Source organism: Vibrio sp. 10N.222.51.C5 (genome assembly GCF_041474575.1).
Taxonomy (GTDB): domain Bacteria; phylum Pseudomonadota; class Gammaproteobacteria; order Enterobacterales; family Vibrionaceae; genus Vibrio; species Vibrio crassostreae_C.
In genome coordinates this window covers 115,344-209,853 of record NZ_JBFRUJ010000007.1, presented here as the reverse complement: position 1 = coordinate 209,853, position 94,510 = coordinate 115,344, and the positions used below count along the sequence as shown (strand labels likewise).

The following is a 94,510-nucleotide window of genomic DNA, read 5'->3' as shown; positions in this document are numbered from 1 at the left end:
CACATTTCAGGACGGGACATCAAGATCAAAAAGGGCTGCTCAATGAGCAGCCCTTTTGTTATCTATTCAATCGCCATATCAGTTAGCGATGAAGCGCCACTAGTTCAGCCATCATGTCGATGTGTGAGTCTCTGTCGTTCAGACACATAATGTAGCTAAAGTCCGAACCACCAGCGTCAATGAACGTCTCTTTACACTGGTCTGAAATCTCTTCCAACGTTTCCAAACAGTCAACCGAAAAGGCAGGTGCCATGATGTCGATCTTCTTGATGCCTTTACTCGGCAGTGACTCAAGTGTCTCGTCAGTGTATGGCTTCAACCACTCTTCTCGACCAAATCGCGATTGGTATGTCATGGTGATATCGTCCGCTAACAAACCTAACTCTGCCGCAAGCAGCTTTGTTGTCGCTTCACAATGCTGAGGGTAGATATCGCCTTCATCAGCCAGTCGCTTCGGAATACCGTGGAAAGAACACACTAAATGATCGGCTCTGCCATTTTTATCCCAATGACTGCGGACGCTTTCAGCCAATGCTTTTGCATAGCTTGGGTGCGCGTAGTAGTCGCGAATAAAGCGATAGCTCGGGATAACTGGCATCTGCTTAAAGGCTTTGGTCAAACCATCAGAAACCGCTGCTGTGGTTGTGCCAGAGTACTGCGGATACAGAGGCAGTACGATGATGTCCTCAACGCCCTGCTCCATCAGTTGCTCAACACCAGTCTTTAGGCTTGGGTTGCCATAGGTCATACCCAGTGCAACAGGCATCTCTAGTTTTTTCTGGAGCTTTTCAGCTTGTCTTTGAGAGTACACAAGCAGTGGTGAGCCCTCATCCATCCAGACAGACTGATACAGCTTAGCAACTTTAGGCGAGCGAATCGGTAAAATCACGCCATGTAATATAGGACACCAAAGCCAACGCGTTAGGTTTACAACTCGCTTGTCGTGTAAGAATTCACTCAAAAATCGACGAACGCCAGCGGGGGTCGCCGCATCTGGTGTTCCTAAGTTCACCAGTAAAACGCCCTGCTTTTTATTATTTTCCATAGATACCTGAGACCAATATGTGATTTTCTGGAAAGTAATATACTAATCTGCATAAGTTTAAGATCATTGCGCCTCAATGAAAGTCTGAATAATCATTCTTCATATGAGATACACAACATCCACTCTCAATTGCTAGCCACTGCCGTCGGGTCTGAACCGTTCTGAATCATGTGCAATCAAGTTATATAGATTGGTATCGTACTAAAAATTGAAACAAAAAAAGCGACCCTTAAGGTCGCTTCCAATATATCAAATTCTAAAACTGGCTGTTAGCCAATTATGCTAGTGCTTTCTCAAGTTCTGCACTAACTTCAGCAACTTGCTTAGTACCGTCAAACTTAAGGTACTGAGTGTTACCTGCTTCAGCTTCTTTACCGTAGTAAGAGATTAGCGGAGCTGTTTGATCGTGGTATACACCTAGACGTGCACGAACTGTTTCTTCTTTGTCGTCATCACGTACCACTAGGTCTTCACCCGTTACGTCATCTTTACCTTCTTCTTTAGGCGGATTGTACACAGTGTGGTATGTACGACCAGAAGGAAGGTGAGCACGACGACCAGCCATACGCTCAACAATCACATCGTCAGCTACGTCAAATTCAACAACGTAATCAACAGCGATGCCCATTTCTTTTAGGCCATCAGCTTGTGGGATTGTGCGTGGGAAACCGTCTAGTAGGAAACCTTTCTCACAGTCATCTTGAGCGATACGCTCTTTGATAAGACCAAGGATAATTTCATCAGAAACTAGCTGACCAGCGTCGATTACTGATTTTGCTTGCTTACCAAGCTCAGTACCCGCTTTGATAGCAGCACGTAGCATGTCACCAGTTGAAATTTGAGGGATACCAAATTTGTTCATGATGAAGTTAGCTTGAGTACCTTTACCCGCGCCAGGAGCACCTAGAAGAATGATGCGCATGTTTAATCCTCTTATAAAATTATGATTTATACCGAAGCTCACTATCCCTCCATTCTTGCTCATTTTTAGGATGAACAGAAAGCGTTAAGTAACCATTGAGGCTAAGCAAAACTGTGAACAGAAGCAAAACGGTAAGTTTCGGTATAACGTTTAAAAATCATACAACTGGAGATAGTTGCTTCTTAGCCCCAGCTGATTAGGTCGAGCATTCTATCACATTAATATTCAATTTGGCTGAATTTACGACTAAAGAATGCATCGACAACATTTGTTGTGACGATAACGGTGACGTCGACCACGTTAGGTCAATTTTCAACGACGTTCATAAAAAAAGCCCGCATTTGCGAGCTTTTTATTGTAATTGTTGGCTTAACCTAAAGTCGAAAGACTAACGCTTTGTTAGTAGCTCGTTGATTGCACCCAAGAATTGTGACGGATCTTCCATTGAGCCCTTTTCAGCCAGCATCGCTTGACCAAGTAGCAACTCAACCCAACGACCAAACGCTTGCTCGTCTGCTTCGTCAGCCATCTGTTTAACCAGTGCGTGCTCAGGGTTAATCTCGAAGATGTACTTCACTTCCGGTGCCGCTTGACCCGCAGCTTCAAGAAGCTTCGCCATTTGCGTGCCCATTTCGAAGTCGTCAGTCACAACAACCGCAGGTGTTGTTGCTAGCTTGAAGGTCGTACGAACTTCTTTAACACGACCACCTAGGTAAGATTGAGTGCGCTCTACAACAGATTTGAACTCTTCTTCTGTCTCTTTTTGCTTCTCTTTCTCTTCTTCACCTTCAAACTTGCTTAGGTCTAAGCCTGCTTTAGTGATCGATTGGAACTGTTTACCGTCGAAGTCAGTCAGGTAGTTCATTACGTACTCATCAATACGATCGTACATTAGAACCACTTCAATACCTTTAGCTTTGAACTGCTCCAAGTGTGGGCTGTTCTTAGCGGCAGCGTAGCTATCTGCTGTCAGGTAGTAAATCTTATCTTGGCCTTCTTTCATGCGCTCAACGTAAGATTCTAGGCTGATGGTTTGTTCAGCAGAATCCACTTCCGTTGACGAGAAACGAAGTAGACCAGCGATCTTCTCTTTGTTCGCCATATCTTCAGCCGGGCCTTCTTTCAATACTAGGCCGAACTCTTTCCAAAACTCTAGGTACTTATCATTGTCATTCTTCGCCATGCGCTCAAGCATAGTCAGTACACGCTTGGTACATGCGCCACGAAGAGACTGAGTTACCTTGTTGTCTTGCAGGATTTCACGAGACACGTTCAATGGCAGATCGTTTGAGTCAATCAAGCCACGAACGAAACGCATGTAAGATGGCATGAACTGCTCTGCGTCATCCATGATGAATACACGCTGCACGTAAAGTTTCAAGCCACTCTTGTGGTCACGGTTCATCATGTCCCAAGGTGCTTTCGCTGGGATGTAAAGCAGGCTTGTGTAATCGTTCTTACCTTCAACCTTGTTGTGGCTCCAGGTTAGTGGATCAGCAAAGTCGTGAGATACGTGCTTGTAAAACTCTTGGTACTCTTCTTTCTCGATATCAGATTTGTTGCGAGTCCAAAGCGCTTGCGCCTTGTTGATCTGTTCCCAATGTTTCTCTTCGGTGTCTTTACCTTCGTCATCTTTCACTGCTGTGAAGATAGAAACAGGAATACCGATGTGGTCAGAATATTTACCAATCACTTCACGCAGACGCCACTCATTTAAGAACTCTTTACCGTCTTCACGCATGTGCAGAACGATGTCAGTACCACGAGACTCTTTAGTGATGTCTTCGATTGTGTAATCGCCTTCACCTGCAGAGTGCCACTGAACAGCTTCATTGTTCGGCAGGCCAGCTGCACGTGTGCGAACCGTTACCGCGTCTGCGACGATGAATGCAGAATAGAAACCCACACCAAATTGACCAATCAGTTGAGAGTCTTTGCTTTGGTCTTCAGACAGCTTTGAGAAAAAGTCTGCAGTGCCTGACTTAGCAATCGTACCTAAATGCTCAATAACGTTGTCGCGGCTCATACCGATACCGTTATCAGAAATGGTTAACGTGTTTGCTTCCGCGTTGAAAGAAAGTTTTACACCTAGATCTGCATCACCTTGGTAAAGGTCACCGTTCGATAGAGCTTGAAAACGAAGCTTATCAGCCGCGTCAGATGCGTTAGAGATCAGCTCACGTAGAAAGATTTCTTTATTTGAATACAGTGAGTGAATCATTAGATGAAGTAGTTGTTTTACTTCAGATTGAAAGCCACGAGTCTCTTTATTTTGCGTTGCCGTTTCGCTCATTTTTACTCCAAAACATCTATACTTTATGTTGAATAATCATAGGGGCGTAACACTTGATGCCACTCTTCTGTTCATTAACATGAGGATGACAAATGTAAATTCAAGGTCAAAAATCATAAAAACACTGTTTTTTTTATCTGTTTTTATTATCCTTGAGCCTGATAAATATAAAAGAACATAAAATAAGCCATGATTTGGTGAAGAATTAACGGAACTTCACCTGAGATTTGTCTATTTCGCCCCCCAAAACAATCCAAAATAGAAGAATTCAATGAGTAATATCGGCACAAAGTTTATTCTCGCACAACGGTTCGTATTCGACCCAAACAGCAATTCACTTGTCGATCAAATGAGCGACGGTGAAGTCGTACGTCTTGGTAGCAATGAAAGCCGCATTCTCTTGATGCTGTCAGAAAGGCCTAATGAAGTTATCACTCGTAATGAATTGCATGAGTATGTTTGGCGAGACCAAGGCTTTGAGGTGGATGACTCAAGCTTAACGCAAGCCGTATCGACTCTGAGAAAGATGCTCAAAGACTCGACTAAATCTCCTGAATTCGTAAAGACAGTACCGAAGCGCGGTTACCAATTTATTGCGACCGTTGAGCGCTCTGCGCCACTGTCATCAAATGATCAGCCAGTAGCCGCTGAAATTGCAGAAAATGACGTTGAACCTATCCTAACGTTTGCAACGCCTGCAGCGACTGAACAAGCAATCACTGACACATTTGAACCTGAGCCAATTACAAAAGTTCAACAAACTAAAGTGGCAGTAGAACCAGCAACCGCTCCTGTTGTAGCTCCGGCTAAAAGCACCAATAAATGGTTAACATTTTGGTTACTGCTTGCCGCTTTCATCATGCCGATTCTCGTTTTAACGTTTACTACCCCGGTGGAGTCCGAGTTCACGGTTTTGACTGAAGTGGATGGTGTAAAGGTTCAATCACCGGTTAACCACCCAGACCTCAGCAGTTGGCTGCCAGCAATAGAAAAGTGTGTATTAAGTTACAACACGAGTCACACTGGTGTGTTAAAGCCGGCTGAAGTGATCGCTACAGGAGGACAAACCAATAACCTTGCCCTCAACTACATTCACCCGCAAGATTACTCGAGCGAAAATGTAACCCTAAGAATTTACGCAAACCAGTCGGATGTAAACGACATTTGTAACGGTGGTAAGTAACATGAAATTAAAAGTATCGATTATCTTACTGGTTCTATCGGCATTTTTGAGCGGTTGGTTATATTGGAGCAGCGATGCAAAAGTAGAGCGCTTACTCACTCAGCATGAATGGCAGTCGAGAATGGTGACGCTGATTAGCGATAACAAGCAAGCTGACTCAATAGGCCCACTTCGTAGAGTTGAACTATCATCGAATGCGAAATACCTACCAAATGGTACATATTTAAGAATGTCAGTGGTTAGACTTTACGGTAATCAAACTGAGCCTGCGAATGTCATCAACATCTCTGAAACGGGTCAGTGGGATATTAACGATAACTACTTACTGATTTCGCCAACGGAGTTTAAAGATGTGACCTCGGCTCAGCGCCAAGACTTTTCAGAAGAACAGCTAGAGCTGATCACTCAAGTCATTAAGATGGACGCAGAGCAAAGCCGCCGCATAGATATTGTTAACCCGAAGGCACTGCTACTGACTAGCTTAAATCATGGTTCTACCGTATTGTTTTCAAACTAAGATTGGATCGCTATTTACTGTTTATGAATAGCTGAATACCATGAAACGGTAAACCAATAGAAAAAAGGGGCATGAAGCCCCTTTTTTGTTAGCCGTTGGTATCAAATTACGGATGTAGCATTTTAAGGATTAACCATGAAAACGGAACAACCTAATCTGGCGCCAGCGAAAGAGACAGCAACAAAAGCCACAATCGCGATACACTATTGCCGTCAATGCAATTGGATGCTTCGCTCTAGTTGGTTATGCCAAGAGCTACTGCATACCTTCAGCGAAGAAATTGAACAAGTGAGCTTACACCCAGACACGGGAGGCAGGTTCGAAATCTTTTGTAATGGTGTGCAGATTTGGGAAAGAAAAGCAGATGACGGTTTTCCAGAGGCGAAAGTTCTGAAGCAAAGAGTACGAAACATCATTGCTCCAGACAGAGATCTCGGCCACGTGGACTCAAAATAAGCCTTTCACAGCCGATCCAATGATTTAAAGCTGACCACTCACGAGAACATCACCTTCAAGGCTAATGACTTTGAAGGTATTGTTTTCATAGATGCCATAGCTTGCCGCGTGTCCCTCTCGTGGGAATGTCACCGAGCTAGGGTTAAAGATAAAGATGTCATCTTGGTATTCGGCGACAGGAATATGGGTATGACCGTGTGCAATGATATCGCCCGCCTTCAACGCAGGGCGTTTATTGGTGTTGTACAAATGGCCATGCGTTAGGAAGATACGCTGGCCTGATTCTAATAGCACCCACGAGTAATCCATCATCATTGGAAAAGACAACAACATCTGATCCACTTCGCTATCGCAGTTACCACGAACGGCAATGATCTCTTGAGAAAACGCATTCAACTTATCTGCAACCGCCGGCGGGTTGTATCCTTCTGGAATCGGATTTCTTGGTCCATGATTCAGAATGTCACCCAATAGAACTAAATATTGCGCACCAGATGCTTGGTAGAGTTCTAATACCTTTTCTGTTGCTGGCAGCGAACCGTGTAGGTCTGAAGCAAAAAATAATTTCACACGTACTTCTCCATAAAATTTATGAGCCTATTGTACGTATCTAAATGCTACACGTCATCTCTCGCCATACCATTGATCACGATATTATTGTAACTAACCATACCGACTATCTTGTTATCACGAACTACTGGCGCACGACTGATACCAAAGCGTTCAAACAGGCGAGCGCAATACTTTACGTTCATCTCAGCAGACACGCTTAGCGCTGGCTTGGTCATGATCTCATAAACATTGGTTCGCTTTGGAGATCGGTTCTTAGCCAGTACTTTCTTGGCAATGTCATTCATCAATACGATGCCGTATTCGTCATCTTCGTGGCGTTTATCGACAATGATTGCCTTCACTTTGTGCTTTTTAGCCATCTCTATCGCTTCTAACACCGTGGTTAGCCCATCGATAATCACATACGTATTGGCCATGACATCGCCTACTCGGATCTTTTCACTGGTACTCATAGCTCATCCTCCACAACCTTTGTTAACGTCTCGACTTGATGCGCAACCCCGACTGCGTCTTCGATATCGATCTGCACCGCTATACCTTGTCCTGACTCCTGGTCAAACTCACCGACTTCGCCAATAGTTTCAAGAATATGCCTCGCTAAGTGTTCCTCAACCACAAACAGCAACACATCTTTTTGTACCTCTAGCGTTAGGCCAAAGAAGGTGGTTTTTTGGTTTAAGCCTTGCCCTCTGGCGTTGTTAATCACCGTTGCTCCAGTCGCGCCCGCATCACGCGCGGCATCGAGCACAGTGTCGGTCTTGCTCTCTTCTACAAACGCTAAGATAAGTTTAAAGCGCATCTTTGCTCTCCTTAGAGGTGTGTAAACGGTTTAACCATTGTGTTATTTGGGCATAGCCCATCACTGAAATGATGGGAAATAAGCTGGCAAAGGCGATCAACCCAAAGCCATCAATAACAGGGTTTCTTCCTGGTACGGTTGAAGCGAGTCCAAGCCCGAGCGCCGTCACTAAAGGGACTGTCACCGTTGATGTAGTGACGCCACCCGAATCGTAGGCCAATGGAATAATGAGTTTTGGGGCGTAAAAGGTTTGAATGACCACGACGACATAACCAAAAATGATGTAGTAGTGGATCGGGTCACCCGCAACGATACGGTAGCTGCCCAGTGAGATACCGATAGCAACGCCCAATGCCACGGCGATCCTCAGCCCATTGACGCTGATACTGCCACCGGAAACTTGGTTCGCCTTAATCGCTACAGCAATCAAAGAGGGCTCGGCTATCGTGGTGCTGAAACCAATACAAAACGCGAAAAGATAGACCCAGTAATAATCAAACCAAGCCAAAGCAAGACCAGAACTGATCTTAAACTCAGTCAAAAAACTTGGCTCGGTGAGTTGCATTGCCATCGTCTCCCCTAGAGGGAATAACGCGAGTTCCAATCCCATCAAAAAGAGTGATAAGCCAAGAATGACGTAGAAGAAACCGATCAGCACTTTGGCTAGGTTATTGACTGGCTTTCGTAATACCGCCAACTGAAAACCGAAGATGATGATCGCAATCGGGATCACATCCATCACAGTGCCGAGAAAGGTGTCGATAAACTGCTGAACACTGATCATGTCACCACCATCCCGTACACCATGACAAACATCATCGGCAGCAACGAAGCAAACGCGATCAACCCAAAACCATCTATCATCGGATTACGCCCTTTAATTGCCGAGGCTAAACCCACCCCTAACGCAGTTACTAATGGGACGGTGATCGTCGATGTCGTTACTCCACCAGAGTCATACGCAATTCCAATGATGTTTTCCGGAGCAAATGCAGTGAGCACGACCACTCCAATATATCCACCGATGATCATGTACTGGATTGGCCAACCTTTTAAGATTCTCAGCACACCGAGTAAAATAGCGATACCGACTGACAGTGCCACAGTAAAGCGCAGGCCATTGGCATACTGCTCCATTTCATCTAACGTATTGGGGATTACACCTCCCTCAGCTGCCACTTCTGCGGCTTCGGCAGCGACTGCGGTTAACGCTGGCTCGGCTATGGTGGTACCAAAACCCAAACAAAAAGCGAAGATCAATAACCAGAACACACTCCCCTTTCTGGCAAATGCTTGAGCCATCGATTCGCCAATTGGAAACAACCCCATTTCAAGGCCAAAGATAAAGAAAGTGAGTCCAAAAACGACGAGCACTAAGCCAGTCAGAATAGATAAAAGATGAGGAAGTGGCTCTTGTAAGACAGCAAGCTGGAAGAAAGCGATTACCGCCACGATTGGCAGTAGATCCCTCAGGCTACCTAACATGGATCGAAACAAAGCAAGCACCGCCGTCATCGCAATTCCTTGTCGCTGATTATGAATTAATAATAATCATGGCAAATCCTTATCATTGCTTATGTGACAAATATTACGCAGTTGGTAACATATCCGAGTAAAGTGCATAAGTGTGATGACGGTACACATCCTGACTTGATGAATTTAATTTCACTCCTTTGTAAATTGAAAAAGGCGTAATTTGGGCATCACACGATTGAAACCTTATGATCGTTATAGTGATTTTTTCGTATTGATTGGCGACTAAAAACAAGCCATGTCTATAATTATGTTTAATAGGGAGATTGGTATGAAGATATTGTTAACGGGTGGTACTGGATTTATTGGCTCTGAATTGGTCAAGAGTTGGAACACTGACGACGTGACATTGCTGACGCGGAGTCCTGAAAATGCGAAGCAAAACCTAAATCACCTCAACCAGAACAACCTTCATTACATTCAATCCCTTGATGAGCTCAGTGATCTCAATGACTTTGATGTGGTGGTCAACCTCGCGGGTGAGCCGATTGCCGATAAGCGTTGGAGTACAGAACAAAAAGAGAGGATCTGTAACAGCCGCTGGCACATCACTGAAAAGCTGGTCGAATTAATTCATGCCAGTAGCAACCCGCCACACGCTTTTATTAGCGGTTCAGCCGTGGGTTACTATGGCGATCAACAGCAGCACCCGTTTGACGAGTCACTGCAAGTAGAAGATGAAAGCTTTCCTCATAAAGTCTGTGCCCACTGGGAAGAGATAGCCAAGCGAGCACAATCAGAAAGCACACGCGTGATACTACTGCGAACAGGGGTTGTACTTGGCGAGAATGGCGGCGCACTCAAGAAGATGCTATTGCCTTATAAACTCGGCGTCGGTGGTCCAATAGGTTCAGGTGAGCAGTACATGCCATGGATTCACATTCTCGATATGGTGAGAGCCATCAATCACTTGTTGTCACTCCCCCACGCTCAAGGGGAATTCAATATGTGTGCCCCTCACCCTGTGACCAACAAACTGTTCAGCAGCACGTTAGCGAAACAATTAGGCCGACCGCATTTCTTATTCACGCCGAAATGGGCAATGTCGATTCTCATGGGGGAATCATCTTGTTTGCTATTTGACAGCATTCGCTCCAAGCCGAAGAAACTCACTGAGATGGGATTCATCTTTAGTTACTCAAGAATCGAGCCAGCACTAAAAAACTTGTTACAACATCAAGACTAATTCTTTACCCTAGAGCGATAGAGACTCTAATAAAGGATTAAGTGTGAACAAGTCGATTCTGATTACCGGTTGCTCAACAGGTATTGGCTATACATGTGCTCATGCACTTCAAAAGCGTGGTTTTCATGTCATTGCATCTTGTCGTGATCCACAAGATGTTCAACGCCTTCAAGATGAAGGCCTCACCTGTATTCAATTAGATCTTTCCAACCAAGAAAGTATTGAGCATGGCGCCAAGCTTGCTATTGATCTCGCACCTAATGGATTGTATGGATTATTCAATAACGGTGCTTACGGTCAAGCAGGGGCACTAGAAGACTTACCGACCCAAGGGCTCAGAGAACAATTCGAAACCAACTTCTTTGGTTGGCATCATCTCGTCTGTCAGATCCTTCCGCACATGCGCGAGCGTGGCGAAGGTCGAATCGTACAAAACAGTTCCGTATTAGGTTTTGCAGCCATGAAGTATCGTGGTGCTTATAATGCTTCTAAATTCGCGATTGAGGGTTGGACAGATACCTTACGATTAGAACTGCATGGCAGCGGTATACAGATCTCATTACTGCAACCAGGGCCAATTGAGACTCAATTTAGAACCAATGCCTTGAAAGCGTTCAATAAATGGATCAACATTTCTGGCAGCGCCCACCAAGACGCTTACCAACAACAAAAAGATCGACTCGAAAAAGAATCATCGAATAACGCTTTTGTCCTGCCTCCAGAAAGTTGTATTGAGCCGGTATTCCATGCTCTCACCGCCGACAAACCCAAGCTAAGATACCGAGTTACGACCCCGACTAAAGTGTTCGCGGTATTGAAAAGGATTCTACCGAGTCGCTTGCTAGACCCTATTTTGAGAAAAGCTGCATAAATTACTAACTTTGAATGCAGAGTCGCAAACTTTAATGTAACGATGTAATTTTTCCGTAACAATAAGATGTCATGATTATCCTATCCCATCAGTTATTCCCAATTGATGGTTCTACTCTGGAAATCTCATGACTTTAAACCGCCTTAATTGGGTAGGTGTGGGTCTGGCGATTACGTTGTTTATTCTGTTTTGAGTATCTCACGCAACGCCTCACTGACTACCTCGATGATAACGCTATGCCTTCCATGTTGAGATAACAACTCTATCAACATCGAAGCATAGCGTTTTTCTATTTTTGGTTCTTTTTATCCGAGATAACCGAGTTAGATCTTGAAGTTACCGACTAACCCCCCCATATTTGCAACGTATCCACAAAACAAACCTCAAGGAACGTAAATGCAATCTCCGCATATTGTTGAACTTAATGAGCAGAACTTTCGTCAAGTATTAGAAGGTTCGATGCAGACCCCTGTACTCATCCATTTTTGGGCACCAATGAGCCAAGAGAGCGCCCAAGTCATTCCTGAACTGCAAACTTTAACTCAGCAATACAACGGTGCCTTCACCTTAGCCCTGCTCAATTGCGAACAAGAGCAAGCTATTGCTAGCCAGTTTGGTGTTCAAGCACTGCCCACTATTGCACTGTTTGTTAATGGTCAGCCAGTCGATGGGCTCGGTGGCCCTCAAAGCATAGAAGCTATTGTCGATATGCTCAGCAAACACCTTCCTAGCCAAGATGAACTTGCTTTGCGTCAGGCTCTTGAGCAAATGCAAGCTGGCGAGCACACACAGGCACTAGCAGCAATGCAGCAACTTCCAGCAGAGCTGACGAATAAAGGTGAAGTAAAACTGGCGATCGCAGAGTGTTTGTTAGAAACACAACAATTTGACCTTGCTGAAACTCAGCTAGCAACTATCCCTCTTGAGTACCAAGACAACTACTACAAAGGCTTAGTTGCAAAGCTTGAACTTCATAAACAAGCAGCAGACAGCCCTGAAATACAAGCATTAGAAGCCGCTCTTCAGCAAAATCCGAGCGACGCTAAAACAGCATCTGAATTAGCATTGCAATATCACCAAGTGAACCGCAGTGAAGAAGCTATGGATCTATTATGGTCTTTCCTAGCCAAAGATCTTAATGCTCTCGATGGTGACATGAAGAAAGAGTTCATGGACATCTTGAGTGCGCTTGGACAAGGTAACCCAGTTGCCAGTAAGTACCGTCGACAACTGTACTCTCTGCTTTACTAGTTAAACCTAAAAAGCCGTAGATTAAACATCGAAAATTGACAATTCAATCAATTAGTTTATCGCATAATAGAATGTAAAATGGGCCATAAAATCAATGATTTATGGCCCATTTCTCGTTTATAAATTTGCTCAGAATTTAAATATGAGCCAGTATCAATACTGAACTATCAAAAACTCAAACTTGCAAAGGATTTTGTATGCCTATTGATACCTTGATTACTATCGGCGTCTTTACTGCCGTCGCACTGTTATTTATCTTCGCTGGCGTAAAAACCGTTCCACAAGGCAACAACTGGACCGTTGAACGCTTCGGGCGATACACACACACCCTTAAACCGGGTCTTAACTTAATCATTCCATTTATTGATAAAGTTGGACAGCGCATCAGCATGATGGAGCGTGTTCTCGACATCCCAGCACAAGAAGTCATCTCCAAAGATAATGCAAATGTGGTTATCGATGCGGTTTGTTTTGTTCAAGTTATCGACGCGCCTAAGGCAGCTTATGAAGTGAATGACCTTGAACATGCGATCCGTAACTTAACCCTCACCAATATCCGTACTGTGCTTGGCTCGATGGAACTGGATGAGATGCTGAGTCAGCGTGACATGATCAATACCAAGCTACTGAACATCGTTGATGAAGCGACAAACCCTTGGGGCGTAAAAGTCACCCGTATCGAAATTAAAGACGTACAGCCACCAGCAGACCTTACTGCTGCGATGAATGCCCAGATGAAAGCCGAGCGTAATAAACGTGCTGATATCTTAGAAGCAGAAGGTGTACGACAAGCTGAGATCTTGAAAGCAGAAGGCCACAAGCAATCAGAGATCCTGAAAGCAGAAGGTGAGAAGCAAGCGGCAATATTGCAAGCAGAAGCCCGTGAGCGTGCCGCAGAAGCAGAAGCTAAAGCGACAGAAATGGTATCAACGGCAATTGCTCAAGGTGACATGCAAGCGGTCAATTACTTCATTGCACAAGGTTACACCGACGCATTGAAATCTATAGGCCAAGCTGAAAACGGCAAGATCATCATGCTACCACTCGAAGCAACTGGCCTTATGGGTTCTGTAGCGGGTATCGCGGAGATGTTTGCACATAAGAATGACAAAGGTAGTAAGGACTAACTTATGGTCGAATTACTAGAACAAGTAAACCACTGGCATTGGTTAGCGTTTGGTCTAGCATTGTTAGCGCTTGAGGTAATTGGAACCGCTGGTTACTTTTTATGGATAGGCATATCTGCCATGCTGGTCGGTGCCCTATTAGGAGCATTACCAATTGGTTGGCAGATGCAATGGCTGTCCTTTGCTAGCTTCTCTCTTATTACCACTTGGTTGTGGTGGAGAAGACAACTCTCGAATGACAAGCAATCGGATGCAGGGCGAGAGTTAAACCAAAGAGAAAAGCAATTGGTAGGTCAAACCGTTATTTTAAGTGAAGACGTAAAGAAAGGTAGCTGTCGAATTAAGTTCGGTGACTCTTCTTGGTCAGCAAAGGCCAGTCAAGATATTCCATCTGGAACCGAAATTAAGATTGTCGCTTTAGACGGAATCGTTCTAATAATAGAACCTTTATAAACAAGAGCTATATGAAGCCTGCATTTTCAATAAATGCAGGCTTTTTCTATTTTTGAACCTTAATAATATTCGAATTATCATTGCGATAGATTGAATTGAAAAAAAAATAAGTTCTTATTTCGTAAAGCTAAAAAGTTTGATTGAGCTAAAAAGGTATAAGAAAGCCAGATTTCTTACCCAATATATATATGAATAGTTAACCTTACTCTCGCTTATTTATAATTATTAAAAATGTTAAGTCCGTCCAATTTTTGAAATTTTCTTTTCCTTGTCCATACTTTCAATTATCTCAATTAGAGATAAACCTAATGGAGTTTGTATGAGACATTTTTTAATAATTCTAACGGCTATTTTCAGCTTGTCATTTGGAAGCGCTCTAGCGAGCAGTCAGTCTCCTGGTAACGGAAACATGGGGCCTATCGTTAAGTGTTCAGATGGTAACGCAGTCACTCATGTACCACTGTTGATCTGTAAACATTACGGCGGAAAGGTGCTGTGATAGGTGCTGTGATAGGTGATTAAAGTCAGGCTAGTAATGAAATTGCTGCCTGACGATTATTTAGAACTGGAATAACCTAACTGCGGCCAGATAGATTATTCAAGATAGGACATTCCGTTGAAGTATCTCCAGGGCAGTCATGTACCCAAGATTGTAGCTGCACCTTCATCTTGTTTAACTCCGCAAGCTTCAACTCTATTTCATCTAACTTCTGAGTAGCCTTCTTCTTTACTTCGTAGCTTTGTCTGTTGGGATTCATTGCCAACTCAACCAGTGACTTACACTCATCGAGAGTGAAACCAACCATTTTAGCTCTCAAAACGAACTCTAACTGTTCGATATGAATCTCGCCATATTGCCTGTAACCATTTTCTGATCGGTGCGGTGGGCTCATCATGCCTTTACTTTCGTAAAAACGAATGGATTTCGCTGTTGTACCAACACGCTTCGCTACTTCACCAATATTCACAATCTTACCTGTAAGCCTAAAATGAAAAACCGCAGTACTGCTGTTATACAATACTGCGGCTGAAAAACATAGCTAGGGTGTAACGTTAGAAACTTACTCTTGTTCTAACAACCAAATCATAGTTTGAGATTTTTCTTCACTGTCTAGCTTATTGAACCAGTATGAAACCATTTCGATCTCTTTTGAGCCTTCTAGTAATGCTGGGTTAGCGTTCTTACGGTTCTTGAATGCCCAATCTGTTACTGCAGATTGCTCTTCTTTGGTTGCTTCACCATACCAGTAATTCACCATCTCTTGTGCTTGTGATGCTTTTGGTTCTTCAGCAACTACAGCCGCAACAGGCACCGCTACTGGAGCAACAGCGATAGCTGTATGATTATTTGCGCCATTATAGATTGTGTCGATATACGCTTTCGGCACAATGAAAGTTGTACTCATTACTGAGTTTTGTCCATCAAGTGTAAATTCTAAGTTCTTTTCTCTTGCTTGCTGAATGTCAGCGTCACTTAATGGAAACTTAATATATTGAGTCTTAGTACAGTGCTCGCTGCAGCTTTCTCTTGGTACTTGTCTATCTTCTAATTCTATCGTTTTACCAAAAAAACTAACCGTTTCGTACTCTTTGTAACTTTGGAAGTAACTCACGTCCATAGTAATTGAAGATTCTGGGGCAGTATTTGGTGTTACTTCTTTATTGTATGTAAAGTAAAGCGACGACTTGAGAATGTCTGCGCCTACATTTGCTCTATTTTCTGCTACGTAAGATTGACCGGTTACTTTAATGTAACCACCTTTGGGCTGCACATCAGCAACTGAGTCTGCAAAATTACTTTGTGAATCGAGTGAACTACAAGCTCCCAAAAATAATGATAATACAACTACACTAACTTTATTCATTATGACTAATTCCTTATGTTCACTATGGAAAAACGCTGGCAAAAAAATTTACCAGCGTTTTGATTTTATCTAACTGTTTAAGCTGATAATTCTAGCTTAGAAACCGTACTCAAGACCAACGCGAGTTACGATATCTGTATCAGCGTCACCAACAGTACGACCCGCTACACGTAGGTAAGGTACGAAACCGTTGTGAACAGCCATTAACTGAGCAGAGATAGTGTTACTATCGTCAGTTTGTGCAGCCGACAATACAGAGTTAGATGCAGTAGTCCCTGAAAGGTCTGCTTCTAAGTTTGCAGCATAACCAACTTTCACACCAATTGGACCATTCCAGTATTGACCAATGATTGAGTAAGAGTCTTGCGTATATTTACGCGTACCGTTGTCTAGCTCTTCGCCTTTATACGCAGCCGCAATACCGAATCCAGCTGGTAGGCTAGCTTCAAAACCAACAATGTAAGCGAACGTGTCATCATCATAGCCAGCTACAGCTGCTGTACAATCCGGCGTACCTGGAGCATCTGGGTCAAACACACAAGATTCAGCGGTATCTGCTGTTACACGAGTACCAGATTCAACACCAGCCATGAATGTGATTTTTTCGAAGCTGTACTTAGCACTTGCGCCAACAAAGTTTGCATCACGAGTCGCTGCACCGCCGCCGTTGTCGTTATCATCACGACCAACAGAAGCTGCAAAAGAGAAACCGCCAAATTTAGCTGAATCGTAACGAACTTGGTTAGATTGACGATCGTAGTGACCGTTGATGCCGCCCCAATCGAATACAGAACCTAGACCAGGGTTAGAGAATGGCCAGTCGACGATTTCGTATAGTGGAGTAAGAACACGACCCACACGCAGGTTACCCCAAGAGCCAGAAGCACCAACGAACGTATCACGGAAACCAAGCACACCGCCTGAAACACCACCATGAGACCAGTCAGTGCTATCAACGTAACCAGATTCAATCTGCATTGTGATTAATACGTCATCAAACATCTCTTTATGAGCACGGAAGCCGATACGAGATTCATTCTCTACAGCGTAACCTGAGCTAGAGTCATTGTTATCAGTCGTGTTGTAGTTAACTAGAGAGATAGCTGCAACACCGTATACGTCAACGTTGAAATCAGAGTTGATACCAACTTCTTTCGCCATTACGCCTGTCGATAAAAGTGCAACGGATGCACCTAGTAGAGTACGTTTGAAAATTTTGTTTTCCATGGAATAAAACTCCTAAAAATGGATATAGCTGTTTGAATATTCCCCGCCTAAAGTTGGCCGCCGTAGAGAGAAATACCTTTTCTTGTTTGAGAACCCTAAACTCTGAATTCTCTATTTCCTTTCTGGTTATACACATCATGTGCATCCATGGCATTAAGACTAACTTCGCCCTCAAAAAGATCAATGAGAACTTAATTTTCATCTAAAAAAATATGAGTTGGTGCAAATTTAATAGGTACTTAGTGATCCAGATCGATAAATAGAAAAATCCTCACCAAAACAAAATCAATACCAATAAATTCAACAACTTGAGGTAATTATCACTTTGTAAAAATAGATATGACTCGCAATTATGATACAACTAGAATGGTATTTCATTAATGTTGAGCGGCATCACTGTCCCTTTTTGAGAGTTCGTATAAGTACAAAATTCTCAACAATTAAAAAGGCATCTAATTTGCAGCAGACACAAAAAAAGCACTCCCTTTAAAGGAGTGCTTTTGAGCTTTTTTTACCTTGGTTTACTTACGAAATAAGTGCAATTAGATCTTCTTCTGTTCTTATTTCGATACCTAAATCTTGTGCTTTAGTCAGTTTAGAACCAGCGGCTTCACCCGCGAATAAGATATCCGTTTTCTTAGACACGCTACCGGTTACTTTTGCACCTAAAGCCTGCAAAGCGGCTTTCGCTTCACTACGACCTAATTGCGACAATGAACCCGTCAACACAACCACTTTACCTTCTAACGGTAGATCTTGGTCATCCGCAACAGCTTCGATTGCAGGCCAGTTAACACCAAGCTCTAGCAACTGCTCGACTACAGCTCTGTTTTTCTCCTGCGAGAAGAAGCTCGTGAGGTGACTTGCTACGATGTCACCAATATCTGACACTTCAACTAACTGTTCATGGGTTGCTGCTTGAACCAACTCCAACGTCTTGAAGTGTTGAGCTAAGTTCATAGCCGTCGCTTCACCGACTTCACGAATACCGAGTGAATAGAGGAAACGTGCTAACGTTGTGTCTTTGGCTTTATTCAGCGCACTCACCACATTTTGCGCCGATTTAGGCCCCATACGATCAAGAACTGTAATTACGCCCGCGCTAAGCTTGAACAAGTCAGCGGGCGTTTCTACCATTTCACGGTCCACAAGCTGCTCTATCACTTTTACGCCAAGGCCATCGACATCCAACGCCTTTCTCGACACAAAGTGCTTAAGCGCTTCTTTACGCTGTGCCTGACACACTAGACCGCCAGTACAACGCGCTACAGCTTCCCCCTCGACACGCTCAACCGTAGAGCTACATACAGGGCAAGCATCAGGGAAAACAATGTCTCTAGCCGTTTCAGGGCGACGATCTAGTACAACAGCCACAATTTGCGGAATAACATCACCTGCACGGCGAATAATAACGCTGTCGCCTACCTTCACGCCTAAACGCGCAATCTCATCGGCATTGTGTAAAGTGGCATTGCTGACTGTCACGCCACCAACGAAGATAGGTTCAAGTTTAGCAACCGGCGTAATAGCACCAGTACGGCCCACCTGAAATTCAACGTCATTGAGCAGTGTAATCTCTTCTTGAGCTGGAAACTTATAAGCAATTGCCCAACGTGGCGCTCTAGCAACAAAACCAAGCACTTCTTGAGCCGCGATATCGTCGACTTTGATAACAACGCCATCAATCTCGTAAGCCAGAGCATCACGACGAGTCATAATATCTTGGTAATAGGCTTTCACGTCTTCGAGAGAGCTCAGTTGCTTAGTCTCGGGGCACATAGGTAAGCCCCAACCTTTAAGCTGTAAAAAGCGTTGGTAGTGACTATTTGATAGCTCAGCGCCTTGTACAACACCGACACTGTATGCGTAGAAAGCTAGCGGACGTTTCGCAGTAATACGGGAATCAAGCTGACGCAGGCTACCTGCGGCGGCATTACGTGGGTTAACAAATACTTTCTCGCCTTTCTTCAACGCCATCTCATTCAACTTATCGAAACCCGCTTTTGGCATAAACACTTCGCCACGAACTTCAATACGCTGCGGCCAGCCTTCACCTTGTAACTTAAGTGGGATAGAGCTGATCGTACGCACGTTTTCAGTGATGTTTTCACCCGTCGCACCGTCACCACGTGTCGCAGCCTGAACTAAAATACCATTCACATAGAGTAGGCTAACTGCAAGGCCATCAAGCTTAGGTTCACAACAGAAAGTCTTGAGGTTAGCGGTTGGCGCTCTATCAGACATTCGCTTATTGAACGCATCCAAATCTTCATCAGAGAAAGCATTGTCCAGAGAAAGCATTGGGATCTCATGAGTCACTTGAGTGAAACCATCGAGAGGCTGACCACCAACACGTTGGCTCGGAGAATCTACCGTCACTAGTTCCGGGTTCTCTTCTTCGATCTTTAGCAATTGCTGCATTAATCGATCGTACTCGACATCAGGGATCTCAGGGCTATCTTCTACGTAATAACGAACGGCGTGATAATGCAGAGTTTCTCTTAACTGCTCTAAGGTAACTTGAATCGATTCTTTCATATCATTCTCTATCGTGATTGAAATATCAAAAAGGGCTCCCTTAGGAGCCCTTTTCTATAAATATAGATTATTTACAAGGCTAAACAATACGGCTAGGCATTCGATGCCGTCATAAAGTCTCTGATTTGCTTGCGGTAGTCAGATAAACGGTTTGGTGTCATTAAGTTGCGTGACTCATCCAACACGTTTCCGCCCATATCGTCAGCAATTTTCTGCGCCGCACTCAGCATCACATTGAAGTTTTGATCAGCTTGACCATAACAAGGCAACGTCATAAAGAACGAAATACCTTTAGTCGTGAAGTCAGCAGGATCATCATGTTCTAGCGTTCCTGGCTGCATCATGTTTGCAACGCTGAAAATAACCTTTGGTGCATCTGTAGATTGTGCAAAGCAGTGGTAAATAGACATCTCACCATAAGTTAAACCGTTGTTCTCCATGCTGCGGAAAAGTTCAGTCCCAACGAATGGGATCTCTCCAGCACAGTGAACATTAAGAACGATCACTTCTAAACCAAGTTCTTCATCTGGTTTTGCTTCTTCAACAGTCGCACTTTGCGGAGTCACGACTTCTTTCGCAACAACGGGCTCTCTTTGAGTAAGCGTTTCGTTTGGAACGACTGGCTCATCAACTGTTTCAGAAGGCTCTTCAAACGAACCGTACTGCACTTTAAAGCCGGCATGGTTTTCTTTTTGCTCGTCAGTCAACTCAAAGCTTGGAACTTCAGGCTCAACGTCCTTCTCTTCCTCAATCACTTCAGGTTCACTTTCAACCTTAATTGGGTCTTCTACGCTGAAAGAAGGAAGATCATTTAATTCGATATCATCTTCGTAAGCTTCTTTCGCTTGTGGCGCTGTTAGCGGATCTGAGTCGATCAGCGGATCAGTATCAGAGGGTGAAACAGCAAAATCCGGCTCTTTACGTTCTTTTCGGATTATCTCAAAATCATCTTCTGGAGCGAATGAACGGTTTGGAATAGTTTCTGCTTCATCTAAGCTGTCGTTATCAAGCTTACCGAGCGGCTTATCTCCAAACTTTGCTTTCCCTTCTTTTTTACTCGTCCATAGACCATGGAACAATAATGCGGCGATAGCTAATGCGCCAACAATAATGAGTACAAATCGCAATTCCTGCATTTTTCGCTCTCAGCTTTCTTAGTCAACTAGCTATAAACACGCTGTCACTAAGTTGGGTTAATTTGGCTAATCTCACTACTCTATCAAAAGTAGCCACTGTTTTAGAACAACTTAATACAATTAGTTCCTTACATGGTGTGATTTTCACCACGCTTTTTTTCTTAATTTCGGTCGAGTACACTAGACATGTTTGCTATTTAACCAAATTCACATGTGACCTAATTTAAATATGACTATTGAATCTGTTCCCCGCTCCGGCTTTGGCTATTTTATTTTCGGAATAAAAATCGCTTTATCACCGAGCATTCGTAAGTTTGTACTAATGCCACTTATCGCGAACGTGTTACTCGTTGGTGGTGCCTTGTTTTATATCTTCTCCAACCTAAACACTTGGATTGAAGGTTGGATTGGTGCATTGCCAAGTTTCTTGTCGTGGTTGTCATACATTTTATGGCCATTACTTGTGTTAACCGTCTTGGCCACATTCTCGTATTTCTTTAGCACGCTCGCTAACTTCATTGCCGCACCGTTCAACGGTTTACTCGCGGAAAAAGTTGAAGAGTTGTTGAGCGGTAAAAAAGTTAATGACGATGGTTTACTTGATGTCCTCAAAGATACCCCACGTATATTAGCGAGAGAATGGCGCAAGCTTGTCTACATTCTGCCAAAAGCGATCGGTTTATTCCTACTTTTGTTAATTCCAGCACTAGGGCAAACCGTTGCTCCGTTTTTATGGTTCATTTTCACAGCATGGATGTTAGCGATTCAATACGCCGACTACCCGTTCGATAACCATAAAATCAAATTTGATGACATGAGAAACAATTTGAAACAAAAACAAGGCAAGAGCTACAGCTTTGGCGCGCTTGTTTCTGTGTTCACCACAATTCCAATTCTAAACCTGATCGTAATGCCCGTTGCCGTTTGCGGCGCGACGGCAATGTGGGTTGCTGAGTTTAAAGACCAAGCTCTGCGTTCTCGTCTATAATTCTCGTCTATTACCCCGCCTATACTTCCTAGTTTCGCCTATCTTTTTGAAGTTCTGATTTCAATAAAGATAGGCGTGAATTCTGCTACATATCTATATGATATAACTTTTTAATCCTTTTACCTTTTTTTCAACTTGTTTAATCTAAATTCAAGCTGAATAAACATCGTAAGACACTAGACGGTAAAGTGATTGATATACTACGTTTAGTTCTGTCATTAAATGAAGGAATATCGCATGAGCAAGATCTACGAAGACAACACCCTAACGATTGGTAACACACCTCTAGTCCGCCTTAACAAAGTAAGCAAAGGTAACGTCCTAGCTAAGATCGAAGCTCGTAACCCAAGCTTCAGTGTTAAATGTCGTATCGGTTCAAACATGATCTGGGAAGCAGAAAAAGCGGGTACGCTTAAGCCAGGTATCGAGCTTGTTGAACCTACCAGTGGTAACACAGGTGTTGCACTTGCATTCGTAGCTGCGGCGCGCGGTTACAAGCTAACACTAACGATGCCTGAGTCAATGAGCCTAGAACGTCGTAAGCTGCTTAAAGCGCTTGGCGCAAACCTTGTGCTAACTGAAGCACCAAAAGGCATGAACGGCGCGATTGCTAAAGCAGAAGAGATTGTTGCTTCAGACCCAGACAAGTACCTACTACTTCAACAGTTCAACAACCCTGCTAACCCACAGATTCACGAGCAGACGACTGGTCCTGAAATTTGGGAAGCAACAGACGGCGAAATCGACGTGTTTGTAGCGGGTGTTGGTACGGGCGGTACTATCACTGGTACGAGTCGTTACATTAAAGGTGAAAAAGGCAAAGCGATTACTTCAGTCGCGGTTGAGCCGGCTGAGTCTCCAGTGATTGCACAGGCACTTGCAGGTGAAGAAATCAAACCAGCTCCACACAAAATTCAAGGTATCGGTGCAGGTTTCATCCCTGGAAACCTAGATTTAGAGATTATTGACCGTGTTGAATCGGTAACTTCTGAAGAAGCGATTGAGATGGCTCAACGCCTAATGAAAGAAGAAGGTATTCTTGCAGGCATCTCATCTGGCGCGGCAGTTGTAGCAGCAAACAGAATCGCCGAACTACCTGAATTTGCAGGAAAAACTATCGTTACTGTACTACCAAGCTCTGGTGAGCGTTACCTAAGCACAGCCCTATTTGCTGGCATCTTTACGGAAAAAGAGAACCAACAATAATATGTGGTCAAATCAATTTTTCGTCCAAAAAAGCCCCGTTTAGGGGCTTTTTTGTTGATCCCTGCCCCACCTTTGGTAATATCAGGTCTGTTTTATTTTTCGCTTCAAAATAAAAGAAGCAATAAACAAATTCTGAAAGTCATGAGTACTCAGCAAAAGACGACCATGGCTGGATAAAAATTTATAACCAGTCTAAGTTCTAACACGAACATGGCGTACTAGCCTCTAGCGCATTTGGGCTAAAGCAGTTAAGCTAATCTGGTTACAAACTTACAAAAAATAAATTAATTGGGGTATATAAAATGTACGAGAAGCAAGTAGAAATCACAGCAGAAAACGGTCTTCACACTCGTCCAGCTGCACAGTTCGTTAAAGAAGCAAAATCTTTCGACGCTGACATCACAGTGACTTCTAACGGCAAAAGCGCTAGCGCGAAAAGCCTGTTCAAACTACAAACTTTAGGCCTAGTAAAAGGTACTAACGTTACTATTTCAGCTGAAGGTCCTCAAGCTCAGCAAGCAGTAGACCACCTAGTTGCTCTTATGGATCAACTACACTAATACGGTCTCCTTCTTTCAAAGCCATTTTGCATAGCAAAGTGGCTTTGTTCGAAATAGATAGGAATAAGCGCGACATTAGTCGACGACTTAAAGTCACACACTCTCCCGTTTACAGTTGAACAACTAAGGTAAGGCTATGATTTCAGGCATCCTAGCATCTCCTGGTATTGCTTTCGGTAAAGCACTACTACTTCAAGAAGATGAAATTGTCCTAAACACTCAATCTATCTCTGACGACCAAGTTGAAGCAGAAGTACAGCGTTTCTTTGACGCTCGTAACAAATCTTCTCAACAGCTTGAAGTTGTTAAGCAAAAAGCACTTGAAACTTTTGGCGAAGAAAAAGAAGCAATCTTTGAAGGCCACATCATGCTGCTTGAAGATGAAGAGCTAGAAGAAGAGATTTTAGCACTCATCAAGAAAGAAAAAATGCACGCAGACAACGCGATCCACACTGTGATCGAAGAGCAAGCTGTTGCACTAGAGTCTCTTGATGATGAGTACCTAAAAGAACGTGCAACTGATATCCGTGATATCGGTACTCGTTTCGTTAAAAATGCTCTAGGCATCAACATTGTATCTCTAGCAGATATCAATGAAGAAGTTATCCTAGTAGCTTACGACCTAACGCCATCTGAAACTGCACAAATCAACCTAGACTACGTTCTTGGTTTCGCTTGTGACATCGGCGGTCGTACATCTCATACTTCAATCATGGCACGTTCTCTTGAGCTTCCAGCTATCGTTGGTACTAACGATATCACTAAGCAAGTTAAGAACGGCGACATGCTTGTGCTAGACGCGATGAACAACAAGATCATCATCAACCCTTCTGAAGCTGAACTAGCAGAAGCTAAGAAAATCAAAGCAGATTTCGAAGCAGAAGCGGCTGAACTAGCAAAACTAAAAGATTTACACGCTGAAACTCTAGACGGTCACCGTGTAGAAGTTTGTGGCAACATCGGTACAGTAAAAGACTGTGACGGTATCCTGCGTAACGGCGGTGAAGGCGTTGGTCTGTACCGTACTGAATTCCTATTTATGGACCGTGACGCGCTTCCTACTGAAGAAGAGCAATACGTTGCTTACAAAGAAGTAGCAGAAGCAATGGAAGGCGAGTCAGTGATTATCCGTACTATGGATATCGGTGGCGACAAAGACCTACCATACATGGACCTTCCACAAGAGATGAACCCTTTCCTAGGCTGGCGTGCAGTACGTATCAGCTTGGATCGTCGTGAAATCCTACGTGACCAACTACGTGGCATCCTACGTGCGTCTGCACACGGTAAACTACGTATCATGTTCCCAATGATCATTTCTGTTGAAGAGATCCGTGAACTGAAAAAAGCAATCGAAGAGTACAAAGTTGAACTTCGCGCTGAAGGCCTAGCTTTCGATGAAGAAATCGAAATCGGCGTAATGGTTGAGACTCCAGCAGCTGCTGCAATCGCACACCACCTAGCGAAAGAAGTATCTTTCTTCTCTATCGGTACTAACGACCTAACGCAATACACTCTTGCGGTAGACCGTGGTAACGAAATGATTTCTCACCTATACAACCCACTATCTCCTGCTGTTCTTACAGTAATCAAGCAAGTGATCGACGCATCACACGCTGAAGGTAAGTGGACTGGTATGTGTGGTGAGCTTGCTGGTGATGAGCGTGCAACGCTACTTCTTCTAGGTATGGGTCTAGATGAGTTCTCTATGAGCGGTATCTCTATCCCTAAAGTTAAGAAAGTAATCCGTAACTCTAACTTCGCTGAAGTTAAAGCTATGGCTGACGAAGCACTATCTCTACCAACAGCTGCTGAAATTGAAGCTTGCGTAGAAAAGTTCATCGCTGAGAAAACTCAGTAATCGCCAATCGCTTAATAACGTTAGACGGCTAAAAATAGTCGTCTAATTTGTTAGATTGGTATAGTATATTCTACAGAATAAAACTAAACGTTAGGAGCATGACACAATGGGTCTGTTTGACAAACTGAAAAAGCTTGTATCTGATGACAGCGCTGATGCTGGTGCAATCGAAATCATCGCACCTCTTTCTGGTGAAATCGTAAACATCGAAGATGTGCCAGATGTAGTTTTCGCTGAAAAAATCGTTGGTGACGGCATCGCGATCAAACCAGCTGGCGACAAAATGGTAGCTCCAGTTAACGGTACTATCGGTAAGATCTTCGAAACTAACCACGCATTCTCTATCGAGTCTGACGACGGTGTTGAGCTTTTCGTTCACTTCGGTATCGATACTGTTGAACTTAAAGGCGAAGGCTTCACTCGTGTAGCTGAAGAAGGTCAATCTGTTAAAGCTGGTGACACTATCATCACTTTCGACCTAGCGCTTCTAGAAGAGAAAGCAAAATCTACGCTTACTCCAGTTGTTATCTCTAACATGGACGAAATCAAAGAGCTGAACAAGCTTTCTGGTTCTGTAACTGTTGGCGAAACTCCAGTTCTTAAAGTAACTAAGTAATCTCGATTACTTATCTGCTTTAATTAAAACGCTACCTAAGGGTGGCGTTTTTTGTGCCTGCTATATAGTTCTAATGCCAGATTACCAGCCGCTTTGGCCTTATACCTAACAACTACAAATCCCCTTCTTCTTTGGGCCTCTCACGAACAGAGATCCCTGACATCTCGCTCGGTTCGATTCTGGGATGACGATTAAACACTATGGTTTAAGCCTGAGTGATTGTTACTCAAACCGACCTCTTCTATACAGTTAGCTATAGAGTCACCAATACCCAACTCCCGTCATTCCCTACAGTGAGGCACGAACGTGATAGGGAATCTCGCTTTCCAATCAACTACCAACACCACAACTCCCCTCTCTTCTCCAAATTTCAGGCAATAAAAAACCCAGCCGAAGCTGGGTCTGTTTAGCGCTCATCTCTCACCACGAGCTAATTTGTGGAAGCCTAACGTCAACACTATCGGTCAACGTGGCTTTTCAATCGATTAACCTAGTAGGCTAAGTGCCGAGTTCGGTGCTTGCTTCGCTTGAGCAAGAATCGAGCTTGAAGCTTGAGAAAGGATCTGAGACTTAGTCATCTGAGTCGTTTCTTTCGCGAAGTCGGTATCTTTAATACGGCTCTTAGATGCGTTAACGTTCTCGTTAATGTTGTCTAAGTTGCTGATAGCGTGGTCGAAACGGTTTTGGAAAGCACCTAGCTCAGCACGGTGACTGTCTACATACTTAAGGGCCGCATCGATTACTGCTACAGACTCTTGTGCGCCGCCAACAGATGTTACGTCGATAGTATCAACCGTTACGTCTTTAGCTGCTTGAATACCTAGCTCGCCCGCAAGACCGCCAGAGAAAGACACATCGCCGCTCACTTTGTTGTTGCCTGTGAACATTTGTAGCTTGCCGTCTTCAGTAACAGACGCTTTAACAGAATCTTGCTGACCGTTGATGTAAGTCGCTAGCTCTTCGATGTCATCACCCGCTTTTGCGCTGATGTCGATTTCTTGTGCTTGGCCGAAGTTGTCAGTGAACGACAGTTTTAGGTCGTTAGAGCCCGCTTGAACGTTCCAGTCTTTGTCTTTCGCGTTCTCAGTTTGGTAGCTCTTACCACCCATCTGAGCGTTATCAGAGCGCATGTCTTTCAGTTGAAGCATTACAGCTTCACCGTTATCCGCACCGATTTGGAATGATTTAGTACCGTGAGTACCGTTAAGCAGCTTGTTACCACCAAAAGACGTCGTTTCCGCGATACGGTTCAGTTCGTCGTTCAGTGCTGTTACTTCTTCTTGAATCGCTACACGCTCAGATTTTGAGTTTGAGCCGTTTGAAGATTGTAGAGACAAATCACGCATACGTTGCAGGATGTTAGTCGTCTCGTTCATTGCACCTTCAGCAGTTTGTGCAATTGAGATACCGTCGTTCGCGTTACGTACAGCAACATCAAGGCCACGACTTTGAACGTTCAAACGGTTCGAGATTTGTAGACCCGCAGCGTCATCTTTTGCGCTGTTGATTTTTGAGCCAGAAGCTAGACGCTCCATTGATGTTTGTTGTGCGCTGTTTGCATTGTTTAGGTAACGTTGCGCTGTCATCGCTGAAACGTTTGTATTTACATTCACTGCCATGGTGACTTCTCCAATTGATTTTCCGGTATAGCGGTTTCCGACGTCTCGGAAAACCAAGTAGTTATCTCTAAGTTACTTTTAATAACGGCGTGATTGGCGAAACCTTTAGGAAAAAAACAACAAATTTAAAGAAATAGCGGTAAAACAGAAGAAAGCGTGACTGGTCGTAAAATTATCGAAAAAAGATGAGAAAATCGCTAAAGTTGCCGGGAAGTCAGTCGAGTGAGAAATTGTATTTTTATTCGCCAAAAAGCACCGGCCAAGCTGAAATGCTTTTATAAGATTGTAGGTAATTCATTAACCTAATAACGTTAAAGCTAGATTCGGCGCTTGCTTGGCTTGAGCGAGTATCGTTGTGCTCACTTGCTGCAGTATTTGTTGCTTGAGCATTTGAGTGGTTTCTTTGGCGTAGTCGGTATCTTTGATTCGACTGTTTGATGTCGCCAAATTCTCATGAACGTTTTCAAGATTGTTAATGGCATGATCAAAGCGGTTTTGCATTGCCCCTAATTCAGAGCGATGGCTATCGACATACTTCATCGCCGTATCCAAAATAGAGACGGCGCGCTGAGCACCACCCACATCCGTTACATTGATGTCATTAACTGACTCGTAATAGCCCGCTGACATCGAAAGCTCACTGGCTAATGAACCTGAAAAAGAGATGGTACCCGCGGTATCTTCACCTGACATATAAATCTGAAGTTGTCCGTCATCATTAACAGAAGCCGATAAGAGATCCGTTTGACCATTAATGTAAGTCGCCAACTCTTCGATATCATCGCCCGCTTTCGCGTTGATGGTGATCTCTTGTGGCTGACCAAAACGATCGGTAAACGACATCGTCATATCATTCTGGTTTGATTTCACTTCCCATGAATCACTGGCCATGCCATTAGCAACGTAGCTAAAGCCGCCCATGTTGATGTCATCAGTACGCATGCTTTTCAAACCAATCTGCACAGCTTCGCCCGAACTGCCGCCGATTTGAAACGAGGTGTGCCCAAAACTGCCGTTAAGGAGTTTTTTACCACCGAATGAAGTGGTTTCGGCAATTCGATTCAGCTCGTCATTTAACGCGGTGACTTCTTCTTGAATAGCGATTCGTTCCGATGAACTATTCGAGCCGTTACTCGCTTGTAGGGATAAGTCTCGCATGCGCTGCATGATATTAGTGGTTTCATTCATCGCCCCTTCTGCAGTCTGCATAATGGAGATACCGTCGTTAGCATTTCGAACAGCAACATCAATGCCACTCATCTGTGCTTCTAATCGATTTGAGATCTGTAAGCCAGCCGCATCGTCTTTTGCACTATTAATACGGCTCCCTGAAGCTAAGCGCTCCAAAGATTGGTTCAGCATGTTATTAGCGTTAGAGAGGTTTCTCTGAGCCACTAACGCCGAGACATTCGTATTGACAGTTATAGCCATAGACCTTCGCTTACAAAAAGATGAATAAAACTCACGATTGCTCTTATATCGACCAGTTCATATAAAGCTTTAATAAAAAAGGAGCCCTGAGGCTCCCTTTCTTTGCTGCAGATGAGGTGATTTACTTAATCGTTAATACACTCAACATGTCAGTTGAAGGTGCAAAGTAGTAAGCGCCAGTCACTGCTTTGGTAAAGCGAAGCAGTTGGTCTGTTTTGCCATCTGTTGCGCCGTACATGCTCTCTAACATCGCATCGAAGTTATGACGAACGTTACAGTAAGCAATGAACAATAAGCCGTGGTCGCCCGTAGCAGTACCGTAAGGTAGGCTCTGGCGAACAATCTTAAGCCCCTTGCCTTCTTCTTTGATATCCACACGGCCAACGTGAGACGCCGCAGGAACATCATCTAACTCAATTGAATCAGGTTTAGTTCGGCCAATCACTTTCTCTTGTGCCGATACATTCAAACGATTCCAAGCTGGCAGGTTATGCACAAAACGCTGCACCATTACATAACTACCACCAGCGAATTCACCCTCAGGCACAATAGCGACTTCAGCACGTTGTGCGTCTTTCGGGTTTTCAGTGCCATCAACAAAGTCTGTCATGTCACGAGAGTCTAGGAAGCGATAACCATAAGTTTCATCAACCACTTCAACATCAGCTGCTACTTCAGATAGCAATTTACGCAAGATAAAGAAGTGCAGATCATGTCGGTTTGAATGACAGTGAATCAGAACGTCAGACAGTGTGCTCGGTGCTGTGATATCACCTTCACCCAGCACAGGGAAGTCGATCAAATCAGCGGGCGCTGCTTGCTCGAACCTATCCCAAAAAGCTTTTGAGAACGCAACCGATGCCGTTAAGTTCGCATCAGGCTGAGTTTGGTTTAGTTCGTCGATTAGAGTCGGAAGCTTTTGAATTTCTGCTAGTACATTAGCAGTATTAGCGTTCACTTTAAGTTGAACGTAAAGCGCGAAAGGCCCAGCTTCAGGCAAAATAGCACTTTGAACGTTAGGCTGCTCATTTGAAACATTAAGCATAGATTATTCCTTCCAGTTTTAGCTTCTAAGTATAATTGTGAATGGGACAAATGTTTTGATGAGAATCAGTCTTCGAGCTCAACCACTTTAAAGCAATCCCTTGCAGCATGGCTATTGGTTAGATAAAGCGCTAACCACAGCAGCAACAATAGGGTGATGCCATTTGACCAACGGAACCATCCGTTATCCAAATAGATTAAATAAATCGTATGGGAGCCCTGTGCCAAGATAGCCATCATGGTAACCCAACGTCCCCATGACACGGCTTTGTTAAGGCGCTTTCTATCTGGCGATCTTAGCCCAAATAACCACATCAGCAGCAAACTAGGCACACTCAACGCGATCCCGACATAAAACATCTGATGGTCTGGGTAGATTATCTCAAGAATATCGGTTCCCGATTCTCGGCTTGCGCCTGCAACAATGAAAACGACCAAGGCTTTCGCAAGAAACAACCAACCTAGCCAGAGCAAGATTGGAGCTTTCAAAAAGCCGTGCTTGTCGTATTGTTCTATGGAGTACCGCACAAATCTCACTTTCACTTATTTTCAAACCAACACTTTAACGCAAATCATTCATACTTAACTAGCTTTGCGTTATCTTAGTAGCCAATCCGTTTTAATTGTCGAACTCAGTATGAAAAACAAAACTAATACGCCCTCTGTTGAATCTCAACAGGAAGCACTGAAGATAGCCAAAGCGACTCAAAAGCCAGCTCAAACCAAAGAACAAACTAAACTGATTGCTCAGGGTATCGAGAAAGGCATCGCACTGTACAAGAAACAGCAAAAAGAACGCAGCCGCCAAGCCGATAAAGCGAAGAAGCGCGTACAGAAAGAAAAACAGACTCAACAAGCTAATCAACACCAAGAAGACACGATCGAAACAAGTGTTGAAACACCATCAAATCACGCCACTAAACTGCCGTGGTTACTACTGTTCACAAGCTGGGTAGGCTTCGCGATTTATTTGATGCAATAGCAGGGTAAACGTATGAAAAAGGAATTAGTCGCTTTGGCTATGAGTAGCGTGTTACTCGGTTGCACGACACCGACATCAACGCCTCATAGCGAAGCTGCCAACGTGCAAATGGATTACCATGGCGTGATTAATATCGATAAATGTCAGTATAAAGGGGAAGTCACAGGCAGCGAAGGCCATTGGTACAACTACCTGTTTTACCCAAATGACACATTGATTCAAGGCGCCATGAATCAACTCAAGTCGAATACGATTGAGCTAGGCGCAGATACCGTGATATTCACACTTCCCCAAGATTTTTCCACATCCGTGACTATGCTGGGAACTGCCTATCTGTGTAAGTAAATAGAAACGTAATGGGGTAGCTCACAACTCATATTAGCGAGATGCTCCCTACTATTTCTATTCTAAAAAAAGAAAGCCAGCTTTCGCTGGCTTATGCACTAAATCCAAGGCTTGTTGCTATATCGCCTTTACGCTGGATAACCCATTGACTGTCAAATGGCCCCCAGTCGGATAACTGGTAATAGCCATCATTATGACGTCGCCCATCTTGAACAAACATAAGTTCGATACCGATCCCCGGTAACGCCTTGAGTACATCTTGAATAGTACGACGAGGCCACCCCGTTTTTTCGATGAGTTTAGGCACATTTGGCCTATCAAGGCTTTCCACTAACAATGCTAAATATAGCCGCCTTGCAAAAACAGGACTCAACTCCATTGACACCTCCTATATATGTGCAGCTCAATTATTTCTTTTTTCGCTGACAACATGTTGAGGCTGATCAATAAGTCTCCAATAGTGACATTTTCTTACGCTTTTTTTTCACTCTATGAAATATTCATCACTCTATTTTGTCTGAGTTGCTGCTTCCTGATAGGATTCAACTCATAACAATGAAATAAAATCACTCAAAGGAAGAATAATGACTATCACCATGTTTGGTATCCCAAATTGCGACACCATTAAAAAAGCAAAGAAATGGCTCGAAGCTGAAGGTATCGAGTTCGAATTTCACGATTATCGCAAACAAGGCATCACAGAAGAGCTAGTAACAAGCTTCTGCTCTGAGCTAGGTTGGGAGCTTGTGCTAAACAAACGTGGTACGACTTATCGCCAACTTTCTCAAGAACAGAAAGACACCCTAACAGAAGAAAAAGCGGTGACTTTGCTTGTTGAACAACCTGCAATGATCAAGCGACCAATACTAAAAGTAGACGGTAAGCTTCATATCGGATTTAAAGCCGACCAATACGCCGCTATTTTTGCTTAGAGCACTGTATTTAGATAGACAGACTACTGGACGTTGATCATTAAATCAGCGCCCTAAAAATTAATGACTAGACGTTTTATTTAAACAAGGAATTCAAGGATGACAGATAGCCCAACTTTGGCTCTGGCAAAAGACCTAATCAGCCGTCAATCGGTAACACCAGAAGATGCAGGCTGCCAAGACCTGATGATTGAACGCTTAAAAGCACTCGGTTTTGAAATCGAAGTGATGGTATTTGAAGATACGACCAACTTCTGGGCTCGTCGTGGCACTGAAGCGCCTCTGTTTGCTTTTGCTGGTCACACTGATGTGGTACCTGCAGGCCCAATCGAACAGTGGAACACTAAGCCATTCGAACCGACTATCGTAGACGGTTTCCTACATGGCCGTGGCGCTGCTGATATGAAAGGCTCTCTGGCTTCAATGATTGTTGCCGTCGAGCAGTTCATTGCCAAACACCCAGACCACACAGGCTCAATTGGTTTCCTGATCACTTCAGATGAGGAAGGTCCTTTCATCAACGGTACTGTACGTGTTGTTGAAGCATTAATGGCGCGCGGTGAAAACATCGATATGTGTATCGTTGGTGAACCATCGAGCACTGAGTTCGTGGGTGATGTCGTGAAGAACGGCCGTCGTGGCTCTATCACTGGCGACCTAACGATTAAAGGCACACAAGGTCATGTTGCCTACCCTCACCTAGCAAACAACCCAGTACACAGCTCTCTGCTTGCTATTAATGAGCTAGCAACAACTGAGTGGGATAAAGGTAATGATTACTTCCCGCCAACCAGTTTCCAAATTCCAAATGTGAGTGCGGGTACTGGTGCTTCAAACGTGATCCCTGGTGAGTTTAATGTTCAGTTTAACCTACGCTTTAGTACAGAGTTAAGCAACGACATCATCGTTGAGCGCATCACAACGACACTCGACAAGTATGATTTCGAATACGACCTAAGATGGACATTCAATGGCGACCCGTTCTTAACAGACGCAGGTTCACTGCTTGATGCTATTGTTGATGCAGTGGGTCACGTCAATGATGTGAAACCAGCACTGCTAACGACTGGCGGTACATCTGATGGTCGCTTTATTGCACGTATGGGCGGACAAGTGGTTGAACTAGGCCCTGTGAATGCAACGATTCACAAGGTTAACGAATGCGTGAAGGTAGCCGATTTAGAAAAGCTAACTGACATGTACGAAAGAACATTAGTGAACCTATTCGCTAAATAGTCTTTCATCAGCGATTCATAGCATCCAATTATTGAGAGACTCGTTATGACACCAGAGCAGCTTACCGGACAATCAGATTCTCATCTAGAGCCTAGCCTGATCGGCACCAAGACCTTCTTGGTCCACAGTGAGGTTAAGAATGACCTGAATAATTTGATTGAAGCTGCTCAGCTCGCTGGTTTTAAAATGGAGATTGCCAGTGGCTTTCGCGACTATGAAAGGCAATCTCTGATTTGGAACCGTAAGTTTTCTGGCGAAGCTCCGATATTAGATTCAGAAAGCCAACCTCTTGATGCTTCAAAACTGACCGAACAACAAAAGCTATCGGCTATCCTGAGATGGTCTGCGCTTCCCGGCGCGAGTCGTCATCATTGGGGTTGTGACTTCGATGTCTTTGCTCGTAACCACTTACCTGAAGGCATACATCTGCAATTAGAACCATGGGAATACCTTACTGGCCACCAGCAATCGTTTTACCAATGGCTATCAGTTCATGCTGCACAATTTGGTTTCTTCTTTCCTTACAGCCAAGATTTGGGTGGTGTGGCGATCGAACCATGGCATATCAGCCATCGCAAAGTATCGGAGTCGTGTTTATCACAGTTATCTCCGACTTTACTTGGCAAGCAACTCCAATCTAAGCCAGTATTAGGGTATGAGATTATTATGGAGCAGCTAGACGAGATCTATGCACGCTTCGTAGCGAATATCAGTCATTAGGAGCGCTTATGTTGGAGTGGCTTACAAACCCTTGGGTTATCATCATCATCGTAGTTAGCGTTGTTGTGGGTAACATCGCAGCGCTCAAACAGACAGCCAATATGGATCTGACGGGGCGTGGTAAAACTGAGCGAGATTTAGATAAGCTCAATCGCTCGGATAAACTTAACCAAGAGAAAGCTGAAAAAGAAGAATCCAAAGACAATAAAGACGCATAGCCTTTTGCTTTGGCTAATCAGCTTGATTGACCAATTTTGATTGACCAATGTAGCCTGATGACAACGAATACAATAAAAAAGAGGACACAGTGTGTCCTCTTTTTTATTTGCTTTTGCTAATCACAAGGCTGATTTAACTCAGCTTGTGACGGCTTGAATGACTACTCAGCTTTCGCTTCTTTGTCATCTTTGGTTTGGTCAGCAATATGCGCTAATACCGGAACCATAGACTTAAGCAGCTCTTCTTCTACTGGCTTACCTGATGCATCCGTTACGTTGATTGACGTACGGTTGCCAAGGTCACCAAATAGGAAGTTGTAAGTGCCTGGCGCTAAGTCGATAGGCTGTAGGCCAATTTCTTCCCAGAACTCATCATCTGGTGCTGCGTACTTCGCCTTCACCGTACCCTGAGATTGATTGCGTTCTTCAAGCTCAAAGCCCATTTCAGGCAACAAGTTAGGCAGACGCTGCCAGAATACATTGTATGGCGTACGAGCAATAATCACAGGGAAACCACTACGGTCAGCACCCATTGAAATTGGAATACGCTTCACCAACTCTTGCGCTTTCAGCGCCGCTTCAGCACGAAGGTTTTCATCGTACTTAGCCATAACTAGGTTGGTCAGGAACGCGTTGTAACGCTCTTTATTGGTTGCCGTTACTGTTTTCTCTTCAGTACCTTCACGCCAATCAATCAGATTAATCTTGAAGCCATGACGGTTGTTTGCTTGGAAGCGAGAGATAGAGTAACGACTACCAATCTCTACGTCTTCATCTTCAGAAACCCAAGTTACCCAATCGGTCTCAATCTCATTCTCTGATTGCTCACGAATACCAATACCACGTTGAGCCAGCATATCTACAGCCGTTTGCCACACGCGGTCTGCCTCTTCTGCGCGAAGAAGCCATAGTGTCACTTCACCGTTTTGACGCTCAGCACGAGCACCCGGGATCAGTTCAAGAACCTGTTGCGGTGGACGAATATCCACTTCACGACCAGTACCACCACTGAATTCACCGCTTGGGATGTCAAAATTTGGGTAGAACTGAGGCTGAGCATCTACAGGCAATTGCCATTGTGAAAACTCAGGTGTTTCTAAGTATTCGAAATCATCTTTGGCTTGGCGACGTTGAGTCGGGTTGCCAGAACATGCTGTAAGAACGAAAACAGCCAGTGACCCAATCACTAGCTGGTGAGAATACTTCATTTATACTCCTAAATGCCGAAGGTTCGCTTCGGCATCACTTCATACGTTTTAGTAAATGCACGCTTCAGTCATTGCTTGAGCAACAACAGGTTGAGCTGGCTCTGACAGTTCAGTCAGCGGTAGACGTAAGCCACCTTCAGCAATCAGACCCATTTTATGAACCGCCCATTTTACGGGAATAGGGTTAGACTCAACGAACAAATTCTTATGTAGAGGCATCAAACGCTCATTGATCGCTTCCGCTTCTTCAAACTTACCTTCTTTTGCTAGCTTGAACATGGTTGCCATATCAGCGGCTGCAACATTGTTCGTTACAGAGATCACGCCATCGCCACCACGCTTAACAAATTCTAGGCCTGTTAAGTCATCACCACTTAGTAAGATAAAGTCTTCGCCACAAAGTTCACGGTGAATTGCAATTCTGTCGAGATCACCCGTCGCATCTTTCAGTGCAACGATGTTTTCGATCTCAGCAAGACGAGCAACCGTTTCTGGCAACAAGTCTACCGCAGTACGACCTGGAACATTGTATAGAATTTGTGGAACGTCACTGACTTCAGCAATCGCTTTGTAGTGTTGGTACAAACCTTCTTGAGTCGGTTTGTTGTAGTAAGGCGTTACGCTCAGGCAACCAGCAATACCAGAACCATTCAACAAACGGCTGAATAGAACAGATTCATGAGTTGCATTTGCACCTGTACCAGCGATAACGGGAATACGACCATCAGCAAATTCAACGATCTTGTTGACGACTTTGACATGCTCTTCAATAGTGAGTGTTGAAGACTCACCTGTTGTGCCAACCGCAACCAGACCATCACTACCTGCAGCAATATGGTGCTCAACTAACTTTTTAAGGCTGTCGAAATCCACTTCACCATCTGTATTAAATGGCGTAACTAGCGCAACGATACTTCCTGAAAACATGTCTATCTCCCTTAATTTATTCTTTTTGCATGTTACTGTAAGCCAATCAATAAACACAAGACATTAAAGTGGCTTACCGGCAACATCTGCATTAAATATTGTCGTATGTTTGAGGTAAAACGACTTCTAACGGCGTTCTACCTAGAATTTGGGTAACCTGCACTCAATCTAGCGGATAGCACATCACTGGATGTCAGTAACAAGTAAGCTGTGCTCTCATCGCTCTATCTCATTTTTTAACGCGCTCGATATTCTTATCATTGGTTGCATGTTCGAAGCAAGGTCGCACATAAAAAGCCCCGCACGCACGCTTATTCCACGAGCTAACTGTGCTAACATGCATGAATCAATGGAATATAAAGAGACGTGATTTTATGACTCAACATCTAGTAATCACAGCTGTGGGCACTGATCGCCCAGGTGTATGCAACCAAGTGGTTCATTTAGTCACCCAATCAGGCTGTAACATTATTGATAGCCGTATCGCCCTGTTTGGCGAAGAATTTACGCTTATCATGCTACTGTCTGGAAAGGCAAACAACATTACCCGCGTTGAAACCACCTTGCCCTTGCTTGGACAAGAGCACGACTTGATTACGATTATGAAGCGAACCTCAACTCATGATGTTATTGAGAACTCTTACACAGTAGAGGTGTTCGTTGAGTCAGACGATAAAATCGGACTTACTGAGCAGTTTACCCAGTTCTTCGCAGACCGAAACATCGGCCTCGATTCGTTAAGTGCACGAACCATCAATAAATCTAAGGTTCAACTCGACAACGACCAATTCCATATCTCTATTACCGCTTCTGTACAATCAGAATGTAACTTGATGCAGCTACAAGAAGAATTCGATTCGCTGTGTCAGAGCCTATCAGTCCAAGGCTCGCTCAACTTTATCAAAAACAGTCTTTAAAAAGGAAATGTCATGAATACGCTAACGGCTGGTGTTCCAGCACCTGCTTTTTCTCTTCCAGATCAAGATGGCAATATCGTATCTCTTGGTGACTTCAAAGGTAAAAAAGTACTTTTCTATTTTTACCCTAAAGCAATGACTCCAGGTTGTATTGTGCAAGCGGAAGGCCTGCGTGATATCAAAACACAGCTTGATGACCTAAACGTGGTTGTTCTAGGTGTGAGTGTTGACCCAGTAAAACGTCTACCAAACTTCGTTGAGAAGAAATCTCTAAACTTCACCCTGCTATCTGATGAAGACCACAGCGTTGCTGAACAGTTTGGCGTTTGGGGCGAGAAAAAATTCATGGGTAAAATCTACGACGGTCTGCACCGTATTAGCTTCCTAATTGATGAAGAAGGTCAGATTGAACATGTCTTCAACAAGTTCAAGACTAAGACTCACCACGAAGTGGTTCTAGATTACTTCAATCAAGAAGCTTAAGGGCGATTTGAGTGAGTTAATGACTTAGATTCATCACTTTCTAAGGCAATAGCAACACTCATTAAGCTAATTATTAAGCTAAGAGCAAAAAGGCCGAACATCATGGATGTTCGGCCTTTTTCTATAACAAGATCAATTACTTTTGATGTTCGGGGTCATCGTCTAATGCGTGACTCGGTAAGGCATTCCAAACCGCCTTAACTAACGTTGCCAACGGGATAGCAAAGAACACGCCCCAGAATCCCCACAGTCCACCAAACACTAACACGGCAACAATAATGGCCACTGGGTGCAGGTTCACCGCTTCAGAGAAAAGAACAGGAACGAGCACGTTACCATCTAGCGCTTGGATAATACCGTAAGCGAGAAGCAACCAGTAAAACTGAGGTTCTAATCCCCACTGGAACAAACCGACAATCGCGACAGGAACGGTCACAGCCGCCGCACCGATATAAGGAATCAGTACCGAGAAGCCAACCGCGACAGCCAGCAGAGCTGAATAACGTAAATCTAGAATCGCAAAGGTCACGTAGCTGACACCACCGACGATCAAGATCTCAAGGACCTTGCCGCGAATATAGTTCGAGATTTGTTGGTTCATCTCAACCCAAACCTTGGTCGCTAGACGACGGTTTTTAGGCAACACGCCACTCGCCATGCTGATCATCTCTTCTTTATCTTTTAATAAGAAGAAGATCAGCAGCGGCACAAGAATCAAGTAAACCGCAAGCGTAGCCAAGCTCACAAGAGAAGCCAAAGAACCTTTAACAACACTTTCACCAAAGCCTAATGCTTTGTTTTTCGCGTTAGACACAATCGATTCAACGATCTGCAAGTTTGCTAACTCAGGATAGCGCTCAGGAATCGTCGCGATGAACTTCTGTAAGCCGCCATACATACTTGGAATATCATTGATGAGGTTACCCACTTGCTCCCAAATGGTAGGCACTAAACCAAACAGCGCCAGCAACATCAGGCTAAAGAACATCATGATCACCAACATCACCGAAGGCGTTCTTGGAACACCGAGTCTTTGAAGTTGGGTAACAGGCCACTCAAGCAAATAAGCCAACACAATTGCAACCAAGAGTGGCGCAATTAGGTGACCAAAGAAGTAGATCGTAATAAAGCCGAAGAGAATGATGGCAACCAAACTGACAGCATGGGGATCAGAGAAACGTCGTTTATACCAACGATTGACCATTTCAAGCATCTGACTGCAATTCCTTTTTAGTGACGAGGAGATGATGGTAATTAGAGCAAACCTCAGTGATGACGTCATAGGCTTGCTTAGACAAATAAGTAACAATATCTTTCATCGAACTGTTATCAGACACATAAATTGACAATGACTGCCCTACTTCTAACTTTACACTGTGACGCTTGGCTAATAATAGCGCCATTGGACAGCGCTCTTGGCGTAAATCTAGAATATTAGGTGTCATTCTTGAGCTCGATGCTTATTATAAGGGTCGTATTGTAATCTGTTTTTGAAAACGCGCCATCATTCATTCATCCTCCTTCATGATAGCGCACGCACTTGGCAAAGGTTAAATCAGATAAAGAACCAATTTCCATTGCACTTGTCTTACTGTCAGAAGAAACGGAGTATTACTGACTAATATGTTTAAACGCGCTCGCTCAATTGCTTGCTTATGCATCGCAGCTACATTAAGCACCCCAACTATGGCGAATACCAATAGTTTGGAGCTACCAGATATCGGTACCGCTGCTGGCGGCACACTCACTATCGACCAAGAGCTTATCTATGGTGATGCCTACATGCGCATCATCAGAAGTAGCCAGCCTATCGTAAACGACCCAGTTCTAAATCTATATATTGATACTCTTGGCCATCGTCTGGTCGCGAACGCAAATGATGTAAAGACACCTTTCCAGTTCTTTATGATCCGTGACCGCAACATCAACGCCTTTGCTTTCTTTGGTGGTTATGTTGCTTTGCACTCAGGTCTATTCCTGCATGCACAATCTGAAAGTGAATTAGCTTCTGTATTAGCGCACGAAATCGCGCACGTAACCCAACGTCACTTAGCGCGTAGTATGGAAGACCAAGCGCGCCGCTCTCCAGCAACCATTGCAGCGCTAGCAGCCTCTGTATTACTGGCAATTGCAGCTCCTGAAGCCGGCATTGCAGCCCTAACGGCAACGACTGCGGGTAATATGCAAAGCCAAATCAACTACACCCGTAGTAATGAAAAAGAAGCCGACCGCTTTGGTATCAACACGCTAGCAAAAGCTGGGTTTGATGTGAATGCGATGCCACGTTTCTTTGGCCGTTTAGCTGATGAATATCGCTATGCGAGCACACCACCGCCAATGCTACTGACTCACCCATTACCAGAAGACCGAATTACCGATTCACGTGCTCGTGCTCGTAGTTACCCGCCACTGAAACTGGCTCCCTCTCTGGACTACCACCTAGCAAGAGCCCGCATTGTTGCGCGCTATGCTGGCATTAATAATGATGCTGCTCTTGATTGGTTTGAGCGTCAGCTAAAGAAAGCCCCTAAAGCTTTGGTTCCGTCATTAGAATATGGCCAAGCACTGGTTTACCTAGACTCTAAAAAATTAGACAAAGCAGAGCCCATCCTGAACAAGCTGATTAACAGCGATCCAACCAACCTGTTTTATCTAGATGCTATTTCGGATCTGCACATCGAGAAGAAGCAGCCTGAGATTGCGATTAAAGAACTTAAATCGGCACTGGTTCGTCAACCAAACAACCCGGTTCTGACCATTAACTACGCCAACGCACTGATTGAAAATGAAGATCTTCAAGAAGCGGTTCGCGTATTGCAGCGTTACACGCACGATAACCCGAATGACACCAATGGCTGGCACTTACTTTCAAAAGTAAATACGAGCCTTGGTAATAGCGACGAAGAACTGGCTGCTCGTGCAGAAATTTTGGCACTGCAAGCCAACTGGAACAAAGCGATTCAGTACTACACGCAAGCAAGCCAAATCGCAGAATTAGGAAGCCTAAAACAAGCACGCTACGACGCTCGAATTGATCAGCTAATGATTCAACGAGAGCGCTTCTTGTCGCTACAATAGAGTGTTTACTGGTAACGCTCGTTGCCAGTATAAAAAGAAAGCTCAACGTTACACAAAAAAGAAGTCACCTATGGTGGCTTCAGCTAAACAATTAAATCAAAAATAATAATGAGGAAGAACCATGTCTGTCGTGATTTATCATAACCCACGCTGCTCAAAGAGCCGTCAAACTCTAGAAGTGCTTCAGGAAAACGGCGTACAGCCAGAGGTCATCAAATACCTGGAGACTCCGTTAACAGTTGAACAGCTGAAAGTACTGTTCACTCAGCTTGGTTTTGACAGTGTTCGCGACATGATGCGCACCAAAGAAGCGGACTACAAAGAAGCAAACCTTGGCGATGCTTCAGTTACTGATGAAGATCTTTTCGCCGCGATGGCAACCAATCCAAAACTGTTTGAGCGCCCAGTCGTTGTCGCGAACAACAAAGCAAAAATTGGTCGTCCACCAGAGCAAGTGCTAGAGATTCTGTAATCCAATATGAGCATTAACATTCTTATTCTTTATTACAGTCGCCACGGCAACACACAAGCTCTAGCAAGGCAGATTGCACGAGGGGTTGAATCCATCCCGAACTGCGAAGCTATGCTAAGGACGGTGAACGACGTGTACACAGTAGAAGAGCAGCCTGATTCGCGTTATCAACCAACCGATCCTATTGCCTCGTTACAAGAACTTCGATCTTGTGATGGTTTGGCGCTAGGCAGTCCGGTTTGGTTTGGTAACATGGCCGGGCCAATGAAGCACTTTTGGGATAGCACGACATCAATGTGGATCAATGGTGATCTCATCGATAAGCCAGCTTGCGTATTTACCTCTTCTTCGTCATTGCATGGTGGTCAAGAGACAACACAACAAAGCATGATGTTGCCCCTGCTTCATCACGGCATGTTAGTCGTGGGCATCCCCTACTCAGAACCGGCGCTGCACACCACTCAAACTGGTGGTACGCCTTATGGTGCAAGCAGTACTGGAGAGAGCGCTTCACTTAGCAAAGAAGAGATTGAGTTGGCGCAAAACCTAGGTAAACGCCTAGCGCGCATCGCAATAAATCAGAAGGGAATTTCTCAATGATGTATATGCCAGAGAAGGCTATGTCTCCCAAAACCAAGCTATTTCGCTACCTTGCTTTAGCGGGCAACTTGTCGCTTTTATTCTGGGTGGTGGCTTGGCAGATGACGCTTTCACCGCACCCTCATCTCAGTAATGTCACACTGGCGATTGCTTGGGCTATCCCGCTGTTATTGCCATTACCGGGCATTTTAGCAGGAAAACCTTATACGCACGCATGGGCAAATTTCGTCTTGATGCTCTATTTCCTACACGCATTAACTATCTTGTATGTAGACGATGGTGAACGTTTATTAGCGGCTGTAGAACTGCTTCTGACGACTCTAGGTTTCGCGGGCAATATCTTATTTACTCGCTTTAGAGCCAAAGAGTTAGGCATCAAGTTGAAGCGTCTTTCTGAAGTAGAAAAGAGAGAAAAAGCTAAGTTCGAGCAATAATATTGAGCCCATGCTTTTAAACTGACCGCTTACAAACAAAAAGCCCTGCGAGATTGCTCTTGCAGGGCTTTTTTCAAGTTTTCATTTCAATCAGTCATGTCAGCTGACAATTATGAGCGAACCCACTCGTATACCAAGCTTGGCTTAGCATGTACTGGCGCAGTGATGGTTAGATCTTCTGTACTAGAATCCTCTAACGTTGCGTCAGGCGTATTCGTTAGCTCAGCATCCTCAGATACCTCGTTGCCCTTAATCACTTGTACGCCTGAGTCAGTTTCGTCACCAACGACTTCAGCAGCGTCTGTTGAATCATCACCTACAGACATTGTGTTGTCTTGAGTTTCAAATTCAGGGCTCACTTCAGGCTCAATGTAAGATTCTTCAACCTTCGCAACTTGGCGAATACTTGCTACTTCTTGCTCAAACTCTTGTTGAGTCGACAATAAGTGAATTCGGAAAGTGACTTCGTTGTTCTGAATCTTCAGAATATCTAGGCTTGCCACCGAGTTTAGACGCTTAAGTGCGTTCTCTAACTGGAAGAAGTCTTGAGCATTATTCAGGCTAATAAACTGCGTTAAAATCGATTCTGATGACTCACTCGCTACCGTCACAGCACTTTTGCCTGCGTAGTAGTTACTGATTTGGTCAACTAACTTCTTAGAAGTCGTGTCGCTGTTACCCGATAGTGAACCACTTACAGGCGATGTTGGTGCACTCGTCAATTGACTTGGCTTTTGATCGTATAGAGCCCAACGTAGGCCTGAAGATTGAGCCTTTATCACCAACACAGCATCAACAGGATAACGCTGACTCGCTTTACTGATTGGCGTAACAAAGCTACCCCACAAATCAGAAGTCGCAATACCCGTAATATCGTCAAAGTCACCCACAGGCAGCGTTAGAGGCAAGCCACGCTCTTTTGCGTTAGCTTGTAAGCTAGCTGCTAACTGTGAGTTAGAGTGTTCCCATACGATGTTCTTATCGTAGTTGTCCTCTTCCACCAGCCAAACAAGGATGTTTGAACGCGTGTCAGGCCAGTAAGGTAACTGTGCTTGAGTCAATAGCGAACGGATTTGAGCACCGTTAAAACGCATACGCAATGTTGAGTGGTCATTGCTTTCACCAAAACTCATTTGAGACATGTACTGCGAACTCTTGCGCATCGCCTTTTGAATCGTCTCATTCGAAGCGACATCAGTTTGGCCGGTCGCACGTATCAATACCTGCTCCATACCTGTATTTCTTGCCACTTGTTCTGGCTGTTTGTCTTCAGCGTTAATCGCAACTTCAGCACTAAAAATATCTACTTGAGTTAAGGCATAACTCGGAGAGGCTAATAGTCCCATCAACAACAATGCTATGTAGCGCATACTGATCCTAATATTCAAATCTTGTGCCTAGATGATAAGCAACTATGGATTGAGGGGCAAGGTCGATAGAGCCCACTGTGTTTAATAACCACAAAATATCACCTGGCCATGATAAATCGCTCACTTATAAACTGAATTTCTAGGGCTTAGATGGATATAAAACATCATTAAGATAAATAAATTTGATCTATTTGGTGTGGCAATCGATTGCTAAGTGATAGAATCCCGCGAATTTTATTTTTCGCTTTTCATATAACGACCATTTTAAGGACATAACATGAAAAATGCTCTGCAAGGTGCGCAAATGCTGTTTGTAGCATTTGGTGCGCTTGTACTCGTGCCGCTACTAACAGGACTTGACCCCAACGTTGCACTCTTTGGCGCAGGTATCGGTACCCTTTTATTCCAACTTATTACACGCCGTTCAGTGCCAATCTTCTTAGCATCTTCTTTTGCATTCATCGCGCCTATCATGTTTGGTATTCAAACTTGGGGTGTCGGTGCAACCATGGGCGGCTTGATGGCGGCGGGTGTTGTGTATGTACTAATGGGCGCGTTAATTAAAGTTCGTGGCGTTGGCTTCATCCATAAACTGCTTCCACCTGTAGTGGTTGGCCCTGTGATCATGGTTATCGGTTTAGGCCTTGCGCCTGTTGCGGTTAACATGGCGCTAGGTAAGACAGGCGATGGTGCGGTTCAGCTTGTTGATGCAGACGCTGCCCTGTGGATCTCTTCAATTTCACTGTTAGTGACGATTGTCATCAGTGTGTTTTCAAAAGGCTTCCTTAAGCTACTGCCAATCTTCGGTGGTATTGTTGCGGGTTACATCACCAGCTTGGTATACGGCGCGGTAGACTTCACTCCAGTAGCGCAAGCATCGTGGTTAGCACTACCAAACTTCACAACGCCAGAGTTCAACATCAACGCTATCTTTTTTATGGTATTTGTCGCGATTGCACCTGCCGTTGAACACGTAGGTGACATGCTGGCGATTTCTAACGTGACGGGTAAAGACTACCTTAAGAAACCTGGCCTGCACCGCACAATCACAGGTGACGGCGTGGCAACAATAGCTGCTTCTATGCTGGGCGCTCCACCAAACACAACTTACAGTGAAGTAACAGGCGCAGTAATGCTTACCAAAGCATTTAACCCTGTAATCATGACTTGGGCTGCAGTAACCGCTATCGTTCTTGCATTGGTTGGTAAGCTAGGCGCATTACTGCAAACCATTCCGGTTCCAGTGATGGGCGGTATCATGATTCTTCTGTTTGGCTCTATCGCAACCGTAGGTCTTAACACGCTAATCAAGAACAACGTTGACCTTCACAAATCACGTAACCTTGTGATTGTGGGCATTACTTTAGTCTTTGGTATTGGCGGCATGGCCTTTGGTATCGGTGACTTCAGCCTACAGGGCGTAAGCTTGTGCGGTATCGTAGCGATTCTACTTAACCTAGTACTTCCAGAAGAGCTAGGTGACAACACTGTGGTAGACAAAGCTCAAATCGATTGATCCATCGGTAAGGCTAGATTCAAAAGAATCACAAACCAACAAGATCAAAAAAGGGAGAGCATTGAATGCTCTCCCTTTTTATTAATACGGCTAATTCAGCGAGTTAAGAAACGATTTAGAGTCACTTAAGCTGAAACCGAATTACTTAGTACCGAAGATCTTATCACCAGCATCGCCAAGACCAGGAACAATGTAACCCTTGTCGTTTAGCTTCTCATCGATTGCAGCTGTGTAAAGTTCAACATCTGGGTGCGCTTTTTCTAGAGCCGCAATACCTTCAGGAGCCGCTACAAGAACAAGAATCTTGAAGTGCTTACAACCTTTCTCTTTCATTAAGTCGATAGTCGCGATCATAGAACCACCCGTTGCAAGCATTGGGTCTACCACTAGAGCGATACGCTCATCGATGTTAGATGCAAGCTTGTTGAAATATGGAACTGGCTCAAGCGTTTCTTCGTCACGGTAGATACCAACAACGCTGATACGTGCGCTTGGGATGTGCTCAAGAACACCGTCCATCATGCCTAGACCAGCACGTAGGATTGGCACTACTGTTACTTTTTTACCTTTAATTTGGTCAACTTCAACTGGGCCGTCCCAACCATTAATAGTTACACGTTCAGTTTCAAAGTCTGATGTCGCTTCGTATGTTAGAAGGCTACCCACTTCTGTCGCTAGCTCACGAAAACGCTTAGTGCTAATCTCACCTTCACGCATCAGGCCAATTTTATGTTTTACTAGCGGGTGTTTCACTTCAACAACTTTCATTTCCAACTCCGGCAATATTTAAACAAACCTGTAGATTATACACGAACTCTAAGGTTATTTCAGAATCTTTATTCTAATAAAAAAAACCGCGCAAACGTTTGCTCTTCATATTCAAGCCCTGTTAGAATAGCGCCGTTTTCACATCCAACTTAAGTTCGAGGACTATCCCGTGAGTGGTAATACTTCTTCTCTAAGCTACAAAGACGCTGGTGTTGATATCGACGCAGGTAATGCACTAGTAGACCGTATTAAAGGTGCTGTTAAACGCACTCGTCGCCCTGAAGTAATGGGCGGTATTGGTGGCTTTGGCGCCCTATGTGAACTTCCAACGAAATACAAAGAGCCAGTACTTGTTTCAGGTACTGATGGTGTTGGTACTAAACTTCGCCTTGCTTTGGATCTGAAAAAACACGACACCATTGGTATCGACCTAGTGGCAATGTGTGTGAACGACCTAATCGTTCAAGGTGGTGAGCCTCTATTCTTCCTAGACTACTACGCAACAGGTAAGCTAGATGTAGACACAGCAGCAGACGTTGTTTCTGGCATCGCTGAAGGTTGTGTTCAAGCTGGTTGTGCACTTATCGGTGGTGAAACTGCTGAAATGCCAGGCATGTACGAAGGCGACGACTACGATGTAGCTGGCTTCTGTGTTGGTGTTGTAGAAAAAGCGGACATCATTGACGGCACTAAAGTAGCAGCAGGCGACGCACTTATCGCTGTTGGCTCAAGTGGTCCACACTCAAACGGTTACTCTTTAATTCGTAAAGTCCTAGAAGTTTCTGGTGCTGATAAGAATGAAGAACTAGAAGGTCGCACTATCGGTGAGCACCTACTAGAACCAACTAAGATTTACATCAAATCAGCGCTTAAGATGATTGCAGAGCATGACATTCATGCTATCTCACACATCACAGGTGGTGGTTTCTGGGAAAACATCCCACGCGTACTTCCTGAAGGTACTAAAGCAGTCATTGATGGCAAGAGCTGGGAATGGCCTGCTATCTTCAACTGGCTACAAGAGAAAGGTAACGTGGAGACATTCGAAATGTACCGTACTTTCAACTGTGGTGTAGGCCTAGTTGTTGCTCTACCTAAAGATCAAGCAGACGCTGCTGTTGAACTACTGAAAGCTGAAGGCGAAAACGCTTGGGTTATCGGTGAGATCGCAAACGCTGAAGCTGGCGAAGAGCAAGTTGAAATTAAATAAGTGATACGCTCACTTACTTAGTTAATCAATGAGGACCTAATGGTCCTCATTTTGCTATTTAGCCCGCAGAAAACCTTAGTTTATGTAGGTACATTGTAAACAATTCAGTTAATCAATCGTATGACCCACTCTATGAAAAACAATCACTCAAATAAAACCAGTCACTCTCAGAAAAACATCGTTGTGTTAGTTTCAGGAAGCGGAAGTAACTTACAGGCTATTTTAGATGCCTGCGATAGCGATATGATTGATGCATCGGTTAAAGCTGTCTTCTCAAACAAAGCAGAGGCTTTTGGATTAGAACGAGCGAAAACCGCAGGTGTTGACGCTCATTCAGTGAATCCAAAAGACTTTGGTTCACGTGAAGAGTTTGACCATGAATTGATGGTTCAGATCGATGCTTACCAGCCAGATTTAATCGTACTCGCTGGCTACATGCGAATCCTGAGTTCAGAGTTTGTTCGTCACTATGCAGGGAAAATGGTCAACATCCACCCTTCTCTGTTGCCGAAATACCCAGGCCTACACACCCACCAGCGTGCCATTGATGCGCAAGACAAAGAACACGGTACTAGCGTCCACTTTGTTACCGAGGAGCTCGATGGCGGCCCTGTGATCTTGCAAGCTAAGGTGCCGGTATTTGAAGATGATGATGCTGATATGTTGGCAAGCCGAGTGCTGACTCAAGAACACTGCATTTACCCTATGGTCTGCAAGTGGTTCGCGGAAGACCGTTTATCAATGGTCAATGGACAGGCTGTGTTAGACGGTAAAGCATTAGGTAAACACGGTTACGCAGAAGAGTAATTCGTCAAACGACTCTCAGACAACAAATTACTGAAAAACAAAAAGGCCGCTTACTGACTGGTTAGTGCAGTAAGCGGCCTTCGTTTGTTCGGGTTCAAGCAATACGATCTACAGCATTAGCTTAATGGCTCTGTCGGTGCTTGGCTCGCTACCTTTTTCGGCGCATAAGCAACATCTTCTAACGCTTGATGGTTGTTGCCAATCAGCTCACCAAAATGAAACAGTGCGTATTCGCCCGGCTTCATTCTAAACCACTGTTCATTGTCCGTAAGAGGTTGAGTTGCTACCACCGTCACCACATCATTTGGCGTAGTCTCTTCTTGGAAGTTTATCTCAACATCTTCATCAATCAGGCTCGCATTACCAAAAGGTGCGCGTCTGGTTATCCAGTACAAATGATTCGTACAGTAGGTCATCACGTACTCGCCATCACTGAGTAACATGTTGAAGACGCCTTTCTCTCTTAGCTGATCACAACACTCAGCGACAAAGCGGAACATACCTTCCATATCTTGAGGTGGCTCAGGGAAACGCTCTTCAAGTTGTTTGAGTAGCCAACAGAAAGAGAGTTCACTGTCTGTCTCGCCAACCGGTCTGAAACGACCACTGGTCAGATCGTCATAATCCGTTAATTGACCATTGTGAGCAAAGGTCCAGTATCGCCCCCAAAGCTCACGAGTAAAAGGGTGTGTATTCTCTAGATTAACACCACCACGGTTCGCTTGACGGATATGACTGACAACGGCTTGGCTTTTAATTGGGTAGTTTTGAACCAACTCAGCAATCTTTGATTCACAGCTAGGGTTAGGATCTTTAAATGTACGAAAACCCTTTCCCTCATAGAAGGTAATACCCCAGCCATCACGATGCGGGCCAGTATTGCCTCCACGCTGCATAAGACCAGTAAAGCTAAAACAAATATCAGTTGGCACATTCGCGCTCATACCGAGCAATTCACACATGGTTTAATCTACTCCCTATTAAAACCAATGGAGCCACAAACATGGGTTCCAAATGTCTGTAAAACTATTATTCCATCTCTTTTTCGACAAGCTGAATCACAATGTGGATGATCTTAATGTGAATCTCTTGGATGCGATCTGCGTAGCCAAAGTGTGGTACTCGGATTTCGATATCCGCACAACCCGCCATTTTACCGCCATCTTTACCCGTCAACGCAATAGTCTTCATGCCTTTCGCTTGAGCCGCTTCAATCGCTTTTAGAATATTGGCAGAGTTACCTGAAGTCGACAGACCGAACAACACATCACCTTTACGACCCACCGCTTCTACATAGCGAGAAAACACGTGGTCGTAGCCAAAATCATTACTCACACAAGATAAGTGGCTAGGGTCTGAAATCGCAATGCCAGCGTAGCCCGGGCGATTTTCACGGTATCGGCCTGTTAGCTCTTCCGCGAAGTGCATCGCATCACAGTGTGAGCCACCGTTACCACAAGAAAGCACTTTGCCTTCTTGTTTGAATGAGTCAGCAATCATCTTTGCAGCCGCTTCAATTTGAGCAATGTTGTGATCATCACTCAAGAACTTATTCAGAACGTCAGCAGCTTCGTTTAATTCACTTTTGATTAGGTCTTGGTACATAAGGCTTATCTCTTATTTTTTTGACGCAGCTTAAAGTGCGTGAAATGAGAACTGAGGGTTTTCCCCTCTTTATAGCTGAGTTTACCCACAAACATGAAATAGTGTCGACACTTAAGCCCAAAGATTGCCACCTTAATTAACTTGTCGTTGTAAATCCGTCCAAATATTCGCCACCAACCTCTCACAATTAGAACTTTAACTCTATTGAGATCACTTTTTACTCACCTTGGAGTTTTACAAATATTTAATATTTTGTTTACAATTGACTGGTTAGACCTCTTACCTAAAACTTAATAACAATAAGTGATCTCTGAAAAGGAAATCGATCATGAATATATTGCTCTCCCTACTCGGCATGACCGCCATCTTAGGCGTCTGTCTTTACCATAGAGTTAGTCTGGTACGTGCATTAGTTGTATTAACCGGCGCAATGGTAGCATTAACACTGCTTGGCGGCGTGGCTGTTACCGGCTGGCTTTGCTATCTATTAGCCGTTGCGATCTTTGCTGTACCGACCATTCGTCAGACACTGATCAGCCAAAAAGCACTCTCTTTATTTAAGAAAGTTCTACCGGCGATGTCTCAGACAGAAAAAGAAGCACTAGAAGCCGGCACAGTATGGTGGGAAGCAGAGCTGTTCAAAGGCAAACCTGAATGGAAGAAACTTCAGAACATTGCTGACCCGAAACTCTCTGAAGCTGAGCAAGCGTTTTTAGATGGTCCAGTAAATATCGTGTGTGAAATGGTCAATGATTACCAAGTCACTCATGAGCTTGCTGATTTGCCACCAGAAGTATGGCAATACCTGAAAGACCATAAATTCTTCGCCATGATCATCAAGAAAAAATACGGCGGCTTAGAGTTCTCAGCTTACGCTCAATCTTTGGTTCTACAGAAGCTAACAGGCGTTTCTAGTGTATTGTCATCGACGGTTGGCGTACCTAACTCATTAGGCCCTGGTGAGCTTTTACAACACTACGGTACAGAAGAACAAAGAAACCACTACCTGCCTCGCCTAGCGGAAGGTAAAGAGATCCCTTGTTTCGCACTAACTAGCCCAGAAGCTGGCTCAGACGCTGGCTCTATTCCAGATTACGGTGTGGTTTGTAAAGGCGACTGGCAAGGCGAAGAAGTACTCGGCATGCGCCTAACTTGGAACAAGCGTTACATCACTCTCGCGCCTGTCGCGACGGTATTAGGCTTAGCTTTTAAACTTCGTGACCCGGATGGCCTGCTTGGTGATCAAAAAGATCTTGGTATCACTTGTGCGCTTATCCCAACGGATTTAAAAGGCGTAGAGATTGGCAACCGCCACTTCCCACTAAACGTACCTTTCCAAAATGGCCCGACGCAAGGCGACGATATCTTCGTGCCTATCGATTTCATCATTGGCGGTCAGAAAATGGCCGGTCAAGGCTGGCGTATGCTGGTTGAGTGCCTGTCGGTTGGTCGTGGTATCACACTGCCTTCAAACTCAACTGGTGGCATCAAGTCTGCCGCGCTTGCAACTGGCGCTTACGCTCGTATCCGCCGTCAGTTCAAACAGCCTATTGGCCGCATGGAAGGGGTTGAAGAGCCACTTGCACGCCTTGCAGGTAACGCTTATGTAATGGACGCAGCAAGTAACCTAACCGTCGCAGGTATTGACCTTGGCGAAAAGCCTTCGGTTATCTCTGCAATCGTTAAGTACCATTGTACGCACCGTGGCCAACGCAGCATCATTGATGCGATGGATATCGTCGGTGGTAAAGGCATTTGTTTAGGCCCATCGAACTTCCTAGCTCGTGGCTACCAAGGCTCACCTATCGCGATTACGGTTGAAGGCGCAAACATCCTGACTCGTTCAATGATCATCTATGGTCAAGGTGCGATTCGCTGTCACCCTTACGTACTGAACGAAATGGAAGCGGCTTATTCTGAAAGCAGCGATGCGCTTGATAAGTTTGATTCAGCGTTAGCAGGGCACGTTAGCTTTACGATGAGCAACCTAGTCCGCAGCTTGTGGTTTGGTTTAACCGATGGTCGTGGTTCTGATGCGCCAACACCTTCAAATAAAACAGATAAACAGACACAGCGTTACTACCAACAGCTAAACCGCTACAGTGCAAACCTAGCGCTACTGTCTGATATTTCAATGGCAGTTCTAGGCGGATCACTGAAGCGTAGAGAACGTTTATCAGCAAGACTGGGTGATATCTTAAGTCAACTTTACCTCGGTTCAGCAACGTTGAAGCGCTTTGAAAGTGAAGGCAGCCACGCTGAAGATCTACCGTTAGTACATTGGGGGATGCAAGATAGCTTACGTCAGACTGAAGTGGCGATTGATGAATTCTTAGCGAACTTCCCTAACCCTGTGATTGGTCGTCTGCTTCGTGTTGTGCTAATGCCATTTGGTCGTATCCGTCGTGCTCCAAACGACAAGCTCGATAGCAAAGTTGCGCACATTCTACAAACACCAAGCGAAACACGCTCTCGTATAGGTCGCGGCCAATACCTAGAAGCGACGGAATACAACCCAGTAGGTAAGATTGAAAAAGCGCTAGAAGTGATTCTTCAAGCTGAACCTCTGTTCGACAAAGTCTGCAAAGAGACACATCAAAAACGTGCCTTCTTACGACTTGATCTTGTTGCTCAGTTGGGACTTGAGAAAGGTATCTTAACGCAAGACGAAGCAAATCTTCTGATTAGCGCTGAGGAACATAGACTGTACACGATTAACGTGGATGACTTCTCACCAGAGGAGCTTGCAGCAAAATCTCAGTACCCAGACCAATCGATTGATAACGTCGCTTAAGGCCAGAAAAAGAAACAAAAACGGGACTACTATGAGTCCCGTTTTTTTGTTCATGATTTCGTTGCCACAAATTCCAATGCTTTATCTAGCAGCTTATTCTCTCTAGACAATCTAATCATCTAAGCGAGTTACTTGGGCGCCTTGAGCTGCATCTCAGGTAACGCTTTTTTCTTCGCCTTGACCTTACGAACCACAAACCAAATCAACAAGCCCAATAGAATAGCGACCACATTACCCACCGCAATAATGATCATACTGCGCTGTCTGTCATCTTCACGTTTTTGAAGGATCATCAACTCTGTTGCGATACGCTTCTGTTCAGCAAGAGCTTCTTCTTGAAGACGTCGTGACTCTGCTAAGTCGATATCTTCAACAACGCTGTACGACTGCTCGGTAATTGGAAAAATCAGCGGGCGCTGACTTGAAGCATCAGTGGCATAAACCATCCCTGACCAATTATAAATTCCTAAATCGCCATTATAAGGCACCTCTAAAGCGACTTTCATTGCGTCGACTTCAGCTTGCCCCTGCTTGTACATCACATATTCATCAGAAGCCTTGTGCTCAACATGAACCGCTAACGAGCTCGGTGCGATCATCCCCTGTTCACCAGACACCACAATAGTATGAGGTAAACCCTCTTTTCGTGATTGAATGAAGGTGCTAGTGATCGGTGTTGGGTAAACCAAGACTTCTTGCTCTTGCGCTCGCAGGAACACGCCATTACCAGAGGTAATACGCGCTCGGTATTTACCGGGCTCGATATCAATTGGCAAAGAGACAGTGAACACACCATCTCCGGCCTTTTCATCAAGATCAGCGCCATCATCGGCAAACTCGCCCATCACAACCGGCACCGGGCGCGCTTCTCTCACCAAAGACTCTTCGTTTTCAACAAACTTAGTAAAGGTAACCTTAAGCTTCACGCGATCGAGAAAATCGCGCAGCACCAGCGGCTTGCCATCAGAAGTCAGTCGAGCGGTAAATTTGATGCGCTCTGTTTGATACAACTTATCTGGGAACTCATTAGCATCCAAAACAAGATGAGACAGCAGCTTGATATTGTTCTTAGGGGAAACTTTACCTATCGCTTGCCAAGGGCCGGGCATCGGATTGTCGATAGAGATAATGTCCATGGACGATTCTTCGTACCAACGGACATTATCAGCATTACGCCAAGAGTAGTATTTCTTGCCATCAGGGCGAACCAAAACGACAGGTTTAGAGTTATCGGCTCGATAAATCACAAAGGTGACTTGTTCAATACTGGGATCAACTCTAAAACGGTTGTCCAATAAACTCATAACGGATTCTGTTGCTGCATGTAAGCCAAAACTTAACAGCAATAAGCAACCGGTAGCCAATACCCTTAACATACTTTCTCCCTACTGACGCCAGAGGCAGCTTCCGCTTTTCTCGACGAGATCTAAACGACTTTGATGCGCTTCTACTTCATCGGCCGTAGCTCGTAAAACCTTTAGGGATTTTCGACCACTTTCTACTCTTCGTATGCTTTCGGCTTCGCCTTCCTGTTGACCAGCGTTAAATTGCAGCGAAGTTTGACCACCCGTCATCAATAAGTAGACGTCGGCTAGGATCTCCGCATCGAGCAATGCGCCGTGGAGAGTACGGTGCGAGTTATCGATACCGTAACGGTCACATAAGATATCTAGGTTGTTTCTTTTACCTGGGAATATCTTCTTCGCCATTGCCAAGGTATCGGTAACTTTACAGTAGTCATCCGTTTTACCTATCGCTGGGTTGAGCTTCTCAAACTCATAGTCCATGAAGCCCGTATCGAAGGGCGCGTTATGAGCCACCAGCTCCGCACCTTTGATAAAGTCGAGAAACTCTTTATGAATGTCTTGGTATTCAGGCTTATCAATCAAGAATTCATCGGTAATACCGTGAACGCCAATCGCCTCTTCTTGAATCGCACGATCGGGCTTGATGTAGACGTGGAAATGACGCCCGGTCAGCCTACGGTTGATGATCTCTACTGCACCAATTTCAACGATGCGGTGACCCATATAGTGAGGGCCACCTTCTGTATTCATACCGGTGGTTTCGGTATCGAGTACAACAATGCGCTTATTTTCGTTCGAACTGTTTTTTTCGTTCGTGCTTTGTTCTGGAGTGCTACTGGTATTCATAAGGATAACTGTGTCAGACTATGCCGATAATGTGCTTGAGGTAATAGTATCAAATCATGACGAAACAAGTTGAAATTTTCACTGATGGTTCTTGTTTAGGCAACCCTGGTCCCGGCGGCTATGGCATCGTACTTCGCTACAAAAAAGTCGAGAAGACGCTAGCAGAAGGTTTCACGCTAACAACCAATAACCGTATGGAAATGCTCGCCGCTGTCGTGGCTCTGCAAACCCTCAAAGAACCTTGCTCTGTGATTCTGACCACAGATAGCCAATACGTGCGTCAAGGCATCACACAGTGGATTCATAACTGGAAAAAGCGTGACTGGAAAACAGCCGACAAGAAACCGGTTAAAAATGCCGATCTGTGGCAAAGGCTCGATAAAGAAACCGCTCGCCATAACGTTGATTGGCGCTGGGTAAAAGGACACGCCGGACACAGAGAAAACGAAATGTGTGATGATTTAGCGCGAAATGCAGCGGAGAATCCGACTCTAGAAGATACGGGCTATCAACCAAGCTAATCGTCTTTTTAATTAGACGCACATTTAAGAAAGCGATTTATAATTTCTTAAACTAATTGACAATTTCTCAATCGAATTGATAGATGAAAAGCCGACAACTAATCGGCTTTTTCTGTTTTTAGCGGATATGACGCTTTGGCTGAATCCATTGTACGGCGCGTATTGGTTCTAAAACTTGCCCCAACAGGCGAGAAACGTCGCTTAAGGTGCCAATGTGGTTTGATGGGTTTTAGCGGGTAAGTACGCTTGCGAGCAACAATAAAGTATTGGCTTCCGGCGAAGGATGCACAACCACCTAAGCTGTTCTCCAACCACGTCCACATCGCTTGATACTTACTCATCGGAAACAGCGCGTAGGTGTCACAATGAATTACTTCATAGTTAAGTACACCTAACCAGTCTTTAATTCGACTTGGCGTGTACATACGCCCACTCCAAGGCAAGCTGTTCTTTCGCCAAGGCATCAAACTGGCAAGCCCAGTGACACTGATTGGGTTGAAGCCCGTGATAATGATATAGCCATCGTCCATCATCACTCGATCGACTTCTCTCAATAAGCGATGCGGGTCATTGCTATAATCTAGCTGATGACTCAGTACTACAACATCAAAGCTTTTCTCCAAAAAGGGTAAATTATAGCCATCCGCTATCACATTATGTAATGGGTTCTGGATATCTAGGTTTACTTGATGTTGAATGTTGCATGTGCAGCTAGAAATCTCACTACTGAGGCCACCGAGCTTGAGCATATGGTAACCAAATAGCTTTGGGCACCACTCATCGAGTCGAGTTTGAATAGATTCTCTCAACCAGTCCCCATTGTGCAATTGCGCCCAAGTGTAAGGACGTTCAAACTTCTTTCTGCTACGTGCTGGCTTCATCAATAATCTGTCTCACTTATTCTGTCGCACTAATAGTGACTGGAGAACCAATAATGTTACATATCAAAAGCATACCTGCATTTAACGACAATTACATCTGGCTGATTCAAAATAGCGATCGCCGTTGTGCTGTCGTCGACCCTGGTGATGCGGCTCCAGTATTAGAGTACTTGGCACACCATGAGCTAACTTTAGATGCAATCTTGATTACACACCACCACCACGATCACATTGGTGGTGTTCCAGAACTCGTTAGACAATTTCCCGGCGTGGATGTTGTCGGTCCAAGGAATGAACCTATCCCTACCTTAACTCATCCGGTCGATGATGGTGATCAATTAGAACTGTTTGGCGAAGTATTCCTCGTCCTAGGGCTCAGTGGCCATACTGCGGGTCATATTGGTTATGTGGGCGATGCCAAACTGTTTTGTGGTGATGTGTTGTTCTCTGCGGGCTGTGGCCGAATCATGGAAGGCACACCACAACAGATGTTCGATGCACTGAATAAGATCACGGCTCTGCCTCAAGAAACCGAAGTTTATTGTGCACATGAGTACACTGCAGCCAATATCGCTTTCGCATTAGCCGTAGAGCCTGATAACCAACATTTGCAGCAATATCGCGACCAAGTGAACCGACTTCGCGCTCAAAATAAGTCGACCATCCCCACAAATTTGAGACAAGAGAAGTTTGTGAACCCCTTCCTGCGCTATACCGAGCCAAGTGTAGTGAAATCAGTGTCTAATCGCACCGAGCAGACCGATCCTTTATCGGTATTCACCGCTTTACGTGCGTGGAAGAACGAATTTTAACAAATACAGACTTGTCACTCATAGGGGGTGGCAAGTATTATCATCGGCCGTTAATTAAAAAGGCTGTAACATGCGAGTTAAGTACAGCTGGGCTTTGGTATTACTACTTTCTGGTTGCCAATTAACTCAGTCAGAGAATCCAGACCAAGCTTCCGAGCAAACCAACACATCTCCTACTAAAGAAGTTTCTCAAGCGAACGTTTCATCAGAAGCAACAGCCAAAGAAGATCAAAAAGTTGAAGCACCTGTCGTTACTCCACAAACACAAGAAGATGTTTGGAAACGCATTGCGATGCAACTTGAAATGGAAGTGCCAGACCAAAAGAAGGTCGACTACTACCGAACTTGGTATCTCAAGCACCCGAGTCATCTAAAAACAGTATCAAAGCGTGCTGAACCTTTCTTGTATCTGATCACGACTAAGATTGAAGAAAAAGGCTTACCACTAGAATTGGCACTACTACCCGTTGTAGAAAGCTCTTTCGATGCGTTTGCCTACTCTCATGGCAGTGCTGCTGGTCTATGGCAATTCATTTCAGGCACTGGCAAAGACTACGGGCTTGAACAGAACTTTTGGTATGACGGCCGCCGCGATGTTGCCGCCTCTACCGACGCCGCATTGGACTTCCTCTCAGATCTTAACCGACGTTTCGATGGCGACTGGAATCATGCGATTGCTGCCTATAACAGTGGTGGTGGTCGAGTAAACAGCGCAATCCGCAAGAACAAGAAGCTTGGCAAGCCAATCGACTTTTTCTCTTTGGACTTACCAAAAGAGACCAGCAGCTATGTACCTAAACTGCTTGCTCTAGCAGATGTCATTGCCAACCAAGAAAAGTATGGCATCGATATTCCGGCGATCCCGAATAAGCCAGTGCTGACTCTGGTTAACCCTGAAGAACAGCTTGATTTAGCCATTGCTGCGAACTACGCAGGCATTCCTGTCAAAGAACTTCAAGGTTACAACCCGGCTTACAACCAATGGGCAACGGCACCAGAGAAACACCAACAACTATTACTTCCTTTAGATTCAGTTGAGAAATTCAACAAAGAAGTCGCTGCCAATAAAGGCAAAGGCATGAAGTTGGTGCGTTACAAGGTTCAATCTGGTGACAGCATTAGCGTACTGGCAAGCAAATATAACACCACCAGCAAAGTGATCCGCTCTGCAAACGGTTTGAGCAACAACAATATTCGTATTGGCCAGCACTTACTTATCCCAACATCCACCAAAGACGACAAGACATACGCCCTAAGCGCCTCAAACCGCCTAGCAAGCACACAGTCGAAGAGTCGTGGTCAATATAAGCTCAGCCATACTGTAAGAAGTGGTGACAGCCTATGGACGATTGCACGCGCAAATAAGGTCTCTCATCAATCACTGGCTAAGTGGAATGGCATGGGACCACGCGACACGCTTAGAGTTGGTCAAGAACTGGTCATTTGGAAGAACGGCTCAGACGGCGCCATCATCCGTACGATCTTTTATAACGTAAGATCAGGTGACACAGTCAGCGGTATTGCATCAAAGTTCAAAGTAAAAAGTACAGATGTTGTAAAATGGAACACTTTGCAGAACAAAAAATACCTACAGCCAGGACAAAAACTGAAGCTGTATGTTGATGTAACTAAGGTAAGTGTATGAACCCGTCAAGTAACCCACTCGTCATGCTGTTGGATATATTCCGTTCGCCAACAGCTTGTTTCTTAGCGCTTTATCAACGAAGTGCTTGGGGATGGCAACCCTACGTCGTATTAATGCTCAGCCCATTTTTGTTTTGGGGTGCTTATTTTTCGAATGTAGATTTTGCATGGTTAAGTGCAGAGCTCTCGCAGCAACTGGCTCAAACGAACCCTGACCAATTGGCGTTACTTGACAGCAATACCTTACTCGCAAGTGAAATCATCAGCGACGTATTTGGCCGAACATTAACCATCGTTCTATTGGCATTCTGGTTTAACCTAGCAACCAAGCCAAGCCAACATCAGCACAGCTTTTGGCGATGGTTTGCAGCGGCATCGGTTGTTATATTCCCAGCTGTTTTAGGTGATGTAGCAAGCTACGCAAGCCTGATACTCAAGCATGGACATGTGATGAACTACGCTGCCGACTTGAACAGCTTAAATGGCTTGATCAAGTTACCGCTAACTAATGATTGGTCACAGTTTGCTAGCTCATTACCACTGCTTCTGCCATGGTACATCGTGCTAGGTTATGCTGCGGTATTAACGTGGACTGAGTTTGAACGCGGGCAAGCGCTTGTGATTTCAGGCTTACCATGGGTTGGCTACTACCTAATCTGGGCGCTCTACATTTTAATCTTTTAAGTATAAGAGATAAGGCTAGCGAAGACTCTCTAGCCTATTGTTCCGTTAGATTTCCCAAGGTAACCACCGTGCGAATGGTTAAGTTCCAATGACTAATAGCTAATCACTATTTAGCCTTAAAGGTCACTCGCATAGGGTTATGATCAGAAGCGTCCGTAATGGGCGCTTTTGCTTTTTCTACCTCTAGCCCTCGATAGAACACATGGTCGAGCACCAGTCCTGTAATGAACTGAGTTCTGTTATCTGGCTCAAAGGCAACTTCCGTCAAACCAACCTTCTCCAACGCATCTTTCAATACAGCAAAGCGAGCTTCACTCCAGCTATTAAAGTCCCCAGCAAAAATAACCGGCCCACGATACTTTTGCAGATTGTCAGTTAAGCTCTTGAGCTGAGCCTCGTAATCTTCCGTACCAAAGGTAAAGTTCACAGCGTGGATATTAATCACAGCCAGCTCTTCGCCATTGTTTAGTTGGTAACGCGACCAAAGCGCCGATTTAGGCAGTTGAAGCCAAGGTTCTTCATGAGTATAAGCACACGCTTCAATCGGTAAATGGGTTGCTAGGTTGAGTACCCCAGCACTTTGCTCAAAGGCCTCAAACGCATTAACACGTGTGCTTCCCCACTGTCCGCTCATTACCCATTGGCGAAGTCCTTCTGTCATACTAGCTTCTTGCAGCAAGACTAAATCGCTACCTGCCGACAGCTTATTTAACTCACTCTGCCAATTATTTCGGTTTTGCTTGTAGATATTCCACACCGTAATGTCTAAGCCATCAGACACATCAATCGCTTTCGGTGCAGAGTTTTGGTAGCAACTGTAGATGTCGTTACTGGTACTTTGAGAGGAAATGATCAGGTTGGGTTTATTCGGGATCACGAAGATAAAATGAAAACTAACGACAGCAAGCGTTATCAATAACGTGATAACAATGATGGTTTTCTTAAACATACAGCACCCTACCAGAGATGAAAAAGGAGCGATAAACGCTCCTTTTAGGGTAATAGTTTTTTTATACGGCGTCTTCGTCTTCTTCGCCAGTACGAATACGTACCACACGTTCAACTTCAGTAATGAAGATCTTACCGTCACCAATTTTACCTGTTTGAGCCGTCTCAATGATGGTATCAACACATTGGTCAGCCACTTCGTCGGTCACAACGATTTCTAGTTTCACTTTAGGTAAAAAGTCGACCATGTACTCTGCGCCGCGGTATAGCTCAGTATGACCTTTTTGACGTCCAAAGCCTTTAACTTCAGATACTGTCATACCCGTAATACCCACTTCTGCAAGTGCTTCACGTACATCATCAAGTTTGAATGGCTTGATAATGGCTTCAATCTTTTTCATGTTCATCCCTTAAACTGTGCGAATGGCTCATTATCGGTTAGCTATAGTAAACATTCAATGAAAAAAGCCAGAGCTTTAAAGCTCTGGCTCGAAATTTATCATCTTGTTTAATCAGCCCTTTGAGAAGGTTTTACTTAAGGCTTGCGTAGTAAGCGGCTAGATTCGCGATGTCTTCATCACTCAGCATTGAAGCTTGAGCCTGCATTACAGCGGCCAAACCGCCGGTGCGCTGGCCATTCTTATAGGCCTTAATTGATGAAGCGATGTATTGCTCGTTTTGACCTTTAAGGTTTGGATAGCCAGGGATCACTGCGATACCGTCTGCACCATGACATGCCGCACAGATTGCTGCTTTAGCTTGACCCGCAGCAACATCAGCCGCCAGAGCGTTACCACTCAATAGTCCAAATCCAAGAACTAATCCTAGTGTAATTTTCTTCATTGCATATTCCATTAATTATTTTTATTAAAGTGACGGTGAATTGTGACATAAACTTTTTCTACTTGCTCCAAAGCGCTTCACAATCTTGACCTTCGTAGTTTTTATCTACGAATAAGCCTAAAACAGCGATCACTCGATCGCCATCCATTAATATCGGCGTTCTGCGTCTTAACCAACTGGGTACTTGGTACTCTTGAAACAACTTCTTAAGCTTCCTGCTATGACCGCGCCCAACAGGGTGTGCTGACAATCCCTCAGGGTTAAATATCACTCGCAGTGTTCCTCTCGTTGTGTTGAGACTAAAATGTTGCGCATCACAGTGGTTAGATACACCATCACTCGCCGCTGAAGTTAAGTGTAGTTCCCCTAAACCGTCAGGCAAAACTAAGCTCTCTTCCATCGAGATATCACTTTGCCAGTTCGACAAGTCTTTGGTCTCTTTTACGACATAGAGCTGATGATTAAAACGTCTAACCTCAACCTCATTCAACACCAGCTTAGGGTTGGCGTCTGCCTGAGCACATGCCACCTCATCCCATATAAGTTTGAGCTGCTTTTGGCTCGGCATCGGTTGATTACAGCGGCTCAGCCACATTCTTAATAAGCGTGCACGCAGTAAATCAGAGTGCTGAGATAATACCTCAATACTTAAGCTGTGCTTCTCAGTCAAAGCTTGTTGTAAGTGAGATTCTAACAACTCATCCAACAGTAACTCTTGCTCTGCACATAGCTGAGCACTACGACTGACCGATTCTCGAAAACTAGGCCAACGCTCGGTCAGTGTCGGAGTGACTTGATGACGAATAAAATTACGGTCAAAGCGAACGTCTTGATTACTCTCATCTTCTACCCAAGTTAAAGCCATATCGCGCGCCGCCACTTCAATATCCGTTCTCGTCACCGACAGCAGTGGGCGAACGATATGAGCACCTGAAAATGGCATCACTTTCGCCATTGAAGAGAGCCCTTTCGGACCACTGCCACGCTTAAGAGCTAACAAGAAGGTCTCGACTTGGTCATCGATGTGCTGGCCTGTCACTAACACATCACCTTGTCTAATATGCTTTTTAAGGGCTTGGTATCGCGCGTCTCGAGCCAGCTTTTCAACGCTTTCTCCACGGCTAATATCTAGCGAGACTCGTTCAATGAACAAGGATACCGACACAGCATCACACCATGTTTTGCACTGCTCTGCCCAATAATCAGCATTGTTGCTTAAGCCGTGGTGAACATGTACCGCACAGCAATCGATGTGATGGGACTTAGCGAATTGGGCAGCCAACTCCAACAACACTCGTGAATCGACACCACCACTGAAAGCGACGATCAACCGACAAGGCTTAAGCGCGCTTTGATCAAGTACAGATGTGAAGGTATCAATTAAGTGTGTCATGAGGCTAATAAACCAAGAGATCGTGTTTTAAGGGATAATGTTTTAATAATAAAAAAGGGTTGGCACTGAGTCCAACCCTTTCATCATTTGTTCGTATAGCTAGCCTTATCGCTAAGGCAAGTTATCAGCAGTAGCCGTAGCTCATTAGACGCTGGTAACGACGCTCAAGCAGCGTTTCGTTATCAAACTGCTCTAGCTCTTCTAGCTGTTTAACTAACATGTCTTTCATGTTTTGAGCGGTTTGTGCAGGGTCGCGGTGCGCGCCACCTAGAGGCTCAGGAATGATTTCGTCGATAAGCTCAAGCTCTTTAAGACGAGGAGCAATCAGGCCCATCGCTTCAGCTGCTTGTGGTGCTTTATCTGAATCGCGCCATAAGATTGAAGCACAACCTTCTGGAGAGATTACTGAGTACGTAGAGTACTGAAGCATGTTCACGTAGTCACCAACACCAATCGCTAGTGCACCACCAGAACCGCCTTCACCCACAACGTTACAGATAACAGGAACTGAAAGGCCAGCCATCACTTTTAGGTTTTTAGCGATAGCTTCAGATTGACCACGCTCTTCAGCACCAACACCTGGGTATGCGCCCGCTGTGTCGATGAAAGTAATAATAGGCATGTTGAAACGCTCAGCAGTTTCCATTAGACGTAGCGCCTTACGGTAACCTTCTGGCTTTGGCATACCAAAGTTACGGATCACTTTCTCTTTAGTCTCACGACCTTTCTGGTGACCAATAACCATAACAGGACGGCCATTTAGACGAGCCATACCACCCACAATAGCTTTGTCGTCAGCGTAAGCGCGATCGCCCGCCATCTCTTCAAACTCTGTGAATGCATGCTCCAGGTAATCTTTGGTGTAAGGACGTTGAGGGTGACGAGCAAGTTGAGCTACCTGCCATGCACCTAAGTCACTAAAGATTTTCTGTTTAAGCTCTAAGCTTTTTTTCTCTAGTTGTTCGATTTCTTTGTCTAGATCTACCGCTGTGTCACCACCGTGACGCGAAACGTCACGTAGCGCTTCGATTTTTGCTTCAAGTTCAGCGATAGGCTTTTCAAATTCTAGAAAGTTCAGGCTCATCTATGAATCCTTGTTGATTCAGCTCCGCATTCGCGAAGCTAAATTTTAGTTAAATTCGAGTTCTACTTGGCTATTTCCAAGCAGCTGTTTTAATTCGTCTAGTAATGTATCACTTGGCGTCACGCGCCATTCTGTGCCCAATGTTAACCGCGCTCTAGCGTCGGCACGCTGGTAGTATACATTGACTGGGACCGTTCCGGCTCTATAAGGTTCTAAGATTTGACTAAAGCGTTCAAAAAATTGACCGTTAATTTGGGATTGGTCGATAGATATCGACACCCCACGAGCATATTTCTCACGGGCGCTTCCTAAGTCCATGACCTCGCGCGCGGACATTTTAAGCCCGCCATTGAAATCATCAAAGCTGACCTGTCCGGAAACGACCACAATTTTGTCTTTTTCGAGCAATTCTGCGTAGCGATCGAGCGCATCCGAGAACAACATCACTTCCATTCGGCCCGAACGGTCATCAAGTGTCATCAAACCAATTCGCGTGCCGCGCTTCGTCGTCATCACTCTCGCAGCAATCACCAAGCCTGCAATTGTTAGTGATTGGTCACGACGCGTTGGCGTGGCATCTTTCAAACGACAGCTGGTGTATTTCGCTAACTCTTTGATGTAAGCGTTAACCGGGTGACCCGTTAAATACAAACCAAGCGTTTCACGTTCACCTTCAAGCCAAACCTTCTCAGGCCATTTAGGCACTTGGGTATACTTGTGTTCAACCTCTTCCGGAGCGTCGGTCAACACGCCAAACATATCAGATTGACCAAAAGACTCGGCATGGTGATGTTGACTCGCTGCCTTCACCGCATCTTTCAAAGATGCCATCATCGCCGCTCGGTGAGGACCTAATCTATCTAAGGCTCCGGATAGAATCAACTTTTCGATAACACGTTTATTAACCTTCTTCAGATCAAGACGTGCACAGAAGTCGAATAAGTCTTTAAAGTAACCACCTTTATTTCGCGCTTCAATAATCGCTTCAATAGGGCCTTCACCGACCCCTTTGATCGCACCGATGCCATAAACAATCGCGCCATCTTCATCCACGTTAAAGCGGTACAGACCCGAGTTGATATCTGGTGGTAAAAGCTTGAGCTTCATACGGAAACATTCATCAACAAGGCCAATAACCTTCTCGGTGTTATCCATATCTGCCGTCATTACCGCAGCCATAAATTCCGCTGGGTAGTGCGTTTTCAGCCATAGCGTTTGATAAGAAACCAGTGCATATGCTGCGGAGTGAGATTTGTTAAAGCCGTAGCCCGCAAATTTCTCTACCAAGTCAAAGATCTTCATGGCCAGCTCGCCATCAACACCATTGGCTTCAGCACCCTCTTTAAAGGTACCACGCTGCTTTGCCATCTCTTCTGGCTTTTTCTTACCCATCGCACGACGCAACATATCCGCTCCACCAAGCGTATAGCCAGCAAGGATCTGTGCGATTTGCATTACCTGCTCTTGATACAGGATGATGCCGTACGTAGGTTCTAGCGTCTCTTTCAGCGATTCGTGTTGCCACGTTTCATCAGGGTATGAAACCGCTTCTCGGCCGTGCTTACGGTCGATAAAGTTATCTACCATGCCTGATTGCAGAGGACCCGGACGGAACAAGGCTACCAATGCGATAATATCTTCAAAACAGTCGGGCTGTAGACGTTTGATAAGGTCTTTCATACCACGCGATTCCAGCTGGAATACCGCGGTGGTTTCAGAATTTTGTAATAGGTTAAATGACGCTTGGTCATCAAGAGGAATCGACTCGATACGAACCGGTTCTTTCCCCTCTTTCTTCAAACGTGGATTCACTAGGCCTAACGCCCAGTCAATGATGGTCAGGGTACGCAGCCCCAAGAAGTCGAACTTAACCAAGCCAGCCGTTTCAACGTCATTCTTATCGAACTGCGTTACTGGGAAGTTACCTTCTGCGTCGGCATAGATTGGCGCAAAATCGGTGATCGTGGTGGGTGAGATAACAACACCACCTGCGTGCTTACCGGCATTTCGCGTACAACCTTCAAGGATGCGACACTTATCGATCAGCTCACGAACTTCTTCATCGCCATCGTAAAGCTCTGGCAATGCAGGTTCAGCAAGGAATGCTTTCTCTAGCGTCATACCCGGATCTGGCGGTACAAGCTTTGAAATTCGATCGACGAAACCAAACGGGTGACCCAGTACACGGCCTACATCGCGGATTACCGCTTTTGCCGCCATGGTACCAAAGGTGATGATCTGAGAAACGGCATCACGACCGTACATTTCAGCCACGTGATCAATAACTTGGTCACGCTTATCCATACAGAAGTCGATATCGAAATCGGGCATGGATACACGTTCTGGGTTCAAGAAACGTTCGAAAAGTAGATCGTATTCAAGTGGATCGAGATCGGTGATATCCAAGGCGTAAGCGACTAGAGAGCCGGCACCAGAACCACGGCCAGGACCTACTGGCACATCGTTGTCTTTTGACCACTGGATGAACTCCATTACGATCAAGAAGTAACCTGGGAAACCCATGTTGTTAACAACTTCGAGCTCAATCTTGAGTCGCTCATCGTATTCCGGTCTGCGCTCAGCACGCACTTTTTCATCTGGGAATAGGAACGCTAGACGTCGCTCAAGGCCTTCTTCAGATTTCTTGATCAAGAAGTCTTCAATCGCCAAACCTTCCGTTGGGAAGTTAGGCAGGAAGTACTCGCCCAGACGAACCGTTACATTACAACGCTTAGCAATCTCAACACTGTTCTCAAGTGCTTCAGGGATATCGGAGAACAACTCGCACATCTCTTCTTCGCTACGAAGATACTGTTGCGCGCTGTAATTTTTAGGACGACGAGGATCGACCATAGTGAAACCATCATGAATTGCCACGCGGATTTCATGGGCATCAAACAGGTCTTCAGTTAGGAATACTACTTCGTTGGTTGCAACAACAGGCAAGTCTTCCTGCTCAGCCAGTTCCAACGCAAAGTGCAGGTAAGACTCTTCATCCGGACGTCCGGTACGAATCAGCTCAAGGTAAAAACGATCAGGGAAGTATGTTTTGTAAAACTTGACATTGCTTGCAACCAGTTCACGGTTACCTTTCAGTAACGCTTTACCGATCTCACCTTCCTTCGCACCCGATAAAATGATCAGGCCTTCAGCATTCTCAATCAGCCACTCTTTATCAATAACAGGCTGATGCTGAACGTGACCACGAAGGTAAGCTTTCGAGATAAGTAGCGTTAGGTTGTTATAACCTTTGTTGTCCGTTGCGATAACGGTGAGCTTGGTCAACTCGTCACCGAACTCCGGAGACTGCATCAAGAAGTCAGCACCAATAATAGGTTTAACCCCACACCCATGGGCAGTACCGTAAAACTTCACCAAACCACACAGGTTGGTAAAGTCGGTCAATGCTAGAGCAGGCATACCCATTTCAGCGACTTTTTTAACTAATGGTGGCACCTTGGATAGTCCATCCACCATCGAAAAGTCACTGTGTACGCGTAGGTGAACAAATTTTGGATCTGACATTATTTTTCCTGAGTTCTAGGTTTGAGCCTAGGATTACAACTGTGTGTATTCTATTTTTTTCTAATACAAGTTAGCAACTTTATTAGATGCCAAGCTCTAGTTAACGTAAAGCTCTAATCTATACCAAGAATACGTTTTACTGGCTTAAAGCTCTTGCGGTAATGCTCGGTTACACCATGTTTTTCAATCGCTTCGAAATGCGCTTTGGTCGGGTAACCTTTATGCTTAGCAAAACCAAACTCTGGATGAAGTTTATCAAGATCTTCCATCTCTTGGTCACGAACGACTTTTGCGATAATAGACGCCGCACTGATTTCAGCCACTCGCAAGTCACCCTTCACAATCGCAAGACCATCCATCGGCAGTTCTGGGACACGGTTTCCATCTATCAACGCCATATCAGGTTGAACGCTCAAACCTGCGATAGCGCGCTGCATAGCTACCATCGTCGCTTGCAGAATATTCAACTCATCAATTTCTTGTGGAGAGCAACGACCGACAGACCACGCTAAAGCTTTCTCTTTGATTTCTGGAAGCAGCGCAAGACGCTTTTTCTCAGATAATTTCTTTGAGTCGTTCAAGCCTTCAATTGGGTTGTTTGGATCGAGGATAACCGCAGCAGTCACCACGTCGCCAACCAAAGGGCCACGTCCTACTTCATCCACGCCAGCAAACAGCTGGTAGCCTTGCGGGTATTCAAATGGAGGAAGCTCTTTTTTCTCTTTTACTGCCATAACTAATCTCTTAATATTCTGTAAGTAAGCGCTTTATGCTTCAACAAAAGGTCGGTCAATCAATTTCAATACTGCGTTAGCGGCTTGTTTGTCTGCGTCTTTACGGATCCAGTGATGCATCTCGGTAAAGCGTTCGATCAAGGCACTGTTATCGGCTGATAGCATTTTATCGACAGACGGGAACAAAAAGTCTGGGTGACACTCTTCAAGAATATGCTCTTTCACGATCTCTTCACCGGCCAAAATATTCGGCAGTGACACAAACTCAGTGATCGCCAACTTCTTAACAATGTAACCCGTCAGCTTATTTACTTTGTAACCAACCACCATAGGGCGTTTAAGCAACATACATTCGAGAGCCACGGTACCTGAAGCCAAAAGCACAGAATCAGCGGCGGTAATCACGTTGGTTGCCGTATCTTCGACTAACGTGAATTCAAGCTCAGGTGCGGTCGATTGCCAGATTTCAGTAAACTGCTTTTTACGTTGCTCGTTAACGAGCGCAACAACAAAGTTGATATCCGGATACTTCTGCTTAATACGCTGGCAAGTTTCGATAAATGGCTGAGCAATCAAACCCATCTCACCGCCACGACTGCCCGGCAGTACGGCTAACCACTGCTTGTCTTGATCAAGACCTAACAGCTCTCGAGCATCTTGTTTACTTGGCTCTAAAGGAATCGCGTCTGCCAACGTGTGACCAACAAACTCACAGGCAACGTTATATTTATCGTAGAACGCTTTTTCGAACGGCAAGAAAGCCAATACCAAGTCAGTTGCTTTGTCGATTTTAAAGATACGTTTGGGACGCCAAGCCCACACTGAAGGGCTCACGTAATGCACCGTTTTGATGCCAGCGTTCTTAAGGTCTAACTCAAGCCTTAGGTTGAAATCGGGCGCATCGATACCCACAAACACATCTGGCGGGTTTTGAGTGAAATACTTTACCAGCTCTGCTTTCACTTTTAATAAGCGAGGTAAACGGCCAAGTACTTCAACTAAGCCCATGACAGCCAGCTCTTCCATCTCGAAAAGAGACTCACAACCAAGCGCCTTCATTTTTGGTCCGCCAATACCCACGAATTCAGCGTTCGGGTACTTCGATTTGATTGCTTTGATAAAACCTTCGCCAAGCGTGTCACCAGAGAGTTCTCCGACAACGATACCTACGCGCAGTGGTTCATTCGAAACAAAGTCCGTGCTGTTGGTTGCTGTTTCTTGCTGTGCCATAGTTTTCCAATTCCCTTCTTGCCTAAAACAAAAAAGATCGCCTAATGATTAGCGATCTTTTTGTTATACCAATCTGATTAAGTAATTATTGTCATACTTACGCGGATTGGTACACAACCACATCCAGTATTAACGAATAATACCGCGCTCAGAGTTCTCTAGCATTTCTAGCATAGGAGCCACCGAAGTAAACTCTTTCGCCATTTCAACTAAAGCCGCTTTCGCTTCTTCAAGTGTTTTACCTGAACGGTATAACTCTTTGTACGCTTTCTGTAGTGCACGAATTTCAGGTTTCTCAAATCCGTTACGCTTCAAGCCTACTAGGTTAAGGCCGAATGGAGCCGCGTGGTTACCCTGTGCAAGCACGTACGGCAGTACATCTTGAACAACTGCAGAACAGCCACCAATGTATGCGTAAGCACCAATTGAGCAGAATGGGTGAATCGCAGACAGTGCCATAACACCAGCGTAGTCGCCAACCGTTACGTGACCGCCAAGAATAGCGTTGTTACCAATGTGAGTGTGGTTACCAACAATAACATCGTGCGCTACGTGAGCATTAACACAAAGTAAGTTGTCATCACCAATCACTGTGGTTGCTTTGTCTTGAACCGTACCACGATGGATTTGAACCGCTTCACGAATTACGTTGCGATCACCGATCACAACTGTTGTGTCTTCGCCGCCGTATTTCTTGTCTTGGTTTTCTTCACCAATAACAGCGTGTGGGAAGATACGGTTTTCTTTGCCAATGGTTGTGTGACCTTTGATCACAACGTGCGACATCACTTCAGTGTCGTCACCAATTGTCACGTTACCAGCAATGTAAGTGAAAGGCCCAACCGTCACGTTAGCACCGATAGTTACATCACCTTCGATTACTGCTGCCGGGTGAATTTTCGCTGTTTCATGAATCATATTAAAACTCTCTACGAGCACATTTAAGTTCAGCTGAACATACAACTACGCCGTCAACCTTAGCAACACCATTAAACGATGCGATGCCACGACGTTCTTTTAAGAATTCAACTTCGATAACCAGTTGGTCACCTGGTACTACTGGCTTACGGAATTTAGCTTTATCTACGCTAGCAAAGTAGTACAACTCGTTGCCAGAAGGCGCACCGAAAGATTTGAATGCTAGAAGGCCTGTTGCTTGTGCCATTGCCTCTAAGATCAACACGCCTGGAAATACAGGAAGCTGAGGGAAGTGGCCTGTGAACTGAGGTTCGTTAACAGAGACATTCTTAATTGCGGTCAGTGTTTTTTCTTTTTCAAAGCTAGTCACACGATCAACCATTAAGAATGGGTAGCGATGAGGTAATAGTTCCTGAATTTCAGTAATGTTCATCGTTGTCTGTTCAGTAGTCAAAGTCGTATTCCTATATATATTCTTTATTTAATTAGAAGGATTATAAACGAAAAAGACTCGCTGTACGCGAGCCTTTTATTAGAAATGCTGGAATTATGATTCCGCGCTCTTCTCGATAAGTTTTTCAACGGTTTTCAAACGCTTGTTCATTTCATCAATTCGATGAACACGCGTTGCTGTTTTACGCCAATCTTTATTTGGCTGTAAAGGAATACCTGAAGAGTACATGCCTTTCTCAGTGATGCTGCGCATTACCATCCCCATACCGGTGATTGTAACGCCATCAACGATTTCAATGTGACCATTAATCACACTGCCGCCACCAATAATACAGTACTTACCTATCGTCGTGCTGCCTGCGATGATAGTACCACCCGCAAGAGCAGAACCATATCCGATGTGAACATTGTGAGCAATTTGAAGTTGGTTATCTAAGATAACGTTATCTTCAATGATTGTGTCATCTAATGCACCACGGTCAATGGTAGTACACGCGCCGATTTCTACGCGGTTACCAATGCGAACAGAACCCACTTGCGGGATCTTAACCCACTCACCTTTCTCGTTCGCATAGCCAAAGCCATCAGAGCCAATAACAGTACTTGATTGGATCAGACATCCTTCACCAATCACAACTTCATGGTAAACACTTACGTTAGCCCACAGCTTAGTGCCTGCGCCAATTTTTGCATTTTTACCAATAAAGCAACCAGCACCGATGATCACATCATCACTAAGTACTACACCAGACTCAATCACAGCGTTCGCGCCAATAGACACATTTTGTCCAATGGTTGCTTCGCTAGAGATTGAAGCAGAATCAGCAATAGCCGCTGCGGGAGCAGGAGTAGTATCAAGCGCTTGAGCAACTTTAGCAAAAGCAACATAAGGGTCATTAACCACAATCACGTTAGTCTTGCACAGTTCACGCTCACTCTCTTTAACCATAATAGCGGACGCTTTACAGTCACCTAGGTGCTTGCTGTACTTCACGTTAGAAAGGAACGTAATGTTACCTTCTTGCGCTTTATCCATCGGAGCGACTGCTGAAACGGTAATTGTACCATCTCCGTGTAGCTCTCCCCCGGTAATCGTTGCCAATTCGGCTAAAGTCAGATTCTTCATAAAACTTATTTCAGTGCTTTAATTACTTTCTCAGAGATGTTGTATTCTGGCTTGCCGTATTGCAGAGCTTGAATATCAACGATCATGTCGTAGCCTTCTTTCTCTGCAACTTTCGTTACAGCATCTTGAATCACTTTGAATAGCTTCTGCTTCTCTTGTGCTTCACGACGTTGGCTTGCTTTTTCTAGTGCTTGAGCTTTGATTTTGTACTTGCTGTCTAGTTGGCCTACTTCGATACGTAGCTTCTCAACTTCGTCAGGACCTAGTAGCTCGCCATCACGCTTAAGCTTTTCAATCTTCGTTTTAGCTTCAGCTTGAATGCTCTGTAGCTCAGCTGCTTTGTCTTTGAACTCTTCCTGCATTTTTTGAAGAACAACTTCACGCTGAGGTAGAGCCTGGAATACTTGTGCAGTGTTTACATAACCCACTTTTTGCGCAGCTTCAGCAGCTGTTGCAAAGAAAGAAGAGCTAAGAACTACAAGGCCTAAACCTGCTGCTTTAATCATATTTTTCAAAATATTGTCCTTTAAATATTAGAAAGTTCTACCAATGGTGAATGTGAAGAATTCCTCATCATCACCTTCGTAAACTTTAATTGGTTTCGCTAGAGAGAAAACCAGTGGGCCCATCGGTGACATCCATTGAAGGGCTGCACCATAAGATGAACGGTAATTTGTTGGATCAGAGTAATCGTAGTAGTACTGGCCACCACTATTCGGTGCACCACGGTCTACGAACTCTGTGTCCCACACACTTGCCATGTCGAAGAAGACACTGGTACGAATCTGGCTACGCGCTTCATCAGAAGCAAACGGTGTTGGTACAATTAACTCTAAGCTTGCCAAAGCAACCGCGTTACCACCTACTGAATCGTCAGTAGCGGTATCGTAGGTTGGGTTGTTACCTGTGCTGCTTCCGTAAACGGCTTTCGGGCCAGCTGAGTTAGAACCAAAGCCACGTAGGGTTGTAAAACCACCTGCGTAGTAGTTCTCGTAGAATGGGAACAAGTTATCGTTACCATCTGTTTGACCATAACCATTACCATAGCCTAATCGGCCACGCATCAATAGTGTGAACTCATGCTTTTTGGTCAGCGGGATGTAATGTTTTACATCGTACTGCATTTTGAAGTACTGAGCATCAGAGCCTGGTACCGTCATTTTAGCGAAAGCACGTTGGTGGTTACCCTCAGTTGGGAAGAAACCACGGTTCAAATTGTTACGCGTCCATGAAATATTGATATCGAAGTCATCGGTTAAGATGTGCTCGTCACCGTATTGGTCGATACTTCTCGCGAACTGTTCAACTTGGATATAAGTCGGTACGTTACCGATCTTGTTGTGCGTATAGCCCACACCAAACTCGATACGGTTCAGCTCATCCATAGGGAAACCCCATGTTAGGCTGGTACCGTAACTTTGGTTGGTATAGTCGACGATGCCCGCTTCAGAGGCTTCAAATTCGTTGTAGAAGATCTTACCGCCTAAGCTCACACCATCAAGGTTCCAGTATGGGTCACGGTAGTCTAAGCTCACGTTCTTTTGGTAATCATTCATCATGGCACTTACGCCAACACGGTTACCTGAACCTGCAAAGTTATCTTGTTGCAAACCAACTTGGAAACTAACACCTGATTCAGTACCGTAGCCAACACCAAAGTTGATACTGCCTGAGTTCGCTTCCTTAACGTTGTAAACCAAATCAACTTGGTCTTCACTGCCAGGAACACGCACTGTTTGTACATCAACCGTTTCAAAGAAACCTAAACGGTTAAGACGGCTCTTACCGGTATCAATGGACTTAGAGTTAAGCCAGCTGCCTTCCATTTGACGCATTTCACGACGCAGTACTTCGTCTTTCGTTGAGTTGTTACCCGTGAATCGAATATCACGAACATAGATACGGCTGCCCGCTTCTACATTGATAACCAACGACACTTCTTTGGTCTCATCGTCAAATTCAGGAATCGTGCGAACTTGTGGGTACGCGTAGCCAGATTCACCAAGAATTCGTTTTACGTTCTCTTCCAAAGACGTTACCGAAGAACCGTTGTACGTATCGCCGTCTTCGAATGGCACTAACGCTTCGAAGTCAGCCTCACGACCGATTAATTCACCACGGAAAGAGACATCTTTAACGGTGTAGGCTTCGCCTTCATCGAGGCCAAGCGTGATGTAAACACCTTTTTTGTCTGGAGAGATCGCCACCTGCGTAGAGTCAACCTTAAACTTAAGGTAACCACGGTCAAGGTAGTAAGATTTCAGCGCTTCGATATCACCGGCTAATACTTGCTTTTGGTATTTTTCATCCGCAAGGAAATTCCACCATGCAACATCAACATTCAGATTGAAACGACTAAGCAGTTCAGAGTCAGAGAAGACTTCATTACCGATAAAGTTGATTTGCTGAATCTTAGCGGATACGCCCTCAGTAAACACAAACTTAAGGTCAGAACGGTTACGTGGCAGAGGTGTCACAACCGCTTTTACTGTCGCGTTGTACTTACCAACACTGTAGTAAAAATCTTCAAGGCCTTTTTCAATGTTACTCAGCGTAGTACGGTCAAGGGCTTCACCTTCACGAACACCAGACGCATCTAGGTTCTGCTGAAGCTGTTCTTCTTTAATCGCTTTATTACCAGAGAATGAGATGCTTGCGATGGTCGGTCGTTCTTGAACTTGAACAATCAATACACCTTCATCACGAAGTACTTTAACGTCCTCAAAGTTGCCCGAAGCATACAATGCACGAATGATCTCAGACACATCGCTTTCATCCACTTCATCGCCAATACGTACTGGCATTTTCAGTAGAGCTGCACCAAGTGCAACACGCTGTAAACCTTCGATCTTGATATCTTGAACTACAAAGTTTTGTGCTCCGTTCGCAGCCACACTAGTGGCCAATAGACTTGCGAACAGAATTTGCTTAATCGCCATACTTATTCTAATTATTCCTTGCTACTACCAATGCCTGTGAGAAACCATTCACAGACGAGTAAAATCGTTAAATATTGCCAGAGCCATCAATGAGAAGAGGATTGCCCCTCCCACTCTGTATCCCATTTCCTGAACTTTCTCAGGTACCGGTTTACGAGTAACGGCCTCAATAGCGAAAAACAGCAAATGTCCGCCATCAAGCATAGGCAGCGGAACCAAATTAATAATCCCTAAGTTAACACTAATCAGAGCCAAAAAGCCCAAGAAGTAAACCAGACCATAATCGGCGGTTGTACCTGCACCTTTAGCGATTGAAATAGGGCCACTCAAGTTGTTTAAGCCAACATCACCAACGATGAGCTTCTTAAGCATTGTCAGTGTCAATCCAATGATTTGACCTGTTTTATCAAATGCTTTTCCTACAGACTCAATTACACCAAATTGTAACTCAAAGCGATAATCTTCTGGCCATTCTGCGACTTCCGGAGCAATACCTGCATAGCCGATTGTCGAACCATCAGAAAGCTCTCGACTTTTTGGTGTCATAACCAATGACTGCTCGGCACCATTTCGCAGGACTACAAGGTCCAAGGATGTCATCGGGTTTGAACGGATTAACTCAACAACCGACTGCCACTGTTCAATAGGTTGCCCGTTAATCTCAACAATTTTATCGCCAGCTTCAAGACCTGCATCGTATGCAGCGCCATCATCAATGATTTGAGCCAGTACGGTCGATATCTCTGGAGAATACGGTCTAAAGCCCAGCGTTGTCATTGCAGATTCAGTTTCTGGGTTGAACGACCAGTCTGAAATATCCAATGTCATTTGTTGCTCAAAGCCGATGTCGTCTTGAGAAGCAACCGTCACTGTCATGGATTGATCACCAATGTGCGATATCAACCCCATATTGACTGATTCCCAATCTGCGGTTTTGATTCCTGAAATAGATTTAAGTTCCATTCCAGTTTCAATTCCGGCTTGTGCAGCAATAGATTGTGGAGTGACTTCACCAATCACGGGCTTAACCGCGGGTACGCCAATCAAAAATACTAACCAATACGCGAACACCGCAAAGATAAAGTTGAATGCAGGGCCTGCACCCACAATCGCCGTTCGTTTCCAAAGCGGCTTCTTGTCGAAAGCGTATTGCTGTTGATCTTCAGAAAGATCGTCAACACGACCATCGAGCATCTTAACGTAGCCGCCCAGTGGAATCACTGACAAGCTGTATTCCGTACCATCACGGCCCACTTTACTCCAGATTGATTTACCAAAACCAATCGAGAATTTTTCAACTTTCACACCACAACGACGAGCGACCCAGAAGTGTCCAAACTCATGAACAGCAACCAGAATGCCAAGCGCTACGATAAAAGATGCGAAGTTCCACAGAATTCCACTCATGCTAGCTGCTCTTTAATAAATTGAATGGCTATTTGACGAGACATATTATCGAGCTCGAGAAGGCTTTCCAAGCTATCTAAACCCTCAGAGTTATGTTGTTCACATACTTTGCTCATAACGTGTTCGTTAATGACAGCAATATCGGTAAACTTCACCTGATTGTTCAAGAAAGCATCGACCGCGATCTCGTTTGCTGCATTAATGGCTGTTGTCGCATGCTGACCTAAGTAGCACGCTTCAATCGCTAACCTCAAACACGGGTAACGACTGAAATCTGGTTCTAAGAAGGTAAGCTCACCCACTTTAGTAAAGTCTAAAGGCTTAACACCCGCCTCGGTACGATTAGGGTAAGACATCGTCAAAGCGATTGGCGTTGCCATATCTGGTTCGCCCATTTGAGCAAGCACAGAGCCATCCTTGTACTGAACCATCGAGTGAATCACAGACTGCGGGTGAATGATGACCTTTAACTGCTCCTGAGAAGCATTAAATAGCCATTTCGCTTCAATGTACTCTAGCCCTTTATTCATCATAGTTGCTGAATCAACAGAGATCTTAGGCCCCATAGACCAGTTAGGGTGTGCAATTGCGCGTTCAGGAGTCACTGATTCGAGTTCAGCCACATCGGTATAACGGAAAGGACCACCAGAACCAGTCAGAAGAATATGGTTAATGCCGTTTTCTTCAAGGTTACAGCGGCCTAGGTTAGTTTGTACGTTCTGCGGAAGGCATTGGAAAATAGCATTATGCTCGCTATCGACAGGAAGCAGCTCTGCACCGTATTTTTCCACGGCGTCGATAAACAACTGCCCAGACATCACCAAAGCTTCTTTGTTTGCAAGCAAGATACGCTTGCCCGCTTTAACCGCAGACATAGTAGGAAGTAAACCAGCGGCACCAACAATCGCGGCCATTACCGTGTCCACTTCCTCTAGAGAAGCAACCTGACACATGCCTTCAGTGCCTGAAAGTACTTTTACGTTAGGGGAACTCACGGACAACACTTCAGTCAGTTGAGACGCTGCATCAGAGCAAGCCATAGCAACATAGCTTGGTTGCCACTTTTCAACTAACGCCAGCATCTTTTCAACATTCGAGCCTGCAGCCAGTGCCACGACCGAATAGAGATCTGGGTTTTGCTCAACGACTTTTAGTGTACTTGCACCAATTGAGCCGGTAGCGCCAAGGATAGTTAGATTTCGCATCACATATGACCGTAGAAATGTAATAAAGGGCAGAATCACTGCCCTTTTTTATTAGAATGCTAAATAAAGCAGAGCAAAGACAGGGAATGCAGCCGTTAAGCTATCTATTCTATCTAGTATACCACCATGACCAGGAATCAGATTACTGCTGTCTTTCACCCCAGAAACACGCTTAAACATGCTTTCAACAAGGTCACCTAGAACAGAAATAACAACGGTCACAAGGGTAATAACAATCATGTGAAGTGGGCTTGTGAATTGGATGTCAAACAAGTCAGCAAAGATCCAAGCCACGATCACCGCAGTAATAATGCCACCGATAAGACCTTCAATCGTCTTATTAGGGCTTACCGCTGGTGCCATTTTACGCTTACCAAAACTCTTTCCTGAAAAGTATGCGCCGCTATCTGCAGCCCAAACAAGCAAGCAAACAAACATCACCAGTTTAGCACCGTGGTAAGGATCAGCATCGATACCGTTAGCACGCAGGATAACCACACTCCAGAAGAATGGCAGCAGAGTCAGCACACCAAAGGCGTGACGAAGAAGAGAAGAGTCTTTCCATGCAGGCATAGACTTAGGATAAGTCACCGCCATGCCACTCGCGATTACCCACCAAATCGAGCCAATCGTTAGAATGGCGTAGTGAGCAGTAGACAAGTTATTAAGGCTAAATGCATCAAAAGGGATAAAAGCAAAACTTGCAGCACTTACCACAACCGTTGGAATCAACGCTACATAACGTGATTTGCTTTCAACAAACTGAGTCCACTCCCAAAAACCCAATAGCGAGATTACCGCTAGTGAAAGAATAAATGTAGGAAGTGATAACTCGAAAATACCTAGAATAACTAGGGGAGCTAAAATCAACGCCGTAATAATTCGTTGTTTCAAACCAAAAAATCCTTATTAACTGTCCATCAGAGCTTTAATTTGCTCACCGGTGCATCCAAAACGACGCTCACGGTTAACAAACCAAGTCACAGCTTCTACTAAGCTGTCTTCATTAAAGTCTGGCCAGAATTGTTCAGTGAAATACATTTCGGCGTAAGCCAACTGCCAAAGCATAAAATTACTAATGCGGCATTCGCCACTGGTACGGATAAGTAGATCGACTTCAGGAATATCTGCCATTGTCAGGTGCTGTGTAATCATAGCTTCATCAATGTCATCTACATTAATATCACCAGACTTTACCTGTTGAGCAATAGAGGTCATTGCTTGCTGAATATCCCACTTACCGCCGTAGTTAGCTGCAATATTAATAACCATACCCGTATTGGTGCTAGTCAAAGCTTCCGCTTCTTCTATCTTCTTTTGTAGTCGATCATTGAAACGACTTTTATCACCAATAACACGAAGTTGTAGATTATTTTTATGAAGCTTTTTAACTTCACTCGACAGCACTGAAATAAACAGTTCCATCAAGATACCGACTTCTTCTTCAGGACGACGCCAGTTTTCGCTACTAAATGCAAAAAGAGTAACGGCTTTAATGCCAAGTCTGGCTGCAGAAGAGATAGTTTTACGAACGGCTTGAACACCGTTTTTATGGCCAAAGACGCGAGGCTTGCCCTGAGCTTTTGCCCAGCGACCATTACCATCCATAATGATAGCAATGTGTTTAGGAAGAGAGTCTGTGAACGCTTGAGAATTATGCATAAAAGAGTGAATCAAATTCTAATAGTCGAACAGAGTAGCATAAAAAAACGCTGCACCGTGAGTACAGCGTTTTTCCGGAAAGAAAAGAATATGGAAAATTAAACTTCCATCAACTCTTTTTCTTTAACAGCTAGAACTTCGTCTACGTTCTTAACCGCAGCGTCAGTTAGCTTTTGAATTTCGTCTTGTGCTTTACGATCTTCATCTTCAGAGATTTCTTTATCTTTAAGAAGTGCTTTTAGATCGCCATTCGCGTCACGACGGATGTTACGGATAGCAACACGGCCACCTTCAGCTTCGCCACGAACGATTTTAACTAGGTCTTTACGACGCTCTTCCGTTAGCGGTGGAAGTGGAACACGGATAACTGTACCCGCAGACATAGGGTTTAGGCCTAGGTCAGATGTCAGGATTGCTTTTTCAACTAGAGGAGTCAGCGTTTTATCAAACACTGTAATAGCTAGTGTACGTGCATCTTCAGCGATAACGTTAGCTACTTGAGTCAAAGGCGTTGGAGCACCGTAGTACTCAACAGTAAGACCAGAAAGTAGGCTCGGGTGCGCACGGCCTGTACGAATCTTTTGCAGGCTGTTTTTTAGTGCATCAACACTTTTTACCATGCGCTCTTGAGCGTCTTTTTTGATTTCGTTAATCACAATTTCACCTTGATTATGTTCTTTCTTCAAGAAAGCTTTTTATTTGGAGTGATAAGGATAAGCTTGCCAAGGTACAACACCTCAGTAAGCCCGAAAAATTAGTCAGCGTCGCTGATTAATGTACCTTCAGTTTCACCCATAACCACGCGACGTAGTGCGCCTGGTTTATTCATGTTAAATACACGGATTGGCATTTTGTGATCACGTGCTAGCGTAAATGCAGCCAAGTCCATTACTTTAAGTTCTTTATCAAGAACCGTGTTGTAAGACAACGTATCATACAACTCTGCGTCTGGGTTTGCTACAGGGTCAGAAGTAAATACACCATCTACTTTTGTCGCTTTTAGAACTACGTCAGCTTCGATTTCGATACCACGTAGACATGCAGCAGAATCCGTAGTGAAGAATGGGTTACCCGTACCAGCAGAGAAGATCACAACGCGACCTTGACGTAGTTGGCTGATTGCATCTGCCCAGTTGTAGTCGTCACACACACCTTTAAGAGGGATTGCAGACATTACACGTGCGTTTACGTAAGCACGGTGAAGAGCGTCACGCATTGCAAGGCCGTTCATTACCGTTGCAAGCATACCCATGTGGTCACCAACAACGCGGTTCATGCCAGCTTCAGCAAGACCAGCACCACGGAACAAGTTACCGCCACCGATAACAACACCAACTTGAACGCCTAGTTCAACCAATTCTTTTACTTCTTGAGCCATACGATCAAGGATCGTTGGGTCAATACCAAAACCTTCTTCGCCTTGTAGCGCTTCACCGCTAAGTTTTAACAGAATACGTTGATACACTGGTTTAGGGTTCGTAGTCATGGAGTTTACCTTCCAAAGAGTTGATGATTAACAGTCATGGATAAAAACTGAGTAAGTCAGTTTGCATTCATAACCACTAACGTTGCCTTCAAAAATAGTTCACTATTCATAAAAAGACCGCAGCATTTGCCACGGTCTTTTTTCAAACAATACGCTAAGGATTAACCTTTTTGTACCGCTGCAACTTCGTCAGCGAAGCTCATTTCAGCAGCTTTCTCGATACCTTCACCAACTTCTAGACGTACGAAGTTAGATACTGCAGCGCCTTTTTCTTTAAGGATTTCGCCAACAGTTTTCTTAGGTTCCATGATGAAAGCTTGACCAGTTAGAGAGATTTCGCCCGTGAATTTCTTCATACGGCCGATAACCATTTTCTCAGCGATCTCTTGAGGCTTGCCTTCGTTCATAGCGATTTCAACTTGAACTTCTTTCTCTTTAGCAACTACGTCTGCTGGTACGTCTTCTGGGTTAACAAACTCAGGACGAGAAGCAGCAACGTGCATAGCAACGTGCTTAAGAGTTTCAGCTTCGCCTTCACCAGCTACAACAACACCGATTTTCTCACCGTGACGGTAAGAAGCTAGTGCAGCACCTTCAACGTAAGCTACGCGACGGATGTTGATGTTTTCGCCGATTTTAGCAACTAGAGCAACGCGAGTTTCTTCGAACTGTGCTTGTAGCTCTTCTACAGAAGCTTTAGAAGCTACTGCTGCAGCTGCAACTTCTTCTGCAAACGCAGTGAAGCTAGCATCTTTTGCTACGAAGTCAGTTTGGCAGTTAACTTCAAGAAGAACAGCTACACCGTTCTCTTCTTTGATGATGATTGCGCCTTCAGCAGCAACGTTACCAGCTTTCTTAGCTGCTTTCGCTGCGCCAGATTTACGCATGTTTTCAATTGCTAGTTCGATGTCAGCGTTTGCTTCTACAAGCGCTTTCTTACATTCCATCATGCCAGCGCCAGTGCGCTCGCGAAGTTCTTTAACTAGAGCAGCAGTTACAGTTGCCATTCTCTATTCCTCGGTTGATTCGAAAATAAGGTAAAAATCAGGGGCCAAAACGAGGCCCCCGATCTAACTATAACTTAGCTTACATTTAATAAAGATTTCAAAATCTATATTAGCTAAGCCAAGCGTGATTCAGAGCCGCTATTATTCAGCTTCTACAAAACCATCTTTTTCAGCAGCTACAGCAGCAACGTCTTTGTTACGACCTTCTTTAACCGCGTCTGCAGCAGCGTTTAGGTAAAGCTGTACTGCACGGATTGCATCGTCGTTACCTGGGATAACGAAGTCAACGCCGTCTGGGTTAGAGTTAGTATCAACTACAGCGTAAACTGGGATACCTAGGTTGTTTGCTTCTTTAACTGCGATGTGTTCGTGATCAGCATCGATTACGAATAGAGCGTCTGGTAGGCCGCCCATGTTCTTGATACCACCAAGAGACTTCTCTAGCTTCTCCATTTCACGAGTACGCATTAGAGCTTCTTTCTTAGTTAGCTTGTCGAAAGTACCGTCTTGAGCTTGCGCTTCAAGTTCTTTCAGACGCTTGATAGACTGACGAACAGTTTTGTAGTTCGTTAGCATACCGCCTAACCAGCGGTTGTTAACGTAGAACTGGTTGCTGTTTACAGCAGCTTCTTTAACAGCTTCAGATGCAGCGCGCTTAGTACCAACGAAAAGAACTTTACCTTTCTTCTCACCAACTTTAGCGATTTCTGCTAGAGCTTCGTTGAACATTGGTACAGTTTTTTCTAGGTTGATGATATGTACTTTGTTACGAGCACCAAAGATGAATGGCTTCATTTTTGGGTTCCAGTAACGAGTTTGGTGACCGAAGTGAACACCAGCTTTAAGCATATCGCGCATTGATACAGTTGCCATTTTAAAATCCTCTATGGGGTTAGGCCTCCACATCCCCCATGAATCCGACCCCTAACAACTAACCACTTTTCAGCCGTTATCTGTGTTGTTGAGGCACCCCGGAACATGTGTCGGAATGTGTGTGATTTAAAGAAATAAGTTAGTGGACATAAAGCTTGTTTCGCCAATTGGAGAAAACAGTCCTGATGTCCGGCGCGCTTTATACCATATTTTGTCTATCTATGGCTAGAAAAAATTCTAAAAATGGCGACTGCTATACTGATCTCTAAAGGTAAATTTTCTCTATAAAATAGTGTCTATATCAAGCAGGTTCTGCATCTGTTAACCGAACATTATTTAATCACGTTAACAGTATCCTCCAGTATTGTACGGACATGGTAATGTTGCGCTAAATTGCTGCACTGATAGAATAGCCCCAATATGCACACTTAGGTGCTACCAAATTAAGAGATATGCAATGGCTGTAAAAATTAAAACTGCTGAAGAAATTGAAAAAATGCGCGTCGCCGGCAAGCTGGCCGCTGACATTATTGAGATGATCGAACCTCACATCCAAGTGGGTACCACGACGGAAGAGCTCAATACGCTTTGTCATGAGTACGCTCTAGAAAGAGGTGCATACTCTGCGCCACTCGATTACCACGGTTTCCCTAAGTCAATCTGTACGTCTATCAACCACATCGTGTGTCACGGCATTCCAGCATCACAAGATGAGACAGGTAGCACAGGTCAATTCAAACCTGCAGTATTGAAAGATGGCGATATTCTAAACGTTGATATAACTGTGATTGTTCCTGATGATGAAAATGCAGACCTAAGCGTTCGTCCACAAGGTTACCACGGTGACACCTCTAAGATGTTCCTAGTGGGTGAGGTTTCACCTGCAAACAAGCGTCTGTGCATGGTTGCTCAAGAAGCACTTTACGAAGGCATGCGCCAAGTTAAGCCAGGTGTTCAACTTGGTCAAATCGGTACTGCTATCGAGAAGTACATAAAAACAAACAACAAGAACAACCCACGCGCTAAGTTCTCTATTGTTAAAGATTACTGTGGCCACGGCATCGGCTCTGAGTTCCACGAAGATCCACAAGTGGTTCACTACAAGAACAGCGACCGCACTGTGCTAAAAGCTGGCATGTGTTTCACTATCGAACCAATGATCAACGCGGGTAAGTTTGGCTGTCGTCTCGATGACGAAGATAGCTGGACAGTGTACACCGCTGACAGCAAGAACTCGGCACAGTGGGAACACACATTGGTTGTGACTGATACAGGTTGTGAAGTACTAACCCTGCGCAGCGATGATACTATTCCACGTATCATGAAGAACGCTTAGTTCATTAAACTGAACGAATCGGCCTTTTAAAAATATCCTCGCATTGTCGAGGATATTTTTTCCGCTCAATTTCGATTTTCCACCAGCTTCTGGTAAATTGTTTACTATTCTCATTTGCTTGCACGGATAGCAAACTATGCCTTATCAATGCCCTCTTACGTTCAATGATGAACAAATTGAAATCTGCGAATTAAAAAATCAGCTCGAAATCTTCACGCAGTATCAAAAAAATGAATTTCTAAATCATCATCCAGTTACTGATTTAGTACTATTGCGATCCAAATACATGGATTTGCTTCTCAGTCGATTATGGGAACATTTAGGCTTTAATAAACTGCCACATATTTCCCTTGTCGCAGTGGGTGGATATGGTCGAGGTGAACTTCACCCGTTATCGGACATTGATATTCTCATTGTCTCGCAAAAAACACTACCACCAGCTCTTGGTGAAAAGGTCAGTCAATTCATTACTCTACTTTGGGATTTAAAGCTCGAAGTTGGCCATGCTGTGCGAACTATTACTGAGTGTCTCGATATCGGCACCGATGATTTAACCGTCGCGACCAACCTACAAGAGTCGCGATTGTTATGTGGTAGTGAAGACACTTTCCAAGAACTAAAACTGAAGATTCATTCCGATTCATTTTGGCCAAGTGAGACGTTTTACAAAGCCAAGATTCAAGAACAGAGAGAGCGTCATGCTCGCTACCACGACACCACCTATAATTTAGAACCGGACATCAAATCGACTCCGGGAGGGCTCAGAGACATCCATACCCTGAGCTGGGTTGCGCGTCGCCACTTCGGCGCGACCTCTTTGTTAGAGATGAGCAAATACGGCTTTCTGACCGATGCTGAATATCGTGAGCTCGTTGAGTGCCAAGATTTTTTATGGCGTGTTCGCTTTGCATTGCATATTGAACTGCGCCGTTACGACAACCGTTTAACGTTCGCGCATCAAGCTCAAGTCGCTGAACATCTGGGTTATACGGGTGAAGGAAACCGTGGTGTTGAGATGATGATGAAAGAGTTCTACCGAACCCTTCGTCGTGTTGCTGAACTGAATAAGATGCTGCTTAAGCTGTTCGATCAAGCGATCATCAATGGCGGTCAAACCCAAGACGCTGAAATTCTCGATAGTGATTTCCAACGTCGAGGTTCGTTGATCGAAGCGCGCAAGCCTGCCCTATTCCAAGCAAGACCAGAAACCATTCTCGATATGTTCATCCATATCGCCAATGACTCGACTATCGAAGGGGTAAGTCCACCAACATTGCGACAACTGCGTACGGCACGCCGTCGATTGAACCGATTCCTGCATACCATTCCTGAAGCTCGTGACAAGTTCATGGATCTAGTTCGCCACCCTAATGCCCTGCACAAAGCCTTTAGCTTAATGCACAAATTGGGCGTGCTCTCTGCGTACTTACCGCAGTGGAGCCAGATCGTTGGTCAGATGCAGTTTGACCTATTCCATGTTTACACCGTGGATGAGCACAGTATCCGCCTGCTCAAGCACATCAACCGCTTTGGTCAAATCGAAAACCACGATAAGCACCCTATCTGCTGTGAAGTCTATCCTCGAGTACAGAAGAAAGAGTTGCTGATCCTTGCCGCTATCTTCCATGACATCGGCAAAGGCCGCGGCGGAGACCACTCTGAGATAGGTGCGGTTGAGGCTTACTCTTTCTGTATTGAACACGGGCTATCGAAGCCTGAAGCCAAACAAGTCGCGTGGTTGGTACAAAATCACCTATTGATGTCAGTAACGGCTCAACGTCGTGATATCTACGACCCAGATGTGATCACCGAATTCGCCAAAAAAGTGCGTGATGAAGAATCACTCGAGCTACTGGTTTGTTTAACCGTTGCCGATATCTGTGCGACTAACCCTGAGCTATGGAACAGTTGGAAACGAACCCTGTTAGCTGAGCTGTTCCACTCAACGCAGCGAGCACTGCGCCGCGGCTTGGAAAACCCTGTCGATGTCAGAGACCGTATTCGTCACAACCAACAAATGGCATCAGCACTGCTGCGTAAAGAAGGCTTCACCGCTCGTGAGATTGAAGTGTTGTGGCAACGCTTTAAGGCCGATTATTTCTTGCGTCACACACATAAACAAATCGCTTGGCACTGTGAGCACTTACTTCGCCTAGAAGACCCAAGCCAACCGTTAGTGCTGATCAGTAAGAAAGCGACGCGCGGTGGCACAGAAGTGTTCGTTTATTGTAAAGACCAAGCAGCACTGTTTGCGACCGTGGTTGCCGAACTCGACAGACGTAACTTTAACGTTCATGACGCGCAGGTCATGGTTAGCAAAGATGGTCATGTTTTGGATACCTTTATCGTACTAGACCAGCACGGCGAAGCGATTGATGAAGCAAGACACAAAGCCGTTGCTAAACATCTGACTCATGTATTGACTGATGGCCGCCCGACTAAGATTAAGACGCGTCGCACGCCACGTAACTTGCAACACTTTAAGGTCAAAACCTTAGTTGAGTTCCTACCAACCAAGAGCAAGAAACGTACCTTGATGGAGTTAAGAGCTCTTGATACGCCGGGGTTATTGGCTCAAGTCGGTGCAACCTTTGCGGAGCTAGACATCAACTTGCACGGTGCCAAAATCACCACCATAGGTGAGCGAGCAGAGGATCTGTTTATTCTGACCAGTGAAGCGGGAGGAAGGCTGTCTGAAGAACAAGAACAGGCACTAAGAGAACGATTAACCGAGCACGTTTCTGAACTCGCACCTTAGAAAGCGAATTCAGTCTAAAAACAGGTTTAATAACCAAATAAGTGTGGGCAAAGATAGAGAGCGATCTTGCCCACAACTTACAATCAATTCACAGATATCAACTATCTAGCTCGTCGTTAGGCTGCTACATTGATCAAGTCAATTACATAAAAGTATTACATTCATAACCTAGAGGTCGCTTATGTATCCAAACCTCACTGGCTTAGGTATCCACGAACCTAAACAGATTGAACGTTACTCCCTTCGCCAAGAAGCGCACAAAGATATCCTGAAGATTTACTTTCGTAAGCAGAAAGGGGAACTGTTCGCGAAAAGCGTTAAATTTAAGTACCCACGACAAGTAAAAAGTGTGCTTGTTAGCGGTGGCAATAATCAATACAAAGAAGTGACAGAGATTAACCGCAACCTCACTCTTGTGATTGATGAACTCAACAAAATCACCAAACCGACGCCAACGGCTGAGGTGGATGTGAAGCAGAAGATCCTTACCGACTTACGCCATCTAGAGAAAGTGGTATCAAGCAAGATCGCTGAGATCGAAGCTGATCTAGAAAAGCTAAAATGATCCCGCGACTAACTATTACTGTTAACTAACCAACATTAGTTATGCCGTTAAGGTTATACAGATACAAAAAGGGCTGATATCACTATCAGCCCTTTGTTTTTTTATTCTATTTTCTCTATTCACTTAGACTGGAGATTGCCTAAACACGCGAGACTTACTTAGACAAGCAAGTTTGAGCATCGATTAAGTTAGTATCCCACTCAAAGGTTTCAAACAACCTTAGCCAAGTTTCATCAAGGTTGGCCTTCATCACCAACTCTTCTTTTGTGAAAGGATGGATAAAGCGAAGCTCAGAAGCGTGCAACAACAAACGATGCGAATCTAAATCATCACGGAACAGTCGATTGTGCTTACCATCACCATGTGAAGTATCACCGACAATCGGATGTCTTAGATGAGCCATGTGACGACGCAGCTGATGTTTGCGACCTGTCTTTGGCATCATCTCAACCAAGCAGTAGCGGCTCGTAGGAAAGCGTCCTGTTGAATATGGTACTTCTACTTTTGCTAGCGGTTCATAGACTGTCACTGCCTCTTGCGCTTCTTTGTCTTCTTTCGCGAACTTATCTGCGATCTTATCCAGCTCAACCTTAAGTGCATAATCGAGCGTATCGCCCTCTTCTATCCAACCACGGACAATCGCATGATAGGTTTTTTGCATCTCATGATTAGCGAACATTGGCATCACCTGTGAAGCAACCTCACTCGACAACGCAAACACCAACACACCCGATGTCGGTCTGTCTAAGCGGTGTAATGGAAATACATGCTGACCAATTTGATCGCGCAATGTCTGCATAACAAATTGCGTTTCGTGTTTATCCAACCATGAACGATGCACTAGCATGCCAGCGGGCTTATTCACCGCGACAAAGTACTCATCTTGATAAATGATCTCTAACATTACGCACATACCTCATCAATGCTCTGAATTGTCACTAGCAGTTCGACTTTGTCTGCCTCATTTTTCCACACTTCACCAAAATAAGGATGGATAGCAAAGCCTTTCGGTAGGCTCATTTGGGCATCCATCATTGCGTTGATCTTAACGATAAAGATCCACTGCAACCACTCTTCCGGTTGTAACGAATCAATCCCGAAAGGTTCAACGCTCGCCAGAGCTTCATCCGAAGGCGGAAGCGTGCTCCATAGCGAACATTGGCGCATTTGTTCTTCTAATTGTTGAAGTAAAAGAGGTAACTTTGTGGCTGCTGTCATTTTTCACCAAGTTATTTATCTAGTGACCTTGAAATTGGGGCATAGAGTACCATCTATTTAGGAAAGAAAGTTAGGAGCTTTATTACTATGGAAACGATTCACACGCTCACTCAGTTACTAAAGAATAGCGGTTGCCAGTACGATATCTACGACCTAGGTCGCCGTATTCAGAAGATCGACAACACCTTATTCTCTGATGTTGAGCAAGGGAAACAGCCGTACCCATTTCCACTTCAGAAACAAGCTCACTTAGCGATTAGTTACTGGAACGAACACAAGCAACCTTGGATCTGGTTCCTAAAATTCAAACTGGACGAAAGAGGCCTATTACATCAAGGTGATGTCGGCAATTTCCTTAAGTTTGTTATCGAAGCGATGGGCACACGTTTGAACGGTGAGATCAGCGAAGAGCAACAACAAAAGCTGTCAAACAACCCATATACCTTCAAGCCTTCAGAAGACAAAATGGCCGTGTTCCATAGTCAAGTAAGAGCAGGTTTAGACCTTGCAACGAGCCAATACTACGAACACGCTCAACACTACTTCACAGGCGATCTAGGCTGGGACAACTGGAAAACCGTTGGCCTACAAGGCATCACTGATATGTGTGCTCGTTTAGGCAGCCAACAAAATGGTGTCGCGATTCGCAAAGCATTGAATAAGCTGCCTTCAGAACCTCTATACGCGACTCTCGGGGCGCTTGAGCATACGCAAATCAATGACAAGCTCGCTCAACGCTTACAAGAAATGGCAGAGAATGAGATTAACAGTCAAGAGCCAGATCTGTTCTTACTGTCAGCACTGGTACGTGCCCTTTCTGGCGCAGAGCAAAGCACAACCAACGCCGTAATTAACCAAGTTCTGGCTAGCCCGCGCTTAAGCCACCAAGAAGTATTGATTGGTTTGGCTGGTCGCAGCTGGCACGCACTGCAAGATCCTGCGATTGCTGAGCAGTTCTTGCTGCGTCTCGCACAAACGGGCAACCAAAACTTGTTCAATCAGTTATTTGCAGATTTAGTGATGATTCCGACACTGAGAATGGTATTTTTACCATTATTGAACTCGAACCCATCACCAGAACTCGCCAATGCACTTGTAGAATTACAACAAGCGGCTAAGTCGCAATAGATACCAGACAGAACAGCTCAGTAGCTCATAACAAAAAGCTCAAATCACGAACGGAATAGAGAGATAAAAGGAAGTATGGATTAAATGATAGATAACTTATTGGCTATTTTGATGCTGTGCTTCTTTTGCTTTCTGTTTTGGCAACAGCGCAGGCAATCCGAGCTTGCGAAAGCTGCCATTGCGAGAAAATGTAAAGAGCTCGACTTACAGCTATTAAGTGTTGCCTTTAGTGGTCATAAACTTAAGATGCGCCATGAGCTCACCACCATTTGGCGCTGGCACACCGTGTATCAATTTGAGTTTTCAGCGTTAGGTGATGACCTGTACCAAGGGAAACTGACCATGGTGGGCTTCCGTTCTATGCGGTTTGAGCTACAGCCTCATAGAATGTAACGTCGCAATACGCGGTATAACTATATTCATGATAAGGGCCAAACTGATCTTGTTTGGTCTCTTTAAATGCAAAGCCTAACTTTTCAAGTAACTTAATTGATGGGTTATGACCAACATTAACGGTCGCGACAACATTCGTTAGGTGTTCTTCAAAACAAACCAAACTAAAGAAAGGTTTTAGCACTTCACTAGCAAGGCCTTGATTCCAAAACTCCTTGTCCAGAATAAATCCCAGTTCATGCTTCCCTTCTTCAGACGAAACAAACAAATGCCCGAGGTATTCGCGGGTTTGGTTGTGGATAATGGCTCGGCAAAAACCAACGTTGTCGTTCAGTATTTCTTGAAATAGGTGTTTTGCAGAGGCAATAGAATGCGGCCCGTTCATTTCAGCACGATTGATGGGGCAGCAATTCAACTTGATAAAGTCATGTTCTAACTGCTCGGTATAAGGTACCAACAGCGTTCTTGAGGTTGCTATCGTCATAAAACACTCCTTGTGTTGACCATTAGCAGAAAAGCAGATGTCGCGTGCTTAGATAAAAGCTCCTGAATTAAAGAGAGCCCCTAGATAGAGAAAAAGCCTTAGGAAAAGAAAAGCCCCGACACCGAAGTGTCAGGGCTAGGGTCTTACTCGCAGCAGTCCGGCTACTAATTAATGCTCCATGCATCATCCATAATAGTGGCTGTAATCCTTCAGCTCTTTCCTTTACTTCGCCGTCCTAGCGGTGTCCAATCATCCTGAAAGCTAACAATCCTAGTTAGCGCACATCACTTGTTCCGTGAGCGGTGTCCTTTACATCGTCCTGATGCTAATCCAACCCTTTAATCCTAAAGGTGTCCATTGTCATTCCGTTGCAGCTAACTTCCTGTTAACTGACTGTATCCCTACAATGTCCTTACGCTCCATGCTTGATCACTCAATCCTAAGTAACCAAATCTTCATCCTGAAGATAACCAAATCCTTGGTGCTTTCCTGTTCCGTGTCAGAATCCTTCCGACAAGGTTTAATTTACGCGATTTAGGATTTCGGACAATAGATTTGCATCACATTTTGAATTCAAGAAAGTTGTTAATTATATAAAACAATTAAAATTCAACACCTTAACCATGTGCACATCAATCTCTCTAGCGATGTATTCGTGTTATCTCACAACCTTTGTAAGAGATCTCTCACAAGCCATGGGCGGTTTTATGATTCGCTATCATTCACCAGAGCGAGTAAAATGACTAAAGACTAAAAATGGAGATCAACATGCTGACAAAAGATGTTTCTGAAGAGTTGAAATCAGTGCTTGAAGGACTGCAAGAGCAAGGGAAAGAGCCGACAGTTGCTTTAGTTAAGGCTCGTATGAGCACATCCGTTCCGATGCCCGCTTTAATCACGACCATCAAGAGCTGGAAAAGCGCAAATCGTGTTCCTAAAGTTGAAGTCGCGACACAAGAAGAGCCAGCACTTGATCGTGTTAGCCAACTGGAAAAGCAAATCCTTGAACTCACTGCTCGCGTTGCCATGCTTGAAGCTAAACTAACTGATCAATAAGGCAACTGAGCAATAAGTTGACCGATAAATAAGCTAACAGAGAAATAGAACACTATGAAGATATGGGTTGATGCGGACGCTTGTCCAAAGGTTATCCGAGAAACAATCGTACGCGCAGCTGAGCGCACAGGGGTTGAATGTACCTTTGTGGCAAACCATCTGGTTCCCGTTCCTAAACGCAATAACATTCACTCAATTCAAGTGCCAAGCGGGTTTGATATTGCTGATGATGAAATCGTAAAGCGCACTGAACCCGGCGATCTTGTGATTACATCCGATATCCCTCTGGCTGACGAAGTGATCACTAAAGGTGGGCAAGCACTCAGCTCTCGTGGTGAGCTTTACACCAAAGAGACCATTAAAGCGCGTCTGAACATTCGTGACTTTATGGATACCATGCGCTCAAGTGGCATCCAAACGGGTGGACCAAGTGCCCTTTCTCAAACCGACCGTCGTGAGTTTGCCAACCACTTAGATAGAATTCTAGCCAAACGCTAGCTGGCTCATCCGAGCTTAACCTAGTTCTATCTCTCCATAAAAAATCAAAAAACCTGCAAACAATGCAGGTTTTTTTAATATCAATTAGAAGAAGGTTTCCCCTACTCTACAACTAAGGCGTGTAGTACGTTGCAGCGCCTGGACCTACTGGTAGACCGAATACGAATACCCATAGGTAGAACAAGATGCTCCAACCAAACATGAATACCATTGAGTAAGGCAACATTGTCGCGATCAGTGTACCGATACCTAGGTTCTTCATGTAGCGAGTTGCTACGGCAAGGATAAGACCGAAGTAGCTCATCATTGGTGTAATGATGTTGGTTGTTGAATCACCGATACGGTAAGCCGCTTGAATCGTTTCAGGTGCGTAGCCTACTAGCATTAGCATTGGAACGAAGATTGGCGCTGTTACTGCCCACTGTGCAGAAGCTGAACCGATCATCAGGTTAATGAAACCACACATTAGGATGAATGCGAAGAACAACATTGGACCCGTTAGGCCGATATCCTGAAGGAATGTTGCGCCGCCTACAGCAACCACTTGACCAAAGTTCGTCCACTTAAAGAAAGCAACAAACTGTGCAGCAAAGAATACAAGAACGATGTACATGCCCATTGAAGACATCGACGTTGCCATTGCATTAATCACATCACGGTCATTCTTCATTGAACCGGTAATTTTGCCGTAAACAAAACCAGGAATAGCAAAGAATACAAAGATAAACGCGACGATACTTTTCAGGAATGGAGAGCCTGAAATCGTGCCCGCCTCTGAACGTAGAACACCGTCAGCAGGAACAACAGTCCAAGCTAAAAGCGCACTCACGATTAATACAGCGACACCCGCCAATCTAAGGCCTTTCTTCTCAATAGCAGTAAGCTTACCCATTGAGTCATTTGAAAGATCTTCAGACGCGTCTTCGACATTGTATTTACCCAGTTTAGGTTCAACAATCTTCTCTGTTACCAATGCGCCGGCAATCGAGATAAAGAAGGTCGAAATAAACATGAAGTACCAGTTTGATTCAGGGCCAACAGAGTAAGATGGATCAAGCATTTGTGCTGCTGTTTCTGTGATACCAGAAAGCAGTGGATCAACCGTACCGATAAGTAGATTTGCAGAATAACCACCAGATACACCAGCAAATGCTGCCGCTAGACCTGCTAATGGGTGACGACCCAATGAGTGGAAAAGCATTGCTGCAAGAGGGATAAGTACTACGTAACCCAGCTCTGAAGCCGTGTTAGAGATAATACCGGCAAATACCACGGTTACAGTAACCATGCGCTGAGATGCGCCCATTACCATGCCGCGCATTGCCGCAGATAATAGACCTGAGTGCTCAGCAATCGCAACACCTAGCATTGCAACAAGTACAGTACCAAGTGGCGCAAAGCCAACAAAGTTCGAAACTAGATTCGTTACGATGAGTTGTAAGCCTTCAGCATTAAGTAAGCTTACAACGTGGATCATACCATCAGCAGCACGACCACTAGCACCTTCAGGGCGAGGGTCCATGACAGACACTTCAAAGTAACCAGCAATACCTGAAGAAACTAGGATTGCGACACAGAAGATAGCAAAAAGAGTGATTGGGTGGGGTAAAAGGTTCCCCAAATATTCAACGCTGTCTAAAAAGCGCGTGAAAATAGGTTTTTTTGGTGCGTTGTTTTTTATTGAAGCAGATGAACTCATCTGTTCCCTCCTTGTGTAGTGATTCCTGTGCAATTGTGACAAAGATGTTCAAATTGCCAGCGAAGGGTACGCGACAAAAATATCAATTAGAAATTCAAAATGTTACAAAGTGTGTAACAAACGACGACTTTTAACTCTATTTGAACAATTAATTAGCAAATAAATCTATATTAAACACAAAAACTAGATTTATAATTTACAACAACGCATTCACTAGAAATATAACTCACAATATAACCCATTGATTCACTTGAAAATAAAATACATCGTACGTTAAATACACACTCGATATCCGGTTAAGTTCCTCTCGAAGGAAAAGAAAAACAGACAAATGAATGAAGTTTGACTTTCCCCTCGTTTTTACACACATGTCACATCATATTGACGGTTATTTTTGAACCGCTTTAAATCTTGGATTGGATTTACAGATCACATAGTGACGCCCTCTACGCTTAACTATCTGGCAATCAGGGTGACGGCTTTTCGCACTTTTAAGTGATTTAACAACTTTCATTATTTAGCTCCCTTACCTAATTGACCAAAACGACGAGTGAAGTTCGCAACGCGTCCCTCTTTATGTAGCACTCGTTGTTTGCCCGTATAGAAAGGATGCGACTTTGGCGACACCTCAATCGTGAAGTAAGGGCAAGTATTGCCGACTTCCCATTCGATAGTACGGTCTGTTTTTAGCGTTGAGCCGATTAAGAAGTACTCATCGACACTGGTGTCATGAAAAACCACGGGACGGTAATCTGGATGGATATTCGGTTTCATTGTATTCCCCTTAAATAACCAACTTGATATGTTATAACACTACAAGTGACAATTGTTATCAAAAGAAAAACAAGCGATTTTATGATATTTTCCGTCTTAATCGTAATCAGAGAACACCCAACTATGTACACAATTGAACCTGTTGGCTTTA

General features: G+C 44.6%; 98 protein-coding genes (1 of these 98 running past the window's edge). 42 read left to right on the top strand and 56 right to left on the bottom strand.

The annotated features are described in order from the left end of the window. Positions 1-82: 82 nt before the first annotated feature. The 3 genes from hemH to htpG form a co-directional block, all read right to left on the bottom strand. Positions 83-1,045 (bottom strand): ferrochelatase, encoded by a 963-nt coding sequence (gene hemH / locus AB4558_RS02830; protein ID WP_017068992.1) that lies wholly within the window; start codon positions 1,043-1,045, stop codon positions 83-85. A gap of 277 nt (positions 1,046-1,322) precedes the next feature. Then, a complete protein-coding gene (adk, locus tag AB4558_RS02825) occupies positions 1,323-1,967 on the bottom strand; it encodes an adenylate kinase (protein WP_017062200.1) in 645 nt (214 codons plus the stop codon). 388 nt (positions 1,968-2,355) lie between these two features. Next, on the bottom strand, positions 2,356-4,260 hold the full coding sequence (gene htpG, locus AB4558_RS02820; RefSeq protein ID WP_017062201.1) for a molecular chaperone HtpG: 1,905 nt from the start codon (positions 4,258-4,260) through the stop codon (positions 2,356-2,358). A gap of 271 nt (positions 4,261-4,531) precedes the next feature. Between htpG and AB4558_RS02815 the strand changes: the two genes are divergently transcribed. From AB4558_RS02815 to AB4558_RS02805, 3 genes are all read left to right on the top strand, one after another. Then, entirely contained in the window at positions 4,532-5,443 is a 912-nt protein-coding gene (locus AB4558_RS02815; protein ID WP_017063403.1) for a transcriptional regulator, read from the top strand. A gap of 1 nt (position 5,444) precedes the next feature. Next, positions 5,445-5,960, top strand: coding sequence for a regulatory protein ToxS (locus AB4558_RS02810; RefSeq protein WP_372074680.1), 516 nt, complete (start codon positions 5,445-5,447; stop codon positions 5,958-5,960). A gap of 135 nt (positions 5,961-6,095) precedes the next feature. Continuing rightward, a complete protein-coding gene (locus tag AB4558_RS02805) occupies positions 6,096-6,416 on the top strand; it encodes a SelT/SelW/SelH family protein (protein WP_017062204.1) in 321 nt (106 codons plus the stop codon). 24 nt (positions 6,417-6,440) lie between these two features. Here AB4558_RS02805 and yfcE read toward each other — a convergent pair whose 3' ends face one another. The 5 genes from yfcE to AB4558_RS02780 are packed head-to-tail and all read right to left on the bottom strand — an operon-like array spanning position 6,441 to position 9,303. Next, entirely contained in the window at positions 6,441-6,986 is a 546-nt protein-coding gene (gene yfcE / locus AB4558_RS02800; protein ID WP_017068995.1) for a phosphodiesterase, read from the bottom strand. Between the two features lie 47 nt (positions 6,987-7,033). Further along, complete coding sequence (locus AB4558_RS02795; protein WP_017062206.1) at positions 7,034-7,441, bottom strand: CBS domain-containing protein; 408 nt, start codon at positions 7,439-7,441, stop codon at positions 7,034-7,036. Next, positions 7,438-7,788, bottom strand: coding sequence for a P-II family nitrogen regulator (locus AB4558_RS02790; protein WP_017062207.1), 351 nt, complete (start codon positions 7,786-7,788; stop codon positions 7,438-7,440). Before AB4558_RS02790 ends, AB4558_RS02795 begins: the two co-directional genes overlap by 4 nt. Continuing rightward, complete coding sequence (locus tag AB4558_RS02785) at positions 7,778-8,572, bottom strand: DUF1538 domain-containing protein (protein ID WP_017062208.1); 795 nt, start codon at positions 8,570-8,572, stop codon at positions 7,778-7,780. The genes AB4558_RS02790 and AB4558_RS02785 overlap by 11 nt, the downstream gene beginning before the upstream one ends. Continuing rightward, entirely contained in the window at positions 8,569-9,303 is a 735-nt protein-coding gene (locus AB4558_RS02780) for a DUF1538 domain-containing protein (protein WP_017072437.1), read from the bottom strand. Before AB4558_RS02780 ends, AB4558_RS02785 begins: the two co-directional genes overlap by 4 nt. Positions 9,304-9,592: 289 nt before the next feature. On the opposite strand from AB4558_RS02780, the gene AB4558_RS02775 reads away from it, so the two are divergent. From AB4558_RS02775 to AB4558_RS02750, 6 genes are all read left to right on the top strand, one after another. Continuing rightward, positions 9,593-10,507: a TIGR01777 family oxidoreductase gene (locus AB4558_RS02775; RefSeq protein ID WP_372056258.1), complete on the top strand. Its 915-nt coding sequence runs from the start codon at positions 9,593-9,595 to the stop codon at positions 10,505-10,507. 43 nt (positions 10,508-10,550) lie between these two features. After that, entirely contained in the window at positions 10,551-11,378 is an 828-nt protein-coding gene (locus AB4558_RS02770; protein WP_017061923.1) for an SDR family oxidoreductase, read from the top strand. Positions 11,379-11,774: 396 nt separating this feature from the next. Then, complete coding sequence (locus tag AB4558_RS02765; protein WP_017061924.1) at positions 11,775-12,629, top strand: co-chaperone YbbN; 855 nt, start codon at positions 11,775-11,777, stop codon at positions 12,627-12,629. A 197-nt stretch (positions 12,630-12,826) separates the two neighbouring features. Continuing rightward, positions 12,827-13,756 carry an SPFH domain-containing protein gene (locus AB4558_RS02760; RefSeq protein ID WP_017063395.1) on the top strand — a complete coding sequence of 310 codons (930 nt, stop codon included), beginning with the start codon at positions 12,827-12,829 and terminating at the stop codon, positions 13,754-13,756. A 3-nt stretch (positions 13,757-13,759) separates the two neighbouring features. Next, positions 13,760-14,209: an NfeD family protein gene (locus AB4558_RS02755; RefSeq protein ID WP_372074682.1), complete on the top strand. Its 450-nt coding sequence runs from the start codon at positions 13,760-13,762 to the stop codon at positions 14,207-14,209. A gap of 319 nt (positions 14,210-14,528) precedes the next feature. Continuing rightward, a complete protein-coding gene (locus AB4558_RS02750) occupies positions 14,529-14,708 on the top strand; it encodes a hypothetical protein (protein WP_017061927.1) in 180 nt (59 codons plus the stop codon). A gap of 76 nt (positions 14,709-14,784) precedes the next feature. On the opposite strand, the gene cueR is transcribed toward AB4558_RS02750, so the two are convergent. From cueR to zipA, 5 genes are all read right to left on the bottom strand, one after another. After that, complete coding sequence (cueR, locus tag AB4558_RS02745) at positions 14,785-15,177, bottom strand: Cu(I)-responsive transcriptional regulator (protein ID WP_017061928.1); 393 nt, start codon at positions 15,175-15,177, stop codon at positions 14,785-14,787. A 93-nt stretch (positions 15,178-15,270) separates the two neighbouring features. After that, the gene (locus AB4558_RS02740; RefSeq protein WP_372074684.1) at positions 15,271-16,074 is read right to left on the bottom strand and encodes a DUF2057 domain-containing protein; all 804 of its coding nucleotides are present in this window, start codon (positions 16,072-16,074) and stop codon (positions 15,271-15,273) included. Between the two features lie 96 nt (positions 16,075-16,170). Beyond that, entirely contained in the window at positions 16,171-17,301 is a 1,131-nt protein-coding gene (locus tag AB4558_RS02735) for a porin (RefSeq protein ID WP_137001209.1), read from the bottom strand. Positions 17,302-17,826: 525 nt separating this feature from the next. Next, the gene (gene ligA, locus AB4558_RS02730; RefSeq protein WP_017065986.1) at positions 17,827-19,839 is read right to left on the bottom strand and encodes an NAD-dependent DNA ligase LigA; all 2,013 of its coding nucleotides are present in this window, start codon (positions 19,837-19,839) and stop codon (positions 17,827-17,829) included. Between the two features lie 92 nt (positions 19,840-19,931). After that, complete coding sequence (gene zipA / locus AB4558_RS02725; protein ID WP_017061932.1) at positions 19,932-20,975, bottom strand: cell division protein ZipA; 1,044 nt, start codon at positions 20,973-20,975, stop codon at positions 19,932-19,934. Between the two features lie 229 nt (positions 20,976-21,204). On the opposite strand from zipA, the gene cysZ reads away from it, so the two are divergent. The 5 genes from cysZ (at position 21,205) to crr (ending at position 26,206) form a co-directional block, all read left to right on the top strand. Further along, positions 21,205-21,963, top strand: coding sequence for a sulfate transporter CysZ (gene cysZ / locus AB4558_RS02720; RefSeq protein WP_029235129.1), 759 nt, complete (start codon positions 21,205-21,207; stop codon positions 21,961-21,963). A 237-nt stretch (positions 21,964-22,200) separates the two neighbouring features. Further along, complete coding sequence (gene cysK / locus AB4558_RS02715) at positions 22,201-23,169, top strand: cysteine synthase A (protein ID WP_017061934.1); 969 nt, start codon at positions 22,201-22,203, stop codon at positions 23,167-23,169. 302 nt (positions 23,170-23,471) lie between these two features. After that, a complete protein-coding gene (locus tag AB4558_RS02710; RefSeq protein WP_004734263.1) occupies positions 23,472-23,729 on the top strand; it encodes an HPr family phosphocarrier protein in 258 nt (85 codons plus the stop codon). A 136-nt stretch (positions 23,730-23,865) separates the two neighbouring features. Continuing rightward, a complete protein-coding gene (ptsI, locus tag AB4558_RS02705; protein ID WP_372058934.1) occupies positions 23,866-25,590 on the top strand; it encodes a phosphoenolpyruvate-protein phosphotransferase PtsI in 1,725 nt (574 codons plus the stop codon). A gap of 106 nt (positions 25,591-25,696) precedes the next feature. Then, positions 25,697-26,206 (top strand): PTS glucose transporter subunit IIA, encoded by a 510-nt coding sequence (gene crr / locus AB4558_RS02700; RefSeq protein ID WP_004737851.1) that lies wholly within the window; start codon positions 25,697-25,699, stop codon positions 26,204-26,206. 485 nt (positions 26,207-26,691) lie between these two features. On the opposite strand, the gene AB4558_RS02695 is transcribed toward crr, so the two are convergent. From AB4558_RS02695 to AB4558_RS02680, 4 genes are all read right to left on the bottom strand, one after another. Continuing rightward, the gene (locus AB4558_RS02695) at positions 26,692-27,825 is read right to left on the bottom strand and encodes a flagellin (protein WP_102300543.1); all 1,134 of its coding nucleotides are present in this window, start codon (positions 27,823-27,825) and stop codon (positions 26,692-26,694) included. A 297-nt stretch (positions 27,826-28,122) separates the two neighbouring features. Then, complete coding sequence (locus tag AB4558_RS02690) at positions 28,123-29,256, bottom strand: flagellin (RefSeq protein WP_017063389.1); 1,134 nt, start codon at positions 29,254-29,256, stop codon at positions 28,123-28,125. 121 nt (positions 29,257-29,377) lie between these two features. Continuing rightward, positions 29,378-30,301 carry a Dyp-type peroxidase gene (locus tag AB4558_RS02685; protein WP_372074687.1) on the bottom strand — a complete coding sequence of 308 codons (924 nt, stop codon included), beginning with the start codon at positions 30,299-30,301 and terminating at the stop codon, positions 29,378-29,380. Positions 30,302-30,366: 65 nt separating this feature from the next. Then, the gene (locus tag AB4558_RS02680; RefSeq protein WP_372074689.1) at positions 30,367-30,828 is read right to left on the bottom strand and encodes a DUF2919 domain-containing protein; all 462 of its coding nucleotides are present in this window, start codon (positions 30,826-30,828) and stop codon (positions 30,367-30,369) included. A gap of 109 nt (positions 30,829-30,937) precedes the next feature. On the opposite strand from AB4558_RS02680, the gene AB4558_RS02675 reads away from it, so the two are divergent. Beyond that, positions 30,938-31,282, top strand: a complete 345-nt coding sequence (locus tag AB4558_RS02675; RefSeq protein WP_372074691.1) for a DUF2956 domain-containing protein — start codon at positions 30,938-30,940, stop codon at positions 31,280-31,282. 12 nt (positions 31,283-31,294) lie between these two features. After that, positions 31,295-31,627: a DUF4156 domain-containing protein gene (locus AB4558_RS02670; protein ID WP_372074693.1), complete on the top strand. Its 333-nt coding sequence runs from the start codon at positions 31,295-31,297 to the stop codon at positions 31,625-31,627. Positions 31,628-31,718: 91 nt separating this feature from the next. Here the strand turns inward: AB4558_RS02670 and AB4558_RS02665 are convergent, their stop codons facing one another. Then, a complete protein-coding gene (locus AB4558_RS02665; protein ID WP_004734273.1) occupies positions 31,719-32,006 on the bottom strand; it encodes a helix-turn-helix domain-containing protein in 288 nt (95 codons plus the stop codon). A gap of 205 nt (positions 32,007-32,211) precedes the next feature. On the opposite strand from AB4558_RS02665, the gene AB4558_RS02660 reads away from it, so the two are divergent. The 4 genes from AB4558_RS02660 (at position 32,212) to AB4558_RS02645 (ending at position 34,733) form a co-directional block, all read left to right on the top strand. After that, on the top strand, positions 32,212-32,559 hold the full coding sequence (locus tag AB4558_RS02660; RefSeq protein ID WP_261884740.1) for an ArsC family reductase: 348 nt from the start codon (positions 32,212-32,214) through the stop codon (positions 32,557-32,559). A gap of 99 nt (positions 32,560-32,658) precedes the next feature. Next, positions 32,659-33,795 (top strand): succinyl-diaminopimelate desuccinylase, encoded by a 1,137-nt coding sequence (dapE, locus tag AB4558_RS02655; RefSeq protein WP_017060700.1) that lies wholly within the window; start codon positions 32,659-32,661, stop codon positions 33,793-33,795. Between the two features lie 45 nt (positions 33,796-33,840). After that, positions 33,841-34,515: a M15 family metallopeptidase gene (locus tag AB4558_RS02650; RefSeq protein WP_017063385.1), complete on the top strand. Its 675-nt coding sequence runs from the start codon at positions 33,841-33,843 to the stop codon at positions 34,513-34,515. Between the two features lie 8 nt (positions 34,516-34,523). Further along, positions 34,524-34,733, top strand: coding sequence for a DUF2897 family protein (locus tag AB4558_RS02645; RefSeq protein WP_017060702.1), 210 nt, complete (start codon positions 34,524-34,526; stop codon positions 34,731-34,733). 161 nt (positions 34,734-34,894) lie between these two features. On the opposite strand, the gene bamC is transcribed toward AB4558_RS02645, so the two are convergent. Next, complete coding sequence (gene bamC / locus AB4558_RS02640; RefSeq protein WP_017060703.1) at positions 34,895-35,941, bottom strand: outer membrane protein assembly factor BamC; 1,047 nt, start codon at positions 35,939-35,941, stop codon at positions 34,895-34,897. A gap of 48 nt (positions 35,942-35,989) precedes the next feature. Next, positions 35,990-36,868: a 4-hydroxy-tetrahydrodipicolinate synthase gene (dapA, locus tag AB4558_RS02635; protein WP_017060704.1), complete on the bottom strand. Its 879-nt coding sequence runs from the start codon at positions 36,866-36,868 to the stop codon at positions 35,990-35,992. Positions 36,869-37,242: 374 nt separating this feature from the next. Between dapA and AB4558_RS02630 the strand changes: the two genes are divergently transcribed. Together AB4558_RS02630 and bcp are read left to right on the top strand one after the other, a co-directional pair. Further along, entirely contained in the window at positions 37,243-37,785 is a 543-nt protein-coding gene (locus AB4558_RS02630) for a glycine cleavage system protein R (RefSeq protein WP_017060705.1), read from the top strand. Between the two features lie 12 nt (positions 37,786-37,797). Next, positions 37,798-38,268, top strand: coding sequence for a thioredoxin-dependent thiol peroxidase (bcp, locus tag AB4558_RS02625; RefSeq protein WP_017060706.1), 471 nt, complete (start codon positions 37,798-37,800; stop codon positions 38,266-38,268). 136 nt (positions 38,269-38,404) lie between these two features. On the opposite strand, the gene AB4558_RS02620 is transcribed toward bcp, so the two are convergent. Beyond that, positions 38,405-39,481: an AI-2E family transporter gene (locus tag AB4558_RS02620; protein WP_017060708.1), complete on the bottom strand. Its 1,077-nt coding sequence runs from the start codon at positions 39,479-39,481 to the stop codon at positions 38,405-38,407. Next, the gene (locus AB4558_RS02615) at positions 39,474-39,713 is read right to left on the bottom strand and encodes a sulfurtransferase TusA family protein (RefSeq protein WP_017060709.1); all 240 of its coding nucleotides are present in this window, start codon (positions 39,711-39,713) and stop codon (positions 39,474-39,476) included. Before AB4558_RS02615 ends, AB4558_RS02620 begins: the two co-directional genes overlap by 8 nt. Before the next feature lie 178 nt (positions 39,714-39,891). Between AB4558_RS02615 and AB4558_RS02610 the strand changes: the two genes are divergently transcribed. The 4 genes from AB4558_RS02610 to AB4558_RS02595 all read left to right on the top strand — a co-directional run bounded on the left by AB4558_RS02610 (position 39,892) and on the right by AB4558_RS02595 (position 42,852). Then, a complete protein-coding gene (locus AB4558_RS02610; RefSeq protein WP_017060710.1) occupies positions 39,892-41,346 on the top strand; it encodes a M48 family metallopeptidase in 1,455 nt (484 codons plus the stop codon). 121 nt (positions 41,347-41,467) lie between these two features. Further along, positions 41,468-41,818, top strand: coding sequence for an arsenate reductase (glutaredoxin) (gene arsC, locus AB4558_RS02605; RefSeq protein ID WP_017060711.1), 351 nt, complete (start codon positions 41,468-41,470; stop codon positions 41,816-41,818). A gap of 6 nt (positions 41,819-41,824) precedes the next feature. Continuing rightward, positions 41,825-42,418, top strand: coding sequence for an NAD(P)H:quinone oxidoreductase (gene wrbA, locus AB4558_RS02600; protein ID WP_372074695.1), 594 nt, complete (start codon positions 41,825-41,827; stop codon positions 42,416-42,418). Then, on the top strand, positions 42,415-42,852 hold the full coding sequence (locus AB4558_RS02595; protein ID WP_017060713.1) for a DUF2069 domain-containing protein: 438 nt from the start codon (positions 42,415-42,417) through the stop codon (positions 42,850-42,852). Before wrbA ends, AB4558_RS02595 begins: the two co-directional genes overlap by 4 nt. A 110-nt stretch (positions 42,853-42,962) precedes the next feature. Here AB4558_RS02595 and AB4558_RS02590 read toward each other — a convergent pair whose 3' ends face one another. Then, positions 42,963-44,222, bottom strand: coding sequence for a DUF2066 domain-containing protein (locus AB4558_RS02590; protein WP_372074697.1), 1,260 nt, complete (start codon positions 44,220-44,222; stop codon positions 42,963-42,965). A gap of 277 nt (positions 44,223-44,499) precedes the next feature. On the opposite strand from AB4558_RS02590, the gene AB4558_RS02585 reads away from it, so the two are divergent. Continuing rightward, entirely contained in the window at positions 44,500-45,738 is a 1,239-nt protein-coding gene (locus AB4558_RS02585; protein ID WP_017060715.1) for a uracil-xanthine permease family protein, read from the top strand. Between the two features lie 141 nt (positions 45,739-45,879). On the opposite strand, the gene upp is transcribed toward AB4558_RS02585, so the two are convergent. Further along, positions 45,880-46,506 carry a uracil phosphoribosyltransferase gene (upp, locus tag AB4558_RS02580; protein ID WP_004738627.1) on the bottom strand — a complete coding sequence of 209 codons (627 nt, stop codon included), beginning with the start codon at positions 46,504-46,506 and terminating at the stop codon, positions 45,880-45,882. Positions 46,507-46,675: 169 nt separating this feature from the next. Between upp and purM the strand changes: the two genes are divergently transcribed. Further along, on the top strand, positions 46,676-47,716 hold the full coding sequence (purM, locus tag AB4558_RS02575; RefSeq protein WP_017071054.1) for a phosphoribosylformylglycinamidine cyclo-ligase: 1,041 nt from the start codon (positions 46,676-46,678) through the stop codon (positions 47,714-47,716). 132 nt (positions 47,717-47,848) lie between these two features. Next, positions 47,849-48,523, top strand: a complete 675-nt coding sequence (gene purN / locus AB4558_RS02570) for a phosphoribosylglycinamide formyltransferase (protein WP_017060717.1) — start codon at positions 47,849-47,851, stop codon at positions 48,521-48,523. A 116-nt stretch (positions 48,524-48,639) separates the two neighbouring features. On the opposite strand, the gene AB4558_RS02565 is transcribed toward purN, so the two are convergent. Both AB4558_RS02565 and lpcA read right to left on the bottom strand, forming a co-directional pair. After that, positions 48,640-49,485, bottom strand: coding sequence for a class II glutamine amidotransferase (locus AB4558_RS02565; protein WP_372074700.1), 846 nt, complete (start codon positions 49,483-49,485; stop codon positions 48,640-48,642). A gap of 67 nt (positions 49,486-49,552) precedes the next feature. Continuing rightward, positions 49,553-50,128: a D-sedoheptulose 7-phosphate isomerase gene (gene lpcA / locus AB4558_RS02560; RefSeq protein WP_108166292.1), complete on the bottom strand. Its 576-nt coding sequence runs from the start codon at positions 50,126-50,128 to the stop codon at positions 49,553-49,555. A gap of 328 nt (positions 50,129-50,456) precedes the next feature. On the opposite strand from lpcA, the gene fadE reads away from it, so the two are divergent. Then, complete coding sequence (fadE, locus tag AB4558_RS02555) at positions 50,457-52,922, top strand: acyl-CoA dehydrogenase FadE (RefSeq protein WP_029235127.1); 2,466 nt, start codon at positions 50,457-50,459, stop codon at positions 52,920-52,922. 128 nt (positions 52,923-53,050) lie between these two features. Here the strand turns inward: fadE and AB4558_RS02550 are convergent, their stop codons facing one another. Then, positions 53,051-54,298, bottom strand: a complete 1,248-nt coding sequence (locus AB4558_RS02550) for a TIGR03503 family protein (RefSeq protein WP_065583988.1) — start codon at positions 54,296-54,298, stop codon at positions 53,051-53,053. 9 nt (positions 54,299-54,307) lie between these two features. Then, a complete protein-coding gene (gene dnaQ, locus AB4558_RS02545) occupies positions 54,308-55,075 on the bottom strand; it encodes a DNA polymerase III subunit epsilon (protein ID WP_017060722.1) in 768 nt (255 codons plus the stop codon). A 56-nt stretch (positions 55,076-55,131) separates the two neighbouring features. On the opposite strand from dnaQ, the gene rnhA reads away from it, so the two are divergent. Further along, positions 55,132-55,596, top strand: coding sequence for a ribonuclease HI (rnhA, locus tag AB4558_RS02540; RefSeq protein WP_017063376.1), 465 nt, complete (start codon positions 55,132-55,134; stop codon positions 55,594-55,596). 98 nt (positions 55,597-55,694) lie between these two features. On the opposite strand, the gene AB4558_RS02535 is transcribed toward rnhA, so the two are convergent. Then, positions 55,695-56,477, bottom strand: a complete 783-nt coding sequence (locus AB4558_RS02535) for a class I SAM-dependent methyltransferase (RefSeq protein WP_017060724.1) — start codon at positions 56,475-56,477, stop codon at positions 55,695-55,697. Between the two features lie 53 nt (positions 56,478-56,530). Between AB4558_RS02535 and gloB the strand changes: the two genes are divergently transcribed. The 3 genes from gloB (at position 56,531) to AB4558_RS02520 (ending at position 59,617) form a co-directional block, all read left to right on the top strand. Then, positions 56,531-57,289, top strand: a complete 759-nt coding sequence (gene gloB / locus AB4558_RS02530) for a hydroxyacylglutathione hydrolase (RefSeq protein ID WP_017060725.1) — start codon at positions 56,531-56,533, stop codon at positions 57,287-57,289. Between the two features lie 70 nt (positions 57,290-57,359). Then, complete coding sequence (locus AB4558_RS02525) at positions 57,360-58,934, top strand: LysM peptidoglycan-binding domain-containing protein (RefSeq protein WP_017063374.1); 1,575 nt, start codon at positions 57,360-57,362, stop codon at positions 58,932-58,934. Next, the gene (locus AB4558_RS02520; RefSeq protein WP_017060727.1) at positions 58,931-59,617 is read left to right on the top strand and encodes a YIP1 family protein; all 687 of its coding nucleotides are present in this window, start codon (positions 58,931-58,933) and stop codon (positions 59,615-59,617) included. The genes AB4558_RS02525 and AB4558_RS02520 overlap by 4 nt, the downstream gene beginning before the upstream one ends. Before the next feature lie 106 nt (positions 59,618-59,723). Here AB4558_RS02520 and AB4558_RS02515 read toward each other — a convergent pair whose 3' ends face one another. The 21 genes from AB4558_RS02515 to rpsB all read right to left on the bottom strand — a co-directional run bounded on the left by AB4558_RS02515 (position 59,724) and on the right by rpsB (position 82,450). Continuing rightward, the gene (locus tag AB4558_RS02515) at positions 59,724-60,566 is read right to left on the bottom strand and encodes an endonuclease/exonuclease/phosphatase family protein (RefSeq protein ID WP_017060728.1); all 843 of its coding nucleotides are present in this window, start codon (positions 60,564-60,566) and stop codon (positions 59,724-59,726) included. Positions 60,567-60,627: 61 nt separating this feature from the next. Then, positions 60,628-60,966, bottom strand: a complete 339-nt coding sequence (glnB, locus tag AB4558_RS02510) for a nitrogen regulatory protein P-II (protein ID WP_017063373.1) — start codon at positions 60,964-60,966, stop codon at positions 60,628-60,630. Between the two features lie 130 nt (positions 60,967-61,096). After that, a complete protein-coding gene (locus AB4558_RS02505) occupies positions 61,097-61,420 on the bottom strand; it encodes a cytochrome c (protein ID WP_170791809.1) in 324 nt (107 codons plus the stop codon). Positions 61,421-61,466: 46 nt separating this feature from the next. Continuing rightward, on the bottom strand, positions 61,467-62,801 hold the full coding sequence (gene tilS, locus AB4558_RS02500; protein WP_372157921.1) for a tRNA lysidine(34) synthetase TilS: 1,335 nt from the start codon (positions 62,799-62,801) through the stop codon (positions 61,467-61,469). Between the two features lie 124 nt (positions 62,802-62,925). Further along, positions 62,926-63,885, bottom strand: a complete 960-nt coding sequence (gene accA, locus AB4558_RS02495; RefSeq protein ID WP_017060731.1) for an acetyl-CoA carboxylase carboxyl transferase subunit alpha — start codon at positions 63,883-63,885, stop codon at positions 62,926-62,928. A gap of 45 nt (positions 63,886-63,930) precedes the next feature. Continuing rightward, positions 63,931-67,410, bottom strand: coding sequence for a DNA polymerase III subunit alpha (gene dnaE, locus AB4558_RS02490; RefSeq protein WP_017063372.1), 3,480 nt, complete (start codon positions 67,408-67,410; stop codon positions 63,931-63,933). A gap of 113 nt (positions 67,411-67,523) precedes the next feature. After that, positions 67,524-68,144 (bottom strand): ribonuclease HII, encoded by a 621-nt coding sequence (rnhB, locus tag AB4558_RS02485; protein WP_017063371.1) that lies wholly within the window; start codon positions 68,142-68,144, stop codon positions 67,524-67,526. A 33-nt stretch (positions 68,145-68,177) separates the two neighbouring features. Beyond that, on the bottom strand, positions 68,178-69,374 hold the full coding sequence (lpxB, locus tag AB4558_RS02480; RefSeq protein ID WP_372074708.1) for a lipid-A-disaccharide synthase: 1,197 nt from the start codon (positions 69,372-69,374) through the stop codon (positions 68,178-68,180). Positions 69,375-69,503: 129 nt separating this feature from the next. Continuing rightward, complete coding sequence (gene lpxA / locus AB4558_RS02475) at positions 69,504-70,292, bottom strand: acyl-ACP--UDP-N-acetylglucosamine O-acyltransferase (RefSeq protein ID WP_050644950.1); 789 nt, start codon at positions 70,290-70,292, stop codon at positions 69,504-69,506. A gap of 1 nt (position 70,293) precedes the next feature. After that, entirely contained in the window at positions 70,294-70,746 is a 453-nt protein-coding gene (gene fabZ / locus AB4558_RS02470; protein WP_009847408.1) for a 3-hydroxyacyl-ACP dehydratase FabZ, read from the bottom strand. Between the two features lie 93 nt (positions 70,747-70,839). Further along, positions 70,840-71,871 carry a UDP-3-O-(3-hydroxymyristoyl)glucosamine N-acyltransferase gene (lpxD, locus tag AB4558_RS02465; protein ID WP_171732507.1) on the bottom strand — a complete coding sequence of 344 codons (1,032 nt, stop codon included), beginning with the start codon at positions 71,869-71,871 and terminating at the stop codon, positions 70,840-70,842. Positions 71,872-71,876: 5 nt separating this feature from the next. After that, positions 71,877-72,377 (bottom strand): OmpH family outer membrane protein, encoded by a 501-nt coding sequence (locus tag AB4558_RS02460; RefSeq protein ID WP_017056311.1) that lies wholly within the window; start codon positions 72,375-72,377, stop codon positions 71,877-71,879. A gap of 27 nt (positions 72,378-72,404) precedes the next feature. Continuing rightward, positions 72,405-74,810, bottom strand: coding sequence for an outer membrane protein assembly factor BamA (gene bamA / locus AB4558_RS02455; protein WP_017069384.1), 2,406 nt, complete (start codon positions 74,808-74,810; stop codon positions 72,405-72,407). A 48-nt stretch (positions 74,811-74,858) separates the two neighbouring features. Continuing rightward, positions 74,859-76,217, bottom strand: a complete 1,359-nt coding sequence (gene rseP / locus AB4558_RS02450) for a sigma E protease regulator RseP (protein ID WP_372074710.1) — start codon at positions 76,215-76,217, stop codon at positions 74,859-74,861. Beyond that, positions 76,214-77,422, bottom strand: coding sequence for a 1-deoxy-D-xylulose-5-phosphate reductoisomerase (ispC, locus tag AB4558_RS02445; protein ID WP_372051864.1), 1,209 nt, complete (start codon positions 77,420-77,422; stop codon positions 76,214-76,216). The genes rseP and ispC overlap by 4 nt, the downstream gene beginning before the upstream one ends. 51 nt (positions 77,423-77,473) lie before the next feature. After that, positions 77,474-78,316: a phosphatidate cytidylyltransferase gene (locus tag AB4558_RS02440; protein ID WP_017063365.1), complete on the bottom strand. Its 843-nt coding sequence runs from the start codon at positions 78,314-78,316 to the stop codon at positions 77,474-77,476. Between the two features lie 15 nt (positions 78,317-78,331). Then, the gene (locus AB4558_RS02435) at positions 78,332-79,084 is read right to left on the bottom strand and encodes an isoprenyl transferase (RefSeq protein ID WP_017063364.1); all 753 of its coding nucleotides are present in this window, start codon (positions 79,082-79,084) and stop codon (positions 78,332-78,334) included. Positions 79,085-79,182: 98 nt separating this feature from the next. After that, entirely contained in the window at positions 79,183-79,740 is a 558-nt protein-coding gene (gene frr / locus AB4558_RS02430) for a ribosome recycling factor (protein WP_017060741.1), read from the bottom strand. Between the two features lie 98 nt (positions 79,741-79,838). Continuing rightward, positions 79,839-80,570 (bottom strand): UMP kinase, encoded by a 732-nt coding sequence (gene pyrH / locus AB4558_RS02425; RefSeq protein ID WP_017060742.1) that lies wholly within the window; start codon positions 80,568-80,570, stop codon positions 79,839-79,841. Positions 80,571-80,731: 161 nt separating this feature from the next. Further along, positions 80,732-81,577: a translation elongation factor Ts gene (gene tsf / locus AB4558_RS02420; RefSeq protein ID WP_017063361.1), complete on the bottom strand. Its 846-nt coding sequence runs from the start codon at positions 81,575-81,577 to the stop codon at positions 80,732-80,734. Between the two features lie 141 nt (positions 81,578-81,718). Next, on the bottom strand, positions 81,719-82,450 hold the full coding sequence (gene rpsB / locus AB4558_RS02415; protein ID WP_032546326.1) for a 30S ribosomal protein S2: 732 nt from the start codon (positions 82,448-82,450) through the stop codon (positions 81,719-81,721). A gap of 457 nt (positions 82,451-82,907) precedes the next feature. On the opposite strand from rpsB, the gene map reads away from it, so the two are divergent. The 3 genes from map to AB4558_RS02400 all read left to right on the top strand — a co-directional run bounded on the left by map (position 82,908) and on the right by AB4558_RS02400 (position 87,109). Next, positions 82,908-83,786 (top strand): type I methionyl aminopeptidase, encoded by an 879-nt coding sequence (gene map, locus AB4558_RS02410; protein ID WP_372074712.1) that lies wholly within the window; start codon positions 82,908-82,910, stop codon positions 83,784-83,786. A gap of 136 nt (positions 83,787-83,922) precedes the next feature. Beyond that, the gene (gene glnD, locus AB4558_RS02405) at positions 83,923-86,544 is read left to right on the top strand and encodes a bifunctional uridylyltransferase/uridylyl-removing protein GlnD (protein WP_372074714.1); all 2,622 of its coding nucleotides are present in this window, start codon (positions 83,923-83,925) and stop codon (positions 86,542-86,544) included. A 181-nt stretch (positions 86,545-86,725) separates the two neighbouring features. Next, the gene (locus tag AB4558_RS02400; protein WP_004734354.1) at positions 86,726-87,109 is read left to right on the top strand and encodes a DUF3461 family protein; all 384 of its coding nucleotides are present in this window, start codon (positions 86,726-86,728) and stop codon (positions 87,107-87,109) included. Between the two features lie 154 nt (positions 87,110-87,263). Here the strand turns inward: AB4558_RS02400 and truC are convergent, their stop codons facing one another. Both truC and AB4558_RS02390 read right to left on the bottom strand, forming a co-directional pair. After that, entirely contained in the window at positions 87,264-88,013 is a 750-nt protein-coding gene (gene truC, locus AB4558_RS02395) for a tRNA pseudouridine(65) synthase TruC (RefSeq protein WP_017060745.1), read from the bottom strand. Further along, the gene (locus AB4558_RS02390; RefSeq protein WP_017063358.1) at positions 88,013-88,327 is read right to left on the bottom strand and encodes a YqcC family protein; all 315 of its coding nucleotides are present in this window, start codon (positions 88,325-88,327) and stop codon (positions 88,013-88,015) included. Before AB4558_RS02390 ends, truC begins: the two co-directional genes overlap by 1 nt. An 87-nt stretch (positions 88,328-88,414) precedes the next feature. Here AB4558_RS02390 and AB4558_RS02385 point away from each other — a divergent pair, with 87 nt between their 5' ends. Together AB4558_RS02385 and AB4558_RS02380 are read left to right on the top strand one after the other, a co-directional pair. Next, the gene (locus tag AB4558_RS02385) at positions 88,415-89,455 is read left to right on the top strand and encodes a DUF3549 family protein (protein ID WP_017060747.1); all 1,041 of its coding nucleotides are present in this window, start codon (positions 88,415-88,417) and stop codon (positions 89,453-89,455) included. Positions 89,456-89,539: 84 nt separating this feature from the next. Further along, positions 89,540-89,848 (top strand): DUF3301 domain-containing protein, encoded by a 309-nt coding sequence (locus AB4558_RS02380; protein ID WP_017060748.1) that lies wholly within the window; start codon positions 89,540-89,542, stop codon positions 89,846-89,848. Here the strand turns inward: AB4558_RS02380 and AB4558_RS02375 are convergent. Continuing rightward, positions 89,814-90,332, bottom strand: coding sequence for a GNAT family N-acetyltransferase (locus AB4558_RS02375; RefSeq protein WP_017060749.1), 519 nt, complete (start codon positions 90,330-90,332; stop codon positions 89,814-89,816). The two genes, AB4558_RS02380 and AB4558_RS02375, sit on opposite strands and share 35 nt — an antisense overlap. Positions 90,333-91,100: 768 nt before the next feature. Here AB4558_RS02375 and AB4558_RS02370 point away from each other — a divergent pair. Continuing rightward, complete coding sequence (locus AB4558_RS02370; RefSeq protein ID WP_372074716.1) at positions 91,101-91,388, top strand: hypothetical protein; 288 nt, start codon at positions 91,101-91,103, stop codon at positions 91,386-91,388. A gap of 54 nt (positions 91,389-91,442) precedes the next feature. Next, the gene (locus AB4558_RS02365) at positions 91,443-91,886 is read left to right on the top strand and encodes a YaiI/YqxD family protein (RefSeq protein WP_017063355.1); all 444 of its coding nucleotides are present in this window, start codon (positions 91,443-91,445) and stop codon (positions 91,884-91,886) included. A gap of 112 nt (positions 91,887-91,998) precedes the next feature. On the opposite strand, the gene AB4558_RS02360 is transcribed toward AB4558_RS02365, so the two are convergent. The 3 genes from AB4558_RS02360 to AB4558_RS02350 all read right to left on the bottom strand — a co-directional run bounded on the left by AB4558_RS02360 (position 91,999) and on the right by AB4558_RS02350 (position 94,359). After that, on the bottom strand, positions 91,999-93,585 hold the full coding sequence (locus AB4558_RS02360) for an AbgT family transporter (protein ID WP_010436458.1): 1,587 nt from the start codon (positions 93,583-93,585) through the stop codon (positions 91,999-92,001). A gap of 388 nt (positions 93,586-93,973) precedes the next feature. Continuing rightward, the gene (gene ykgO / locus AB4558_RS02355; RefSeq protein ID WP_010436457.1) at positions 93,974-94,099 is read right to left on the bottom strand and encodes a type B 50S ribosomal protein L36; all 126 of its coding nucleotides are present in this window, start codon (positions 94,097-94,099) and stop codon (positions 93,974-93,976) included. Then, positions 94,099-94,359 carry a type B 50S ribosomal protein L31 gene (locus AB4558_RS02350; RefSeq protein WP_136982694.1) on the bottom strand — a complete coding sequence of 87 codons (261 nt, stop codon included), beginning with the start codon at positions 94,357-94,359 and terminating at the stop codon, positions 94,099-94,101. The genes ykgO and AB4558_RS02350 overlap by 1 nt, the downstream gene beginning before the upstream one ends. Before the next feature lie 123 nt (positions 94,360-94,482). On the opposite strand from AB4558_RS02350, the gene tsaA reads away from it, so the two are divergent. Then, positions 94,483-94,510: the 5' end (the start) of a tRNA (N6-threonylcarbamoyladenosine(37)-N6)-methyltransferase TrmO gene (gene tsaA, locus AB4558_RS02345; protein WP_017063354.1), read on the top strand. The gene runs 668 nt beyond the window's last position; 28 of the gene's 696 nt are visible here — the first part of the coding sequence; the start codon lies at positions 94,483-94,485; its stop codon lies beyond the right edge, outside the window.

What these genes read in the sequence shown, in the direction of transcription:
- wrbA (WP_372074695.1), top strand. Translation starts at nt 41,825, where the DNA reads ATGAGCATTAACATTCTTATTCTTTATTACAGTCGCCACGGCAACACA.
- bamA (WP_017069384.1), bottom strand. Translation starts at nt 74,810, where the DNA reads ATGGCGATTAAGCAAATTCTGTTCGCAAGTCTATTGGCCACTAGTGTG.
- AB4558_RS02620 (WP_017060708.1), bottom strand. Translation starts at nt 39,481, where the DNA reads ATGCTTGAAATGGTCAATCGTTGGTATAAACGACGTTTCTCTGATCCC.
- AB4558_RS02505 (WP_170791809.1), bottom strand. Translation starts at nt 61,420, where the DNA reads ATGGAATATGCAATGAAGAAAATTACACTAGGATTAGTTCTTGGATTT.
- htpG (WP_017062201.1), bottom strand. Translation starts at nt 4,260, where the DNA reads ATGAGCGAAACGGCAACGCAAAATAAAGAGACTCGTGGCTTTCAATCT.
- AB4558_RS02615 (WP_017060709.1), bottom strand. Translation starts at nt 39,713, where the DNA reads ATGACACCTAATATTCTAGATTTACGCCAAGAGCGCTGTCCAATGGCG.
- accA (WP_017060731.1), bottom strand. Translation starts at nt 63,885, where the DNA reads ATGAGCCTGAACTTTCTAGAATTTGAAAAGCCTATCGCTGAACTTGAA.
- AB4558_RS02675 (WP_372074691.1), top strand. Translation starts at nt 30,938, where the DNA reads ATGAAAAACAAAACTAATACGCCCTCTGTTGAATCTCAACAGGAAGCA.
- rpsB (WP_032546326.1), bottom strand. Translation starts at nt 82,450, where the DNA reads ATGGCAACTGTATCAATGCGCGATATGCTTAAAGCTGGTGTTCACTTC.
- AB4558_RS02805 (WP_017062204.1), top strand. Translation starts at nt 6,096, where the DNA reads ATGAAAACGGAACAACCTAATCTGGCGCCAGCGAAAGAGACAGCAACA.
- ykgO (WP_010436457.1), bottom strand. Translation starts at nt 94,099, where the DNA reads ATGAAAGTTGTTAAATCACTTAAAAGTGCGAAAAGCCGTCACCCTGAT.
- AB4558_RS02645 (WP_017060702.1), top strand. Translation starts at nt 34,524, where the DNA reads ATGTTGGAGTGGCTTACAAACCCTTGGGTTATCATCATCATCGTAGTT.
- AB4558_RS02585 (WP_017060715.1), top strand. Translation starts at nt 44,500, where the DNA reads ATGAAAAATGCTCTGCAAGGTGCGCAAATGCTGTTTGTAGCATTTGGT.
- AB4558_RS02650 (WP_017063385.1), top strand. Translation starts at nt 33,841, where the DNA reads ATGACACCAGAGCAGCTTACCGGACAATCAGATTCTCATCTAGAGCCT.
- AB4558_RS02740 (WP_372074684.1), bottom strand. Translation starts at nt 16,074, where the DNA reads ATGAATAAAGTTAGTGTAGTTGTATTATCATTATTTTTGGGAGCTTGT.
- lpxB (WP_372074708.1), bottom strand. Translation starts at nt 69,374, where the DNA reads ATGGCACAGCAAGAAACAGCAACCAACAGCACGGACTTTGTTTCGAAT.
- AB4558_RS02375 (WP_017060749.1), bottom strand. Translation starts at nt 90,332, where the DNA reads ATGACGATAGCAACCTCAAGAACGCTGTTGGTACCTTATACCGAGCAG.
- AB4558_RS02610 (WP_017060710.1), top strand. Translation starts at nt 39,892, where the DNA reads ATGTTTAAACGCGCTCGCTCAATTGCTTGCTTATGCATCGCAGCTACA.
- AB4558_RS02760 (WP_017063395.1), top strand. Translation starts at nt 12,827, where the DNA reads ATGCCTATTGATACCTTGATTACTATCGGCGTCTTTACTGCCGTCGCA.
- dapA (WP_017060704.1), bottom strand. Translation starts at nt 36,868, where the DNA reads ATGTTTTCAGGAAGTATCGTTGCGCTAGTTACGCCATTTAATACAGAT.
- rseP (WP_372074710.1), bottom strand. Translation starts at nt 76,217, where the DNA reads ATGAGTGGAATTCTGTGGAACTTCGCATCTTTTATCGTAGCGCTTGGC.
- AB4558_RS02535 (WP_017060724.1), bottom strand. Translation starts at nt 56,477, where the DNA reads ATGAAGCCAGCACGTAGCAGAAAGAAGTTTGAACGTCCTTACACTTGG.
- AB4558_RS02595 (WP_017060713.1), top strand. Translation starts at nt 42,415, where the DNA reads ATGATGTATATGCCAGAGAAGGCTATGTCTCCCAAAACCAAGCTATTT.
- AB4558_RS02695 (WP_102300543.1), bottom strand. Translation starts at nt 27,825, where the DNA reads ATGGCAGTGAATGTAAATACAAACGTTTCAGCGATGACAGCGCAACGT.
- AB4558_RS02390 (WP_017063358.1), bottom strand. Translation starts at nt 88,327, where the DNA reads ATGACAGCAGCCACAAAGTTACCTCTTTTACTTCAACAATTAGAAGAA.
- bcp (WP_017060706.1), top strand. Translation starts at nt 37,798, where the DNA reads ATGAATACGCTAACGGCTGGTGTTCCAGCACCTGCTTTTTCTCTTCCA.
- AB4558_RS02685 (WP_372074687.1), bottom strand. Translation starts at nt 30,301, where the DNA reads ATGCTTAATGTTTCAAATGAGCAGCCTAACGTTCAAAGTGCTATTTTG.
- purN (WP_017060717.1), top strand. Translation starts at nt 47,849, where the DNA reads ATGAAAAACAATCACTCAAATAAAACCAGTCACTCTCAGAAAAACATC.
- zipA (WP_017061932.1), bottom strand. Translation starts at nt 20,975, where the DNA reads ATGCAGGAATTGCGATTTGTACTCATTATTGTTGGCGCATTAGCTATC.
- AB4558_RS02775 (WP_372056258.1), top strand. Translation starts at nt 9,593, where the DNA reads ATGAAGATATTGTTAACGGGTGGTACTGGATTTATTGGCTCTGAATTG.
- AB4558_RS02380 (WP_017060748.1), top strand. Translation starts at nt 89,540, where the DNA reads ATGATAGATAACTTATTGGCTATTTTGATGCTGTGCTTCTTTTGCTTT.
- AB4558_RS02590 (WP_372074697.1), bottom strand. Translation starts at nt 44,222, where the DNA reads ATGCGCTACATAGCATTGTTGTTGATGGGACTATTAGCCTCTCCGAGT.
- rnhB (WP_017063371.1), bottom strand. Translation starts at nt 68,144, where the DNA reads ATGGCAGTAAAAGAGAAAAAAGAGCTTCCTCCATTTGAATACCCGCAA.
- arsC (WP_017060711.1), top strand. Translation starts at nt 41,468, where the DNA reads ATGTCTGTCGTGATTTATCATAACCCACGCTGCTCAAAGAGCCGTCAA.
- cysK (WP_017061934.1), top strand. Translation starts at nt 22,201, where the DNA reads ATGAGCAAGATCTACGAAGACAACACCCTAACGATTGGTAACACACCT.
- AB4558_RS02565 (WP_372074700.1), bottom strand. Translation starts at nt 49,485, where the DNA reads ATGTGTGAATTGCTCGGTATGAGCGCGAATGTGCCAACTGATATTTGT.
- AB4558_RS02755 (WP_372074682.1), top strand. Translation starts at nt 13,760, where the DNA reads ATGGTCGAATTACTAGAACAAGTAAACCACTGGCATTGGTTAGCGTTT.
- AB4558_RS02630 (WP_017060705.1), top strand. Translation starts at nt 37,243, where the DNA reads ATGACTCAACATCTAGTAATCACAGCTGTGGGCACTGATCGCCCAGGT.
- ptsI (WP_372058934.1), top strand. Translation starts at nt 23,866, where the DNA reads ATGATTTCAGGCATCCTAGCATCTCCTGGTATTGCTTTCGGTAAAGCA.
- AB4558_RS02360 (WP_010436458.1), bottom strand. Translation starts at nt 93,585, where the DNA reads ATGAGTTCATCTGCTTCAATAAAAAACAACGCACCAAAAAAACCTATT.
- lpcA (WP_108166292.1), bottom strand. Translation starts at nt 50,128, where the DNA reads ATGTACCAAGACCTAATCAAAAGTGAATTAAACGAAGCTGCTGACGTT.
- hemH (WP_017068992.1), bottom strand. Translation starts at nt 1,045, where the DNA reads ATGGAAAATAATAAAAAGCAGGGCGTTTTACTGGTGAACTTAGGAACA.
- cysZ (WP_029235129.1), top strand. Translation starts at nt 21,205, where the DNA reads ATGACTATTGAATCTGTTCCCCGCTCCGGCTTTGGCTATTTTATTTTC.
- lpxD (WP_171732507.1), bottom strand. Translation starts at nt 71,871, where the DNA reads ATGAAGAATCTGACTTTAGCCGAATTGGCAACGATTACCGGGGGAGAG.
- dnaQ (WP_017060722.1), bottom strand. Translation starts at nt 55,075, where the DNA reads ATGAATACCAGTAGCACTCCAGAACAAAGCACGAACGAAAAAAACAGT.
- AB4558_RS02350 (WP_136982694.1), bottom strand. Translation starts at nt 94,359, where the DNA reads ATGAAACCGAATATCCATCCAGATTACCGTCCCGTGGTTTTTCATGAC.
- AB4558_RS02785 (WP_017062208.1), bottom strand. Translation starts at nt 8,572, where the DNA reads ATGATCAGTGTTCAGCAGTTTATCGACACCTTTCTCGGCACTGTGATG.
- dapE (WP_017060700.1), top strand. Translation starts at nt 32,659, where the DNA reads ATGACAGATAGCCCAACTTTGGCTCTGGCAAAAGACCTAATCAGCCGT.
- AB4558_RS02710 (WP_004734263.1), top strand. Translation starts at nt 23,472, where the DNA reads ATGTACGAGAAGCAAGTAGAAATCACAGCAGAAAACGGTCTTCACACT.
- map (WP_372074712.1), top strand. Translation starts at nt 82,908, where the DNA reads ATGGCTGTAAAAATTAAAACTGCTGAAGAAATTGAAAAAATGCGCGTC.
- tilS (WP_372157921.1), bottom strand. Translation starts at nt 62,801, where the DNA reads ATGACACACTTAATTGATACCTTCACATCTGTACTTGATCAAAGCGCG.
- AB4558_RS02780 (WP_017072437.1), bottom strand. Translation starts at nt 9,303, where the DNA reads ATGACGGCGGTGCTTGCTTTGTTTCGATCCATGTTAGGTAGCCTGAGG.
- ispC (WP_372051864.1), bottom strand. Translation starts at nt 77,422, where the DNA reads ATGCGAAATCTAACTATCCTTGGCGCTACCGGCTCAATTGGTGCAAGT.
- glnD (WP_372074714.1), top strand. Translation starts at nt 83,923, where the DNA reads ATGCCTTATCAATGCCCTCTTACGTTCAATGATGAACAAATTGAAATC.
- AB4558_RS02515 (WP_017060728.1), bottom strand. Translation starts at nt 60,566, where the DNA reads ATGTTTAAGAAAACCATCATTGTTATCACGTTATTGATAACGCTTGCT.
- AB4558_RS02520 (WP_017060727.1), top strand. Translation starts at nt 58,931, where the DNA reads ATGAACCCGTCAAGTAACCCACTCGTCATGCTGTTGGATATATTCCGT.
- AB4558_RS02790 (WP_017062207.1), bottom strand. Translation starts at nt 7,788, where the DNA reads ATGCGCTTTAAACTTATCTTAGCGTTTGTAGAAGAGAGCAAGACCGAC.
- adk (WP_017062200.1), bottom strand. Translation starts at nt 1,967, where the DNA reads ATGCGCATCATTCTTCTAGGTGCTCCTGGCGCGGGTAAAGGTACTCAA.
- crr (WP_004737851.1), top strand. Translation starts at nt 25,697, where the DNA reads ATGGGTCTGTTTGACAAACTGAAAAAGCTTGTATCTGATGACAGCGCT.
- AB4558_RS02370 (WP_372074716.1), top strand. Translation starts at nt 91,101, where the DNA reads ATGCTGACAAAAGATGTTTCTGAAGAGTTGAAATCAGTGCTTGAAGGA.
- AB4558_RS02365 (WP_017063355.1), top strand. Translation starts at nt 91,443, where the DNA reads ATGAAGATATGGGTTGATGCGGACGCTTGTCCAAAGGTTATCCGAGAA.
- AB4558_RS02690 (WP_017063389.1), bottom strand. Translation starts at nt 29,256, where the DNA reads ATGGCTATAACTGTCAATACGAATGTCTCGGCGTTAGTGGCTCAGAGA.
- AB4558_RS02810 (WP_372074680.1), top strand. Translation starts at nt 5,445, where the DNA reads ATGAAATTAAAAGTATCGATTATCTTACTGGTTCTATCGGCATTTTTG.
- gloB (WP_017060725.1), top strand. Translation starts at nt 56,531, where the DNA reads ATGTTACATATCAAAAGCATACCTGCATTTAACGACAATTACATCTGG.
- tsf (WP_017063361.1), bottom strand. Translation starts at nt 81,577, where the DNA reads ATGGCAACTGTAACTGCTGCTCTAGTTAAAGAACTTCGCGAGCGCACT.
- lpxA (WP_050644950.1), bottom strand. Translation starts at nt 70,292, where the DNA reads ATGATTCATGAAACAGCGAAAATTCACCCGGCAGCAGTAATCGAAGGT.
- AB4558_RS02815 (WP_017063403.1), top strand. Translation starts at nt 4,532, where the DNA reads ATGAGTAATATCGGCACAAAGTTTATTCTCGCACAACGGTTCGTATTC.
- glnB (WP_017063373.1), bottom strand. Translation starts at nt 60,966, where the DNA reads ATGAAAAAGATTGAAGCCATTATCAAGCCATTCAAACTTGATGATGTA.
- AB4558_RS02385 (WP_017060747.1), top strand. Translation starts at nt 88,415, where the DNA reads ATGGAAACGATTCACACGCTCACTCAGTTACTAAAGAATAGCGGTTGC.
- AB4558_RS02665 (WP_004734273.1), bottom strand. Translation starts at nt 32,006, where the DNA reads ATGGAGTTGAGTCCTGTTTTTGCAAGGCGGCTATATTTAGCATTGTTA.
- pyrH (WP_017060742.1), bottom strand. Translation starts at nt 80,570, where the DNA reads ATGACTACGAACCCTAAACCAGTGTATCAACGTATTCTGTTAAAACTT.
- AB4558_RS02670 (WP_372074693.1), top strand. Translation starts at nt 31,295, where the DNA reads ATGAAAAAGGAATTAGTCGCTTTGGCTATGAGTAGCGTGTTACTCGGT.
- AB4558_RS02765 (WP_017061924.1), top strand. Translation starts at nt 11,775, where the DNA reads ATGCAATCTCCGCATATTGTTGAACTTAATGAGCAGAACTTTCGTCAA.
- fadE (WP_029235127.1), top strand. Translation starts at nt 50,457, where the DNA reads ATGAATATATTGCTCTCCCTACTCGGCATGACCGCCATCTTAGGCGTC.
- AB4558_RS02400 (WP_004734354.1), top strand. Translation starts at nt 86,726, where the DNA reads ATGTATCCAAACCTCACTGGCTTAGGTATCCACGAACCTAAACAGATT.
- ligA (WP_017065986.1), bottom strand. Translation starts at nt 19,839, where the DNA reads ATGAAAGAATCGATTCAAGTTACCTTAGAGCAGTTAAGAGAAACTCTG.
- dnaE (WP_017063372.1), bottom strand. Translation starts at nt 67,410, where the DNA reads ATGTCAGATCCAAAATTTGTTCACCTACGCGTACACAGTGACTTTTCG.
- AB4558_RS02750 (WP_017061927.1), top strand. Translation starts at nt 14,529, where the DNA reads ATGAGACATTTTTTAATAATTCTAACGGCTATTTTCAGCTTGTCATTT.
- upp (WP_004738627.1), bottom strand. Translation starts at nt 46,506, where the DNA reads ATGAAAGTTGTTGAAGTGAAACACCCGCTAGTAAAACATAAAATTGGC.
- bamC (WP_017060703.1), bottom strand. Translation starts at nt 35,941, where the DNA reads ATGAAGTATTCTCACCAGCTAGTGATTGGGTCACTGGCTGTTTTCGTT.
- truC (WP_017060745.1), bottom strand. Translation starts at nt 88,013, where the DNA reads ATGTTAGAGATCATTTATCAAGATGAGTACTTTGTCGCGGTGAATAAG.
- AB4558_RS02795 (WP_017062206.1), bottom strand. Translation starts at nt 7,441, where the DNA reads ATGAGTACCAGTGAAAAGATCCGAGTAGGCGATGTCATGGCCAATACG.
- AB4558_RS02735 (WP_137001209.1), bottom strand. Translation starts at nt 17,301, where the DNA reads ATGGAAAACAAAATTTTCAAACGTACTCTACTAGGTGCATCCGTTGCA.
- AB4558_RS02435 (WP_017063364.1), bottom strand. Translation starts at nt 79,084, where the DNA reads ATGCATAATTCTCAAGCGTTCACAGACTCTCTTCCTAAACACATTGCT.
- AB4558_RS02525 (WP_017063374.1), top strand. Translation starts at nt 57,360, where the DNA reads ATGCGAGTTAAGTACAGCTGGGCTTTGGTATTACTACTTTCTGGTTGC.
- rnhA (WP_017063376.1), top strand. Translation starts at nt 55,132, where the DNA reads ATGACGAAACAAGTTGAAATTTTCACTGATGGTTCTTGTTTAGGCAAC.
- AB4558_RS02660 (WP_261884740.1), top strand. Translation starts at nt 32,212, where the DNA reads ATGACTATCACCATGTTTGGTATCCCAAATTGCGACACCATTAAAAAA.
- AB4558_RS02550 (WP_065583988.1), bottom strand. Translation starts at nt 54,298, where the DNA reads ATGTTAAGGGTATTGGCTACCGGTTGCTTATTGCTGTTAAGTTTTGGC.
- AB4558_RS02460 (WP_017056311.1), bottom strand. Translation starts at nt 72,377, where the DNA reads ATGATTAAAGCAGCAGGTTTAGGCCTTGTAGTTCTTAGCTCTTCTTTC.